The sequence below is a fragment of the Streptosporangium sp. G12 genome, from assembly GCF_052983175.1.
The window spans coordinates 112,759-225,867 of the sequence record NZ_JBRIQO010000006.1; the positions used below are offsets into that span (position 1 = coordinate 112,759).

Annotated in this window: 101 protein-coding genes, 1 pseudogene and 1 riboswitch (2 of these 103 cut by a window edge); of the genes and pseudogenes, 52 read left to right on the top strand and 50 right to left on the bottom strand. The window is 72.2% G+C overall.

Annotated features, from left to right (window positions below):
• Together ACVCAG_RS11295 and ACVCAG_RS11300 are read left to right on the top strand one after the other, a co-directional pair.
• A protein-coding gene (locus tag ACVCAG_RS11295) for a helix-turn-helix domain-containing protein (RefSeq protein WP_447189802.1) crosses the window boundary here: on the top strand, window positions 1–775 show its 3' portion. The gene continues 143 nt to the left of window position 1, outside the view; 775 of the gene's 918 nt are visible here — the last part of the coding sequence; its start codon lies off the left edge, out of view; its stop codon occupies window positions 773–775.
• A gap of 165 nt (window positions 776–940) precedes the next feature.
• Entirely contained in the window at window positions 941–2,509 is a 1,569-nt protein-coding gene (locus ACVCAG_RS11300) for an SDR family oxidoreductase (protein ID WP_440083281.1), read from the top strand.
• A 34-nt stretch (window positions 2,510–2,543) separates the two neighbouring features.
• Here ACVCAG_RS11300 and ACVCAG_RS11305 read toward each other — a convergent pair whose 3' ends face one another.
• Window positions 2,544–3,089, bottom strand: coding sequence for a TetR family transcriptional regulator (locus tag ACVCAG_RS11305; RefSeq protein ID WP_440083282.1), 546 nt, complete (start codon window positions 3,087–3,089; stop codon window positions 2,544–2,546).
• Window positions 3,090–3,182: 93 nt separating this feature from the next.
• Between ACVCAG_RS11305 and ACVCAG_RS11310 the strand changes: the two genes are divergently transcribed.
• Together ACVCAG_RS11310 and ACVCAG_RS11315 are read left to right on the top strand one after the other, a co-directional pair.
• Complete coding sequence (locus tag ACVCAG_RS11310; RefSeq protein WP_440083283.1) at window positions 3,183–5,696, top strand: molybdopterin-dependent oxidoreductase; 2,514 nt, start codon at window positions 3,183–3,185, stop codon at window positions 5,694–5,696.
• A 61-nt stretch (window positions 5,697–5,757) separates the two neighbouring features.
• Window positions 5,758–6,684, top strand: coding sequence for an FAD binding domain-containing protein (locus ACVCAG_RS11315; protein WP_447189803.1), 927 nt, complete (start codon window positions 5,758–5,760; stop codon window positions 6,682–6,684).
• Window positions 6,685–6,793: 109 nt separating this feature from the next.
• Here the strand turns inward: ACVCAG_RS11315 and ACVCAG_RS11320 are convergent, their stop codons facing one another.
• Together ACVCAG_RS11320 and ACVCAG_RS11325 are read right to left on the bottom strand one after the other, a co-directional pair.
• Complete coding sequence (locus ACVCAG_RS11320; RefSeq protein WP_440083285.1) at window positions 6,794–7,465, bottom strand: response regulator; 672 nt, start codon at window positions 7,463–7,465, stop codon at window positions 6,794–6,796.
• A complete protein-coding gene (locus ACVCAG_RS11325) occupies window positions 7,462–8,781 on the bottom strand; it encodes a histidine kinase (protein WP_447189804.1) in 1,320 nt (439 codons plus the stop codon). The genes ACVCAG_RS11320 and ACVCAG_RS11325 overlap by 4 nt, the downstream gene beginning before the upstream one ends.
• 168 nt (window positions 8,782–8,949) lie before the next feature.
• Between ACVCAG_RS11325 and ACVCAG_RS11330 the strand changes: the two genes are divergently transcribed.
• Together ACVCAG_RS11330 and ACVCAG_RS11335 are read left to right on the top strand one after the other, a co-directional pair.
• Window positions 8,950–9,855, top strand: coding sequence for an ABC transporter ATP-binding protein (locus tag ACVCAG_RS11330; protein ID WP_447189805.1), 906 nt, complete (start codon window positions 8,950–8,952; stop codon window positions 9,853–9,855).
• Window positions 9,852–10,700 (top strand): ABC transporter permease, encoded by an 849-nt coding sequence (locus ACVCAG_RS11335; protein WP_447189806.1) that lies wholly within the window; start codon window positions 9,852–9,854, stop codon window positions 10,698–10,700. Before ACVCAG_RS11330 ends, ACVCAG_RS11335 begins: the two co-directional genes overlap by 4 nt.
• Before the next feature lie 122 nt (window positions 10,701–10,822).
• Here the strand turns inward: ACVCAG_RS11335 and ACVCAG_RS11340 are convergent, their stop codons facing one another.
• Complete coding sequence (locus ACVCAG_RS11340; protein WP_447189807.1) at window positions 10,823–11,485, bottom strand: class I SAM-dependent methyltransferase; 663 nt, start codon at window positions 11,483–11,485, stop codon at window positions 10,823–10,825.
• Window positions 11,486–11,830: 345 nt separating this feature from the next.
• Here ACVCAG_RS11340 and ACVCAG_RS11345 point away from each other — a divergent pair, with 345 nt between their 5' ends.
• Window positions 11,831–12,328: a DUF4158 domain-containing protein gene (locus ACVCAG_RS11345; protein WP_447189808.1), complete on the top strand. Its 498-nt coding sequence runs from the start codon at window positions 11,831–11,833 to the stop codon at window positions 12,326–12,328.
• On the opposite strand, the gene ACVCAG_RS11350 is transcribed toward ACVCAG_RS11345, so the two are convergent.
• The 5 genes from ACVCAG_RS11350 to ACVCAG_RS11370 form a co-directional block, all read right to left on the bottom strand.
• On the bottom strand, window positions 12,318–12,788 hold the full coding sequence (locus ACVCAG_RS11350; RefSeq protein WP_440083291.1) for a DUF1801 domain-containing protein: 471 nt from the start codon (window positions 12,786–12,788) through the stop codon (window positions 12,318–12,320). The genes ACVCAG_RS11345 and ACVCAG_RS11350 overlap by 11 nt on opposite strands.
• Window positions 12,785–13,471, bottom strand: coding sequence for a DUF998 domain-containing protein (locus ACVCAG_RS11355; protein WP_447189809.1), 687 nt, complete (start codon window positions 13,469–13,471; stop codon window positions 12,785–12,787). Before ACVCAG_RS11355 ends, ACVCAG_RS11350 begins: the two co-directional genes overlap by 4 nt.
• Window positions 13,472–13,530: 59 nt before the next feature.
• Window positions 13,531–14,340, bottom strand: a complete 810-nt coding sequence (locus tag ACVCAG_RS11360; RefSeq protein ID WP_440083293.1) for an SRPBCC domain-containing protein — start codon at window positions 14,338–14,340, stop codon at window positions 13,531–13,533.
• A 494-nt stretch (window positions 14,341–14,834) separates the two neighbouring features.
• Window positions 14,835–15,467, bottom strand: a complete 633-nt coding sequence (locus ACVCAG_RS11365) for a response regulator (protein ID WP_440083294.1) — start codon at window positions 15,465–15,467, stop codon at window positions 14,835–14,837.
• Window positions 15,464–16,603: a histidine kinase gene (locus tag ACVCAG_RS11370; protein WP_440083295.1), complete on the bottom strand. Its 1,140-nt coding sequence runs from the start codon at window positions 16,601–16,603 to the stop codon at window positions 15,464–15,466. Before ACVCAG_RS11370 ends, ACVCAG_RS11365 begins: the two co-directional genes overlap by 4 nt.
• A gap of 112 nt (window positions 16,604–16,715) precedes the next feature.
• On the opposite strand from ACVCAG_RS11370, the gene lgt reads away from it, so the two are divergent.
• Window positions 16,716–17,546 (top strand): prolipoprotein diacylglyceryl transferase, encoded by an 831-nt coding sequence (gene lgt / locus ACVCAG_RS11375; RefSeq protein ID WP_440083296.1) that lies wholly within the window; start codon window positions 16,716–16,718, stop codon window positions 17,544–17,546.
• A gap of 58 nt (window positions 17,547–17,604) precedes the next feature.
• Here the strand turns inward: lgt and ACVCAG_RS11380 are convergent, their stop codons facing one another.
• From ACVCAG_RS11380 to ACVCAG_RS11390, 3 genes are all read right to left on the bottom strand, one after another.
• The gene (locus ACVCAG_RS11380) at window positions 17,605–18,213 is read right to left on the bottom strand and encodes a GNAT family N-acetyltransferase (RefSeq protein WP_447189810.1); all 609 of its coding nucleotides are present in this window, start codon (window positions 18,211–18,213) and stop codon (window positions 17,605–17,607) included.
• A 210-nt stretch (window positions 18,214–18,423) separates the two neighbouring features.
• A complete protein-coding gene (locus tag ACVCAG_RS11385; RefSeq protein WP_440083298.1) occupies window positions 18,424–18,897 on the bottom strand; it encodes an arsenate reductase/protein-tyrosine-phosphatase family protein in 474 nt (157 codons plus the stop codon).
• Between the two features lie 2 nt (window positions 18,898–18,899).
• Window positions 18,900–20,156, bottom strand: coding sequence for a cytochrome P450 (locus tag ACVCAG_RS11390; protein WP_447189811.1), 1,257 nt, complete (start codon window positions 20,154–20,156; stop codon window positions 18,900–18,902).
• A 247-nt stretch (window positions 20,157–20,403) separates the two neighbouring features.
• Here ACVCAG_RS11390 and ACVCAG_RS11395 point away from each other — a divergent pair, with 247 nt between their 5' ends.
• The 8 genes from ACVCAG_RS11395 to ACVCAG_RS11430 all read left to right on the top strand — a co-directional run bounded on the left by ACVCAG_RS11395 (window position 20,404) and on the right by ACVCAG_RS11430 (window position 25,986).
• Window positions 20,404–20,802, top strand: coding sequence for a TIGR03618 family F420-dependent PPOX class oxidoreductase (locus ACVCAG_RS11395; protein ID WP_440083300.1), 399 nt, complete (start codon window positions 20,404–20,406; stop codon window positions 20,800–20,802).
• Window positions 20,803–20,805: 3 nt separating this feature from the next.
• Entirely contained in the window at window positions 20,806–21,354 is a 549-nt protein-coding gene (def, locus tag ACVCAG_RS11400; protein ID WP_440083301.1) for a peptide deformylase, read from the top strand.
• Window positions 21,355–21,533: 179 nt separating this feature from the next.
• On the top strand, window positions 21,534–21,923 hold the full coding sequence (locus ACVCAG_RS11405; RefSeq protein ID WP_440070865.1) for a TIGR03618 family F420-dependent PPOX class oxidoreductase: 390 nt from the start codon (window positions 21,534–21,536) through the stop codon (window positions 21,921–21,923).
• Complete coding sequence (gene cbiE, locus ACVCAG_RS11410) at window positions 21,916–23,202, top strand: precorrin-6y C5,15-methyltransferase (decarboxylating) subunit CbiE (RefSeq protein WP_440083303.1); 1,287 nt, start codon at window positions 21,916–21,918, stop codon at window positions 23,200–23,202. Before ACVCAG_RS11405 ends, cbiE begins: the two co-directional genes overlap by 8 nt.
• Window positions 23,199–23,942, top strand: coding sequence for a precorrin-4 C(11)-methyltransferase (gene cobM / locus ACVCAG_RS11415; RefSeq protein ID WP_440105004.1), 744 nt, complete (start codon window positions 23,199–23,201; stop codon window positions 23,940–23,942). Before cbiE ends, cobM begins: the two co-directional genes overlap by 4 nt.
• 25 nt (window positions 23,943–23,967) lie before the next feature.
• Window positions 23,968–24,741 (top strand): cobalt-precorrin-6A reductase, encoded by a 774-nt coding sequence (locus tag ACVCAG_RS11420; protein WP_440083305.1) that lies wholly within the window; start codon window positions 23,968–23,970, stop codon window positions 24,739–24,741.
• Complete coding sequence (locus ACVCAG_RS11425) at window positions 24,731–24,967, top strand: MmyB family transcriptional regulator (protein WP_447189835.1); 237 nt, start codon at window positions 24,731–24,733, stop codon at window positions 24,965–24,967. Before ACVCAG_RS11420 ends, ACVCAG_RS11425 begins: the two co-directional genes overlap by 11 nt.
• Entirely contained in the window at window positions 24,952–25,986 is a 1,035-nt protein-coding gene (locus ACVCAG_RS11430) for a zinc-dependent alcohol dehydrogenase family protein (RefSeq protein WP_440083306.1), read from the top strand. Before ACVCAG_RS11425 ends, ACVCAG_RS11430 begins: the two co-directional genes overlap by 16 nt.
• Window positions 25,987–26,107: 121 nt before the next feature.
• Here ACVCAG_RS11430 and ACVCAG_RS11435 read toward each other — a convergent pair whose 3' ends face one another.
• The 3 genes from ACVCAG_RS11435 to ACVCAG_RS11445 all read right to left on the bottom strand — a co-directional run bounded on the left by ACVCAG_RS11435 (window position 26,108) and on the right by ACVCAG_RS11445 (window position 30,655).
• Complete coding sequence (locus ACVCAG_RS11435) at window positions 26,108–27,820, bottom strand: ABC transporter ATP-binding protein (protein ID WP_447189812.1); 1,713 nt, start codon at window positions 27,818–27,820, stop codon at window positions 26,108–26,110.
• Complete coding sequence (locus ACVCAG_RS11440; RefSeq protein WP_447189813.1) at window positions 27,817–29,652, bottom strand: ABC transporter ATP-binding protein; 1,836 nt, start codon at window positions 29,650–29,652, stop codon at window positions 27,817–27,819. The genes ACVCAG_RS11435 and ACVCAG_RS11440 overlap by 4 nt, the downstream gene beginning before the upstream one ends.
• 106 nt (window positions 29,653–29,758) lie before the next feature.
• Entirely contained in the window at window positions 29,759–30,655 is an 897-nt protein-coding gene (locus tag ACVCAG_RS11445) for an alpha/beta hydrolase fold domain-containing protein (RefSeq protein WP_440083309.1), read from the bottom strand.
• A 95-nt stretch (window positions 30,656–30,750) separates the two neighbouring features.
• Here ACVCAG_RS11445 and ACVCAG_RS11450 point away from each other — a divergent pair, with 95 nt between their 5' ends.
• Window positions 30,751–31,785 carry a helix-turn-helix domain-containing protein gene (locus ACVCAG_RS11450; RefSeq protein WP_440083310.1) on the top strand — a complete coding sequence of 345 codons (1,035 nt, stop codon included), beginning with the start codon at window positions 30,751–30,753 and terminating at the stop codon, window positions 31,783–31,785.
• Between the two features lie 124 nt (window positions 31,786–31,909).
• Here ACVCAG_RS11450 and ACVCAG_RS11455 read toward each other — a convergent pair whose 3' ends face one another.
• The 3 genes from ACVCAG_RS11455 to ACVCAG_RS11465 are packed head-to-tail and all read right to left on the bottom strand — an operon-like array spanning window position 31,910 to window position 35,681.
• Window positions 31,910–33,427 carry a precorrin-2 C(20)-methyltransferase gene (locus ACVCAG_RS11455; RefSeq protein ID WP_440083491.1) on the bottom strand — a complete coding sequence of 506 codons (1,518 nt, stop codon included), beginning with the start codon at window positions 33,425–33,427 and terminating at the stop codon, window positions 31,910–31,912.
• Between the two features lie 20 nt (window positions 33,428–33,447).
• Window positions 33,448–34,074 carry a precorrin-8X methylmutase gene (locus ACVCAG_RS11460; RefSeq protein ID WP_440083311.1) on the bottom strand — a complete coding sequence of 209 codons (627 nt, stop codon included), beginning with the start codon at window positions 34,072–34,074 and terminating at the stop codon, window positions 33,448–33,450.
• The gene (locus ACVCAG_RS11465; RefSeq protein WP_440083312.1) at window positions 34,071–35,681 is read right to left on the bottom strand and encodes a precorrin-3B synthase; all 1,611 of its coding nucleotides are present in this window, start codon (window positions 35,679–35,681) and stop codon (window positions 34,071–34,073) included. Before ACVCAG_RS11465 ends, ACVCAG_RS11460 begins: the two co-directional genes overlap by 4 nt.
• A gap of 46 nt (window positions 35,682–35,727) precedes the next feature.
• A riboswitch (cobalamin riboswitch) is annotated at window positions 35,728–35,900 on the top strand.
• Between the two features lie 190 nt (window positions 35,901–36,090).
• Here ACVCAG_RS11465 and cobN point away from each other — a divergent pair.
• Window positions 36,091–39,786: a cobaltochelatase subunit CobN gene (cobN, locus tag ACVCAG_RS11470; RefSeq protein ID WP_447189814.1), complete on the top strand. Its 3,696-nt coding sequence runs from the start codon at window positions 36,091–36,093 to the stop codon at window positions 39,784–39,786.
• Between the two features lie 73 nt (window positions 39,787–39,859).
• Here cobN and ACVCAG_RS11475 read toward each other — a convergent pair whose 3' ends face one another.
• The 3 genes from ACVCAG_RS11475 to ACVCAG_RS11485 form a co-directional block, all read right to left on the bottom strand.
• Window positions 39,860–41,698 carry a glycoside hydrolase family 15 protein gene (locus ACVCAG_RS11475; protein ID WP_440083314.1) on the bottom strand — a complete coding sequence of 613 codons (1,839 nt, stop codon included), beginning with the start codon at window positions 41,696–41,698 and terminating at the stop codon, window positions 39,860–39,862.
• A gap of 237 nt (window positions 41,699–41,935) precedes the next feature.
• Window positions 41,936–42,901, bottom strand: a complete 966-nt coding sequence (locus tag ACVCAG_RS11480) for a siderophore-interacting protein (RefSeq protein WP_447189815.1) — start codon at window positions 42,899–42,901, stop codon at window positions 41,936–41,938.
• 138 nt (window positions 42,902–43,039) lie between these two features.
• Window positions 43,040–44,095: a CHAP domain-containing protein gene (locus ACVCAG_RS11485; protein ID WP_440083316.1), complete on the bottom strand. Its 1,056-nt coding sequence runs from the start codon at window positions 44,093–44,095 to the stop codon at window positions 43,040–43,042.
• A 451-nt stretch (window positions 44,096–44,546) separates the two neighbouring features.
• Between ACVCAG_RS11485 and ACVCAG_RS11490 the strand changes: the two genes are divergently transcribed.
• The gene (locus tag ACVCAG_RS11490) at window positions 44,547–44,996 is read left to right on the top strand and encodes a hypothetical protein (protein WP_447189816.1); all 450 of its coding nucleotides are present in this window, start codon (window positions 44,547–44,549) and stop codon (window positions 44,994–44,996) included.
• A gap of 43 nt (window positions 44,997–45,039) precedes the next feature.
• On the opposite strand, the gene speB is transcribed toward ACVCAG_RS11490, so the two are convergent.
• Together speB and ACVCAG_RS11500 are read right to left on the bottom strand one after the other, a co-directional pair.
• Window positions 45,040–46,104: an agmatinase gene (gene speB / locus ACVCAG_RS11495; protein WP_440083317.1), complete on the bottom strand. Its 1,065-nt coding sequence runs from the start codon at window positions 46,102–46,104 to the stop codon at window positions 45,040–45,042.
• A gap of 559 nt (window positions 46,105–46,663) precedes the next feature.
• Complete coding sequence (locus ACVCAG_RS11500; protein WP_344743362.1) at window positions 46,664–46,831, bottom strand: DUF3073 domain-containing protein; 168 nt, start codon at window positions 46,829–46,831, stop codon at window positions 46,664–46,666.
• Between the two features lie 295 nt (window positions 46,832–47,126).
• Between ACVCAG_RS11500 and ACVCAG_RS11505 the strand changes: the two genes are divergently transcribed.
• The 8 genes from ACVCAG_RS11505 to ACVCAG_RS11540 all read left to right on the top strand — a co-directional run bounded on the left by ACVCAG_RS11505 (window position 47,127) and on the right by ACVCAG_RS11540 (window position 53,851).
• A complete protein-coding gene (locus ACVCAG_RS11505; RefSeq protein ID WP_362695007.1) occupies window positions 47,127–47,321 on the top strand; it encodes a hypothetical protein in 195 nt (64 codons plus the stop codon).
• 2 nt (window positions 47,322–47,323) lie between these two features.
• Entirely contained in the window at window positions 47,324–47,659 is a 336-nt protein-coding gene (locus ACVCAG_RS11510; RefSeq protein ID WP_440083318.1) for a metalloregulator ArsR/SmtB family transcription factor, read from the top strand.
• Between the two features lie 130 nt (window positions 47,660–47,789).
• A complete protein-coding gene (locus ACVCAG_RS11515) occupies window positions 47,790–48,557 on the top strand; it encodes a DeoR/GlpR family DNA-binding transcription regulator (protein ID WP_350976185.1) in 768 nt (255 codons plus the stop codon).
• Window positions 48,558–48,714: 157 nt separating this feature from the next.
• Complete coding sequence (locus tag ACVCAG_RS11520) at window positions 48,715–49,794, top strand: ABC transporter substrate-binding protein (protein WP_447189817.1); 1,080 nt, start codon at window positions 48,715–48,717, stop codon at window positions 49,792–49,794.
• 149 nt (window positions 49,795–49,943) lie between these two features.
• Window positions 49,944–51,497, top strand: coding sequence for an ATP-binding cassette domain-containing protein (locus ACVCAG_RS11525; protein ID WP_440083320.1), 1,554 nt, complete (start codon window positions 49,944–49,946; stop codon window positions 51,495–51,497).
• Complete coding sequence (locus ACVCAG_RS11530; protein ID WP_440083321.1) at window positions 51,494–52,453, top strand: ABC transporter permease subunit; 960 nt, start codon at window positions 51,494–51,496, stop codon at window positions 52,451–52,453. The genes ACVCAG_RS11525 and ACVCAG_RS11530 overlap by 4 nt, the downstream gene beginning before the upstream one ends.
• A complete protein-coding gene (locus ACVCAG_RS11535) occupies window positions 52,450–53,436 on the top strand; it encodes an ABC transporter permease subunit (RefSeq protein WP_440083322.1) in 987 nt (328 codons plus the stop codon). Before ACVCAG_RS11530 ends, ACVCAG_RS11535 begins: the two co-directional genes overlap by 4 nt.
• 154 nt (window positions 53,437–53,590) lie before the next feature.
• Window positions 53,591–53,851: a DUF5999 family protein gene (locus ACVCAG_RS11540; RefSeq protein WP_447189818.1), complete on the top strand. Its 261-nt coding sequence runs from the start codon at window positions 53,591–53,593 to the stop codon at window positions 53,849–53,851.
• Here the strand turns inward: ACVCAG_RS11540 and ACVCAG_RS11545 are convergent.
• The 3 genes from ACVCAG_RS11545 to ACVCAG_RS11555 form a co-directional block, all read right to left on the bottom strand.
• The gene (locus ACVCAG_RS11545; protein WP_447189819.1) at window positions 53,815–55,002 is read right to left on the bottom strand and encodes an FAD-dependent monooxygenase; all 1,188 of its coding nucleotides are present in this window, start codon (window positions 55,000–55,002) and stop codon (window positions 53,815–53,817) included. The two genes, ACVCAG_RS11540 and ACVCAG_RS11545, sit on opposite strands and share 37 nt — an antisense overlap.
• A gap of 28 nt (window positions 55,003–55,030) precedes the next feature.
• Entirely contained in the window at window positions 55,031–56,110 is a 1,080-nt protein-coding gene (locus ACVCAG_RS11550) for a DUF3500 domain-containing protein (RefSeq protein WP_447189820.1), read from the bottom strand.
• 69 nt (window positions 56,111–56,179) lie between these two features.
• Complete coding sequence (locus tag ACVCAG_RS11555) at window positions 56,180–56,983, bottom strand: fumarylacetoacetate hydrolase family protein (RefSeq protein WP_447189821.1); 804 nt, start codon at window positions 56,981–56,983, stop codon at window positions 56,180–56,182.
• A 207-nt stretch (window positions 56,984–57,190) separates the two neighbouring features.
• Between ACVCAG_RS11555 and ACVCAG_RS11560 the strand changes: the two genes are divergently transcribed.
• The 4 genes from ACVCAG_RS11560 to ACVCAG_RS11575 all read left to right on the top strand — a co-directional run bounded on the left by ACVCAG_RS11560 (window position 57,191) and on the right by ACVCAG_RS11575 (window position 62,345).
• Window positions 57,191–59,491, top strand: a complete 2,301-nt coding sequence (locus ACVCAG_RS11560; RefSeq protein WP_447189822.1) for a phosphoketolase family protein — start codon at window positions 57,191–57,193, stop codon at window positions 59,489–59,491.
• A gap of 199 nt (window positions 59,492–59,690) precedes the next feature.
• Window positions 59,691–60,638, top strand: coding sequence for a TIGR03557 family F420-dependent LLM class oxidoreductase (locus ACVCAG_RS11565; RefSeq protein WP_440083328.1), 948 nt, complete (start codon window positions 59,691–59,693; stop codon window positions 60,636–60,638).
• Window positions 60,639–60,657: 19 nt separating this feature from the next.
• A complete protein-coding gene (locus ACVCAG_RS11570) occupies window positions 60,658–61,839 on the top strand; it encodes an alcohol dehydrogenase catalytic domain-containing protein (RefSeq protein ID WP_440083329.1) in 1,182 nt (393 codons plus the stop codon).
• Window positions 61,840–61,871: 32 nt separating this feature from the next.
• Window positions 61,872–62,345 carry a hemerythrin domain-containing protein gene (locus ACVCAG_RS11575; protein ID WP_440083330.1) on the top strand — a complete coding sequence of 158 codons (474 nt, stop codon included), beginning with the start codon at window positions 61,872–61,874 and terminating at the stop codon, window positions 62,343–62,345.
• Between the two features lie 99 nt (window positions 62,346–62,444).
• Here the strand turns inward: ACVCAG_RS11575 and ACVCAG_RS11580 are convergent, their stop codons facing one another.
• From ACVCAG_RS11580 to ACVCAG_RS11595, 4 genes are all read right to left on the bottom strand, one after another.
• Window positions 62,445–62,732: a Fe-S cluster assembly protein HesB gene (locus tag ACVCAG_RS11580; protein WP_440066564.1), complete on the bottom strand. Its 288-nt coding sequence runs from the start codon at window positions 62,730–62,732 to the stop codon at window positions 62,445–62,447.
• Between the two features lie 280 nt (window positions 62,733–63,012).
• Entirely contained in the window at window positions 63,013–64,386 is a 1,374-nt protein-coding gene (locus ACVCAG_RS11585; protein ID WP_447189823.1) for an FAD-dependent oxidoreductase, read from the bottom strand.
• 130 nt (window positions 64,387–64,516) lie between these two features.
• Window positions 64,517–66,103 carry a multicopper oxidase family protein gene (locus ACVCAG_RS11590; RefSeq protein ID WP_440083332.1) on the bottom strand — a complete coding sequence of 529 codons (1,587 nt, stop codon included), beginning with the start codon at window positions 66,101–66,103 and terminating at the stop codon, window positions 64,517–64,519.
• Window positions 66,055–66,522 (bottom strand): hypothetical protein, encoded by a 468-nt coding sequence (locus tag ACVCAG_RS11595; RefSeq protein WP_440083333.1) that lies wholly within the window; start codon window positions 66,520–66,522, stop codon window positions 66,055–66,057. Before ACVCAG_RS11595 ends, ACVCAG_RS11590 begins: the two co-directional genes overlap by 49 nt.
• 573 nt (window positions 66,523–67,095) lie before the next feature.
• Here ACVCAG_RS11595 and ACVCAG_RS11600 point away from each other — a divergent pair.
• From ACVCAG_RS11600 to ACVCAG_RS11620, 5 genes are all read left to right on the top strand, one after another.
• Window positions 67,096–68,124 (top strand): substrate-binding domain-containing protein, encoded by a 1,029-nt coding sequence (locus ACVCAG_RS11600; RefSeq protein WP_440083334.1) that lies wholly within the window; start codon window positions 67,096–67,098, stop codon window positions 68,122–68,124.
• 289 nt (window positions 68,125–68,413) lie between these two features.
• Window positions 68,414–69,787 carry an extracellular solute-binding protein gene (locus tag ACVCAG_RS11605; protein ID WP_440083335.1) on the top strand — a complete coding sequence of 458 codons (1,374 nt, stop codon included), beginning with the start codon at window positions 68,414–68,416 and terminating at the stop codon, window positions 69,785–69,787.
• Between the two features lie 71 nt (window positions 69,788–69,858).
• Window positions 69,859–70,776: an ABC transporter permease subunit gene (locus ACVCAG_RS11610; protein ID WP_440066576.1), complete on the top strand. Its 918-nt coding sequence runs from the start codon at window positions 69,859–69,861 to the stop codon at window positions 70,774–70,776.
• A 16-nt stretch (window positions 70,777–70,792) separates the two neighbouring features.
• A complete protein-coding gene (locus ACVCAG_RS11615; RefSeq protein ID WP_440083336.1) occupies window positions 70,793–71,773 on the top strand; it encodes an ABC transporter permease subunit in 981 nt (326 codons plus the stop codon).
• Between the two features lie 40 nt (window positions 71,774–71,813).
• The gene (locus ACVCAG_RS11620; RefSeq protein WP_440083337.1) at window positions 71,814–73,379 is read left to right on the top strand and encodes an alpha-amylase family glycosyl hydrolase; all 1,566 of its coding nucleotides are present in this window, start codon (window positions 71,814–71,816) and stop codon (window positions 73,377–73,379) included.
• Window positions 73,380–73,968: 589 nt separating this feature from the next.
• On the opposite strand, the gene ACVCAG_RS11625 is transcribed toward ACVCAG_RS11620, so the two are convergent.
• Window positions 73,969–74,577 (bottom strand): TetR family transcriptional regulator, encoded by a 609-nt coding sequence (locus tag ACVCAG_RS11625; RefSeq protein WP_440083338.1) that lies wholly within the window; start codon window positions 74,575–74,577, stop codon window positions 73,969–73,971.
• 183 nt (window positions 74,578–74,760) lie between these two features.
• On the bottom strand, window positions 74,761–75,141 hold the full coding sequence (locus ACVCAG_RS11630) for a winged helix-turn-helix transcriptional regulator (protein WP_440083339.1): 381 nt from the start codon (window positions 75,139–75,141) through the stop codon (window positions 74,761–74,763).
• A gap of 129 nt (window positions 75,142–75,270) precedes the next feature.
• Between ACVCAG_RS11630 and ACVCAG_RS11635 the strand changes: the two genes are divergently transcribed.
• From ACVCAG_RS11635 to ACVCAG_RS11645, 3 genes are all read left to right on the top strand, one after another.
• Window positions 75,271–75,675 (top strand): RidA family protein, encoded by a 405-nt coding sequence (locus ACVCAG_RS11635; RefSeq protein WP_440083341.1) that lies wholly within the window; start codon window positions 75,271–75,273, stop codon window positions 75,673–75,675.
• Window positions 75,676–75,881: 206 nt separating this feature from the next.
• On the top strand, window positions 75,882–76,772 hold the full coding sequence (locus ACVCAG_RS11640) for a CPBP family glutamic-type intramembrane protease (RefSeq protein WP_440083492.1): 891 nt from the start codon (window positions 75,882–75,884) through the stop codon (window positions 76,770–76,772).
• Window positions 76,773–76,787: 15 nt separating this feature from the next.
• On the top strand, window positions 76,788–77,552 hold the full coding sequence (locus ACVCAG_RS11645) for a MerR family transcriptional regulator (protein WP_440083342.1): 765 nt from the start codon (window positions 76,788–76,790) through the stop codon (window positions 77,550–77,552).
• Between the two features lie 200 nt (window positions 77,553–77,752).
• Here ACVCAG_RS11645 and ACVCAG_RS11650 read toward each other — a convergent pair whose 3' ends face one another.
• On the bottom strand, window positions 77,753–78,790 hold the full coding sequence (locus tag ACVCAG_RS11650; protein ID WP_440083343.1) for a GTPase: 1,038 nt from the start codon (window positions 78,788–78,790) through the stop codon (window positions 77,753–77,755).
• Window positions 78,791–78,927: 137 nt separating this feature from the next.
• Between ACVCAG_RS11650 and ACVCAG_RS11655 the strand changes: the two genes are divergently transcribed.
• Entirely contained in the window at window positions 78,928–82,449 is a 3,522-nt protein-coding gene (locus tag ACVCAG_RS11655) for an AAA family ATPase (protein WP_440083344.1), read from the top strand.
• 4 nt (window positions 82,450–82,453) lie between these two features.
• Here ACVCAG_RS11655 and ACVCAG_RS11660 read toward each other — a convergent pair whose 3' ends face one another.
• A complete protein-coding gene (locus ACVCAG_RS11660) occupies window positions 82,454–83,224 on the bottom strand; it encodes an SDR family oxidoreductase (RefSeq protein WP_440083345.1) in 771 nt (256 codons plus the stop codon).
• 205 nt (window positions 83,225–83,429) lie between these two features.
• On the opposite strand from ACVCAG_RS11660, the gene ACVCAG_RS11665 reads away from it, so the two are divergent.
• On the top strand, window positions 83,430–84,428 hold the full coding sequence (locus ACVCAG_RS11665) for a substrate-binding domain-containing protein (protein WP_440083346.1): 999 nt from the start codon (window positions 83,430–83,432) through the stop codon (window positions 84,426–84,428).
• Window positions 84,429–84,786: 358 nt separating this feature from the next.
• Here ACVCAG_RS11665 and ACVCAG_RS11670 read toward each other — a convergent pair whose 3' ends face one another.
• Entirely contained in the window at window positions 84,787–86,769 is a 1,983-nt protein-coding gene (locus tag ACVCAG_RS11670) for a hypothetical protein (RefSeq protein WP_440083347.1), read from the bottom strand.
• A gap of 226 nt (window positions 86,770–86,995) precedes the next feature.
• On the opposite strand from ACVCAG_RS11670, the gene ACVCAG_RS11675 reads away from it, so the two are divergent.
• Window positions 86,996–87,325 (top strand): zinc finger domain-containing protein, encoded by a 330-nt coding sequence (locus tag ACVCAG_RS11675; RefSeq protein ID WP_440083348.1) that lies wholly within the window; start codon window positions 86,996–86,998, stop codon window positions 87,323–87,325.
• 17 nt (window positions 87,326–87,342) lie between these two features.
• Here ACVCAG_RS11675 and ACVCAG_RS11680 read toward each other — a convergent pair whose 3' ends face one another.
• Both ACVCAG_RS11680 and ACVCAG_RS11685 read right to left on the bottom strand, forming a co-directional pair.
• The gene (locus ACVCAG_RS11680) at window positions 87,343–88,512 is read right to left on the bottom strand and encodes an MFS transporter (RefSeq protein WP_440083350.1); all 1,170 of its coding nucleotides are present in this window, start codon (window positions 88,510–88,512) and stop codon (window positions 87,343–87,345) included.
• A 125-nt stretch (window positions 88,513–88,637) separates the two neighbouring features.
• Window positions 88,638–89,396, bottom strand: coding sequence for a DeoR family transcriptional regulator (locus ACVCAG_RS11685; RefSeq protein ID WP_440083351.1), 759 nt, complete (start codon window positions 89,394–89,396; stop codon window positions 88,638–88,640).
• A gap of 57 nt (window positions 89,397–89,453) precedes the next feature.
• Here ACVCAG_RS11685 and ACVCAG_RS11690 point away from each other — a divergent pair, with 57 nt between their 5' ends.
• Window positions 89,454–90,443, top strand: coding sequence for a WYL domain-containing protein (locus ACVCAG_RS11690; protein ID WP_440083352.1), 990 nt, complete (start codon window positions 89,454–89,456; stop codon window positions 90,441–90,443).
• Between the two features lie 141 nt (window positions 90,444–90,584).
• Window positions 90,585–91,328 (top strand): alpha/beta fold hydrolase, encoded by a 744-nt coding sequence (locus tag ACVCAG_RS11695; RefSeq protein WP_440083353.1) that lies wholly within the window; start codon window positions 90,585–90,587, stop codon window positions 91,326–91,328.
• 246 nt (window positions 91,329–91,574) lie between these two features.
• On the opposite strand, the gene ACVCAG_RS11700 is transcribed toward ACVCAG_RS11695, so the two are convergent.
• From ACVCAG_RS11700 to ACVCAG_RS11710, 3 genes are all read right to left on the bottom strand, one after another.
• Complete coding sequence (locus ACVCAG_RS11700) at window positions 91,575–92,732, bottom strand: LLM class flavin-dependent oxidoreductase (protein WP_440083354.1); 1,158 nt, start codon at window positions 92,730–92,732, stop codon at window positions 91,575–91,577.
• 45 nt (window positions 92,733–92,777) lie between these two features.
• A complete protein-coding gene (locus ACVCAG_RS11705) occupies window positions 92,778–94,001 on the bottom strand; it encodes an SfnB family sulfur acquisition oxidoreductase (RefSeq protein WP_440083355.1) in 1,224 nt (407 codons plus the stop codon).
• Window positions 94,002–94,206: 205 nt separating this feature from the next.
• Window positions 94,207–95,574, bottom strand: coding sequence for a S41 family peptidase (locus tag ACVCAG_RS11710; RefSeq protein ID WP_440083356.1), 1,368 nt, complete (start codon window positions 95,572–95,574; stop codon window positions 94,207–94,209).
• An 88-nt stretch (window positions 95,575–95,662) separates the two neighbouring features.
• On the opposite strand from ACVCAG_RS11710, the gene ACVCAG_RS11715 reads away from it, so the two are divergent.
• Both ACVCAG_RS11715 and ACVCAG_RS11720 read left to right on the top strand, forming a co-directional pair.
• Window positions 95,663–96,316, top strand: coding sequence for a response regulator (locus tag ACVCAG_RS11715; RefSeq protein WP_440083357.1), 654 nt, complete (start codon window positions 95,663–95,665; stop codon window positions 96,314–96,316).
• The gene (locus tag ACVCAG_RS11720) at window positions 96,313–97,458 is read left to right on the top strand and encodes an ATP-binding protein (RefSeq protein ID WP_440083358.1); all 1,146 of its coding nucleotides are present in this window, start codon (window positions 96,313–96,315) and stop codon (window positions 97,456–97,458) included. Before ACVCAG_RS11715 ends, ACVCAG_RS11720 begins: the two co-directional genes overlap by 4 nt.
• 271 nt (window positions 97,459–97,729) lie before the next feature.
• Here the strand turns inward: ACVCAG_RS11720 and ACVCAG_RS11725 are convergent, their stop codons facing one another.
• From ACVCAG_RS11725 to ACVCAG_RS11735, 3 genes are all read right to left on the bottom strand, one after another.
• Window positions 97,730–98,761, bottom strand: coding sequence for an aldo/keto reductase (locus ACVCAG_RS11725; protein WP_440083359.1), 1,032 nt, complete (start codon window positions 98,759–98,761; stop codon window positions 97,730–97,732).
• Between the two features lie 410 nt (window positions 98,762–99,171).
• Window positions 99,172–99,969 carry an SDR family oxidoreductase gene (locus ACVCAG_RS11730; RefSeq protein ID WP_440083360.1) on the bottom strand — a complete coding sequence of 266 codons (798 nt, stop codon included), beginning with the start codon at window positions 99,967–99,969 and terminating at the stop codon, window positions 99,172–99,174.
• A 242-nt stretch (window positions 99,970–100,211) separates the two neighbouring features.
• Window positions 100,212–101,810: a DHA2 family efflux MFS transporter permease subunit gene (locus ACVCAG_RS11735; protein WP_440083361.1), complete on the bottom strand. Its 1,599-nt coding sequence runs from the start codon at window positions 101,808–101,810 to the stop codon at window positions 100,212–100,214.
• A gap of 125 nt (window positions 101,811–101,935) precedes the next feature.
• Here ACVCAG_RS11735 and ACVCAG_RS11740 point away from each other — a divergent pair, with 125 nt between their 5' ends.
• Window positions 101,936–102,472 carry a MarR family transcriptional regulator gene (locus ACVCAG_RS11740; protein WP_440083362.1) on the top strand — a complete coding sequence of 179 codons (537 nt, stop codon included), beginning with the start codon at window positions 101,936–101,938 and terminating at the stop codon, window positions 102,470–102,472.
• A 33-nt stretch (window positions 102,473–102,505) separates the two neighbouring features.
• Here the strand turns inward: ACVCAG_RS11740 and ACVCAG_RS11745 are convergent, their stop codons facing one another.
• The 3 genes from ACVCAG_RS11745 to ACVCAG_RS11755 are packed head-to-tail and all read right to left on the bottom strand — an operon-like array spanning window position 102,506 to window position 104,845.
• Complete coding sequence (locus ACVCAG_RS11745; RefSeq protein ID WP_440083363.1) at window positions 102,506–103,138, bottom strand: maleylpyruvate isomerase family mycothiol-dependent enzyme; 633 nt, start codon at window positions 103,136–103,138, stop codon at window positions 102,506–102,508.
• A gap of 55 nt (window positions 103,139–103,193) precedes the next feature.
• Window positions 103,194–104,495: a DUF6596 domain-containing protein gene (locus tag ACVCAG_RS11750; RefSeq protein ID WP_440083364.1), complete on the bottom strand. Its 1,302-nt coding sequence runs from the start codon at window positions 104,493–104,495 to the stop codon at window positions 103,194–103,196.
• Between the two features lie 2 nt (window positions 104,496–104,497).
• Window positions 104,498–104,845, bottom strand: coding sequence for a YciI family protein (locus ACVCAG_RS11755; RefSeq protein ID WP_362697082.1), 348 nt, complete (start codon window positions 104,843–104,845; stop codon window positions 104,498–104,500).
• Between the two features lie 403 nt (window positions 104,846–105,248).
• Between ACVCAG_RS11755 and ACVCAG_RS11760 the strand changes: the two genes are divergently transcribed.
• The 3 genes from ACVCAG_RS11760 (at window position 105,249) to ACVCAG_RS11770 (ending at window position 108,129) form a co-directional block, all read left to right on the top strand.
• Complete coding sequence (locus ACVCAG_RS11760) at window positions 105,249–106,274, top strand: LLM class flavin-dependent oxidoreductase (RefSeq protein WP_440083493.1); 1,026 nt, start codon at window positions 105,249–105,251, stop codon at window positions 106,272–106,274.
• Between the two features lie 460 nt (window positions 106,275–106,734).
• Complete coding sequence (locus ACVCAG_RS11765; protein WP_440066619.1) at window positions 106,735–107,283, top strand: hypothetical protein; 549 nt, start codon at window positions 106,735–106,737, stop codon at window positions 107,281–107,283.
• 15 nt (window positions 107,284–107,298) lie between these two features.
• Window positions 107,299–108,129 carry a hypothetical protein gene (locus ACVCAG_RS11770; protein ID WP_440083365.1) on the top strand — a complete coding sequence of 277 codons (831 nt, stop codon included), beginning with the start codon at window positions 107,299–107,301 and terminating at the stop codon, window positions 108,127–108,129.
• 64 nt (window positions 108,130–108,193) lie between these two features.
• Here the strand turns inward: ACVCAG_RS11770 and ACVCAG_RS11775 are convergent, their stop codons facing one another.
• From ACVCAG_RS11775 to ACVCAG_RS11785, 3 genes are all read right to left on the bottom strand, one after another.
• A complete protein-coding gene (locus tag ACVCAG_RS11775; protein ID WP_440083367.1) occupies window positions 108,194–108,598 on the bottom strand; it encodes an ATP-binding protein in 405 nt (134 codons plus the stop codon).
• A gap of 246 nt (window positions 108,599–108,844) precedes the next feature.
• Window positions 108,845–110,359 carry a M1 family aminopeptidase gene (locus ACVCAG_RS11780; protein ID WP_440083368.1) on the bottom strand — a complete coding sequence of 505 codons (1,515 nt, stop codon included), beginning with the start codon at window positions 110,357–110,359 and terminating at the stop codon, window positions 108,845–108,847.
• Between the two features lie 5 nt (window positions 110,360–110,364).
• Window positions 110,365–110,946, bottom strand: coding sequence for a hypothetical protein (locus ACVCAG_RS11785; RefSeq protein WP_440083369.1), 582 nt, complete (start codon window positions 110,944–110,946; stop codon window positions 110,365–110,367).
• 279 nt (window positions 110,947–111,225) lie between these two features.
• Between ACVCAG_RS11785 and ACVCAG_RS11790 the strand changes: the two genes are divergently transcribed.
• Both ACVCAG_RS11790 and ACVCAG_RS11795 read left to right on the top strand, forming a co-directional pair.
• Complete coding sequence (locus tag ACVCAG_RS11790; protein WP_440083370.1) at window positions 111,226–112,014, top strand: MerR family DNA-binding transcriptional regulator; 789 nt, start codon at window positions 111,226–111,228, stop codon at window positions 112,012–112,014.
• A gap of 161 nt (window positions 112,015–112,175) precedes the next feature.
• Entirely contained in the window at window positions 112,176–112,973 is a 798-nt protein-coding gene (locus tag ACVCAG_RS11795; RefSeq protein WP_440083372.1) for an alpha/beta fold hydrolase, read from the top strand.
• 133 nt (window positions 112,974–113,106) lie between these two features.
• Here the strand turns inward: ACVCAG_RS11795 and ACVCAG_RS11800 are convergent.
• Window positions 113,107–113,109 (bottom strand): annotated as a pseudogene (locus ACVCAG_RS11800) (Tn3 family transposase) (its annotated part continues 513 nt past the right edge of the window); the annotation flags it as partial.

The following is a 113,109-nucleotide window of genomic DNA, read 5'->3' on the forward strand; positions in this document are numbered from 1 at the left end:
GGGGCACTCCATCCGCGCGTCGCACTCCAAGGTCAGCCGCATGGAGCTCGGCAGGGTCAGCTTCCGGATCAGGGACGTGGCCGACCTGCTCACCCTGTACGGGGTGACCAGCGACGCCGAGCGCGAGCCGCTGCTGTCCCTCGTCGAGAAGGCCAACCTCACCGGCTGGTGGCACAACTACAACGACGTGCTGCCCCCCTGGTTCGAGACGTACGTGGGCCTGGAGGAGTCGGCCACCGTCATCCGCAACTACGAGGTGCAGTTCGTGCCCGGCCTGCTGCAGAGCGAGGGCTACGCGCGGGCCGTCATCCGGCTGGGCTTCCCCTCGGCCTCCCACGAGGAGCTGGACCGCAGGGTGAAGCTGCGCATGGCGCGCCAGCGGCTGCTGCGCCGCCCGGAGCCGCCCCACCTGTGGGCCGTGCTCGACGAGGCCGTGCTGCGCCGCCCGCTCGGCGGGGTCCAGGCGATGTGCGAGCAGATCGACCACATCCTGCGGGCGCTCGAGCTGCCCAACGTGACCGTCCAGATCGTGCCCTTCAGCGTCGGCGGCCACGCCGCGGCCGGCGGGCCCTTCAGCATCCTGCGGTTCTCCCAGCCCGACCTGCCCGACGTCGTCTACATGGAGCAGCTCACCAGCGCCGTCTACCTGGAGAAGCGCGACGACGTCGACAGCTACCTGGAGGTCATGGAGCGCCTGTGCATCAAGGCCGAGTCGGCCACGCGCACCCGCGAGATCCTCCTGGGGATCCGCGAGGAGTTCCAGCGGAGGCTGTGAGCCGGGAACGGGGCTCGCGGGACCGCCGGGCGGCGCCGTAAGCGGGGTCTCCGAGCCCGTGACGCGGCCCGGTCGCGACCGCCGGGCGGTGTCACGCCCGAGGTGTCCGAGCCGGTGACGCGGCCCGCCCGCAACCGCCGGGCGGCGCCGTACGAAGATGTGGGCATGAGATGTCTCGTGACCGGCGCGGCCGGATACATCGGAGGGCGGCTCGTCCCCGAACTGCTCGACGCGGGTCATGAGGTCCGCTGCATGGTGAGGTCGGCCGGCCGCCTGCGTGACCAGCCGTGGGCCTCCCGGGTCGAGGTCGCCCAGGCGGACGCGTCCGACGCCGAGCAGGCCGCCAGGGCCCTGGAGGGCATCGAGGTGGTCTACTACCTCATCCACACGATGGGCGGGGGGAGCGACTTCGCCGCCGCCGACCGCGAGGCGGCCACCACCTTCGCCGCCGCGTGCGAGCGCGCGGGGGTCCGCCGCGTCGTCTACCTCGGCGGTCTCGTCCCGGAGGAGAGGCACTCCCACCCCGGCGGTCCCGCGCCGGGCGAGAAGCTCTCGCCGCACATGAGCTCCCGCGTCGAGGTGGGGGAGATCTTCCTGCGCTCCTCGACGCCCGCGGTGGTGCTGCGGGCGGCGGTCATCATCGGATCCGGCTCCGCCTCCTTCGAGATGCTGCGCTACCTCACCGAGCGGCTGCCCGTGATGACGACGCCGCGCTGGGTCGCCACCAGGACGCAGCCCATCGCGATCCGCGACGTGCTGCGCTACCTCGTGGCCTGGGCCTCCGTCGAGGAGGAGGTGAACCGCTCCTTCGACATCGGCGGCCCGGACGTGCTCACCTACGCCGACATGATGCGGGTCTACGCGGAGGTCGCCGGGCTGCCCCGCCGGCTGATCATCCCGGTCCCGGTGCTCAGCCCCGGCCTGTCGAGCCACTGGGTGGGGCTGGTCACCCCGGTCCCGGCGGGCCTGGCCCGCCCGCTGGTGGAGTCGCTGCGCAACGAGGCCGTCTGCGGCGAGCACGACATCGCCCGCCACGTCGAGGACCCGCCCGGCGGCCTGACCGGGCTGAGGCGGGCGATCGAACTCGCCCTGGAGCGCATCAGGGAGGCCAGGGTCGTCACCCGCTGGTCCTCGGCCTCCATCCCCGGCGCGCCGAGCGACCCGCTGCCCACCGACCCGGGCTGGGCGGGCGGCAGCCTGTACGTCGACGCGCGGGCCCGCCGGGTCGGCGCCTCGCCGGAGGCCCTGTGGGCGGTCGTCGAGGCCGTCGGCGGGGAGTCGGGCTGGTACTCCCTGCCGCTGGCCTGGAGCCTGCGCGGCCTCCTCGACCGGCTGGTCGGCGGCGTGGGCCTGCGCCGGGGGCGCCGCGACCCCAAGCGGCTCCGGGTGGGCGACTCGGTCGACTTCTGGCGGGTCGAGGAGGTCGAGCCGGGCCGCCTGCTGCGGCTGCGCGCGGAGATGCGCCTGCCCGGCCTCGCCTGGCTGGAGATGCGGGTGCTCACGCACCGAGGGGAGACCGTCTACGGCCAGCGGGCGATCTTCCACCCCCGCGGCCTGGCCGGGCACCTCTACTGGTGGTCGGTCGCGCCCTTCCACAGCCTGATCTTCGGGCCCATGCTGCGCAACGTGGCGAAGGCCGCCGAGCGCGGCGTCCTGCCCGTCCCCTCCGAGGGCCGGACCGCCGGCCTCGACGCGCCCGCCGCCGGCGAGCCCAGGGACGCCGTCCCCCGCTGACCCGCCGCCGGCGGCCCGCCGTCACGACCGGCTGTCACGGCTCGCCGTCGCGGGATACGAGGACGTCGACGATGTCCGCGTACCCGATCTCCTTGTGCGTGAACTGTCCCGCCACCGCGAACTCCGCGAGGCCGTGGGCGGTCGAGAGCAGGGCCATCACCCGGGCCTTGGGCGCCGGCCCGTCCCAGGGACCCCGCATGCCGAGCGCGGTCGTCACCTGGTCGATCGCCGTCTCCAGCTCCGGGTGGTCCCCGGCGAGGAACTCCGCGGCGAACACCAGCCGGTACTCCTCGCGGTGCGTCGTGGCGTACTCGACGTAGCTCAGGTAGAAGGCCCGCAGCCGGTCGCGCGGGCTCGTCCCCTCCAGGATCGCCGCGGCGACGTGCGCGCTGAGGTCGGCGATGACCCGGACGGCGAGCGCCGCCAGCAGCGCGGTCTTGTCGCTGAAGTGCCGGTAGGGGGCCGTACGGGACAGGCCGGCCAGGTCGCCGACGGCACGCAGCGTCACGGCGTCGAGGCCCCCTTCGCGCAGCAGTCTCAGCGCGCTGTCGACCAGGCGGGTCCTGGTGTCGTCCACCATGTAGGTCCACCTTCCCGGGCCTCGCGTGTTGACAACGTCAACGTACCTGGTTGACACTGTCAACATGATGTTGACGACGTCAACCGGAGAGCTATGAAGATCACGGTGAACGGGCTGCCCGCCACGGTGGACGCCGGCCCCGACGACGCCGCCGTGGACGTCCTGCGAGACGGACTCGGCCTCACCGGCACCAAGGCCGCCTGCCGCACCGGAGTCTGCGGCGCGTGCACGGTCATGGTCGAGGGGGTGCCCCAGGCGAGCTGCCTGCTGCCGTCCGCCGCGCTGGAGGATCGCGAGATCACCACCGCCGAGGGCCTCGACCACCCCGTCCAGCGGGCGCTCGCGGTCCACGACGGCCTGCAGTGCGGCTACTGCACGCCCGGGTTCGCGGTCGAGGGCGCCGCCTTCGTCGACGCCTGGCGCGCCGAGCACGGCGACGTCGCGCCGCCGCGCGAGCGGATCGCCGCCGCCCTCGCCGGTCACCTGTGCAGGTGCGGCGCGTACGAGGGGATCTACGCCGCGATCGCCGCCGCCTGCCGGGGAGAGCACGACGGCGCCGCGGGGACACCCGCCCGGGTCGAGGCGATGGACAAGGTCACCGGCCGCGCCCGCTACACCACCGACGTGCGCCTCGAGGGCCAGCTGGAAGGGGTGATCATCCGCTCGGCGAGGGCGCACGCCCGCGTCACCTCGGTCACGGTGGACGCCGCCCACGTGGTCGACCTGCTGCCGCCCGACCGTACCGTCCGCTACGCGGGCCAGCCCGTCGCCGCCGTCGCCGCCCCCACCCGCCGCGAGGCGCTGGCGATCGCGGAGGCCGCCGAGATCGGCTACGACCCGATGCCCGCCGCGCTCGACGACGCGCCGGACGCCCCGCCCGTCTACGACGAGGCCGCCAAAAAGCACGTCCCCAGCTCCAGCGAGGGGCTGGAGCTGCCCGGCGACTGGAACGGCAACGTGCGCGGCCCCTTCACCAGGGCGAGCTGGCGCGGGCGCACCGCCGTCAAGCGGATCGAGGCCGCCCGCCGCGACGCCGACCCCCGCCTGGTGACCGGCACCTTCACCACCGCCGTCCAGGTCCACACCCCGCTGGAGCCGCACGCCTGCGTCGCCCGCTGGGACGCCGAGGGCGACCTGCACCTGCACCTGTCCACCCAGACCGTGGGCGTGGCCGCCGAGCAGGCCGCCAAGCGGTGGAACCTGCCTGCCGGGCGGGTCCACGTCGTCACCGACCACGTCGGCGGCGGCTTCGGGGCCAAGAGCGGCGTCGGCACGGAGACGATCGCCGCCGTCGAGCTCGCGCGGGCCTGCGGCGCGCCGGTGCGCGTGGTGTTCGGCCGCGCCGAGGAGCTCACCGACGCGGGCAACCGCCCCGGCACCCGCACCACCCTCGAACTGCTCACCGACGACCGGGGCGACCTCGCCGCCCTCACCATGGACGTCCACGGGCGCGGCGGCGTGGCCATCGGGTCGGCCGTCGCGGTGATGGCCCGCCTCATGTACGGCACCGCGCCCCGCCGGCTCCGCGACTACGACGTGGTCACCAACGAGCCGCCGGGCACCCCGTTCCGCGGGCCGGGGGCGCCGCCCATGCTCTGGGCGCTGGAGCAGGCGGTGGACGAGGCCGCCCACCGCCGGGGCGAGGACCCGATCGCGCTGCGCCGCCGCTGGGACGGCAACCGCAAGCGGCACGCCCTCTACGACCTGGCCGCGGCCCTGCCCGGGTGGACGGCCAGGCCGCGGACCGGCTCCCAGACGGGCCGCTTCCGCCGGGGTGTCGGGGTGGCCGCCGCCAACTGGGCCTACATGCTCGACCCCGGCACGGAGGTGGAGCTGCGCGTCGAGGGCGACGTGGTCGTGGCCCGCACCACGACCCAGGACATCGGGACCGGCATCCGCACCGTCATCGCCGACGTCGTGCGCGAGGAGCTCGGGCTGCCCGCCGAGCGCGTCCGCGTCGAGATCGGCAGGACGGGCACCGTGCACGGGCCGGCCTCGATCGGCAGCCGCACCACGGTCTCGGTGGCTCCCGCCGCGCGCGACGCCGCGCGGCGCCTGCGGAAGCTGGGCCTGGCCGACGGCGCCCGGGTCGTCGGCGGGCGCCGCCGCGACCGGCGCGGCTACGTCACCCCGTTCCCGGTGGGCGGCATGGCGATCGGCCGCGGGTTCAGCGGTTCGGTCCACGTCACCGAGGTCGAGGTCGACACCCGCCTGGGCGCCGTCAGGCCGCTGCGGGTGTGGGCCGGGATCGCGGTGGGCCACATCTACGCCGAGCGGCTGGCGCGCAGCCAGTGCGAGGGCGGCGTCGTGCAGGGCATCGGCTACGCCCTGTACGAGGAGCGCCTGGTCGACCCGGTGACGGGAGTCGTGCTGACCGCCAACCTCGACGACTACCGCATCCCCGGCATCGGCGACACCCCGGAGATCACCGTGCACTTCCACCGCGACGGGTGGGACCACGTCAACGGCCACGGCGTCGGGGTCGGCGAGATCTCCACGGTCGGCGTGGCCGCCTCGGTGGGCAACGCCGTCCACAACGCCACCGGCTGGCGCCCCCACGACCTGCCCATCCGTCCCGACCGGCTCCTCGAGGGGATCAACCGGTGATCCTCTTCCCGCGGATCCGCGCCGGAAGGTGTTCGACGATCCCTGCACTGGAAGGTGTTCGATGACCGTACTCACCGACCTCGGCGAGACCGTGCGGCGCGGCGGCGAGTTCCGCGCCGGAGGCACCGACCTGATGGGCCGCCGCGCGGCGGGGCCGCACGTGGACCTGCGCGGCCTGCCCGATCTGTCCGGCGTCACCCGGCGGCCGGACGGCTCCGCCGGGATCGGCGCGCTGACCACGGTCGCGCGGGTGGCCCGCGACGCGCGCCTGGCCGCCGACCACCCCTGCCTGGCGCTGACGGCGGCGGCCCTGGCCACCCCCCAGATCCGGGAGGTGGCCACCGTCGGGGGCAACCTGCTGCAGCGCAACCGCTGCGCGTACTTCCGCAACCCGGCCTTCTCCTGCCACCAGGACGGCGGCGACCGCTGCCCGGCCCGCGCCGGGCTCGCCCCGAACGCCGCGATCCTCGACACCGGCCCGTGCGTCGCGCCGCACCCGTCGTCGCTGGCGGTGGCCCTGCTCGCCTGCGACGCCTCCGTCGAGGTGCACGGCAGGGACGCGTTCCCGATCGCCGAGCTGTACGGAGACGGCTCGGACCCGTCCCGCGACCACCTGCTGGCCGCGGGGGAGATCCTTCTCTCCGTCGTCCTGCCGCCGCCCGTGCCGGGGGAGCGGGCCGCCTACCACCGGGCGATCGGCAGGTCGGAGGCCGAGTGGCCGCTGGTGGAGGCGGTGGCGCGGCTCGTCGTCGACGACGGCGGGAGGATCACCTTCGCCCGGGTGGCCGCGGGGGGCGTCGCCCGCGTCCCCGTCCGCCTGCCCGAGGTCGAGGAGGCGCTCCTGGCGGGCGAGCCCCTGGACCGGGCGGCCGGGCTGGCCACCGCCCGGTGCGCCCCGGCGGCCCGCGGCTCCTACAAGCTCGCGCTGCTCGCCGGGACCGTCCTGGAGGTCCTGGAGCGCGCGACCGGCACCGGCGAACCCCGCTGACCGTACCGTCCCCCGCCGCGCGAGGACGGGTGCGGCGGGAGCCCGGCCGGTCCGGTGCCCGAAAGGACCCGTCACGGCGGAACCGCGGGGTGGGGGCGCGGGGTCCGGCCTAGCGGGGCGGGCCCGCCGCCGTGACCAGGCCCGTCTCGTAGGCGACGATGACGAGCTGGGCCCGGTCGCGCGCGCCGAGCTTGCCGAGCAGGCGGCCCACGTGCGTCTTCACGGTCGCCAGGCTCAGGGTCAGATGATCGGCGATCTCCGTGTTGGACAGTCCTCTGGCGACGAGCGCCAGCACGTCGAGCTCCCGCCCGGTGATCCCGTCGAGCTCGCGGGCCGTCGGGCGCGCCGGTTCGGGCCGCCGGGAGAACTCGGCGATGAGCCGGCGCGTCACCGTCGGCGCGAGCAGCGCCTCGCCGGAGGCGACCACCCGGATCGCGGCCAGCAGGTCGCCCGGCGGGGTGTCCTTGAGCAGGAAACCGCTGGCCCCGGCCCGCAGCGCCGCGTAGACGTACTCGTCCAGGTCGAACGTGGTGAGCATGAGCACCCGCACGCCCGGGACGCCCGCCGGGCCGCAGATGCGGCGGGTCGCCTCGATGCCGTCCATCTCCGGCATCCGCACGTCCATGAGCACCACGTCCGGCGACCCGCCGCGCGCCAGCTCCACCGCCTCGGCGCCCGTCCCGGCCTCGCCGACCGTCACCAGGTCGGGCGCGGTGTCCACCAGCACCCGGAAGCTCCCGCGCAGCAGCGCCTGGTCGTCGGCGACGAGCACCCGGATCACCGGGCCTCCTCCTGCGGCGCGCGCGTCCTGCCGGGTGACGCGGACGTCTCCCCGTGCGGCACGCGCGGCGGGTGAGTTCCCCGGGGTGGCGGGCACGTCCCCTCGCCCGGTGCGCGCGCCTCCCGGTGCGGCACGCGCGTCTCCTCGTACGGGATGCGGGCCGAGACCCCGAACCCGCCCTCCGGGCGGCGCCCGGCCGTGAAGCTCCCGCCGTACACGGCCACCCGCTCGCGCATCCCGATCAGCCCGTGCCCCGGCCCGCCGGGCAGCACCCGCTCGCCGGGCCCGTCGTCGGCGACCTCGACCCGGACCTCGCCCCCGGACGCCTCGACCGAGACCCGGCACCGGGCGGGGGCGGCGTGCCTGACGACGTTGGTCAGCGCCTCCTGGACGATCCGGTAGACCGACAGCTCCACCCCCTCGGGCAGGCCGGTCGCCCGGACGTCCAGCTCGACGCGCACCCCGGCCATCGACGCCCGCTCCACGAGGCCGGTGAGACCCGCGAGGCCGGGGGAGGGGGCGAGGGCGGGCGGCGCGCAGAGATCGGCGTCGTGGTCGGCCTCGAGGCCGAAGCGGAGCACTCCCAGCAGCTGGCGCATCTCGGCCAGGGCGCTCCTGCTGGTGGTCTCGATGACGCGCAGCGCGTCCGTGGCCTCCTCGGGCCGCACGGCGGCGACGTGGTGGGCGACGCCCGCCTTGACCGCGATCAGGCTCATGCTGTGCGCCACCACGTCGTGCAGCTCGCGGGCGATCCGCAGCCGCTCCTCGGCCACCGCCCGGTCCGCGAGCTGCTCGGCCGCCCGCGCCGTGTACGCCCGCCGCTCACGTACGGCGCGGCCCGCGATCCAGGCGCCGCCCATGAACGCCACCCCCACCAGCAGCGGCCCGGTGACGCCGGGCGCCGGGGCGGAGGTGCCCACCGCCGACAGCAGCAGGACGGCCACCGCGCCGCAGGCGCCGATCGCGATCGTGGGCTCCCACCGGGGCCGGGGCCGGGTGAGCGCCACGAGGTAGATCGCGAAGGCCGCCGCCGCGAACCTGTCGTGCACCGTGCCGAGGACGACGAGGGACATCAGCGACATCGCGAGGACGGCGCAGAAGACGGTGAGCGGCCACAGCCGCCGTACCGCGAGCGGCAGGGTGATCCCGGCCAGGATCAGGAACCGCGCCCACGCGGGCGCCGCCGGGTCCGGGTGCCCGGCTCCGAACAGCAGCAGCGCGAGCGCGTACCCCGCCGCCCCCAGGGTGTCGAGGCGGACGAGCCGGGCGCGGCTCCAGTGCCGCGGGAAGAGCGAGTCGTCCATGGTGAGGTCCACGGTGAGACCGTATCCGCCAGGGTCGCGTCCCCGCCTCCTCCCACGGGACGTCATCCCCGGGACCGACCCTCCCGTGCCGCGGGCGCCGCCGTCGGACCAGGGGTCGACCGCGAAGTGCCCGCCCTGGCCCGACGCGCCCGGGGCCTGCCCCGCGAGAGCCTCGACGGCATGATCGAAGTCAGGGAGTTGACCAAACGCCACGGCGCGACCGTCGCGGTGGACGGCCTGTCGTTCCAGGTGGGGCCGGGCCTGGTCACCGGGTTCCTCGGCCCCAACGGCGCGGGGAAGTCGACCACGATGCGGGTGCTGCTCGGCCTGGACGCCCCCACCTCCGGGCAGGCGCTCGTCAACGGGCGCCGCTACGCGACGATGCGGCACCCCCTGCACGAGGTCGGCGCGCTGCTCGACGCGAACGCGGTGCACGGCGGGCGCAGCGCCTACGACCACCTGCGCTGCCTGGCGCGGAGCAACGGGATCGGGGCCTCGCGGGTGGCCGTCGTCCTGGAGCGGGTGGGCCTGGCGGGGGTGGCCCGCAGGCGGGCCGGTGACCTCTCGCTCGGCATGCGGCAGCGGCTGGGGATCGCGGCGGCCCTGCTGGGCGACCCGGGCGTGCTGATGTTCGACGAGCCGGTCAACGGGCTCGACCCGCAGGGCGTGCGGTGGATCCGCCACCTGATGCGCTCGCTGGCCGCCGAGGGACGCACCGTGCTGCTCTCCAGCCACCTGATGAGCGAGATGGAACTCACCGCCGACCGCCTCGTGATCATCGGGCGCGGCCGGCTGGTCGCCGAGACCACGGTCGGGGACCTGGCCGCCCGCCGCGACCGGGGTGTGCTGGTGCGCTCCCCGCGCGCCGCCGAGCTCACCGGCGTGCTGGAGGCCGCCGGCGCGACGGTCGGGACGGAACCGGGCGGGGGACTGGTCGTCAGGGGGCTGGACATCGCGCGGATCGGGGACCTGGCCGTGGCCGCCGGCCTCGCCGTGCACGAGGTCACCCCGCGCGGCGCCTCGCTGGAGGAGGCGTACATGGAGCTGACCGGCGACAGCGCCGAGTACCTGGCGGGCGGGCGATGACCGGCCTCCCGCGTCTCCCGCGGGGCGAGGTGACGGGGAGCCGGCTGGCGGCGGACGTGCTGGCCGCCGAGTGGCTGAAGCTGCGCACCGTCCGCTCCACCTGGTACGTGCTGGCCGCCGTCGCCGCCTCCGTCGTGCTCATGGTGGTGTTCACCCTCTACGTGGGCGGTCTGTGGGACGGCATGCCTCCCGAACGGCGGGCCACCCTGCGCGCCGCGCGGCCCGAGCAGCTCCTGCTGCTGCCGGTGCAGATCTGCATGGCCGTGCTCGGGGTCCTCGCGTTCACCTCCGAGCACGCCACCGGCATGGCCCGCACCACCTTCACGGCGGTGCCGCAGCGCGCGGCGGTGCTGGCGGCCAGGGCGGCGGTCGTGGCCGCCGTCGCGTTCGCCGTGGGGCAGGGGAGCGTGCTGGTGACGTTCGCCGCCGGCCGGCTGATCATCGGTGACCGCCCGATCCCGGGCTTCGCGACGCCGCTGTGGGAGGAGTTCCCCGGGATGTTCGCCACCGGGCTGTCGGTGGTGGTGCTCGCCATGGTCGGACTCGGCGCGGGCGCCGTGCTGCGCTCCACCGCCGGGGCGATCACCGGCGTCGTCGCGTACCTGTACGTCCTGCCGAGGTTCGCGACCGCGCTGCCCGACCCGTGGAACGCCAGGGTCGGCTCGGTGCTGCTGGAGGACCTGACCCGGCAGGCCGCGGGCGAGCCGCCCCTGGCGGTCGGGCTCGGCGACGCGCCCGCCGGGATCGGACTGTCCCCGGCGGCGGCGCTGGCGGTGATGGCCCTGTACGTCGTCGCGGCCCTCGGCGCGGCGGCCGTCGCGCTCACCCGCAGGGACGTCCGGTGACCGGCGACGCGTGGTGGTGGGCCCCGAGGGAGATCCCGGGTCTCTCGCGTACGGCGGACCGCTGCCGCCGGCGCCGCGGGTCGCGATGGGGGACACCGGCGCACCCGCTGGGGGCGGTCGGCTCAGTGCCGGTGGAACGCCCTTACCGCCAGCACCGATGGGACGGCGTGCTCGCGTGGCTCGAAGAGCCGATCGATGCTCAGTCCCGCGTCGACGAACGCGTTGACCAGGTCGGGCAGCGGCACGTGGCTCATTCCGACCCGGTCTCGGACCCCGCCTTCGCGCCACCACGGCGAGCGCTTGTGCCGGCCCCTGAGCCGGTAGGTGGGGTGAATGACCACCGCTCCGTCGGTACGGAGCTCGATGTGCGGACCGTTGAAACAGGGGTGTACCCCGTAGAACAGCAGCAGCCCGCCCGGAAGCAGCACCCGGGCCGCCTCTTTGATCAGCCCGGCGAAGTCGTCGATGTCGGTGGAGACCCAGAGGGCGGTGACGGTGCCAAAGGTGTCCGCGGCGAACGGGAGCGTCGTCGCGTCACCCTGGAGGAGCGGGGCGCCGTCCCTGCGGCGGGCGAGACGCAACTGGTCGGCCGAGTGGTCGAGGCCGACGACGGTCCGGCCGGTGGATCGGATGGCGTCGAGGTAGAGGCCGGTGCCGCAGCCGACGTCCAGGCACAGGCCTTCACCGGGGCCCAGGAGATCGGCTATGTGGGCGACGTTGGCGGCGGCGCCGGGCCCGATGTAGTCGTCGTACCACTCGGCCTGGCCGTCATATCGCGCGGTCATGATTCAATCAAACATCAGGACCGCGGTTCACTGACGACAATCCCGGGTGTCCACCGGCACCGTCTCCGCGCGCGACGACAGATGGCAGTGAGCGCCGCACCGTTCGAACTCACCTTGCGGCGGGCCGGACATCCGTGTCGCGCGCGGAGACGATGGCTCCGGCTCACTCGGGGTCCCGGTAGCAACGAAGAAATTTCCAACGAAGTGCGGCCTGACCTGCAGTAACGGTTGTGTTTGACGGGTTGGTGATCACTGCCGCTACGTTCGTTCCGGTTTCGTCCGGTTTCGTCCGGTTTCGTCCGGTTTCGTCCGGTTTCGTCCGGTACGGCAGGTAGAGGTGGTGCGTTGTCCGAGAGGATGTTCTCCGAGGAGCATCTGGAGCAGCTGCGTTCGTTCCCGGAGATCACGAGTGATGAGTTGATCCGGTACTTCACGCCGACGGCGGCTGATCTGGCGTTCGTGAGCCCCGGTGGGCGGGGCCCGGTCGATCGGCTGGGCATGCTGGTCCGGCTCTGTGCGCTGCCCTGGTTCGGGTTCGTACCCGACGATGTGGCCTCGGCCCCACCAGCGGCGGTGGCTCGCCTGTCCGAGCGGCTGGGGGTGGGCCCGAAGGCGCTGAAGCTGTACGGCAAGAGGGAGCAGACCCGCTCCGACCACCTGGGCCAGGTCGCCAAGTACCTGGAGTGGAAGACCGCCCCGGCCGGCAGCCAGGCGATGAAGGAGTTGGAGCAGTTCCTACTGGACCGGGCGATGGAGCACGACTCGCCGACGCTGCTGTTCAACCTGGCGCGCGAGTACCTGATGGCGGCCAAGGTGCTCCGGCCCGGTGCGCTCATCCTGTGACGATCGGTGATCCGGGCGGGCGTGGTGCCTGGCCGGCTCCAGGCCGGTTTCCCGGTCCCGGCCCCGCGACCGCGCTTGCCACTGGCTCCGGCGGCAGCTGGGGCCGGCCCTGTTGCCGGTCGAGTTCGGCGGCCTGGCGGATGTAGCCACCCAAGGCGTCGCGGTCGATGTCCTCCGGCTTTTTGATCTTGACGTGCCGGGTTGTCTTCCCGACGCCTTCGAGCAGCCCGTGGGCGTCGGCGAACTCGGCGCCGCGGTCGAAGGCGAACGTGATGTGGGTCTTGCCGGCGCTGATGACGGCCAGAATCTTCTTGCCCCGCCAGGCGGGCGAGCCGTACGCGATCACCTCCCGGGCCTCGGGCGCGTGCTGTCTCATCAGCTCGCGCAGGGCGGCCACGGTGGGCCGGTGGACGGGCGCGACCCGGGTGGCGACGTACTCGTCGATGGCCGACTCGCTCATGAGCTTCTCCTTTCGGCAACGGGGCGTGCGGTCATCGAGCTGAGGCACAGGGCGGAGGCCCAGGTCCAGATGACGGCGCCGCCGGCGAGCATCAGCCGGTAGTCCTGGGCGGGAAAGGCGGCGAACCCCAGGACGAGGTACGCGGCGGGGGCCAGGACGCTGTAGACCGTCCAGCCGCGTCGGCCCTCGCGCGCGAATCGGCGGGCGAACACCAGGCAGGCCACGCTCAGCGCGAGCCCCATCCCGACGGGGGCGATGTTGTGCAGCATGCCATGCCAGCTCGCCTGGGCGGGGGCGCCGGCAGGGGTTCCCGGCGGGAAGGCGTAGGCCGGATCGGTGGGGAAGAGGCCGGCCCAGATCAGGCTGGTGCCGTACACGGCCAGCAGTCCGGTACCCCAGGCGCGGCCCAAGGTCCTGGGTTCGAGCACGCGGCGCAGGCCGATGACGGAGGCCAGGATCAGCAGCCCGCAGACCAGGAAGTTGGCGGTCTGGATCCAGCCGTGTTCGCCCAGGCTGAGCATGCTGAGGGGATGACGGCGGGCGTCGAATCCGTCGCGGGTCATCGCCTGGCCCACGATCAGCAGGACGAATAGCGGGCCGGCGAGCACGCCGCAGGCGAGAAGGGCACGGGCCGGGGCGGCCGTCCCGGCCATGCGCCGGGAGACGGAGGCGTCGGAAGACATGGGGTGAGCTCCTGTGAACGGCCGGGCCCGCGCCGTGCGGGCGCAGGCCCGGGGGTGGGTCAGTGATAGAGAGGCCGGCCGGTTTCCAGCAGGGTCTTCAGGTCGCTGAGGATCTGGTTCCAGCCGCCGCCGGCCTCGGGGATCTGGCCTGCGCCCTGGGCCGCGGTCTGCGGCGCGCCGGTGACGTCATGGGTGACGGTCAGCTTGCACACGCCCGTTCCGTCCTGCTCGATCTCGTATGTGAGGCGGGTGAAGTCCTCTCCCATGAACAGCGCCCGCCAGGTCTGCACCAGCTTGCGAGGCGGGTCGGCCTCGACGACCTCGCCGTCGATCACGACGTCGGGAGCGCCGTGCTGCTTCATGGCCTCGCTGGCCCTGGCGCGGAAGGCGCCGCCGGGACGCAGGTCGTAGTCGACGGGCGACTGGTAGCCGAACTTCACCGTCCACTCGGGCTTGGTGATGGCGTCCCAGATGGCCTGCGGGGTTGCCTTGATGTAGACCTGGTAGACCTGGATGACCGCACTGTCGGCGGTGTCGGTCACGGATGACATGGCTTGTCGCTCCAGTTCCTTCTTAAGGTCGGCGAGGGCGGCCGCCGAGCGCTCGGTGTACTTGTCGATCCACCGGTCGTGGATCAACCGGATCGGCACGGGGTTGAGGAAGTGCAGCTTCTCTCGGCCCGATCGGCGTGTGATCACCAGTCCGGCGTCCTCCAGCATCCGCAGATGCTTGGCGACGCCGAACCTGGTCATCTCCACCTCGGCTTCCATCGCGCCCAGCGTCCGCCCGTCGCGGGCGAACAGCAGGTCGAGCAGGAAGCGGCGGGTCGGATCGGCGAGCGCCTTAAAAACAAGGTCATCGTCGCTCACCCCGCCAAAATATGTGACCATTTAGTCACATGTCAACAGGCAGGGTGTGCGGTTCCTCGTGAGCTTTGGGTAAGACCTGCGAGACATCGCCGCCCGGCTCGTCATCACCAGCGGCGCGAAAAGGGGCCGTCACCCTCGGCCGCGACGGTCATGCGCATGCTGCGCGACCACGACCAGCAGAGCGCGACCTGACGGGCCCGGCCCGTCAACGCATGGAGAACAGCCGAACGCGGGGACTACCGCAGGCGAATCGACTCGGCCGTGCGCGGTGGCAGTCGGGTTGCCCGCGCGCCTCATCTTCGTAATTGAACCGAGACCTCAATCTCACGTCCTCCATTTGCGCAGGTCAGACGTTACCTCGTTGGAAATTTCTTCATTGCTACCGGGACCCCCACTCCCGATGATCCGGTGACTCGGAGCGATCTCGGCCGGAGGCGCCGGCCCGCATCCGCACGGATGCGCGGCCGGCTCACCGCTGAGCTCAGCCGAAGCGGCTAACCGCCCAGCCGGATGATGCCGCGGGAGGCGGCGACCGTCACCGCGGCGGTGCGGTCGTCCACGCCGAGCTTGGCGAAGATGTGCAGCAGGTGGGTCTTGACCGTGGCCTCGCTGATGCACAGGTGGGCGGCGATGGCCTTGTTGCTCATCCCCTGGGCGACCGCGCCGAGGACCTCGACCTCCCGGCCGCTGAGCGCATCGGGGGCATCGGCCCGCGCCCACGACAACACTCGGGTCGCGATCGCCGGCGACAGGGCGCTCTCCCCTCGCGCCGCCGCCCGGATCGCGTCGAACAGCTGCTCACGGCCGGTGTCCTTGAGCAGGTAGCCGGTGGCTCCCGCGTCGATGGCGCGTGAGATGTCGCCATCGGTGTCGTAGGTGGTCAAGACGATCACCTTGGCGCCCGGGTCGTGTTCGCGGATCCGGGCGATCGCCGTCGCGCCGTCGATCTCGGGCAGCTGCAGGTCCATCAGGGTGACGTCGGGCCGCAGGTCGCGCGCCAGCCGCACCGCGTCCGCGCCGGAGACCGCTTCGCCGACCACCTCCAGATCGTCCTGGGTGCCCAGCATCGCCCGGATGCCGTCGCGGACCACCGGGTGGTCGTCGGCGATCAGGACCCGGACGGTCATCGCGCCCCGCTCAGCGTCATCACTGGAAGGCTGGCCGCCACCGTGGCACCCGCACCCGGGGCACTTTCCACGAGCAGCGTGCCGCCGAGCTGCTCCATCCTCTCCCGCATGATCGAAAGGCCGTGCCCGAAGACGGCCCGTCCGGGATCGAAACCGTCGCCATCGTCGTGGACGTCGAGCACGACCAGGTCCTCCATGTACGACAGGGTCAGCGTGACCTGCTCGGCGCGGGCATGGCGGCGAACGTTGGCGACCGCCTCCTGCGCCACGCGCAGCAACTCCGCCTGAACCTGGGCCTCGAGCGGCCGGAGCTTGCCGGTGATCACGGTGTGCGCGTGGATGCCGGTCTCGTCCGACAGCCGGCCGGACAGCCACCGCAGGGCCTCCGGCAGGCCGCACTCGTCGAGTCGGCCGGGACGCAGCGCTCTCACCACCCGGCGGCTCTCGGCCAGATTCTCCCGTGCCGCCCGCAGCGCCTGGCTCAGGTGCTTGTTGTCCGGCAGGGTCGCCTGGGCCGCCTCCAGCAACATCGCCACGCTGGCGAACCCCTGGGTCAGGCTGTCGTGGATGTCGCGGGCCAGCCGCTGCCGCTCGGCCGCCACGCCCGCCTGCCGTTCGGCCGCCGCCCGCGCCTCCTGCGCGACCTGCAGCCGGTCGAGGAGCCGCTTGCGCTCGGCGCTCTGCCGGGACACCGCGCCGAAGTACCCGACCGCGGTGGCCGCGCTGATCGCGATCAGCGCGGCGATGACGATCTCGGTCCAGGTGATCGTCCCGGTCGCGTGGAAACGATGCCACAGCCAGCCCCCGGCACACGACACCACCGCGACCAGCCCGACCCGCACGGCGTCCATGCAGTACGGCACGAGCACGCTCAGCACGACCACCAGGAAGGAGGAATCGATGGCGAACAGCCCCAGCCAGAGCAACCCGCCGCCGAGCGTGTACGGCACGGGCACGCCGTCGGAGGGCGGCGTGCGCAGCACGAACCACACCGCGTACCAGGCGGCCAGCCCGGCCACCAGCACGACCGGGAGCACCTGGCCCGCCTCCTTCAGGGGGCCGGCCGAGGTCAGCACCAGCCATGAGGCGAAGAAGGCGTGCTGCCACCGGCGCTGCGACCGCTCCCAGGACTCCACACCGCCGACGATAATCAACCACCCGTCCGTTCGGCATCAACCAGTCGACCGATCACGTAATCGGTGTTCCGCTCGATGCGGGCGCCGCCGTACCGGGACCAGACTCGACGGCGTGACCGCCATCCCGAGCCCGACCCAAGCCGTCTGGCACCTCGGCCCGCTCCCGATCCGCGCCTACTCCTTGCTGATGCTGCTCGCCGTCCTCGTCGGCATCTGGGTGACCCGGCGCCGCTGGGTCGCCCGCGGCGGCGAGCCCGGCGCGGTCGGGGACATCGCCACCTGGGCCGTGCCGTTCGGCCTGGTCGGTGCCCGGCTCTACCACGTGGCCACCGACTGGCAGCAGTACTTCGGCCCCGGCGACGACCCGCTGCGCGCGTTCGCGATCTGGGAGGGCGGGATCAGCATCTGGGGCGCCGTCGCGGGCGGCGCGGTGGGCGCGTGGCTGGCCTGCCGCCGGAGCGGCGTCGCGCTGCGCGACTTCGCCGACGCCGTCGCGCCCGGGATCGCGCTCGGGCAGGCGATCGCCCGCTGGGGCAACTGGTTCAACCAGGAGCTGTACGGCAGGCCGACGACCCTGCCCTGGGCGCTGGAGATCGACCCCGCCCATCGGCCACCCGGTATGGAATCCATCGCCACCTACCATCCGACCTTCCTCTACGAGTCGCTGTGGAACCTGGGCGTGGCCGGGTTCGTCATCTGGGCCGAACGGCGGTTCCGGCTCGACCGTGGCCGGACGTTCGCGCTCTACGTCGCCGCCTACACCGCCGGTCGCGCCTGGATCGAGTGGCTCCGCATCGACCCCACCCACCACATCCTCGGTCTGCGCCTCAACGACTGGACCGCCCTGCTCGTCTTCACGGCTGCGGTCACCTACCTCACCGTCACGCGAAAGGTCGCTCCGGCGGATCGACCGGGTGGCGAGCTTCCCCATGGACACGCGTGACGGGACGAGGTCGATCGGCACGACAACGGCGACGCACCGTTTCCCGACGGGTAGGTGGTCAACGCAGACCGAAGTGCGGCAGGCATGGCTGCAGGCCGTGAATCTCCACCGGGACCGGACCGGTGAAGCCGTCCCGATCGAGGCGCAGGCGCTGCTGAACGGCCCGCTGACCGCGCACCTGGTGCACCGACAGGCCGTCCGGCCGGTAGCCGAGCTTGCCGGAGACGGCCAGCGAAGCCGGGTTGTCCAGGAAGGCGCCGGACACCGCCGTCTGTGCGCCGAGCCCGGCGAAGGCCAGGTGCAGCGCGGCGGCACGCATCTCGGTGCCGAGCCCGTCGCCCTGATGGGCGCGGCCCAGCCACGAGCCGGTGTGTACCTCACGGGTGACCGGGAAGTCGGAGGCGGACATGTCCTGAATGCCGACCACGCGTCCCCTGTGAACGACGGCGAAGTTGCAGCACCAGCGCTCCGGCCGCCACCGCGAGATGACGCCGAGATGAAACCGGATGATATCCCCGGGTAGTTCGTCTGCGGGAGCGTCGGTCCAAGGGACGCCGAACGGCATCAGATCGGGGTCGTGGACACCCTCCAGGGCGCGGTCGGCCAGTTCGTCGAGATCGTCCAGCGAGGGGATCCGCAGTTCGAGCCGGGGAGTGATCAATCGCATGTTCAACAGAGGCCAGTGGCGCATACCTCCTGATTGTTCCGATCTTCCCCGGGGCGGTCATTCGCATTATCGGCATCGCGCACCCCGGAGACCAGATTTTGATCTACATTGTAAAGGCGGTGGCGCGGATGAAATGCCATCGGGGGAAAGCCGCCCCCTCATCGGTCGCGGCGGCACCGGCCGGGCACGGGGCGGGTCCGGCGGGAGATCTCACCTGAGGGTGGCCGCCAGGTGCTCGGCCAGGCCCTTGGAGGCGGCCTCGACCATCTCCAGCACCTCGGCGAAGCCCTCGCGCTCGCCGTAGTAGGGGTCGGGCACCTCGGCGCCCTCGGGCGCGGCGGGGTCGAAGGAGCGGAACAGGCGCACGTCCGCTCCGTCGGGGGCGAGGCGGCGCAGGGCGCCGAGGTTGTGGGCGTCCATGGCCAGCACCAGGTCGACCCGGTCGTACCAGTGGCGCAGGAACTGCCGGGCCCGGTGCTCCGAACCGTCGTAGCCGTGCTCGGAGAGCGTCTCGGCGGCCCGCGCGTCCATCGGGCCGCCCTGGTGCCAGCCGCCGGTGCCCGCGCTGTCGACCGTGACGAGGTCACCGAGACCGTGGTCGTCGAGGGTCTTCCTCAGCACGACCTCGGCCATGGGGGAGCGGCAGATGTTGCCCATGCACACCACGCATATGCGATAGCTCATGCCTACCAGGATGCCGCCTGCCTGGGGTGCGCCGGCCGGGTGAGGGGCGGGGCGGGGGTCTCGCCCCCGGCCCGGGGAAGCGGGCACGTCCCGGGACGCAGCAGGAGGCGCCGCACCACCTCGGGGACGATCGCGGCGCCCAGGTGCCGTCCCAGGCAGAGGTGCGGGCCGTGGCCGAAGTGCAGGCCGGTGTGGGAGGGCCGGTCGGCGCGGAAGGCGTCGGGCTCCGGCACGGCGTCCGCGTCGAACATCGCCGAGGCGACGCAGGCGAAGACCAGCGTGCCCGCCGGGACGAGCGTCGCGCGCGGGGTGCCCGCCGCCAGCATGTGGTCGGTCTCGCACAGGCGGAAGATCATCCGGTTGGGCGGGGCGAACCGCAGGGCCTCCCAGACGTGGGCGTCGAAGCGCGCCGGATCCGGCTCCGCCGCCGCGGCGACGGCCGCCCTCCGCGCGTCGTCCCGCGACAGGAGCTCCCCTACCGCTCCGGCCACGGCCTGCGCGGTGTTCTCCACCGACCCGACGAGCAGGCCGGCCATGTTGGCCAGCACGCGCCGGTCGCCGAAGGCGATCTCCTCCGGCGGCCGGCCGCGCAGCAGGCGGGTCAGCACGTCGTCGGGGACGGTCCCGCCGCAGTCGAGGCGGGCCCGCCGGTCGTCGATGAGGTCGTGGAGGCGGTCGCGGAGCCGGGCGCCGGCGTCCAGCGAGGCGGCGTGGACCGCGGGGTCGCCGTGCAGGTTCTTGAAGATGTCGCTCTGGGCCGCCCGCGACCACGAGGACATCTCGTCGAGCCCAATGCCCGCGAGCCCGAAGTATTCGCGGCAGACGCGCAGCTGGACGTGGCGGGCGAGCTCCGCGACCGCCTCGGCCCGCCCGCGGGGCCGGGCGCGCTCCAGTGCCTCGTCGGCGAAGGCGGCGGCCATGCGGCGGACCCGGGGCACGTCCTGGACGGGCAGCACGCTCTGCATGAGGCCTCGCTCCGCCCAGTGCAGCGGCGTGTCGTCCTGCGACAGCATGAAGCCGCCGCCCAGGAACGGGTCCACGCGCGGGGCGTAGAGCCGGACGGTGAAGACGCGCTCGTGCGACAGCACCTCGACGACGTCGGGAAAACGGGTCACCAGGGTGAGCAGCGGCGTGTGCATGATCGGCCGCCGCTCCCGCAGCTCGGCGAAGAACTCTCGCCACTCGGTGCGGATCCAGGAGACCACCAGGGCGGGCCGCCGGTCCTCCGCCGCCGACTCGTACCGGTCGAGAAACGACATCGATCCCCTTAGGTCGTCACCGGAATGCCGGGTCAAGTGGTAACACGCAGAGTAATACAGAGTCAACGTCGGGTAATCGACCGGAGTCGTGCGTGGCTCCGCCCCACTCCGGTCCGCCCTGGACCGGTCCGGATCGGACGCGCCCGGTTTCGCGAGCCTCCCGCGGTTTTCCGGGGGCGATGGAAGCGATCACGCGTGCGTGATGTTCGATGACTCCATAGGCATCGTCCATAACGTGGAGGTCCCCGTGGGAAAGCTCAGTGAAGACGCCAAGGAACTGCTCAGGCAGCCCATCCACGCCTGGGCGACCACCGTCAGGCCGGACGGCTCGTTGCACAGCACCGTCGTGTGGGTCGACGTCGACGGGGACGACGTCATCTTCAACACGGCCGTCGGCCGGGCCAAGGAACGCCACCTGCGCGAGGACCCGCGCGTGTCGGTGAGCGTCCTCGACCCCAAGGACGCCTACCGCCTGGTCAGCGTCTCGGGTACGGCCCGGCTGGAGCTGGAGGGCGCGGACGAGGTGATCGACCACCTGGCGAAGAAGTACATCGGGGCGGAGTCCTATCCCTTCCGGACCCCGGATGAGCGGCGCATCACCGTGAGGGTCACGCCCGACGACGTCATCTTCAACCCGGGAGGCTGAGCGGTGGAGGCGAGTGGAGAGGGCCGGCCCGCGCCCATCCGTCACGTCGGCGACCCGGTGCTGCACCGGTCCTGCGAGCCGGTCACCCGTTTCGACGAGAACCTGGCCACGCTGGTGCACGACATGTTCGCCGGCATGTACGCCGCCGACGGCGTGGGGCTCGCGGCCAACCAGATCGGGGTGCCCCTGCGCGTGTTCGTCTACGACTGCCCGGACGACACCGAGGAGTACCGCAAGGGCGTCGTGGTCAACCCGGTCCTGGTGCTGCCCGAGGCCGCCGAGCGCACCCTGGCGGACTACGACGAGGGGTGCCTTTCGGTGCCGGGACAGCGGGCGTCGCTCGCCAGGCCCGACCGGGCGGTCGTGCACGGCTTCGACGTCACCGGCGCGCCCCTGACGGTCGAGGGCACCGGGTTGCTGGCCCGGTGCCTGCAGCACGAGACGGACCACCTCGACGGCCGCCTCTACATCGACCGGCTCCCGGCGGAGCGGCGTGAGGAGGTCCTGCGGGCCTACGAGGAGGAGCGCGACCGGCCCGTCGTGGACGGCTGACCGGCACCGGCCGAGGGCGACGGGCCGGGCGGCGCCGCTCCGACCGGAGCGGCGCCGCCCGGCCTCGGTCCGGTCCGGCAGGGGCGACCGCGGGGCCTGACCGGCGGCCGGGTCCGGTGGCGGGCGCGGCCCGGGGCTACCATGTCGCCCGGCAAACGGTATCGGGGAAGGGTCGGCTGTTGAAGGATCTCGGGGAGGAACTCCGCGCGTTCTGGCGGGAGCGTCACCTGTGCACGATGACCACCGTGCGCGCCGACGGCACGCCGCACGTCATCCCGGTGGGGGTGACGCTGGACGCCGAGGCGGGGATCGCCAGGGTGATCACCTCGGGTGGCTCGCACAAGGTCCGCCACGTGCTCGCGGCGGGGGACGAGGGCGCGGCCGTCGCGGTCTGCCAGGTGGACGGGCGCCGCTGGTCGACCCTGGAGGGGCGCGCGGTGATCCGTACCGACCCCGGGTCGGTCGCCGACGCCGAGCGCCGCTACGCCGAGCGCTACCGCGCGCCGCGGGAGAACCCCGCCCGCGTCGTGGTCGAGATCCGCATCACCCGGGTGCTGGGCAATGTCTGACCCCGCCGCCCCCGGCGTCGCCTCCGCCGTCGGCGCCTTCGATCCCGTCGTCACCGTCGTCGGGATCGGGGACGACGGCTGGGCCGGTCTCTCCGAGGCGGCGCGGCGTGAGCTGCGCGCCGCCGAGGTCCTGATGGGCGGCGCCCGGCAGCTGGGCCTCGTCCCGGAAACCGGCGCCGAACCCGGCGCCGAGCGTGTCGTCTGGCCCTCGCCGCTGCTGCCGGCCCTGCCCGCGCTGATCGCCTCCCACCGGGGACGCAGGGTGTGCGTGCTGGCCAGCGGCGACCCCATGTTCCACGGCATCGGCACGACCCTGGTGCGGCTGCTCGGCGCGGACCGGGTCCGGGTCCTGCCGCACCCGTCGTCGGTCTCGCTGGCCTGCGCCAGGCTCGGGTGGGCGGCCGACCGCGTCGAGGTGGTCAGCCTCGTGGCGCGCCCCGCCGAGGTGCTGCACCCGGTCGTCCACGACGGCCGCCGCGTGCTGGTCCTCAGCGCCGACGGCCGCACCCCGGCCCGGGTCGCCGGGCTGCTCGCCGCCCGAGGCTACGGCGCGAGCCCGATGACGGTCCTGGAACGGCTCGGCGGCGCAGGGGAGCGCGCGGTCTCCGGTACGGCCGCCACCTGGTCGCTGCCCGCCACCCACGACCTCAACGTCGTCGCCGTGGAGTGCCGCGCCGACGCCGGGACCGTTCCGCTGCCCCGGCTGCCCGGCCTGCCCGACGAGGCGTTCGAGCACGACGGCCAGCTCACCAAGAGCGAGGTGCGCGCGGTCACCCTGTCCCGGCTGGCGCCCGTCCCCGGGCAGCTGCTGTGGGACGTGGGCGCGGGGGCGGGCAGCATCGGCATCGAGTGGATGCGCGCGCACCCGGACAACCGGGCCGTCGCGGTGGAGTCCCACCCGGGCAGGGCGGCCGCGGTCGCCCGCAACGCCGCGGCGCTGGGCGTTCCCGGCCTCGGCGTGGTGACCGGCGCCGCGCCCGCCGCGCTCGCCGGGCTGGAGCCGCCCGACGCCGTCTTCGTCGGCGGCGGGGTGACCGTTCCCGGGATGGTGGAGACGTGCTGGGAGGCGCTGCGGCCGGGCGGCAGGCTGGTGGCCAACGCGGTGACCGTCGAGTCCGAGGCGGTCCTGGCCCACTGGCACGGCAGGCTCGGCGGCGGCATGGTCCGGCTCGCGGTCAGCAGGGCCGCCCCGGTCGGCGGGTTCACCGGCTGGCGGCCCATGATGCCCGTCACGATCTGGACCGCGGTCAAGCCGCCCGTCCCGGAGGAGAAACGATGACGGTACGTTTCGTCGGGGCCGGGCCGGGCGCCGCGGACCTCGTGACCGTGCGGGGCCAGCGGGCGATCGCGTCCGCGCCGGTGTGCCTGTACGCCGGGTCGCTGGTCCCGGCCGAGCTGCTGGAGTCGTGCCCGCCGGGCGCGCGGCTGGTCGACACCGCCAGGATGGCCCTGGAGGAGATCGTCGCGGAGATGGTCGCCGCCCACGGGGCCGGGCACGACGTGGCCAGGCTGCACTCCGGCGACCCGTCGGTGTTCAGCGCGATGGCCGAGCAGATGCGCAGGCTGGACGCCGAGGGGGTGCCGTACGAGGTGATCCCGGGCGTGCCCGCCTTCGCCGCCGCCGCGGCGTCGCTGCGGCGCGAGCTCACCGTGCCGGGGGTGGGGCAGACGGTCGTGCTGACCCGCACCTCGGTGCGCGCCACCCCCATGCCCGAGGGCGAGGACCTCGGCACGCTCGGCCGCAGCCGGGCCACGATGGTCCTGCACCTGGCGGTGCAGCGTATCGAGGCCGTCGCGGCGGAGCTCGTCCCCAACTACGGCGCCGACTGCCCGGTGGCCGTGGTGGCGAGGGCCAGCCGCGACGACGAGGTGATCCTGCGCGGCACCCTGGCCGACATCGCCGGACAGGTCCGCGACGCGGGGATCCTCCGTACCGCGGTGATCGTCGTGGGCCGCGTGCTGACCGCCTCGGAGTTTCCCGACAGCCACCTGTACTCGGCCGCCCGCTGCCGTGACTGAGCAGCCCGTGTTCCGAGGTGACGGCGTGCCGAACACGCTGAACGTGCTGATCCTGGGCGGCACCGACGAGGCCAGGCGGCTGGCCGCCGCGCTCGCCGGGCGCGCGGGGACGCGCGTGGTGTCCTCGCTGGCGGGCCGGGTCCGCGACCCGAGGCTGCCGGTGGGGGAGGTGCGCGAGGGCGGTTTCGGCGGCCCCGGCGGGCTCGCGGCGTGGCTGGCGGAGCACGGCGTCCACGTCGTCGTGGACGCCACGCACCCGTTCGCGGCCAGGATGACCGCCTCGGCGGTCGAGGCGGCGCGCCGGACGGGCCTGCCGCTGCTGATCCTGCGGCGTCCCGGCTGGCGGGAGGCTCCCGGCGACGACTGGCGCTGGGTGCCCTCCCTGGAGGCCGCCGCCGAGCTGCTGCCCTCGCTGGGGGAGCGGGTGTTCCTCACCACGGGACGCCGCAGCCTGCCGGTCTTCGCCGGCCTCGACGGCCAGTGGTTCCTGGCCCGCTCGGTGGACATGCCGGGACCGGTCGTCCCGCGGCGCCTGGAGGTGCTGCTCAGCCGGGGACCGTTCACGGTGGACGGCGAGCTGGCCCTGATGCGCGAGCACCGGGTGGAGGTGCTGGTCACCAAGGACAGCGGTGGCGAGATGACCACCGCGAAGCTGCTCGCCGCCCGCGAGCTGGGCCTGCCGGTCGTGATCGTGCGCCGCCCGCCCTCGCCCGAGGGGGTGACCTCGGTGGGGACCGTCGAGGCCGCGCTCGCCTGGCTGGAGACCGCGGCCGGCGGCCCTGGTCGAGCTGGTCGGTGAGCTCTCGACGCGGAGCGAGGTCTTCCGGCAGCGCTGGGCCTCCCACGACGTGCAGTTCCACCGCACCGGCCGGAAGCGGCTGCCCGCCCGCCGGGTGACCCCGCAGGGCGGATTTGCCGACAGCGGACCCGGACGTGGGACGCCGTTCAACCGGCCTCGACCGGCCGTGGGTAGGTCCGCCGACGACCGACAACGACGGAAGGCCCTCTCATGCGAGCAACTTTGATCTACGGTGCCGGTGACGTGCGCGTGGAGGACGTGCCCGACCCGGTGCTGCGGGAGCCCACCGACGCCCTGGTACGCGTGCTGCGCTCGTGCGTCTGCGGCAGCGACCTGTGGCCGTACAAGTCCCGGCCGGCCACCGAGCGGGGCGAGCGCATCGGGCACGAGTTCCTGGGCGTCGTGGAGGACGTCGGCGCGGACGTGCCGGGGCTGCGGCGCGGCGACGTCGTGGTGGCGCCGTTCGTCTGGTCGGACAACACCTGTGACTTCTGCCGTGAGGGCCTGCAGACCTCCTGCCGGCACGGCGGCCAGTGGGCCGCCGACGGCGTGGACGGCGGCCAGGGCGAGGCGGTCCGCGTCCCGCAGGCCCAGGGAACCCTGGTCAAGCTGCCCGTCGGCGAGGACAGCGCGCTGCTGCCGTCCCTGCTCACCCTGTCGGACGTCCTGCCCACCGGCCACCACTGCGCGGTCACCGCCGGGGTCGGCCCGGGCACGTCGGTGACGGTCATCGGCGACGGCGCGGTCGGGCTGATGGCGGTGCTGTCGGCCCGCCGGCTCGGCGCCGAGCGGATCATCCTGATGGGCGGCCACAAGGATCGCACCGAGCTGGGGCGCGACTTCGGCGCCACCGACATCGTCGCCGAACGCGACCAGGAGGGCGTCGAGCGGGTACGGGAGTCGACCGGCGGCGACGGCACCCACACGGTGCTGGAGTGCGTCGGCACCGAGCGGGCCATGGCGACGGCGTTCGCCGTGGTCCGCGACGGCGGCACGGTCAGCCGGGTGGGTGCTCCCCAGTACGAGAAGGTGCCGATGGGCTTCGGTGAGTTCATGCGCAACCTCACCCTGACCGGCGGTGTCGCGCCGGCCCGCGCCTACATCGAGGAACTGCTGCCCGAGATCCTGGACGGCGCCCTGGAGCCCGGCCGCGTGTTCGACCGCACCGTCGCCCTGGAGCAGGTGCCCGACGGTTACCGCGCGATGAACGACCGCACCGCGCTGAAGGTCCTCATCCAGCCCTGATCAGGAAGGAGGCGTCCGTGACGGCCGCCCGGACCGGCGACGAACCCGACACCGTCGGCGGCGACGACGCCGAGCCCGTCCGCCGGCGTGAGTCTCACCGGCACCCCGTCCCGCTCCGGACTCAGGGCGTTCCCGATGTCATGGAGATCTCCCAGAAGTCGGCATAGCGGCCGCCGCGGCGCAGCAGGTCGTCGTGGCCGCCCTCCTCCACGATCCGGCCACCGTCCAGGAAGACGACGCGATCGGCGCGCCGGACGGTCCGCATCCGATGCGCCACCATCACCACCGTCCGGCCCGCCATCAGGCGCTCGATGCCTTCGTGGACGGCCGTCTCGTTGACCGGGTCCAGGGCTGAGGTGACCTCGTCCAGCAGCACGATGGGCGCGTTCTTCAGCAGCGCCCGCGCGATCGAGACACGCTGGCGTTCACCGCCCGACAGCAGTGCGCCGCCCTCGCCGACGTTCGCCGCCCACCCGCCGGGCAGCCGCTCGATCACCTCGTCCAGCCGCGCCGCGGTCGCCGCCTCCCGTACCTCGGCCTCGCCGGCGTCGGGACGGCCGAGACGCACGTTCTCCTCGATCGTGCCGTCGAAGAGATAGACGTCCTGGAAGACGATGGCGATCCGCGCCATCAACACCTCGGTGTCGATCGCGCGCACGTCCACACCCCCCACGCGCACCGCGCCCCTGTCCACGTCGTGGAAACGCGCGAGCAACTGCAGCAGGGTGCTCTTGCCCGCGCCCGACGGCCCGACGACGGCGAGCCGCTGTCCCTGCGGTACGGACAGCGACACCCCGTCGATCACCGTGTGGCCGCCGTGCCGGAAGGTGACGGAGTCGAACTCCAGGTCATGTCGTCGCGGCTGGATCGGCTCGCGCGGTTCCGGCAGGGGCTCGGTGCGCAACACCGCGTCGAGTCTGGCCAGCTCGGAACGTGCGCCGCGCAGCTGGCCACCGATGTCGGCCAGCGACAGCAGCGGATCGGCGCAGCGGGCGGCGAGCACCAGGACGGCCAGCACCTCCGCCGCGCCGATGCTCCCGCCGAGCGCGAGGTAGGCGCCCAGGACCAGCAGGACGGTGAACACCGCCTGCACGGTGAGCGTCAAGCCCACGGCGCCGGGCAGCGTCGCCAGCACGGTACGGCGGGACGCGCGCTGGACCTCTCGCAGCGAGTCGTCGAGCAACCGGAAGCGTTCGGCGCTCCGGCCGCCGGCTCGCAGCACCGGCTGGGCCTGGAGGTATTCGATGACCCGCCCGGTGGCCTCGTGGTCGCGTTCCGCGCGCTCGGCATCGGTGGCGGCCGTCGACCGTGCCGTCCAGATCTGGATCGCCGCCACGATCGGGGCGGCGGCCAGCGCGGCCAGCCCCATCTGCCAGTTGAAGGCGAGCATCACGACAATGATCGTCAGGGGGGTCACGGCGGCGGAGATGGACGGTGCCAGCAGATGCGCGATCGCGCTCATCGCCTGCAGGACGCCGCGGCCGGCCAGGACGGACAGCTCGCCGACCCGGCCGGCGCCGTACCAGCCGATGGGCAGGCGGGCCAGGTGATCGCCGAGCCGGTGGTACATGCCGCGCAACATCGTGGTCCCGACGCGGAAACCGGATAAATCGCTGTAGTAGCGCAGTGCCGCGTAGGTCGCGACCGCGGCCCCGAACGCGATCAGCCAGGGCCGGGCGTCCCCGGGCGTGCCCCCGAACAGGGCCCGCAGCACGGGAACCAGCAGCGCGTAGGACAGGCCCTCGGCTATCGCGGTCGTCGTCATCAGGGCCACGGTGCGACGTACCGGGCGGGCGTACCGGTGCCCCAGCACGCGCAGCAGCATTCGAATCATCGAGGCTGGTCTCCTTGCGGTATGCCACGGCGGGTTTCGGTCTCGCCGGCGCTCGCGGACGGGTGGGATTGCCAGAACGCGGCGAACTTTCCGTTCTGTGCCAGTAGGTCGGCTGGCCTGCCGCGTTCGACGATCACCCCGTTCTCCAGGACCACGACGGTGTCGGCGCCGGCGACCGTCTCCAGACGGTGGGCGATGACCAGGATCGTCCGCTCGCCCGCCGGCGTCACCAGGGCGTCGCGCACCGCCTGTTCGGTCCGCGGGTCGGCGAAGGCGGTCGCCTCGTCGAGCACCAGGACGGGCGTGTCGGCGAGCAGCGCGCGTGCGATCGAGATCCGCTGCGCCTCGCCACCCGACAGCGTGACGTCCTCACCGATCACCGACTCGTATCCGCGCGGCAGCGCGAGAATCCGATCATGAATGTTCGCCAGCCGGGCGGCGCGCACCACGTCGTCGCGGCCGGCCCGCGGCACGGCCAGCGCGATGTTGTCCGCGACCGACGCGCGCAGCAGCCGAACGTCCTGGAAGACGAAGGAGACCATCCGGTGGAGCTCCCCGCCGAGCTCGCGCAGATCGACACCGCCCAGGACGACCGAACCGTGGGTCGGGTCGAAGAACCGGGGCAGCAGCTGGACCAGCGTGGACTTCCCGCTTCCCGACGGTCCCACGATCGCGGTGACCGTCCCCGGTTCGAGCACCAGGTCGATCCCGCGCAGCACCTCGTGGCCGGTTTCGTAACCGAACCGGACGTCACGCAGTTCCACCCGGTGTCCCCGTGGCGCGACCGGGTGCGCGGGCTCGGGCAGCGACCGCACCGCGAGCACGTCCCGGATCCGGCCGGCCGCGCGCCGGGCGGCCTGCAGGTCGTCGAAACCGTGGCCGAGAGCCGCCACCGGAGCGGTGAGGCCCAGTCCCAGCAGCAGGAAGGGAAGCAGGTCCGCCGGGGCCATGGAACCGGTGGTGATCAGAGCCGTACCGCCGGTCAGCACGACCAGCAGCACGAACGGCGGCGACAGTGCCACCTGCATCCCCGCACCGAGCGCGGAGAGACCGCGCACCATCCGGTGGAAGACGCGGGCGAAATCGTCCGCGGCCGCGCGGAATTCACGGTGTGCGCGCTCGCCCCCGCCGAACGCCTTGATCACCGAGATGCCCTGGACGAACTCGACGACGGAGCTCGCGATCCGTTCCATGGCGGCGTCGAACGCCTTCTGCTCGCGCAGCCGGGCCGGGGTCATCATCAGCGGGACCAGCGCCACCGCCAGCGCCACCGGGATCAGCGTGATCAGCGTGAGCCGCCAGTCGACGGTGAGCAGGTAGACCAGTGACACCAGCGGCACCACGAACGCGGAGACGAGCTCGCCGGGGGCGTGGGCGATGAGCGGATGCATGGCACTCACGTCCCGCCCCACCACCTTCGCCAGCTCGCCGGTCCGGCGCCGGGAGAGCCAGCCGATCGGTACGCGCCCCAGCCGCATGGCCAGTCGCCGGCGGAACGACAGTTGCACGTGGTCGTCGAGGACGTGCCCGATGCCGGATGACGCGGCCGTGAACAGCAGCCGGACGAAGAAGCCGATCGCACCCGCGATCACGACGAGCCGGACATGACCGTGATCGATCGGGCCTGGCGACAACAGGGCACGGCCCAGCTCGACGACCGCCAGCAGCGGCGCCAGACCCGCGACAGCGCCGATGACCTGCAGGATGACGACGGCGGCGAAACCCCAGCGGTAAGGGCGCAGCAGCCTCGCCAGGCTCTGCCCGGCCGCGGGATCGGCCTCCGGTGGTGGTGCGGACCGCTCCCTCGCCTCGGCGACGGCGGTGGCGTTCATCGCTCTCCCCTCCTCGTCGGTCTCGTCGTGACCGAGCACGTGACCGAGCACGTGACCGAGCACGTGACCGGGCCGGCGGTGGCCGGCCGGGTCGTCCGCGCCGGCCTCACCCGGCCAGGGCGCGGCGCAGGGCCGCGGCGAGTTCGGCGATCTGCCGTTGCGACACCTCGGCGGACAGGATCGCGTGCGACCCGTGGAAGGTGCCGGGCCACTGGTGCAGCTCGACCGACACGCCCGCCTTCAGCAGGCGCAGCGCGTAGTCGATGTCCTCGTCGCGGTTCGGACAGAGCTCCGCGGTGGCGATGTAGGCGGGTGGCAGGCCGGACAGATCGGTGGCCCGCGCCGGGGTGGCGTAGGGCGATGCGGGCGCGGAGCCCAGATAGTGCCGCCAGGCCGCGGTGACCGTGTCGCGGTTCATCCAGGGCGTGTCGGTGAAGTGCCGCGCCGACCACGTCTCCTGCCGGTCGTCGAGCCCCGGCTGGTTGAGCAGCTGGAAGCGGATCCGCGGCCCTCGCTGGTCACGCGCCCGCAACGCCACCCCGGCCGCGAGCCCCGCGCCGGCGCTGTGACCCCCGACCGCGATCAGCTCCGGGTCGATGCCGAGCTCGGCCGCGTGCTCGGCCGCCCAGGTCAGCACGGCGTAGGTGTCGTCCAGGGCGGCGGGGAACGGATGCTCGGGGGCGAGGCGGTAGCCCACCGAGATCACCACCACGCCGGAGGCGTCCGCGAGCCGGGTGGCCCACGGGTGCTCGGTGTCCACGTCACCCATGACGAATCCACCGCCGTGCATCCAGATGACGGCGCCCCGCGCCCGGTGCGGGCGATAGATCCGCACCGTCACCTCCGGGTCGGCGGGCACCGTACGGTCCTCGATCTCCATGTCCGCGACGGCGGGTGCCGGTATCGCGGTGGCCAGCTCGGCGAAGTTCTTGCGTTCGGTGACCGGGTCGGTCAGGTCTGCCTTCGGGATGAGCGGGATGAATGCTTCCAGTTCGGGATCCATGACCACGATGCTCGCAGTCGGTGCCCCGGACATCATCCGCCACTCGTCGGGCATTCCATCCCCGGCGCGCGACGATCGCCGCATATCCTTCGGGCATGGAGGCATTGGCCGCACGGCTGTCGCGGTTGGACTCGGAGGCCGGGGGCGCGCTCCGCGTCGTGATGTTCTACGACACGCTGATGCGCCGACGGGTCGACCTTCCGGCGCTCGCGCGGGCCTCGGCGGGCCTGGCCGAGTGCGTGGCCGGGGTGCGGCTGCACGGCACCGGGCGGGCGATCCGCATGTCGCCCGACGGCGGTGAGGCGTCCGCCACGGCGCCACCCTCGTCCACCACGATGCCGATCCTCCTCGACGGGGAGGAGATCGGCACGGTGTGGCTGGAACGCCCGGGCCCGCCCGGCCCGCTCGACGAGCTGCTGCTGGACCGGCTCGCCATCGCCGCCACGGCGGTCGTCGAGAGGTACGGCCCTGCTCGCACCACCATGGCCGATCCCGCGCTCGTCGAACTGGTGATCAGTTCCGGCAGCGACGAGGCGGCCAGGGCCCGGGCCCTGCGACTGCTGGGCTTCGCCGCCGACCTGCCGATCCGCGTCATCGCCGTACGGTCGCGGCGTCCGCTCGACCAGGTCGGCGGCCTGATCTGCCCGGCCCGCCCGGTGAAGGCGGCACCGGTCGCCGACGTGGGCGTCATCCTGGCCACCACCCTGGACCCGGCCCGCTTCCCGGCAGGCGTACAGGCGGGCATCGGCGCCGCGGAGAGCCCCGACCGCTCCTGGCGGGAGGCCCGCACCGCCCTCCGCTTCACCACCCCGCGCCGGCCGGTCGTCCACCACGACGACCTGGGCGTGCTGGCGCTGCTCGCGCAGGTCCCCCAGGACACCGCGCGAGACAACGCCGACGTGGCCGCGATCGCCCGGATGGCCGGCACCCCGGAGGACCTGGACACCCTGGACGCCTACTGCGCCACCGGCTCCCTGCGCCGGGCCGCGGACCTTCTCCACCTGCACCACAGCAGCGTCTCCCGCCGCCTCGAACAGATCGGGAAGACCCTGGGCGTCGAGCTCACCGAGCCCACCGGGCTGATACGGGCCAGGCTCGCCCTCACCGTGTGGCGGCTCCTCGACGACTGAGGAGGAGCCGCCTCGCCGTCCCGGGCACCGCCGGCGGTGGCCCGCCGTGCGCGGGGCGCGCCGGGTGGGGCCGCGCCGTGCCGGATCGGTCCGCCGGAGGCCACGCCGCCTCCGGCCCGGCGCGTCAGGCGGGGTAGCGGCGGGGGGTGAACACCACCCGGCCGCCGTCACCCCGCTCGGCCACCCGCGTGGTGGACGAGCCCACCAGCAGCAGGCAGCGCATGTCGATCGCGTCGGGGTCCAGGTCGCCGAGAGTGGTGACGGTCATGCTCTCCCGGGGCCCGCCGACGTCGCGGCCGACGACCACGGGGGTCTCCGGCGCCCGGTGCTCCAGCAGCAGGTCCCGCGCGGCGGCCACCTGCCAGGTACGGCTCTTCGACGCCGGGTTGTATATCGCCAGGACGAGGTCGGCCTTCGCGGCGGCGCTGATCCGTTCGGCGACCACCTCCCAGGGCTTGAGCAGGTCCGACAGCGACAGCACGCAGTAGTCGTGGCCGAGGGGCGCACCGGCCCTGCTCGCCACCGCGTGCGCCGCGGTCAGGCCGGGCAGCACCCGTACCGGCACGTCCGCGAACCTCGGTTCGCACGCCACCTCCAGCACCGCGCTGGCCATCGCGAACACCCCGGGGTCGCCCGAGGACACCACGGCCACCCTCGATCCGGCCGCGGCCAGCTCCAGCGCGTGCGCGGCCCGTTCGGCCTCGACCCGGTTGTCGGTGGGGTGGCGGCGCTGGCGCGGGTTGGGCGGGACGCGGTCCAGGTAGGGGCCGTACCCGACGAGCTCGTCGACCCCGGCCAGCGCCTCCTGCGCCTCCGGCGTCAGCCACGGCCGCCCGGCGGGGCCGAGCCCCACCACGACCACCTCGCCGCGCGCCCTCACCTCGCCCGCGCTCCCGGTTCCGGTGGCGGGCGCGGGGCTCGCCGCGTTGACGGGGCTCGGGATCAGCGCCAGCGAGAAGTACGGGACGCTGCCCGGGTCGACCTCGGCGAGGGGGGCGAGGCGCTGCTGCCCGGTGGTGGCGCGCTCGACGTACCAGGCCTCGTCGAGACGCCCGGCCTGGGCCAGCGCGTCGCGGACCTTGGTGAAGGTACGGCCGAGCTTCAGCACGGCCGCCGAGTCGGTGGCCGCCAGGCGCTCGGCGAGCACCTCGGCCGGGAGCGTTCCCGGCAGCACGGTCAGGACCTCGTCCCGCTCGACCAGCGGGCGCCCCAGGACCGCCGAGGCGCCGCTCACGGACGTCACGCCCGGCACGACCTCGGTGACGTAGCGGTGCGACAGGCGCTTGTGCATGTGCATGTACGAGCCGTAGAAGAGCGGGTCGCCCTCGCACAGCACCACCACGTCGCGCCCGGCGTCCAGATGGGCCGCCAGCCGTACCGCGCAGGCGGCGTAGAAGTCGTCGATCGCCCCCTGGTAGCCGCCGGGGTGGTCGGTGGTCTCGGTGGTGAGCGGGTAGATGAGCGCCTCCTCGACCTGTCCCTCCCGCAGGTAGGGGGCGGCCACCGAGCGGGCGATGCTCCGGCCGTGGCGGGCGCTGTGGAAGGCGATCACATCCGCCTCGCCGATCAGGCGGGCGGCCTTGACGGTCACCAGTTCGGGGTCGCCGGGTCCGAGCCCCACGCCCCACAGCCGTCCGGTCACGCGTCCGGTCACGTCGTCGCTCACTCTTCCTCGCTCGCCATCGCGTTGACCGCGGCGGCGGTCATCGCGCTTCCGCCCCGCCGCCCGTCCACGACCAGGTACTCCAGGTTCGCCGGGTGCTCGGCGAGGGCCTGCTTGGACTCGGCGGCACCGATGAAACCGACCGGGACGCCGAGTACGGCGGCCGGGCGGCCCGCGCCCTCCTCGACCATCTCCAGCAGCCGGAACAGCGCGGTCGGCGCGTTGCCGATCGCGACCACCGAGCCCTGGAGCCTGTCGCGCCACAGCTCCAGCGCGGCGGCGCTGCGGGTGGTGCCCAGTTCCGCGGCGAGTTCCGGCACCCGGGGGTCGCCGAGGGTGCAGATCACCTCGTTGCCCGCGGGCAGGCGCCGCCGGGTCACCCCGGAGGCGACCATCATGGCGTCGCAGAGCACCGGCGCGCCCGCGCGCAGCGCCTCGCGCGCCGAGGCCACCACGCCGGGTGACCAGCGCAGGTCGCTCACCAGGTCGACCATCCCGCAGGCGTGGATCATGCGGACCGCGACCCGGGCGACGTCGGCGGGCAGGCCGGACAGGTCGGCTTCCGCGCGGATGGTGGCGAAGGAGCGGCGGTAGATCTCCGCGCCGTCGCGGACGTAGTCGATCACAGTTCCCCTCTGGCGGCCGCCAGCGCGGCCGCGGTCTCCTCGATGCCGGAGCAGGTCAGATCGGTGCCGTCCAGCTCCAGGCGGTAGCCGTCACCGGTGGCGACCACATCCGCGACCCGCCCCCTCGGACGGCCGCAGCGCCTGCCGCAGCCCGCCCAGTGCACGGGGAGCGTATCGGTGCCCGGCCCGTTCCCGGACGGCGGGGCCACGGACGGCCCGCTCCCGAACCGCTCCCTTCCGGGCGGCACGGCCGGGGGTGGTGCGACCGCGGGCGGCGGGACGGCGGGCGGCGAGGTCGTGCCGACGGCTACGGCGGTGGCTGTGCCGACGGCTACGGCGGTGGCTGTGCTGACGGCTATGGCGGCGGCCGCGTCGGCCTGGACGTCGGCCAGGGACTTGGCGCAGCCGGGGCGGCCGGTGCAGGCCGTCACGCCGATCCACGGCGAGGCGGGGTCGACGACCAGCCCGGCGGCCTCCAGACGGGCGGCCGTGCCCGCGACCTCGGCGCGGTCCAGGCCGGGCAGGACCACGCCACGCCATGGCGTGAGCCGGATCTCCCCGCCCGAGGCGGCGTCCGCGAGCAGCAGTGCCAGCGCGGAGGTCAGCCGCCCCAGCGGGATCGCCACCCCGAGCGCGACCCGCGCGTCCCCGTCTCCGGTGCCGCTCGCGGGATCCGTCCCTCCTCCGGCGCCGGTTCCGCTCCTCGTCCCGTCCGTGCTCCCGAGGACCCCGACCGGCCCGAGGGTCACGACCCGCGGTCTCACCGGGTCGAAGGGTGTCGTGCCGGGAACCCCGAGGGCGGTTCGCACGCGGGCGGCGATCAGGGAGGGACCGCCGGGGAGTTCGGCGATCCGCCAGGCGGTGACGTCCCGGGTGGCCAGCTCGTCGAGGAACGCCTCGGCGGCGGCGAGCAGGGCGGTCACGGCTCCGGCCGGCGGGACGCGCAGGCCGGTGTCGGTCCCGGCGAGGATCAGCGCGGCCTCGTCCGGCCCCGTGAGCAGGATCCCGGCGTCCGCGCCCAGACCGGCCACGTCCCCCCGGCCGTCGTCGAGGGCGAACATGAACCGCCCCGGCAGGGCGGCGAGGGCGGGGCGGGCGCACAACCGCCGGTCCAGCTCGCCGATCAGCGGTGTGACGTCGGCGATGCCGCCGCCGCGCGGATAGTGCGGACGATCCGAGATACCCGTGCTGTCTGGAGTGTCCGCACCGCTCGATCTGTTCGGCCCGCTCGGCCCGGCCGGCCCGCTCGGCTCGGTGGGTCCGTCCAGTCCGGTCAGCGGGGAGGCGAGGATGTTGCGGATCCGCTCGTGCGTCGCCGAGGGCAGCAGGCCCGCCCTCGCCATCCGCGTGGCGAACCCGTCCCCCGTACCGCTGTCCGGATCCTCCGGGCCGAGGCCGCGCACCTGGACGTTCGCGCGGGAGGTCAGCTCGATGACGCCGCCGCCGTACGCCGCGGCGGCCTCGGCGAGTTCGCGCAGCTGGAAGGGGGTGAGACGGCCTCCGGGCACGCGGACGCGGGCCAGGCCGCCGTCCGCGGCGGCATGGACCTGAAGCGCACCGGGACATGCGTCGAGTCGCGATCGTCCGGAAAAGTCGGCAATGGACACTCGAAGGATGCTAACGCCAGTTTCTTGCAACGAACCGGACTGCCGTAGTGTCATCGGTGGCGACGGCAAAGGGAGGAAGCCGGTGTGAATCCGGCGCGGTCCCGCCACTGTAACCGGGGAGCGAACCCCACCCGGGCCACTGTCCGACGACGGGCGGGAAGGCCGGGGTGAGCACCGATCCGGGAGCCAGGAGACTCCAGCCGTCGCGGCCGACGACGACCCGGGGCGAGGACCCCGAGGGAGGAAGCTCCGTGCGCTCTTCGCCGTTCCCCCGCGACACCGTGGCATCGCCGTTCCCCCGCCACACCGCGCGCTTCTCACGGTTCCCCCGCCACATCGTGGCGCCGTTCCCCCGCCACGCCGTGGCGCCCCTGGGCCGTACCGCCCTTCCTCTCCCGGAGTGTGGCGCGTGATCCTCCTGCTCTCGACCTCCGACACCGACCTGCTGAGCGCTCGCGCGAGCGGCGCCGGCTACCGGCTCGGCAACCCCGCCCGGCTCGCCGCCGCAGACCTCCCGCCGTTGCTGGAGGGCGCCGACCTGGTCGTGGTACGCCTGCTGGGCGGGCGCCGCGCCTGGGAGGAGGGGCTGGACGCCCTGCTCGCCGGCCCCCGGCCCGTCGTCGTGCTCGGTGGCGAGCAGGCGCCCGACGCCGAGCTGATGGAGCTGTCCACGGTGCCCGGTGGGGTCTGCGCCGAGGCGCACGCCTACCTCGCCCACGGCGGCCCGGCCAACCTGACCGAGCTGCACCGTTTCCTGTCCGACACGCTGCTGCTCACCGGCCACGGGTTCGCCGCGCCCGAGCCCACCCCCACCTGGGGGACGCTGGAGCGCGAGGCGCGCGACCAGGACGGTCCCGTCGTCGGAGTGCTCTACTACCGGGCCCACCACGTGGCCGGCAACACGGCCTTCGTCGAGGCGCTCTGCTCGGCGATCGAGGACGCGGGCGCGCGGGCGCTGCCGGTGTACTGCGCCTCCCTGCGCACCGCCGAGCCCGGCCTGGTGGAGGTCCTGCGCGCGGTGGACGCCCTGGTGGTGACCGTGCTCGCCGCGGGCGGGACCCGCCCGGCGACCGCGTCGGCGGGCGGGGACGACGAGGCCTGGGACGTCGGCGCGCTCGCCGAGCTGGACGTGCCGATCCTGCAGGGCCTGTGCCTGACGAGCAGCCGGGCCTCCTGGGAGGAGAACGACGACGGCCTGTCCCCGCTGGACGCCGCCACCCAGGTCGCGATCCCCGAGTTCGACGGGCGGATCATCACGGTGCCGTTCTCCTTCAAGGAGATCGACGAGGACGGGCTCACCGTCTACGTGGCCGACCCCGAGCGGGCCTCGCGGGTGGCGGGCATCGCGGTGCGCCACGCCGCGCTGCGGCACATCCCGCCCGCCGAGCGGCGGCTGGTGCTGATGCTGTCGGCCTACCCCACCAAGCACGCCCGCATCGGCAACGCCGTCGGCCTGGACACCCCGGCCAGCCTGGTGCGGCTGCTGGCCGCGCTCGCGCGGCGCGGTTACGACATCGGCGCCGAGGACGAGCTGCCCGGGGTGACCGGGCAGGACGGCGACGCGCTCATCCACGCGCTGATCGCCGCGGGCGGGCAGGACCAGGACTGGCTCACCGAGGAGCAGCTCGCCGGAAACCCGGTGCGCATCGCGGCGAGCCGGTACGCCGAGTGGTACGCCACCCTCCCGGCGGACCTGCGCGCCCGGATGGAGGAACACTGGGGCCCGGCGCCCGGCGAGCTGTTCGTGGACAGGTCGCGCGACCCGGAGGGCGAGATCGTGCTGGCCGCGCTGCGCTCCGGCAACGTGGTGGTCATGGTGCAGCCGCCGCGCGGCTTCGGCGAGAACCCCATCGCGATCTACCACGACCCCGACCTGCCGCCCAGCCACCACTACCTGGCCGCCTACCGCTGGCTGGCCGACGGCTTCGGCGCGCACGCCGTGGTCCACGTGGGCAAGCACGGCAACCTGGAGTGGCTGCCCGGCAAGTCGGCGGGCCTGTCGGCCTCCTGCGGCCCGGACGCCGCGCTCGGCGACCTGCCGCTCATCTACCCGTTCCTCGTCAACGACCCCGGCGAGGGCACCCAGGCCAAGCGCCGCGCGCACGCCACCCTGGTCGACCACCTCGTCCCGCCGATGGCCCGCGCCGACAGCTACGGGGACATGGCCAGGCTGGAGCAGCTCCTCGACGAGCACGCCTCCATCGCGGCGATGGACCCGGCCAAGCTGCCCGCGATCCGCGCCCAGATCTGGACGCTGATCCAGGCCGCCAGGCTCGACCACGACCTCGGCGTCGCCGACCGCCCGCACGACGCCGAGTTCGACGACTTCCTGCTGCACATCGACGGCTGGCTGTGCGAGGTCAAGGACGTCCAGATCCGCGACGGCCTGCACGTGCTCGGGGCCGCCCCCGAGGGGCGGCCGCGCGTCGACCTGGTGCTGGCCATGCTCCGCGCCCGGCAGATGTGGGCGGGCGGCGAGGCGCTCGTCGGGCTGCGCGAGGCCCTCGGCCTGGCCGAGGACGGCAGCGCCGGACGGATCGGCGTCGACGAGGCCGAGACCCTGGCCCGCGCCCTGGTCGAGGCCATGGAGCACCGCGGCTGGGACCCGTCGGCGGCGGGGGAGGTGACCGCCGAGGTCCTGGGCCGGGCGGACGCCCCGGCAGGAGGCGCCGGTTCGACCGGCACGCACGACGCGACCGGCCGGAGCGGCGCGCCCGGCGCCGGGGGAGCGGCCGTCGCGCGCGGAGCGGATCCCGGGACGGTGGAGAGGATCCTGCGGTTCGCCGCCGTCGAGGTCGTGCCCCGGCTGGCGCGTACCACCGACGAGATCGACGCGATCCTGCACGCCCTCGACGGCGGTTACGTCCCGGCCGGGCCGAGCGGGTCGCCGCTGCGCGGGCTGATCAACGTGCTCCCCACCGGCCGCAACTTCTACTCGGTCGATCCCAAGGCGGTGCCGAGCAGGCTGGCGTGGGAGACCGGCCAGGCGATGGCCGACTCCCTGCTGGAGCGCTACCGCGCCGACACCGGTGACTGGCCGCGCTCGGTCGGGCTGTCGGTCTGGGGCACGAGTGCCATGCGCACCGCCGGGGACGACGTCGCCGAGGTGCTGGCGCTGCTCGGCGTGCGGCCGGTCTGGGACGAGGCCTCGCGCCGCGTCACCGGCCTGGAGCCGATCCCGGCCACCGAGCTGGGCCGCCCGCGCGTGGACGTCACCATCAGGATCAGCGGCTTCTTCCGCGACGCCTTCCCGCACGTCGTGGCGATGCTGGACGACGCCGTACGGCTGGCGGCCGGGCTGGAGGAGCCCGAGGAGCTCAACTACGTGCGGGCGCACGTGCTCGCCGACCAGGCCGAGCACGGCGACGAGCGCAGGGCCACCATGCGGATCTTCGGCTCCCGGCCGGGGGCCTACGGGGCCGGGCTGCTGCCGCTGATCGACAGCCGCAACTGGCGCGACGACGCCGACCTGGCCGAGGTGTACGCGGTCTGGGGCGGCTTCGCCTACGGCCGGGGCGTCGACGGCGTTCCCGCCAGGCGGGACATGGAGACGGCCTACCGCAGGATCGCCGTGGCGGCCAAGAACGTCGACACCCGCGAGCACGACATCGCCGACTCCGACGACTACTTCCAGTACCACGGAGGCATGATCGCCACCGTCCGGGCGCTCACCGGCAAGGCCCCGGCCGCCTACATCGGCGACAGCACCAGGCCGGACGCGGTCCGCACCAGGACGCTCTCCGAGGAGACGTCCAGGATCTTCCGCGCCAGGGTGGTCAACCCCCGCTGGCTGGCCGCGATGCGCAGGCACGGCTACAAGGGCGCCTTCGAGCTGGCCGCCACCGTCGACTACCTGTTCGGCTACGACGCCACCACCGGCGTCGTCGCCGACTGGATGTACGACAAGCTGGCCGCGACCTACGTGCTGGACCCGGAGAACCAGGCGTTCATGGCCCGGTCCAACCCGTGGGCGCTGCACGGGATCGCCGAGCGGTTGCTGGAGGCGGCCGGCCGGGGCATGTGGGAGCACCCCGACCCCGCCATCCTGCGCGACCTCCAGGAGGTCTACCTCAAGTCCGAGGGAGACCTGGAGGGCGGCGCCTGACCCACGGACTCACCGGCCCCGCGCGGCCCGCCCTCGCGGCGGGGCCGCGCGGGGCACGCGCCCGGACGGGCGTTCAGCCCAGGGCGTGGTCGAGGTTGAACGCGGCGCTGATCAGCGCCAGGTGGGTGAAGGCCTGCGGGAAGTTGCCGAGCTGCTCGCCGGTCTGCCCGATCTCCTCGGCGTACAGGCCGAGGTGGTTGGCGTACGTGAGCATCTTCTCGAACGCCAGCCGGGCCTCGTCCAGGCGCCCGGCGCGGGTGAGCCCCTCGACGTACCAGAACGAGCAGATCGAGAAGGTGCCGTCCTCGCCGCGCAACCCGTCCGGGCTGACCGCGGGGTCGTAGCGGTAGACCAGCGAGTCGGACACCAGGTTCGCGCCGAGCGCGTCGAGGGTCGACAGCCACTTCGGGTCGATGGGGGAGATGAACTTCGCCATCGGCATCATCAGCACCGAGGCGTCCAGGACGTCGTCGTCGAAGTGCTGGACGAACGCCCGCAGCTCCTCCGACCAGCCGCGCCGCATGATCTGCCGGTAGATCGCGTCGCGGGCCAGCTGCCAGCGCGGCGTGTCGGCGGGCAGCCCACGGTGGGCGGCCATCCGCATGGCCCGTTCGATGGCCACCCAGCACATCAGCCGCGAGTAGACGAAGTCCTTGCGTCCGCCGCGCGTCTCCCACACGCCCTCGTCGGGCCGGTCCCAGTTGTCGCAGACCCAGTCCACCAGGATGTGGACGTCGTCCCAGAGGGCGCTGGAGATCGGCTGGTGCCACTTGTCGTAGAGGTAGACGGAGTCGAGGAGGGCGCCGTAGATGTCCAGCTGCAGCTGGTCCACGGCGGCGTTCCCGACGCGCACCGGGGCCGAGCCCTGGTAGCCCTCGAGGTGGGGCAGCTCGATCTCGGGCAGCTCGGTGCGCCCGTCGATGCCGTACATGATCTGCAGCGGGCCCGAGGGGCCGTCGCCGTCGCGGCTGACGTGCCGGGACAGGAATCCCATGAACGCCTCGGCCTCCTCGCCGAAGCCCAGCCGCAGCAGCGCGTACACGCAGAACGCCGAGTCGCGGATCCAGACGTAGCGGTAGTCCCAGTTGCGCTCCCCGCCGAGCTGCTCGGGCAGGCTGGTCGTCACGGCGGCCACGATCCCGCCGGTCGGCGCGTACGTGAGGAGCTTCAGCGTCAGCGCGGACCGGTGGACCATCTCCCGCCACCGGCCCCGGTACCTCGAGGAGGACAGCCAGCGGCGCCAGTACGCCACGGTCGCGGCGAACTCCTCCTCGGCCTCCTCGGTCGGGCACGCGCGCAGCGCCACGTCGTCGCCGAACCTGTCGAGGGCGAACACCGCGCACTCGCCCTCGTTGAGCTTGAACTCCGACCGCACGTCCTGGCCGTCCACCTCCAGGGTGGTGCTGGACGACAGGGCCAGGGACAGCGACGGCGACTCGAAGAGCGCCCGGCCCCGGTGCATGCTCAGGGTGTGGGACTGCCTGCCGTAGTCGAACCGCGGCGCCACCCGCGCCCGGAACGGCAGCGACCCGCGGACGCACTTCACCCGCCGGATCAGCCGGTGCCGGGCGCCGTCGCGCGTGTCGCCGACGATCGGCATGAAGTCCTGGATCTCGCCCACTCCGTCGGCCGCGGAGAAGCGGGTGATCAGCACGTTGGTGTCGGGGAAGTAGAACTGCTTGGTCCTGGCCGGGGTGGCCGTGCCCAGCTCGAACGATCCGCCCCGGCCGGCGTCCAGGATCGAGCCGAACACGCTGGGCGCGTCGAAGCGCGGGCAGCAGTACCAGACGATGGTGCCGCCGGTGTCCACCAGCGCCGCGGTGTGCAGGTCGCCGATCAGCCCGTGGTCGGCGATGGGCCGGTATCCGGGGGCGTCCGCCGGGTCCTGACGAGCGGATTCCGCTGCTGTCATGTCGGCCTTCTCACGTCGCGAGCCGGGCATTACGCCCTCAAGCTACGTGCCCCGGACACCTGCCCGGTTCCGTCCCGCGTCAAGGAGTCGGCACGTTTCCCGCCGCCGACGGCAAAGGCCGCCCGACGACGGCCGCGTCACCGGGCGCGAGTGCGAATCCGGGCTGTGACTTCCGGCGACTCGCGGCCCGGGGTCGTCACCGGGCGCGGGTGTCGTCTCCGGGCCGGGAGCCGCGGCTCAGGCGCTCTCCGAGCGTCCCAGCCGCCAGTAGCCCATGAAGGCCACCGAGGCGCGGTCGATCCCGGCCTCCTGCACCAGGTGGCGGCGGAGCAGCTTGACCACGCCCGCCTCGCCCGCCAGCCAGGCGTACAGGCCGTCGCCCTTCGAGGCCTCGGGGACCTCCCAGAGGATCCCCTCGTCGACGTCGACGTCCTCCAGCGGGTTCGCGGCGCCGGGACCGGCGGGGGAGGCGGGCTCGCCGGTGAGGGCGCCGCCCGGCGCGGTGAGCGCGCTCAGGGTCTCGCGTACGGCCGGGATGAGCAGGTCGCCGTGGCGGGCCCCCTCGCGGGGCAGCCAGACGACCTGCACGCCGGGACGGACGTCCAGCGGGAGCGCGTCGGCGGCCTCGGGGACCTCCAGCAGCGCGGTGGCGCGCACGGAGCCGGAGAGCGACTCGACGATCGCGGCGATGGCGGGCACGGCCGTCTCGTCCCCGGCCAGCAGCAGGTGCGACGCCCCGGCGGGCGGGGCCCACTCCTGGCCGCCGACGGGGCCGGAGCAGGCGGCGTTGGGACCGACCACCACGACCCGGTCGCCCGGGGTGACGCGGGTCGCCCACCGGGAGGCGGGGCCGCTCTCACCGTGCAGGACGAAGTCGACGTCGAGCTCGCGCAGCTCGGGCCGCACGGCTCGCGCGGTGTAGGTGCGGATCGGGTTGCGCAGCTCGTCGGGGAGCGCCCGCCACCGCTGGTACCAGTCGTCTCCGTCGCCCAGCGGGGTGATGCTGCCGTCCGGCAGCGGGAGGATGACCTTGATCCGCTGGTCGAAGCCCTTGTCGGCGAAGCCCGCCAGGTCCTCGCCGCCGAAGGTGACCCGGACGAAGTTCGGGCTGAGCCGCGCCGTCCGCACGACCTCCACCTGATGGCCGCGATAGGCCGGAACCTCCGCCGCGCGCTCCAGGGTCTGCTCGCTGCCCGCTGTCATCGTGCCGCCTTCGCTGGGAAATGCCGTCCCCAGCAACTTAGCTTTGCCTAACCTTATTCGGCAACCTGGTGCGATCTCCGTTCTGTCCTGGTCTTGTGTGATTTTGCTCGTACGGTCGCGTGGCTTCCGCCCGTACGGTCACGCGGCGCGGGCCTCCTCGCCCTCGCGCGTCTCCCGCGCGCCGCGCCGCGCCTTCCCGTCGAGGTCCGGCCCGGGGGCGGGCCGCGTGCCGGTACGGCCCGGGATCCCGGCGCCGTCGGCCCGCTTCGGAAGACCCGTGCGGTACGGCTCGCACGCCCAGCTCGGCCTGCTCACGCGGAGCGTCTCGCGGCCCCGGGGCGCGGTGTCCGCCCGGCCCTGCCGGCTCTGCCCGCCCGGATGGAGCGCCACGGTGTGCGGGAGCGCCTTCCATGCCGGCGGCGTCTCCGCGCGCAGGAGCGTCTCCTCGGCCGGACACGTCACGCCGGTCCACAGGTCCGCCCGTTCCCGCCGCGCGCCTCTCCTGCGGTGCCGTCCCGCCGAGACGCGGGGGCGCAGCCGGGACAGGACGAACGTCGTGCCGAGGACGAAGGTCAGCACCCCGACGATCACGGCGGTCTCCATGGAGACGGGAAGCGTTCCCGGCACGTCCGCCGGGGGAGCGGAGCCCGGGGCGAGTGCCGGGCGGATCTCGATCCGCCCGGCGGCCTGCGGGGCCGTGGCGTCCTCCCCGGAGGCGGCGCCCGTCAGTTTCTCCTTCACCTTGCGCGGCAGCCCGTATCCGACGACCTTGCTCTGGTCGCGCGTCTTGCGCTTCAGCCAGATCCGGTCGACGTTTCCCTCGATGGTGTGGATCGTTCCACCGTTCACGCTCTCGACGACGCCGACATGGTCGATCCCCTTGATGTCCTTGCCGCCGGACCAGTCGAAGAAGACCAGGGCGCCCGGCTCCGGAGTCCGGGTCCACGCGTCGTTGGTCTCGAACCAGCGCGCCTGCGACGGGGTCCAGGCGAACTGCCCCACGTACTCCTGCACGCCCGCCTTCTCCGCCGCCCAGGCGATGAACATCGCGCACCAGGGGGCCGTCCTGTACTGCGGGTCCTGGGCCACGTTGACCGCGTACCACTCACCGAACTTGCTGTACTGGCCGGATCCCTCCCGGTACCCGAGTTCGGGCTTGATGGTCCTGAGCAGATCGTCACCGATCGGATCCATGGCTGTGAGCCACCCCGTCCACTCTCCTCCCCTTCGGAGAAGGGGGCGCCGTCCGACAAAGCTGGACTGTATTCGCAGAAAAACGGAAAAGTGAGGCTATTTGCTTAAAAAGCCAAGGAGGACGGCTGTCGAATACCGGATTCGGCGAAAGGCGGGAAAGGCGCCCTCACAGCACCTACCATCGACTGCCCATCCGTGCCGGCCGCCGACTCCGGAGTCCCGCTCCGGTCCCGGTGCGCGCGGGTGAGCGGCCCGGGAGCGCCGGGGCCGTTCGTGCGCACCGGGCATATCCCAATTCACCCCGCGCTCACGGGTCACACCGGTACGCGTCCCTGCCCATCGGGTCGAATAGCATGTGATGGCACGTGCGCGGCATGCGCCGGTGCCGACGCCGAGGCCCTCCCTCCCGGTCCGGCGAGAAACGGGGACACGAAGGCGGAACGGGTTTTCCATGTTCGACGACAAGACGCAGGAGACCCTCCGCCGCCTCCTGGACCTCGCCGAGCACCCCGCGACCTCGCAGGCCGAGCGCACCCTGGCCGTCGCGCGGGTCCGGGCCCTCATCATGGTGCCCGAGGGCGACGCCCGGCGGGCGCCGGTCACCCCGGCGATGGAGGCGGGGATCCTCCGCAGGGTCAGGCCGCTCGCCCATCGGGTCGACGAGGAACTGGTGAACGAGGTGCACGGAGACCTCTACGCCTTCAGCACCCGCTACCGGGTGATCGGCGAGCTCGCCGAGGAGATCGCCCTCCTGCTCGAACGCTGGAGCGCCGTCGTCCCGCAGAAGCGCCACCGCCACGAGGAGGCCGTCAGGACCGCGGCCGCGAAGCTCGTCTACCTGCTGGAGCGCCGTGACCTCTTCCGCAAGCCCAAGTGGGGAAACCGCCCGAGAACCCGTTAGAACCCGCGGCGACCGCGGGAGAGGCGGGCGTCCGGCGGGCGCCTCAGCGGTCCGGCCGGTCGTGCCGGTCGAGTGGGCCCGCCGCGCGGTCCGGACGCTCGGCGAGCAGCGGCAGCAGCGGGTTCCAGGCGGTCCCGTCCCGGGCGTCGCGCCGCCGCCGGGCGATGGCGCTCAACGCCTCCAGCACCACGCGGTTGGCCAGCGCGGCGGTGATGTCGGCGTGGTCGTAGGGCGGGCTGACCTCCACGACGTCGATCCCGACGACCGGCAGCTCCAGGCAGACGCGCCGTACGGAGTCCAGGAGCTGGCGCGCGGTGAGGCCGCCGGGTTCCGGCGTCCCGGTGCCCGGCGCGTGGCCCGGGTCGCACACGTCGATGTCGACGGACAGGAAGACGCCGTCGCACTCGTCGACGGCGATGGCGAAGGCCTCGGTCAGGCACTCCTGCAGGCCGCGGTGCGTGATCTCGGTCATCTCGTACGAGCGCATCGCCCGTTCCGCCATCCAGTCCAGCGTCTCCGGCGGCGGCCAGTAGCCGCGCAGGCCGATCTGCAGGAACCGGTCGCCGCGCAGCGCCCCCGACTCGATGAGCCTGCGCATCGGCTGCCCGTGCCCCCACAGCGAGCCGAACTCGATGTCGCCGGTGTCCGCGTGGGCATCGAAGTGGATCATCGAGATCCGGCCGTGGCCGAGGACGTTGGCCACCCCCTTGGCGTCGGGGAAGGCGATCGAGTGGTCACCGCCCAGGATCACCGGAACGGCTCCGGAGCGGGCGATCTTCTCGACGGCGGCCTCCAGGGCGGCCAGCGACGCCAGGATGTCGCCGGGCGGCATCTCGACGTCGCCCGCGTCCAGGACGCGCAGGTCGCGCAGCCCGTCGGTGCGCAGCGCCAGGCTGGGACGCGCCCCGTCGTGCGGCAGGTAGTCGGTCATCCTGATCGCCTGCGGCCCGAAGCGCGCGCCCGGCCGGTGCGAGGTGCCGCCGTCGAACGGCGCTCCCACGATCACGATGTCGGCGCCCGCGTGACTCGCGGGATCGTCCAGCGAGCACCGCTCGACGCCGAGGAAGGTGATGTCGGGCCCGAACTGGGGTCCGTAGCGGCTCGTCACCGTTCCTCCGGCGGGAAGGCGCCGCTCCGCGAGCGCCCGCGGCCCGTCGCCGCCGGGCACGCCTCGCGGGGACCCGACGGGGTGAGTGGTGGCCGTGGCCCGGGGAGACTTTCCGCCCGCGCGAGGCACGACCTCGCGCGATCCGGCGATTCGTCCCGGGGCCACGGCGTGTGAACTGGCAGATCCCGATGCCCGGCGGGGGAAGGGTAGCCGGTCACCGTGGGATGAGTGGGACCCGCCAGAGCTCTCCGTCGACGCGCTGACCGGGGGTGCGTGACCGCCGCACTGCGGTACGCACAACCGTGACGGTAAGCAGCCCTGGGCGGGTGCCTCAATGATGTTGCCGGATGTTGCGTGGAATTCGCCCTCGCGCGGCGGACGCCGCCACGGGCGTTCGCCGGCCCATCGGCGCGCCGGCCGGCCGGCGCGCCGATGGAGGAGCCTCGCGGGGAGGCCACGCGACCGGGGCCGCGAGACCACGCGGGCTCACGCGAGGTCACGGAGCCGGGCTCCGCCGGCGCCACGGCGGCCGACCGGGGTCCGTGGCCCGCCCGCGACGTCATCTGCCGGTCGGCTCACCGGTGGGGTCGTCGGCCTCGCTCTCCGGCGCGGGATCGTCGCCGGCGCCGAGCTCCTTACGCAACCGGTCGATGTCCATGCTGTGGCTGCTGTACTTCAGCTCGCGAGCAACCTTCGTCTGCTTAGCCTTGGCTCGGCCCCGTCCCATTGGCTGTACTCCCTCGCGCAGGCCGTGCTCGGCCTCTCGTCACTGTCGCATCGCCGGCTGGCGCGCTCTGACGCCGCAGGTCAGTCTGCGGTAGCCGTACCAAGTATCCCGCTTCGCGGTCGATCCGTCATCGATCGGGCTCGAACCGGCTGCGGGCCCTGTTGGAAAACGGCCTTCGCCATCATAGCCAACGTCATTACGATTTGAAGAATTATGCAATTTGCCACATCATGAGGAACGGTGTGCCGATAAACCAGACGCCGGGGAGTGGCCTGATCCACGGGAGGTGGGGGACATGAGCGAGTTCGCGGCGGAGCTACGGGCGCGCATCGCCGATGTCGACGGCGAGCTGGAGCTCATGCGCCAGGCCTTCGACGATCACGCGGTCGAGGTCCTGTCCGGGCGGCTGGAGAACCTGCTGCGCATCGCCGACCGGCACGGCGTCGACGTGCGGTACGCCGGTGGCGGGCCCGTCGCCGGAGCTGTGTGATCATGCCGGTGCCGCTGCACCAGGCCAAGGCCGAACTCTTCCGCACCATCGGCCATCCGGTCCGCGTCCAGGTGCTGGAGCTGCTGCGGGACGGCCCCCTGCCGGTGCGGGATCTCCTGAGCGCCATCGACGTCGAGGCCTCCAACCTCTCCCAGCAACTCGCCGTGCTGCGCCGCGCGGGAGTCGTGACCGCCACCAGGGACGGCGCCACCGTCGTCTACGCCCTGTCCACCCAGGACCTGGCCGAGCTGATGGCCGTGGCGCGGTCGATCCTGGCCGAGGTGCTCGCCGAGCAGGGTGAGCTGCTCGCCGAGCTGCGCGCCGAGGCTCGCGGCTAGCGGTTTCGGCGGCCCGGCCTGTCACTCGACGACCGATTATGATCGGCTCAGATCACATGATTCGGAGCGGACGGGGTCGGTCGTGAAAAGTGGGGGAGAGAGTTCGGGGCAGGCGGAGTATCGTCGTCCCGTGTTCGCCGCGGAGCGCCGTCAGCGCATCCTTGAGCTGGTACGCGCCAACGGCGCGGTCTCCCTCCGGGATCTGGCCCAGTCGGTTCAGTCGTCGGAGGTGACGGTCCGGCGCGACCTGCGCGCCCTGGAGGCCGAGGGCCTGCTCAACCGGCACCACGGCGGTGCCACGCTCCCCGGCGAGCTGTCGCGCGAGCCGACGTACTCGCAGAAGATGCAGACGGCGGCCGCGGAGAAGCGGGCCATCGCCGATCTCGCGGTCTCCCTGGTCGAGGACGGCGACGCGATCGTGGTCGGCGCCGGCACCACCACCCAGGACTTCGCCCGGCGCCTGGCCCGGGTGACGGAGCTGGCCGTGGTGACCAACTCCCTGCTGGTCGCGCAGGCGCTCACCGACTCGCCCCGGGTCGAGGTGGTCATGACCGGCGGCACCCTGCGCGGCTCCATCCACGCCCTGGTCGGCAGCGCCGCCGAGCGCTCCCTGGCCGGCCTGCGGGTGCGCAGGGCCTTCATCTCGGGCAACGGGCTGACCGCGGAGCGGGGCCTGTCCACGCCCAACATGCAGGTCGCGAGCGTCGACCGGGCCCTGGCGGCGGCGGCCGAGGAGGTGGTCGTGCTGATCGACCACACCAAGGTCGGGGTCGACACGATGGTGCAGACCGTGCCGACCGAGGAGATCACCCATCTGATCACCGACGACGAGGCGCCCAGGGAGGTGCTGGACGACCTGACGGGGCGGGGGGTGCGGATCCACGTCGCCCGGATCTGACGATCGGGAAAGGCCATGGTTCCGACAGTCTGGTGACCGAATCTGATCGAATGCGATCAATCGTGACCCAGTGATGTCCATTTCTTTACGATTTTGTTTCCTGGCCGGATGAACATCGAGCGCATCGACGTTCCATCGTCCTGTCCGGGAGGGCACCATGACCCTGCTCACGAGTCGTCCGGAAAGAGTCGCCGCGCTGCTGGCCGCCGCCGCCCTCGTCGCGTCAGGTTGCGCGAAGGGAGAGGAGACCGCCGCCGCGCCGAGCGGTTCGAGCACCCAGGGCGGCCAGGTCGTCCGGACGCCGGCCGCCGACGCGGGCGCCGGGTGCACCATCGACGCCTTCGGTGCCCAGAAGTTCGACCTCAAGACCGCCGTCGTCGGCTTCTCCCAGTCGGAGAAGGAGGCCAACCCCTTCCGGATCGCCGAGACGAAGTCGATCAAGGATGAGGCCGCCAGGCTCGGCATCGCCAACCTCAAGGTCACCAACGCGCAGTCGCAGTTCTCCAAGCAGATCAGCGACGTCCAGCAGCTCATCGCCCAGGGCGCGCGGCTGCTGGTGATCGCCCCGCTCAACTCCGACGGCTGGGAGCCGGTCCTGCAGCAGGCCGCGGCCAAGAAGGTGCCGATCATCACGATCGACCGCAAGATCAACGCCGCTCCCTGCACGGACTACCTGACCTTCATCGGCTCCGACTTCGTCGAGCAGGGCAAGCGCGCCGCCGACCAGATGGCCAAGGCGCTCGGCAACAAGGGCGAGGTGGCCATCCTGCTCGGCGCGCCGGGCAACAACGTCACCACCGAGCGGACCAGCGGCTTCAAGGACCGGATCAAGGAGGTGGCTCCCGACATCGAGATCACCTTCGAGCAGACCGGCGAGTTCGCCCGCGAGAAGGGCCAGCAGGTCACCGAGCAGCTCATCCAGTCCAACCCCGACATCGACGGCGTCTACGCCGAGAACGACGAGATGGCGCTGGGCGCGGTCACGGCGCTCAAGGGCGCGGGCAAGAAGGCGGGCGACGTCCAGATCGTCTCCATCGACGGCACCCGCGGCGCGGTCCAGGCCATCGCCGACGGCTGGCTGGTCGGCGTGGTCGAGTCCAACCCCCGCTTCGGCGCCCTGGCCTTCGAGACCGCCCAGAAGTTCCTCGACGGCCAGGCCATCCCCGAGAAGGTCATCATCTCCGACCGCGAGTACGACAAGGCCAACGCGGAGAGCTCCCTCTCCGAGGCCTACTGATCACCGGACCCGGTGCCGGACCCCGGTCGCCGGATCCGGACCCCGGGTCCCGGTGACCGGATCCGACCGTTGAACCCGATCATCGAATCCTCCCGGGGCGCCGCCCCCGGCCCCCGGGCGGATCGAGGAGATCTGAGGAGAGGAGCCCTGTGGCCACGACCGGCCGAGTCCTGGAAGCCGCCGGGGTGCTGAAGGTCTTTCCCGGCGTCCGCGCGCTGGACCACGTGTCGTTCACCCTCGGCAGGGGCGAGGTGCACGCCCTGGTGGGAGAGAACGGCGCGGGCAAGTCAACGTTGATCAAAGTGCTGACCGGGGTCTACCAGGCCGACGCGGGCCAGGTGAGGTACCGCGACGAGGTGGTGAGCTTCTCGAGCCCGCTCGACGCGCAGCGGGCCGGCATCTCCACGATCTACCAGGAGGTCAACCTGGTCCCCTCCATGAGCGTGGCGCGCAACCTGTTCCTCGGGCGCGAGCCCAGGGGCCGCTTCCGGCTCATCGACTTCGGCGCCGTGCACGAGCAGGCCAGGGAGATCCTCAAGGGGTACGGCGTCCACGTCGACGTCCGCCGCCCCCTCGGCTCCCTGGGCATGGGCACCCAGCAGATGGTCGCCCTGGCCCGCGCCGTCTCCGTCGACGCCCGGGTCGTCATCATGGACGAGCCCACCTCCTCGCTGGAGCCGCGCGAGGTCGGCAGGCTCTTCGAGGTGATCAGGGGGCTGCGCGACCAGGGCCGCTCGGTGATCTACGTCAGCCACCGGCTGGACGAGCTCTACCGGATCTGCGACCGGGTCACCGTGCTGCGCGACGGCAGGCTGGTCCACACCGGCAGGATGGCCGAGCTGGAGCGCCTGCGCCTGGTCTCGCTCATGCTTGGGCGCAAGCTGTCGGAGGTGCGGGCCGAGGGCGCCACCAAGTTCAGCGGCTCCCACTCCCAGGGCGGGCAGGGCGGGCAGGACGAGCAGGACCCGCCGGTGCTCACCGCGACCGGCCTCACCCGCAGGCACCGGCTCGACGGCGTCTCCCTGGCGCTGCGGCCCGGCGAGGTCGTCGGCCTGGGCGGCCTGCTCGGCGCCGGGCGCAGCGAGACCGCCAAGGCGATCGCGGGTGCCCTCAGGGTGGATTCCGGGGAGGTCGTCGTGGCGGGCGTACCGCTGCGCACCGGCTCGGTCTCCGCGGCGATCCGCGCCGGGATCAGCCTGCTGCCCGAGGACCGCAAGGCCGAGGGGATCGTGCCGACCCTGTCGGTGCGGGAGAACATCGCGCTGGCCGCGCTGCCCCGGCTCTCGCGGGCGGGCATCGTCTCCGACCGCCGGGTCGACAGGATCGTGGAGACCTTCATGAAACGGCTGCGGATCAAGGCCGCCGGGCCCGGCCAGCCGGTCGGCGAGCTGTCCGGCGGCAACCAGCAGAAGGTGCTGCTGGCCCGCTGGCTCGCGATGAGCCCCAAGGTGCTGCTGCTGGACGAGCCCACCCGTGGCGTCGACGTCGGCGCCAAGGCCGAGGTGCAGATGCTCATCGACGAGCTGGCCGTGGACGGCCTGGCCGTCCTGCTCATCTCCTCCGACCTGGAGGAGATCGTCGAGGGCTGCGACCGGGTCGTGGTGCTGCGCGACGGTGCCGTCCAGGGCGAGCTGCACGGCACCGAGGTGAGCGAGGAGGCGATCATGTCCATGATCGCCCGGCCGGTGGAGGTCCCCCGATGAAGGCCGTGACGGTCACCCCCGGCCCGCTGCCCGGCAGGGCGGCGCTGCTGTCGTGGCTGCAGCGGTACGGCGTCTACGTCGCCGTCGTCGTCCTGGTGCTGTTCAACGCCGCCTTCACCCCCAACTTCCTGGCGGCCGGCAACTTCCGCACCCAGCTCCTGCAGGTCGCCCCCGTCGTCGTGGTCTCCCTGGGCATGGCCCTGGTCATCGGCGCCGAGGGCATCGACCTGTCGGTCGGCTCCGTCATGGCGCTGTCGGCGTCGATGATCGCCCTCTACCTCGGCTACGGCGCCTGGCCCGCGATGCTCATGGCGATCCTCGCGGGGGCGGTCGTCGGAGGCGTCGGCGGCACGCTCGTCTCGCTGGTCGGGGTGCAGCCGATCGTGGCGACGCTGGCGCTGCTCGTCGGGATACGCGGGCTGGCCAACGTACTGCTGCCGCAGCTGAAGGAGATCGGCAACCCCACGCTCACCGCCCTGGGCAGCGAGTCGGTGCTCGGCGTGCCGTACGTCGTGCTGGTGGCGGTGGCGCTCACCCTCCTGGTGCTGTTCGTCGTCCGCAAGAGCACCTTCGGCCGCCAGGTGGTCGCCGTCGGCGGCAACCGGGTGGCCAGCGAGCTGGCCGGACTGCCGGTCCGGCGGATCCTGCTGCTGGTCTACGTCATCTCCGGCGTGCTCGCCGCGATCGCCGGGATCCTCGCCAGCTCCCGCCTGCAGGCCAGCGACCCCACCTCGCTGGGCCTGTTCATGGAGCTGTCGGCCATCACCGCCGTGGTGGTGGGGGGCACCCCGCTGAGCGGCGGACGGGTCCGCGTGCTGGGGACCGTGATGGGCGCGCTGCTCATGCAGCTGCTCCAGGCCACACTGATCAAGCACAACCTGCCGCAGTCCTGGACCCAGATGGCCCAGGCCGTGATCATTCTCGCCGCCGTCTACGCCGCCAGGGAGCGCCGATGACCCTCACCACGGTTCCGGCGGAGACCGAGTCCCCCCGCGAGCGCGCCGGGAGGATCTTCCGCGGGCACGGCGCGCTGATCGTGCTCGCCGTGCTCGCGGTCGCCGGCTCGCTGGCCTTCGACTCCTTCGCCACGGTGGCGAACGTCGGCAACATCGCCACGTCCTCCTCGTTCCTGGCGATCATCGCGATCGGCATGACCTTCGTCATCATCTCCGGCGGCATCGACCTGTCGGTGGGGTCGCTCTTCGTGCTCGGCGGCGTCCTGGCGGCGTACGGCTCGCAGTACGGGCTCCTCGTCGCGCTCGCCCTGCCGCTCGCGGTGTCCGGGCTGTTCGGCCTGGTCCACGGGCTGATCATCGCCAGGACCGGGATGGCGCCGTTCATCGTCACCCTGGCCGGGCTGCTGGGCGCGCGGGGGCTGATGCTGGCCATCTCCGACGAGGGCGCCGCGACCTACCTGGTCGAGGACCCGTCCTTCGCTCTGCTCGGCCAGGGCTCCGTCCTGAACGTCGGCTACCCGGTGTTCGTCGCCGCCGTCCTGCTGGGCGTGGGAATGGTCCTGCTGCGGCGCACCGGTTTCGGGCAGAACGTCTACGCCATCGGCGGCAGCGAGGACGCCGCCGGCCTCATGGGCGTGCCGGTGGCCCGCACCAAGGTCGCCGTCTACCTCATGTCGGGGCTGCTTGCCGGGCTGGCCGGGGCGCTCAACGCGGCCCGGCTGTCGTCGGGGGTGACGATCCTCGGCATCGGGCTGGAACTCGACGTGATCGCCGCCGTCGTCATCGGCGGCACGCTGCTCACCGGGGGAGCCGGGGCGCTCGGCGGCACGATCGCCGGGGCGCTGCTGCTCGGCGTGATCCAGAACCTGATCAACCAGGTCGGCAACCTGAACGCCTCCTTCCAGCAGGTGGTCAGCGGGCTCTTCCTCGCCCTCGTGGTGATCGCCCACCGGTTCCTGGGAGGGGTGCGCAAGACCGAGTGAGGACCGGCGGGACGCGCGCTTCCCGAGCACGGGCCCCTGTGCGGATTTGTACCGGGACAGGACGTCCCCGCAGGCGCATCCTGCGGGAAGACGACGGCGGACCGCCGTCACGAGGCAGACCAGCGCAGACCAGCGCAGACCAGTGAGGTACGCCATGTGCCGGCACGAAACCCCATGCCCCCCGGCCTACGCTCCCGGCAGGGAGGCCGCGACACCGATCGCCTCCCACCCCGAGCAGGGCTGGAGCCTGCTCTGCAACGGGGTGGTGCTCTTCGAGGACACCGGCGAGCTGCTGCCCGACGGCCGGGCCGTCCCGCCGCACCGCCCGCCCGTCGCGTCCTCCCGGCCCGCCGTCCAGCCCGCAGTCCGGCCCGCCGCTCAGCCCACGATGGCGGTCTCGGGGTCGTGGCCGTAGAGCCAGGCGCTCTGCCGGAGCGGGTCGCTGCCGGCCAGGGCCGCGTCGCGCTCCAGCTGGGCGGGCCCGTCGGGAAGGTGGTTCTGCACCTCGCGGCCCCGGCTCATCAGCTGCACCCGTGAGGCCCGGGGCCGGCGGATCTCCTCGTAGCGGACCAGCGCCTTCGCCGCCGTGTCGCCGGTGGCGTCGCGCAGGCAGCTCGTGAGGACCACCGCGTCCTCGACCGCCTGGGCGGCGCCCTGGCCGAAGAAGGGCAGCATCGAGTGGGCGGCGTCACCCAGCAGGGCCACCCGCCCCGACGTCCAGCGCTCCAGGGGGGCACGGTCGTACAGCGCCCAGCGCTTGGTCTCGGTGGCCGCGGCGATCAGCCGTCCCAGCCGGGGGTCCCAGGTCTCGAACTCGCGCGCCAGGTCCTCGAGCCGCCCGTCGGCCGTCCACGACTCGACGCGCCACTCGCCCGCGGGCACGATCGCGACGATGTTGACCAGCTTTCTGTCCCTGATGGGGTAATGGACGAAGTGGCGGCCGGGACCCAGCCAGAGCGTCTGCACCCGGCGCAGCGCCAGCTCCGGCGCCCGCTCGGCGTCGACCAGGCACCGGTAGGCGCACAGCCCGGAGAAGCGCGGCGGCTCCTCGTCGACGATCGCGGGCCGGACGGCCGAGTGGATGCCGTCCGCGCCGATCACCACGTCGGCGACGACCGTCGTCTTCACACCCCGGGTGTCGGTGAAGACCAGCTCGGCCTCGTCGCGGTCCTGCCGCAGCACCTCCAGCCGCCGGTCGGTCCTGACCGCGTCCGCGGGCAGCGCCTCCAGCAGCATGTCGAGCAGGTCGGCCCGGTGCGCGACGTAGCAGTCGGTGCCGTACAGCCGCCGGCACTCCTCGCCCATCGGCTGGGAGGACAGCACCCGGCCGTCCTCCCAGCGCCTGAACTCCCAGGCGGTCTCCAGGGGGACGGCGAAGGACGCCAGCCGCTCGCCGAGCCCGGCCCGCACCAGGGGGCGGACCATGTTGGGGCCCACCACGATCCCCGCGCCGACCTCGCGCAGCTCGGCGGCCTGCTCGTACACGACGGCCTCGAGGCCGGCCTGGCGCAGCAGCAGCGCGGTGGCCAGCCCGCCGAGGCCTCCTCCGACAATGGCGATCTTCACTCAGGGATTCCTCTCCTCGGGCGGCGTCTCACCCCGCGGTACCGCGGTGCTCCTCGATGAGGTGTCTCATCAGCAGGTCCTCGCCGAAGTCGTTGGCCGGGTCGCGCCACACGCTGTGGGCGTGGTCGGCGTCGTCCTCGGTGTTGTCGAACTCGATCAACGTGACCGGGCCCTGGACCCGGTAGTAGTGGCCGAGCCCGTAGTCGTCGGCGCCGGCCCAGGCGAAGTGCAGGTCACCGGCGGCGCGGACGCGGTCCATCTCGGCGGCCACCTGGCCGGGCCTGGCCCGGTCGAGGTAGCACTCCAGCAGCTCGTCGAACGCGCGCCGCTGCCGGGAGGTCAGGTCGGCGGCGGCGATCCCGCGCGGGTGCGACCTGATGTAGCGCAGGGCCTGCCGGTCGGCCTCGGTGATCATCGCGTCCCGGCGGCCGACCCCGTGCAGGTCGGGCAGCTCCACCTCGCCGATCCTCGGCACCGTGCGGGTGACGAAGTCCGCCGGGGGGACCGGGTGGATGATCGCCCGCGCCCGCCGCCCGTCGTCCAGGGAGCGCAGCAGCGCGAACCCCAGGTCCTCCTCCTCGCCCAGCACCCGGTACGGGCCGAAGCGGGCCGGCTCCGAGCCCAGCAGGAACGGCGTCACCGCCAGGTGGTCCTGGTTGACGACCGTGAAGTTCAGCGACAGGTGGTGGCCGACCAGCCGCCATCCCCACACCGAGTCGGGGTTGGGCTGCCCGAAGAACGTCAGGAAGTACATCCCCGGGTTGCGGAACTCCCTGGCCACGTGCCCGAACCGCTCCAGGTTCAGCTCGCGCAGCACGTGCTCCAGCGAGATCACCTGCACCACCTGCGCGTACGCCCGCTCCGAGCAGCACTGGGCGATCAGCCGGTGCGCCAGGATGCCCTGGTCGAAGCTCAGGTCCCGCAGCGGCACCCCGGCGCGTCCGGAGGCGGGCAGGAAGTTCCAGTTCGAGCGGTCGGCGTCGTCGAAGGGCAGCAGCGCGCGGGCCCGCTGCTCGCCGTCCAGGGCGTCGTACAGCGCCATCGCGGCGAAGGTGATCAGGGTGACGTTGAAGTCTCCCGGGCGCTCCTCCAGCCCCGAGCGCGGCACCCGCCCCGCTGGGGGGTGGGCGCCTTGTCCATGAGGGGAGTGGCTGAAATGCGAGGTTTGCGACATCGGTCAGCTCTCCGGCCAGGCCACGATCGGGTTGCGCACCGACCCCAGCCGGTCGATCTCCACCTCGACCACGTCCCCGGGCCGCAGGAAGCGCGCCGGGGTGCGCGCGTGCCCCACCCCGGCGGGGGTGCCGGTCGCCACCAGGTCGCCGGGGCGCAGCGTCATGGTCCGGCTCAGGTGCGCCAGCACCCGCCCGACCGGGAAGATCATGTCCTTGGTGTCGCCGTCCTGGACGACCTCGCCGTTGACCCGGGTCACCAGCCGGAGCCCGCCGGCCGGGTCGCCCACCTCGTCGGCGGTGACCACCGGCCCGATCGGCCCGCTGTGGTCGGAGTTCTTGCCGAGCGTCCACTGCGCGGTCAGCCGCTGCGCCCGGCGGGCGCTCAGGTCGTTGAAGGTCGCGTAGCCGAACACCCCCGCCAGCGCGGTCTCCTCGTCCACGCACCGCAGCTCCGCGCCGACCACCGCGGCCAGCTCGACCTCCCAGTCCAGGCCGGCCTCGTCCGGCGGCACCGGGACCGGCGTCCCGTCGACCGCGAGCGACGCCGTCCACCGCCCGAAGATCGCCGGTGTCTCCGGAATCGGGAAACCGCCCTCGGCGGCGTGCGCCCGGTAGTTCAGCCCGACGCACACCACCCGCGCGGAACCGGCCACCGCCGGGGCCGGGCTCAGCTCGCCCAGCGCCCGCTCGTGCGGTCCCGGCTCGCCGCCGACGAGCTCGCGCGCCCTCGCGGTCCAGCGGGGCAGGTCCTCGTAGAACTCACCCGCCTCGGCCAGCGGCGCCACCCGGTCTCCACCAGTCAGCACGCCCACCCGGACCTGGCGCCCATCCCGAAAACCGACAAACCTCATCGTTCACTCCCGATGTTCCCGGTGACGGGAACCACAGCAGCCTCGAGCGCACCCATACGTCACTCTAGACTCATCCGGAGATCTTCGTACATTTCACCCCAATGCGGTAGGGGGAGTTCGCCGTACGGGGTTTGAACGCCTCAATTGAGGAACTGTCGATGTATGGACGCACTCGCGCACGTCGACGCCTACTGGCGCGCGGCCAACTACCTGTCGGTCGGCCAGATCTACCTGCTGGACAACCCGCTGCTGGCCGAGCCGCTGAGACCGGAGCACATCAAACCCCGGCTGCTGGGGCACTGGGGGACCACGCCGGGGCTGAACCTCTGCTTCGCCCACCTGAACCGGATCATCGCCGAACGCTCTCAGGACATGATCTACATCGCCGGTCCCGGGCACGGCGGCCCGGCGGCGGTGGCGCACGCCTGGCTGGAGGGTTCCTACACCGAGCGCTATCCCGACATCTCCCGGGACGCCGAGGGGATGCGGCGGTTGTTCCGGCAGTTCTCCTTTCCCGGTGGCATCCCCAGCCACGTGGCGCCCGAGACGCCCGGCTCGATCCACGAGGGCGGCGAGCTCGGATACTCCCTGGCCCACGCCTACGGGGCCGCGTTCGACAACCCGGACCTGGTGGTGGCGTGTGTCATCGGTGACGGGGAGGCCGAGACCGGGCCGCTGGCGGCCAGCTGGCACAGCAACAAGTTCCACGCGCCGGGCCGCGACGGCGCGGTGCTGCCGATCCTGCACCTGAACGGCTACAAGATCGCCAATCCGACCGTGCTGGCCCGCATCCCCGAGGCCGAGCTGGTCAAGCTCATGGAGGGCTACGGATACCGCCCGCATCTCGTGTCCGGGGACGAGCCCGAGGCCGTGCACCAGGCCATGGCCGAGACCCTGGAGACGGTGTTCGACCAGATCGCCGAGGGCGGCCGGCCGCCGATGATCATTCTGCGGACGCCGAAGGGGTGGACCGGGCCGCGCGAGGTCGACGGCCTGCCGGTGGAGGGCACCTGGCGCTCGCATCAGGTGCCGCTGTCGAGGGTGCGCGACAACCCCGAGCACCTGGCGATGCTGGAGGAGTGGATGCGCTCCTACCGGCCGGAAGAGCTGTTCGACGCCGAGGGGCGGCCGGTGGCCGAGGTGGTGGGGACGGTGCCCGAGGGGTCTCTGCGGATGAGCGCCAACCCGCACGCCAACGGCGGCGAGCTGCTGCGGCCGCTGGCGCTGGGCGACTTCCGCGAGCACGCGGTCGAGATCAAGTCGCCCGCCACCGCCACCAGCGAGCCCACCCGGGTGCTGGGCGCCTTCCTGCGCGACGTCATCGCCGCCAACCCGCGGACCTTCCGGCTGATGGGTCCCGACGAGACGGCCTCCAACCGGCTGCAGGCGGTCTTCGAGGTCACCGACCGGGCCTGGAACGCCGAGGTGCTGCAGACCGATGAGCACCTGGGGGCGGGTGGCCGGGTGATGGAGGTGCTCAGCGAGCACCTGTGCCAGGGCTGGCTGGAGGGCTACCTGCTGACCGGGCGGCACGGCCTGTTCAACTGCTACGAGGCGTTCATCCACATCATCGACGCGATGTTCAACCAGCACGCCAAGTGGCTGGAGTCCTCCCAGAAGATCCCCTGGCGCAGGCCGGTCGCCTCGCTGAACTATCTGCTGTCCTCGCACGTGTGGCGCCAGGACCACAACGGCTTCTCCCACCAGGATCCCGGCTTCCTGGACGTGGTGATGAACAAGAAGGCCTCCGTGGTGCGGGTGTACCTGCCGCCGGACGCCAACACGCTGCTGTCGACGGCCGACCACTGCCTGCGCTCCCGCGACTACGTCAACGTGATCGTGGCCGGCAAGCAACCGGTGCTGGACCTGTTCACCATGGACGAGGCGATCGCGCACTGCACGCGGGGGCTGGGCGTGCTGGAGTGGGCCAGCACCGACGCCGGGACCGAGCCGGACGTGGTGCTGGCGTGCGCGGGGGACGTGCCCACCCTGGAGACGCTGGCGGCCGCCGCCCTGCTGCGCGAGCATCTGCCCGAGCTGCGGGTCCGGGTGGTCAACGTGGTGGACCTGATGCGGCTGCAACAGTCCTCCGAGCACCCGCACGGCATGTCCGACGCCGAGTTCGACACCCTGTTCACCGCCGACCGGCCGGTCATCTTCAACTTCCACGGCTACCCGTGGCTGATCCACCGCCTGACCTACCGCCGCAACGGCCACGCCAACATCCACGTGCGCGGCTACAAGGAGGAGGGCACCACCACCACGCCGTTCGACATGGCCATGCTCAACGACATCGACCGCTACCACCTGGTGATGGACGTCGTCGACCGGGTCCCCGGGCTGGCCGGGCGCTCGGCGCACCTGCGCCAGCACATGGCCGACGCCCGCCTGCGCGCCCGCGCCCACACCCGCGAGCACGGCGAGGACCCGGCAGAGATCCGCGACTGGGCCTGGCCGTACTGATCAGGCCGTACTGATCAGGGCCCCTGACCCCTGCCCCGATCGCGGGGCAGGGCCCCGGTCGAGCTCGCCGCCGGGTTGCGCGGCTTCCTCGGGGAGGTCAGGGGGGAGATCGCGCCCACCCCCGCACACCCCCTCGTTTGACCTTCGCGGATGGGGTAAGGGAGACGTCACTGCAGCTCAGATGATCGGGGAGGGGAAAATGACCACGTTCGGATACTTCTTGTCGAGCGAGGAACACGGGCCGGCGGAGCTCGTACGGCAGGCCAAGCTCGCCGAGCGGGCGGGCTTCGAGGGCCTGTGGATATCCGACCACTTCCACCCCTGGCTGGACGTGCAGGGCCAGAGCCCGTTCGTCTGGTCGGTGATCGGGGCGGTGGCGGAGGCGACCTCGCTGCCCATCACCACCGCCGTCACCTGCCCGCTGGTCCGCACCCACCCAGCGATCATCGCGCAGGCCGCCGCGACCAGCGCGGCGCTGTCCGGCGGCCGGTTCCGGCTCGGCGTGGGCACCGGTGAGGCGCTCAACGAGCACATCATCGACTCGCACTGGCCCCCGGCCTCCGAGCGGCTGGAGATGCTCGAGGAGGCGGTCGAGCTCATGCGGGAGCTGTGGAGCGGGAAGCTGGTGACCCACCGGGGAGAGCACTACCGCGTCGACACCGCCCGCCTCTACACCCTTCCCGACGAGCCGCCGCCCGTCTACATGTCCGCCTTCGGGGACAAGGCCGTGCAGCTGGCCGGGCGCATCGCCGACGGCTACATCTGCACCTCCCCGAGCGCCGAGCTGGTGGAGAAGTTCCACAAGGCGGGCGGCGCGGGCAAGCCCTCCCAGGGCGGGCTGAAGGTCTGTTACGCCGCCGACGAGGCCACCGGCCGCAAGACCGCGCACCGGATCTGGCCGACCCAGGGCATCCAGGGCGAGGCCTCGCAGCTGCTGCCGCTGCCCCGCCACTTCGAGGAGCTCGCCGAGATGGTGACCGAGGACGATATCGCCGCCCCCTGCGGCCCCGATCCCGAGGTGCACGTCAGGGCGATCAAGGAGTACGTGGACGCCGGCTTCGACGAGGTCTACATCAGCCAGATCGGCCAGGAGCAGGACGCCTTCTTCGACTTCTACGCCAAAGAGGTCCTGCCCCGGCTGCGCTGACACCCCCGAGGAGAAGATCATGAAAGCTCTCACCTGGCACGGCAAGCGCGACGTACGGGTCGAGGAGGTTCCCGACCCGGTGCTCAAGGAGCCGAACGACGCGATCATCAAGGTCACCACCACCGCGATCTGCGGCTCCGACCTGCACCTGTACGAGGTGCTGGGGCCCTTCATGGGACAGGGCGACATCCTCGGCCACGAGCCGATGGGCGTCGTGGAGGAGGTCGGCCCCGAGGTCACCGCCGTCAAGCCGGGCGACCGGGTGGTCATCCCCTTCAACATCTCCTGCGGTCACTGCCACATGTGCGGCCTGAACCTCTTCGCCCAGTGCGAGACCACCCAGGTCCGCGACCAGGGGATGGGCGCGGCCCTGTTCGGCTACACCAGGCTGTACGGCGAGGTCCCCGGCGGGCAGGCCGAGTACCTGCGGGTCCCGCAGGCGCAGTTCGGCCCGATCAAGGTCCCCGAGGGGCCGCCGGACGAGCGGTTCGTCTACCTGTCCGACGTGCTGCCCACCTCCTGGCAGGCGGTGGCGTACGCCGACATCCCCGGCGACGGGAGCGTCACCGTCTTCGGGCTCGGCCCGATCGGGCAGATGACCTGCAGGATCGCCAGGCACCTCGGCTACCGGGTCATCGGCGTCGACGGGGTGCCCGAGCGGCTCGCGATGGCGCGCAGGCACGGCGCCGAGGTGCTCGACGCCTCCGTGACCGGCGACATCCCCGAGGCGGTCAGGGAGCTGACCGGCGGGCGCGGCACCGACTCCGTGATCGACGCGGTCGGCATGGAGGCGCACGGTTCCCCGGTCGCCAAGTTCGCCCACGCCGTCACCGGCCTGCTGCCCGACGCGATCGCCGCCCCGCTGATGTCCAACGCGGGCGTGGACCGGCTGGCCGCGCTCAACCAGGCCGTCGACACGGTACGGCGCGGCGGCACGATCTCCGTCGTCGGCGTCTACGGCGGCATGGCCGACCCGATGCCGATGCTGAGGATGTTCGACAAGGGCGTCACCCTGCGGATGGGCCAGGCCCACGTCAAGCGCTGGATCGACGACCTGATGCCGCTGGTGACCGACGACTCCGACCCCCTCGGGGTCATGGACCTGGCCACCCACCGGCTCCCCCTCGACCGGGCGCCGCACGGTTACGAGATCTTCCAGAAGAAGCGGGACGGGGCCATCAAGGTCCTGCTCAACCCCTGATCACACCGGCACATGTCGTTGGAAGGAGAAAGATGGACGCGATCGTTCTGCTCAAGGACGACCACAAGACCGTCGAGAAGCTGTTCAAGGAGTTCGAGAACGCGGGCGAGCGGGCGTACAAGAAGAAGCGGGAACTCGTCGACCAGATCATCGAGGAGCTCACCGCCCACGCCCACATCGAGGAGCAGATCTTCTACCCGGCCGCCCGCGAGAGCGTTCCGGAGACCTCCGACCACGTCCTGGAGAGCGTCGAGGAGCACCACGTGGTGGTCTGGATGCTCTCCGAGCTGGCCAAGCTCGATCCCAAGGACGAGCGGTTCGACGCCAAGGTCACGGTGTTGATCGAGAACGTCCGCCACCACGTCGAGGAGGAGGAGCAGGAGTGGTTCCCGCAGGTGCGGGAGGCCATGGGGCGCAAGAGGCTCCAGGAGCTCGGTGAGGAGATGGAGAAGGCCAAGCCCACGGCGCCCAGGGACCCGCTCGCCCTGAGCAGCGCCCGCGCCTGACCTCGCCCGCGCCCCGCGGAGAGGTCCCCGGGAAGAGCACGCACGGGCCCCGGTCCCGCGAGGGGACCGGGGCCCGCGTGCCGGGTCCACCCGGAGTGGTCAGTGATGCTGTTCGGTGACGAGGAACGCGACGCCGCCCCCCTCGTCGACGTCGGCGTCCAGCGACTTGTCGTCGAGCATGTCCACGACCTGCGGGTCGAGGAAGATCCGTGCTCCTTCCGACTCCACCACCCTGTCGGCGGATTCGGGGTGTTCCGCGATCGAGAGCACGAGCGATCCGGTCCCGTCGCTCTGGGATGAAATGCGAACCCCGGTATCCGGAGAGTCTGTCACCTGCGAGCTGAGATCCCGGATTACCTGGGCAGCCGTGTCCGTCAATGTGAGCATTGCTCCTCCTTGTCGGTATCGGGCCTTCGATTCTTCGCCCTTGCCCGCTCTCATCCGGCCCAACCATCTCCCCGGTGTTTCCCGCGACCAGGCGATCACGCGAGCGCGCCGCGACCCGGCCGGGCCGGGCCGGCGGTTGACGGCGTGGACGACGGCGCGGACGACGGTGTGGTTTCGGCGGCGGACCGACGGCGGTGCGGAGCCACCGGGCTCTGGTGGATCATGTCTCTGCCGCGTCCCTGGGCGACGGCGGGTGCCGGGCCGGTGAGCCACCGAGCGGTCAGGCCTTCCCGTCGAGGCGGTCGATGTGCTCGGCCGCCTTGCGCGCGGCGATCAGTACGGGGTCCCACACCGGGGCGAACGGGGGAGCGTACGACAGGTCGAGCCCCGACATCTCCTCCACCGTCATCTCGTGCCAGATGGCGACGGCCAGGGCGTCGATCCGCTTGGCCGCGCCCTCCTGGCCGACGATCTGGGCGCCCAGCAGGCGGCCCGTCCCCCGGTCGGCGATCGTCTTGATCTTCATCTCGCGGGCGCCGGGGTAGTATCCGGCGCGCGTGGTGGACTCCACGATCCCGCCGACCGGCTCGAACCCGGCCTCCTGCGCCGCCGCGGTCGTCAGGCCGGTGCGCGCCACCTCGTACTCGCAGATCTTGGACACCGCGGTGCCCACGACGCCGGGGAAGGCGGCGTGCCCGCCGCCGATGTTGATGCCCGCGACGCGTCCCTGCTTGTTGGCGTGGGTGCCGAGCGCGATCGCCACCGGCCGCCGGGAGACCCGGTGGAAGTTCTCGACGCAGTCACCGGCGGCCCAGACGCCCTCCACCGGGGTCCGCATCCGCCGGTCGGTCACGATCCCCGAGGTCTCGCCGACCGGGATGCCCGCGGCCTCGGCCAGCGCGCTGTTCGGCCGGGTGCCCAGCCCCAGGACGACCAGGTCCGCGGGCAGGGTCCGGTTCTCGGTGCGGGCCGCCGTGACCCGCCCGCCGGACTCCTCGAAGCCCTCGATGCGCTCGCCGAGGTGCACCTTCACGCCCAGGTCGCGCAGGGCGTCGGCGACGAGGGCGCCCATGTCGGGGTCGAGCGTGCCCATCGGCTGCTCGGCGGCGTCGACGAGCGAGACCTCCAGCCCGCGCCGTACCATCGCCTCGGCCATCTCCAGGCCGATGTAGCCGCCGCCGACCACCACCGCCCTGCGCGGCTCGTCCTCCAGGGCCCGCAGCAGCGCGATGCCGTCGTCCAGGGTCTGTACCCCGTACACCCCCTCGGCGCCGGCGCCGGGCAGGTCGGGGCGGGCCGGCACGGCGCCGGTGGCGACCACGAGCTGGTCGAACGGCTCCCAGCCCCGGCCGCCCCGCTCGTCGCGCACGGCCACCGCGCGCCGGCCCAGGTCGATCTCGACGACCTCGCTGCGCAGCCGCAGGTCGATGTCCAGCTCGTCGCGGAACACCTCCGGGCGCCGGCTGATCAGCGACTCCACGTCGGTGACCTCCCCGCCCACGAGGTAGGGGATGCCGCAGGCCGAGTAGGAGGCGTGCGCGCCCTTCTCGAAGGCGACGATCCGCAGATCGCCGGGCCCGCGCCGGCGCCTGGCCTGGGAGGCCGCGCTCATCCCCGCGGCGTCGCCGCCGATCACCACCAGTCGTTCCGCCATCGTTCCCATCCCCCCTGTGGACCGCCGATGGTACGGCTTCCTCGGCAGGAGGCTCCCAAACGGCCGCTTCGCCACGCCGCCGCGCTCATCGAGACCTCGGCCGGACGGGCCGCGACGTGGCACCGGAGCGCTAGACCACCTCGAAGTCGGCCATCATCGCCATGTCCTCGTGTTCGAGGTTGTGGCAGTGCATCATGTAGCGCCCCCGGAAGCCCTCGAAGCGCACCAGGACCTCCACCACCTCGTACGGGCGGAGGTCGACGGTGTCCTTCCAGCCGCCGTCCGTGGCCGCCGGGGCCCGGCCGTTGCGTGACAGCACCTGGAAGTGGGCCATGTGCACGTGCACGGGGTGGTGGAAGTCGCTGGTGAGGCGCCAGACCTCGGTGGTGCCGAGCCGGGGGCGGGCCAGCGGGCTGCCGGGCCGGAACGGCAGCCCGTTGATCGTCCAGGCGGCGTCCGGGCCCTGCCCGGTCCTGCGGAAGTCGAAGAGCCGCGAGGCGGCCGCCGACGACCTGACGGCCGGTTCGACCGCCGCCAGGCGCCCCGGCACCGCGCCGTCCTCCCGGGCCCGGCGCGCGACGCGGAAGCGCATCACGTCGCGCGCCGGGCCGGTGCCGAGGGTGTTGACCATCGTCACCTCGGTGCCGACCGGGTAGGCGGAGAAGTCGACGACCACGTCGAACCGCTCGGCGGGGGCCATCGTGATCGCCTCGTGTGCGACGGGGGCGGCCAGCAGCCCGGCGTCGCTGCCGACCTGGACGAACCTGCCGCCGGGGGTGAGCTCCAGCCGGTAGCGGCGGGCGTTGGAGGCGTTGAGCAGCCGCAGCCGGTAGCGGGTGGCCGAGACCTCGAGCACCGGCCAGGGGGCGCCGTTGACCAGGATCACGTCACCCTCGACGCCCTCCATGTAGGCGGCCTCGACCCCGGCGCTCACCAGCAGGCTGGGATCGGTCGCCGGGTAGCGGAACGAGCCGTCCTCCTCGAACGCGCGGTCGCAGATCATCAGCGGGACGTCCCGCTCGCCCCTGGGCAGCGGCAGCGCGTCGTCCTCGTCGTCCCCGACGATCATGAATCCGGCCAGCCCCCGCCAGACCTGCGGGGCGGTGAAGTCCATCCGGTGGTCGTGGTACCAGAGCGTGGCGGCCCGCTGGTCCAGCGGGTACGCGTAGTCCCTGGCCCCGGCGTGCAGCGTCCACTGTGACGGATCCATGCGCATGCCGTGGTGGGAGTGGCCGCCGGGCGGGGGTCGGAAGCCGCGGCCCTCGGCCACCACCAGGTCGGTGGGATAGCCGTCGGAGCCGGCCGGGGTCACCCCGCCGTGCAGGTGCGTGGAGGTCGGCACGGGCAGCTCGTTGCGGACCCGGACCGTGACGGGGCTCGCGCGCCGCACCTGGAAGGTCGGCCCGGGGAAGGTGCCGTCGAACCCCCAGACCTCGGTCGTCGTCCCCGGGACGATCTCCACCTTCGCAGGACGCTGGACCACCTCGTAGTGTCCCGGCCGCGCGGGACGCGCCACGGCGGGGATCGGCAGCGGGACGGTGAACGGCCTGGGCAGCGGCAGCGCGCTGGACAGGACCTGGCCCGCGGTCTCGGCCGAGACCGCACCGCATCCGGCCGCGGCCAGGCCCGTCACGCCGAGCGCGCCGCCCAGGAAACGCCTTCTGGAGATCACGCGGCCGCCCTCCGCCGACCCCGCCACGTCCAGGCGGTCATCCACACGGCCAGGCCGAAGATGACCATCGCCAGCGGGATGTGCGCGGCGACCATGCGCTCCTGACCCAGCACGATCTGGGCGTTCACCAGCGCCAGTTGCAGGACGCTCACCCCGAGCGGCCACAGCGGGCCGCGTCCCGGTCGCCACAGCGCGATCGCGGCGATGAGCTGCAGGCCCACCAGCGCCGTGGTCACCATGGCGCCGAGATTGTGATGGGCCAGCAGGTCCACCTTCCCGGTGACGAACATGCCGGCGGTGACCGCCTGGCCGAGCACGGTCACCAGGTGCAGGGTGGCGGTGACCCGCAGGGACCAGACGATCCAGGCGGGCACGCGGGCCGGATCGGTCCGGGCGGGCACGCGGGCCGGGTCCGCGGGGACGGGCACGCGGGCCCGCCCGGTCGGAGCGGGTGGGGAACTCATGGACACCTCCGTCGGATTTCGGTGTCCAGGTTCCCGGTCCGGGGCGCGGGCGTCGTCATCCCGGCGAAGCGCTCGGCCGTACTTCTCGTGGTGTACACGGGGCCGGTCGCCCCCGGGTGTACGACCGGGGGAGTACGGGTGCCGCGCGGCCCGCCTGACGTCCGCACGCCCCGAAGGGGTGACCCGGCCATGTGGCCGGGTCACCCCTTCGTCCGTCGGTGGCCGTGTGGCGATGCCGCCGTCTCGGCAGAAGAGCGGTATCAGATGATACAAAAACCACAGGATGACGAACAGCTGACCGCAATATTTAGTCCTTATTCCGCAAAGAAGTGCTCGTCGTGCGTTCCCTGCTGTCGTGGATGTGACGCCGAGTGGATCCCCTCAGGCTCCGCAGGCAGGTGGAGCTGCCCGGCGAGGCCGCGCGAGCAGCGAGTTGAGGTCCGGCAATCGACTTCATCCGGGCATGAAGCCCACATCTCGGACTGTCATGACACGTCATCCCCGCGAGCCGGTATGACACCGATCCGCAAAGCGGATGTAAACGCTTGCGAAAGCCGCCGTATGCTTGCGGGTATGACGCGGAGGCTTGCTGAGGTGGCCAAGAGGGTCGGGATGAGCGAGGCGACGGTCAGCCGCGTGCTCAACGGCAGGCGCGGCGTCTCCGAGTCGACCAGGGACGCCGTGCTGACGGCGCTCGACGCCCTCGGCTACGAGCGCCCGACCCGGCTGCACCGCGACCGCGCCCGCCTGGTCGGCCTGGTCTTCCCCGACCTGCACAACCCGGTCTTCCCCGCGTTCGCCGAGGTCGTCGGCGGGGCGCTCGCCCAGCAGGGGTTCACCTCCGTGCTGTGCACGCGCACCTCGGGCGGGCTGCAGGAGGCCGACTACGTCGACCTGATGCTGGCGCAGCACGTCTCGGGCGTGGTCTTCGCCGGAGGCGCGTACGCCGACGGGGACGCCTCCCACGAGCACTACGCGCGCATCCTGGAGCGGCGCCTGCCCGCCGTCCTGGTGAACGCCTCGGTCGGACACCTCGGTTTCTCCCAGGTCTCCTGCGACGACGTCGCCGCCGCCGAGATGGCGGCCGGACATCTGCGCGCCCTCGGGCACGAGCGCGTCGGGATGCTCCTCGGGCCTGCCGACCACATGCCGTCGCGCCGCAAGCTGGAGACCTTCGCCGCCTACGCGCGGGCGCACGGCATGGACTTCGGCGACCGCTTCGTCGAGCACGCCATGTTCTCGATGGAGGGCGGCCAGGCCGCCGCCACCCGGCTGGTGCGGCGCGGGGTCACCGGCCTGATCTGCGGTAGCGACCTGCTCGCGCTCGGCGCGGTGCGCGCCGCCCGGCGCGAGGGGCTGGCGGTGCCGCGCGACGTCTCGGTGATCGGGTACGACGACTCGGCCATGATGAACCGGACCGACCCGCCGCTGACCACGGTGCGCCAGCCGATCGAGGCGATGGGCCGCGCGGCCGTGGACCTGCTGGTCGCCCAGATCGACGCCGCCGCCCTGCCGGGGGGCGAGCTGCTGTTCGACCCCGAACTCGTGGTCCGCGCCTCCACCGCGCCGGCGGCGCCCAGGGCCGGGGCCGTACCGGCCTGACCGTTCCCGAACCGCCGCCGGCTCCTCCCGCCCTCTTCCCGGCAGTCGTCTCTAAAAATTTCGACAGGAAGATGACGTCACCAAGCATCTTCCCGCAAGTGGATGACTCCACTCCGTGTCATGTCCGTGTAGCCCCAGGTGGGGCGGGGTTCTCGCGCGCGGCGGAGGTGTTACCGGAAGATGGCCGATGGATCACTGTCACTTTTTTGCATCTGAATTGACGGGCTCTTGCTAGTTCCTGCACGCCTCTATATGTTTCTCGCAACCGACCCGCCAAGGAGTGCCTCGGATGAAATCCCCCAAGCTCTCGATGCTGCTCGCCGCAGCCATCGCGCTCACCGCCGCCGGGTGCGGCAACGACGACAGCGGATCACAGGCCGCGGAAACCAAGCCGAGTGCCGCCGGGGCCGAGGCTCCGGTCACGATCTCCGTCGGCTGTCAGCCGCCGAAGAGCAACCCGCTGGAGCGCACCGCCTGGGACGAGGACGTGGCAGCGTTCAAGAAGCTGCACCCGCACATCACGATCGACAGCAAGGACGCCTTCCCCTGCATCAACCCGGACACCTTCCAGGCGAAGCTGGCCGGTGGCTCGATGGAGGACGTCTTCTACGTTTACTTCACCGACATCAAGAAGATCATCGCCGCGGGCCAGGCCGCCGACATCACCCCGTACGTCGGCGGCATCAAGTTGCTGAACGACATCAGGCCCGACGTCCTGGCCACCTTCAAGGAGGGTGAGAAGCTCTACGGCCTGCCCAGGAACAACTACTCGATGGGCCTGGTCTACAACCGCAAGCTCTTCACCCAGGCCGGTCTCGACCCCGCCGCACCGCCCAAGACCTGGGCCGAGGTGCAGGCGGCCGCCAAGAAGATCAGCGCCCTCGGCCCCGGATACGTCGGTTTCGGCGAGTACAGCGCCGGCAACACCGGCGGCTGGCACTTCGCCGCCTCCCTCTACGGGCGCGGCGGCGAGATGGTCACCCCCGACGGCAAGTCCGCGGCCTTCAACAGCCCCGAGGGCAAGGCCGTCCTGGAGAACCTCAAGACCATGCGCTGGACCGACAACAGCATGGGCGCCAAGCAGCTCCTCCAGTGGGAGGACCTGATGCGGATGATGGGCGGCGGCAAGCTCGGCATGATGATCGGCGCCCCCGACGTCGTCCAGGCCGTCAACAACGACTTCAAGGGCAAGTTCGAGGACTACGGGGTCACCGCCCTGCCCGAGGCAAAGGCCTCGCTCAGCGGCGGCGACGGCTACATGATCAACCCCAAGGCCACGCCCGAGAAGATCAAGGCCGCCATGCTGTGGCTGGAGTTCCACGAGCTGACCCCCGGTCAGGGCCAGTTCAACTACGCGCGCAGCAAGCAGCAGGGCCGCCCCGTCGGCCTGCCGATCCCCGACCTGTACGGCGACACCGCGCCGGGCAAGGAGATCACCGAGCTGCGCAAGGCGAACGCCACCGTCCCCGTGGAGAACTTCGCCCCCTTCGTGGAGGGTTCCGCGGCCATCCAGAACAAGCTTGAGCCGCCGAAGTCGCAGGAGCTCTACGCGATCCTCGACGTGGCCATGTCGGCGGTGCTGACCAGGCAGGACGCCGACATCGACAAGCTCCTCGCCGACGCCGAGGCCAAGGCGAACAAGGTGCTGGCGAAGTCGAGCTGACCTTCTGACACCCGGGGTGCCGGCCCGTCGGCCGGCACCCCGACACTCATGTTGATATCGGGAGTCAACCGATGACCACTTTGACCGTGAAAGGTCCACGGCGGCGAAAGCCGGGAGCGTTCCGGCGAGGGCTGCGACGCAACCTGACCGCCTACGGGTTCCTGTGCGCGGCGCTGATCTGTTTCGCCTTCTTCTCCTGGTACCCCATGGTGAGGGAGGTCCTGCTCAGCTTCCAGCAGACGAACTTCGTCGACGACCCCACCTGGGTCGGCCTGGACAACTTCCGTACCGTGACGGAGGACTCGGCGTTCGCCCAGGCGTGGATCAACACCATCGCCTTCACCGGCCTGGCGCTCGTGTTCGGCTACGTCGTCCCGTTCGTGGCGGCGATCGTCCTGAACGAGCTGCGGCACGCGCGGGCCTACCTGCGGTTCATCGTCTACCTCCCGGTGATGCTGCCGCCCGCCGTCGGGGTGCTGCTGTTCAAGTGGTTCTACGACCCGGGCGCCGGCCTGTTCAACCAGATCCTGGACCTGGCGCACCTGCCGGCCCTGAGCTGGCTCGACTCCACCGACACCGCGCTGATCTCCCTCGTCATCGTCTCCACCTGGATGAACCTGGGAACCGGCACGCTGATCTACCTCGCCGCGCTGCAGAGCATCCCCGGCGAGCTGTACGAGGCCGCGGAACTGGACGGCGCCGGGCTCTTCAAGCGGGTCTGGCACGTGACGATCCCGCAGACCAGGCTCATCCTGCTGGTGATGCTGCTGCTGCAGATCGTGGCGACCATGCAGGTCTTCATCGAGCCGTACCTGCTCACCGGCGGCGGCCCGGAGAACGCGACGCTCACCGTCGCCTACCTCATGTACCAGTACGCCTTCAACTTCGGCGACTTCGGCGCCGGAGGCGCGCTCGGGCTGATGCTCATGGTCGTGCTGATGGTGTTCTCCGCCTTCTACCTGCGCCTGTCGCGGGACAACCAGAGCTAAGGAGGCAGCTGAGCCGATGTCGAACCTCACCGTTCAACCACGTCGCCCGGCTCCCGCCCCGCCGCAGGAGCGGGGTTCCGGGAAGAGTGCCCGGCGGCCGCGCAAGCCCAAGGAGCCGACCAGGGAGTTCCGGAGCCTGGTCTCCCCGCACACCCTCACCACCCCGCACGGGCGGCTGATCTACCGCGCCGTGCTGACCTTCGTGGTGCTCCTGTTCACCGCCGTGTTCGTGTTCCCTCTCTACTGGATGGTCACCGGCGCGCTCAAGACCCCCGAGGAGCTCGCCCAGATCCCGCCGAGCTTCTTCCCGACGTCGTTCGACTTCGGCGTGTACGCCGAGGCGTGGGACCAGCTGGACCTGGGGTTGTTCCTCACCAACACCGTCATCTACGCCGGCGGCGCCTGGCTGTTCACGCTCGCCGTCGACGTCTCGGCCGCCTACGCGCTGTCGAAGCTGCGGCCGGTGCTGGGCAACCTGGTCCTGGGCATGATGCTGGCCACACTCATGATCCCGCCGATGGTCATCCTGCTGCCCGCCTACCTGACGGTCAAGGACATGCCGATCTTCGGCTGGGACCTGCTGAACACCCCGTGGGTGATCTGGCTTCCCGCCGCGGCCAACGGGTTCTTCATCTTCCTGCTGAAGCGTTTCTTCGACTCGATCCCCAGGGAACTGCTGGAGGCCGCCCAGATCGACGGCGCCTCTCCGGCGCGTATCCTCTGGTCGATCGTGCTGCCCGTCTCCCGGCCGATCCTCGGAGTGGTGTCCATCCTCTCCGTGGTCAACGTCTGGAAGGATTTCGTCTGGCCGCTGCTGGTGCTGCCGGACGGGGAGAAGATGACGATCAGCGTGGGCATCGCCTCGCTCTCGGCGCAGATGCCGCAGAACGTGCTGATCGCCTCGCTGGTGATCGCGAGCATCCCGACGATGATCGTTTTTTTCGTCTTTCAGCGCAGCATCATGGCCGGCCTCACCGCCGGCAGCCTCAAGGGCTGACCTCGTCACCCACCCACAGCTACTAAGGAGTTGTTCCAGCATGTCCGAAACGTGGTGGCGGGGAGCCGCGATCTACCAGGTCTATCTCCGGAGCTTCGCCGACGGCAACGGCGACGGCGTCGGCGACCTCGCGGGACTCCGCGCGCGCCTGCCGTACCTCTCCGACCTGGGCGTCGGCGCGATCTGGCTCAACCCCTGGTACCCGTCGCCGATGGCCGACGGTGGGTACGACGTGGCCGATTACCGTGACATCGAGCCATCGTTCGGCACGCTCGCCGAGGCGGAGGAGTTCATCGCCGAGGCGCATGCCCTGGGCATCAAGACGATCACCGACATCGTCCCCAACCACGGCTCCCACCGGCAGAAGTGGTTCCTGCAGGCGCTGGAGGCCGGGCCGGGCTCCGCCGAGCGGGAGCGCTTCCACTTCCGTGCGGGCCGGGGGGAGAACGGCGAGCTGCCGCCCAACGACTGGCAGTCGATCTTCGGTGGCCCCGCGTGGACCCGGATCGCCGACGGCGAGTGGTACCTGCACCTGTTCGCCCCCGAGCAGCCCGACTTCAACTGGGACAACCCGGAGGTCGTCGAGGAGTTCCACGACGTGCTGCGGTTCTGGTTCGACCGGGGGGTGGACGGCATCCGGATCGACTCGGCCGCCCTGCTGGTCAAGGACATGGACAGCCTGGGAGGCGAGGAGGCCTACACCGACCTCGACGGCGTCCACGAGATCTACCGCGGCTGGCGCAGGGTGGCCGAGGAGTACGAGGACAGGATCCTGATCGGCGAGGTGTGGCTGCCCGACCAGGAGCGGTTCGCCCAGTACCTTCGCCCCGACGAGATGCACACCGCGTTCAACTTCGACTTCCTGGCGTGCACCTGGGACGCGGCCGCGCTGCGCGGGTCGATCGACCTGACCCTGGCCACGCACATCCCGCTGGGCGCGCCCCCCACCTGGGTGCTGTCCAACCACGACGTGACCCGCCCGGTGACCAAGTACGGCAGGGCCGACACCTCCTTCAGCCACGCCGACCGCAAGCACGGCATGCCCTCCGACCCGGTGCTGGGCGAGCGCAGGGCGCGCGCGGCCGCGCTGCTGGCGATGGCGCTGCCCGGCGGCCTCTACGTCTACCAGGGCGAGGAGCTGGGGCTGCCGGAGGTCGAGGACATCCCCGACGACCTGCGCCAGGACCCGATCTGGATCCGCTCGGGCCGCACCGACCGCGGCCGTGACGGCTGCCGGGTGCCGCTGCCGTGGTCGGGCGACGAGCCGCCGTTCGGGTTCGGCGCCGGGCCGACGTGGCTGCCGCAGCCGCTGGAGTGGAAGGCGCTGACGGCCGAGGCGCAGGCCGCCAACCCCACGTCCATGTTCACCCTCTACCGCGCCGGGCTGCACCTGCGCCGCGAGCTGCTCGGCGACGGCACGCTGACCTGGCTGGACGCGCAGGACGAGGTGCTGGCCTTCCGCCGGGAGTCCGGCCTGGTCTGCGTGGTCAACCTCGGCCAGGAGCCGGCCTCCCTGCCCGAGCACGAGTCGGTCCTGCTGGCCAGCGGCCCGCTGGAGGGGAACCTGCTCCCCTCCGACACCGCCGTCTGGCTCCGTACGGCCTGACCCCGCACCCCTCGGGACTCCCGACTCGGGGCCGCCGGCGTCCCGGCGGCCCTGGGCGCCCCTGACCGGCCGGACCCCGTTGGCCCCGGTGATCAGTGTGACGGTCATGGGTTTCACACGGTCCGATCGTCGATGAACTCGTACATCTGATCGAACCTGTGGGCGCTGAGCTCATCGATGTAGCGCGGGTGGAACCCGCGCAGATCACTGTCGGACATCAGATGTCCCTTTCTGTACGGCAGTTGCAGGGCACCGGGTAAGGCGATCCCGGTGCCCTCGAGAAGCCCATGGGAGTCGACCTGCGTCGATTTCCGCATCGATCACTTCAGAAGGGCGTGGACCTGTGGGGACGGAGACGGGTGACCGCGGTCAACGGTCATGCGAAACCGGCCGGGACGGCTCGTGAACGTCGAGAAGCGTCACAGCCCGGCCAGGCTGCGCAGAACGCAGGAGTCGTCGCTTCAAGAATCAGCCGGGCACCTTGACCGAGACGCGGCAGGGGACTCTCCACCGGCAGCGCCTGATGCTCTTGGTGCCGAACCAGGTTGACAAACACAGGCTGTCCGCGAAGGCGGACACCGGGCGGTTCTCAGCAGGGTGGCCAGTTGCGCAGGGCGGCGTCGGCCATGTCCTGGAGTTCGTCGCGGCCGACGCCGCCGGCGGCTTGCACGGCGATGCCGTAGGTCAAGGCGGTGACGTAGCGAGCGAGCAGCGCCGGGCTGGTCCCCGGTGGTAGGTCGCCGTCGTCGACGGCTCGTTCGAACCGTTCCCGGATGCGGGAGTAGCCGCTGTCGCGCCACGCGACGAGGAGGTCGCGGGCTCCGCGGCTGGAGTCGCCGGCGGCCAGGGCGCCTTGGACGCCCAGGCACCCGTTGGGACCGGTCGGGCGGGTGGTGGTTCGGACGGTGCCGGCAAAGATCGCGGTGACGACGCCGAGGGCGGTCGGCTCGTCCAGGGCTCGGGCCAGGTAGGCGCTCGGGCCCTCGGTGTAGCGCTCCAGGGCCTTGCGGAAGAGCTCCTCCTTGTTGCCGAAGGCGGCGTACATGCTGGTGGTGGAGATGCCCATCGCGTCGGTCAGGTTGGCCAGACTGGCCCCCTCGTAGCCCTGCTCCCAGAACATCAGCAGGGCGCGCTCGAGTGCCTCGTCGGCATCGAATCCCCGCGGCCGGCCGATCGGGCGGGGCTTCCCGGTCTCCACTCCCGCAGTCTAACCATTCTGTAGTGATCGATGCAGAATACGCTGACCTCTGCTTCCACCTCGATCGATATCGATGCGGAAGCAGAGGGTACTCCACACGGGACTGCGTGAAGGCAAGACCACTCCGGTCAGCCGATCAGGTCTTCAGGGGCGTCCTTCGTCCTGTCCACGTGAACCGAGCCGTCAGGCGTCGAAGCGCCGGCGGGCGGTCTCGATGTGGCCGAAGTGCTGGTGGGTCCAGCCGCAGATGAGGTCAACCGTCGCGCGCAGGGCCTGGCCCGGCGCGGTGAGGGTGTACTCGACCCGCGGCGGCACCGTGGGATACACCTTCCGCTCGGCCAGGCCGTTGCGCTCCAGCATGCGCAGATTCTGGGTGAGCATCTTGTGGCTGATGCCCTCGACCTCGTCGCGCAGTTCGCTGAAGCGGAGGGTGCGCTCACCGAGAGCCTCGATGATGAGCAGCGCCCACTTGTTGGCGACATCCGAGAAGATCTCCCGCGCCAGGGAGTCCGCGCGCCTCAGGTCCGCTTCGTCGGCCGTGCCCGCGAACTGCTTGGTCACCATGAGGTTCCCCAGTCTCTAAAAAGTGCGTTCTTCCACGTCAGCGCACACTCTCCTATGGTTTCCGAGTAACCGCAAGAGAGCACGGGCGCCCCTCCGGCGCCTCGATCACATAACCGATCAGGAGATCTCGTGACTGTTTCGCTCATCAACCCCGACAGGCATGTCCAGGTCCCGCTCTACCACCACGTCGCGGTGGCGAGGGGGAGCAGGCAGGTTCACATCGCGGGACAGGTCGCCTGGGACGAGAACGGCGAACTCGTGGCACCGGGCGACCTCGCCGGGCAGGTCACCCAGGTCTACCGCAACGTCGCCAAAGCGCTGGACGCGGCCGGAGCGACGTTCCACGACGTCGTCCGCGTCACGTGGTACGCCGCAGGCTGGAAGAGAGAGATGTACGACACCTTCAACGCGGGCGTCGAACAGGCGGCCCGCGAGTTCGACATCGCCACGCCACCGGCCGCGCTGATCGGAGTGGACGTGCTTTTCGAGCCCGGCATCCTCATCGAGGCCGAAGTCACCGCGGTCATCGACTGAAGCGGTCACACCAGGTGCGAGTAGCGGGGACCTGCGACGTCCGGGCGACTTGAGTGTGCCCCCAGGGCATGGTGTTCGCTCATGAGCGCGGCAACCGATTCGACCCCGAGAGGAAACCCTTCCCGATGGATGTGCCAGGACCCGACGATCTCCGAGACGCGACGAGTCGCCCGAACCCCGTGGCCTCGAGCAACCCGGGCCCCTTGATGCAGGAGCGCTCCCGGCCGGCCGTCGACGACTCCCGGCCGTTCGGCGCGCACCTCCGCATGAGCTGGTGGAAGCCGCTCGTGGTCATCATCGTGCCGCCGCTGGTGATGGTGGTCCTGCAGATCCTGCTCTACCAGATCGTCGGCATCGTCGAGGGCAGCGGCGACCCGATGGCGGCCACCTTCACGCCGTTGAAGTTCCTGGCCGTCAACGTCAGCGTGGGCGCGGCCGGTGCGCTGGCGATCGGGCTCCTGGCGTGGACGGCGAAGGTGCCGTGGCGCAGCCTGATCAGCTCACCGCGAGCGTTCGACGCGCGCCGCTTGACGCAGTACCTTCTCGGCGCGGCGCCGCTGCTGGGCGCCGGGATCGGCGTCGTGGCCCTGGTCGCCCCCGACGCTCCGGGCTGGACCGCCTTCGGCGTGAGCGCCACGACGATCGCCATGCTGGTGATCACCCTCCTGACCACTCCGATACAGGCCGCCGGGGAGGAGCTGATGTTCCGAAGCGCCGTGCTGCCCGCCGCCGCATCCTGGGTGCGTGCGGTTCGCCCGGCGCTGGTCGTCGGGCTCGTGGTCTCCAGCCTGGCCTTTGCCGTGGTCCACGGGTCGACCGACCCCTGGCTGTTCGGCTACTACGTCGTGTTCGGCGTCTGCACCGGGCTGATGGCGATCATCAGCAGGGGCGTCGAGGCGCCGGTCGCGTTCCACGTCGCCAACAACGTCGTGGCGACGACCGTCAATACACTGATGGCGGACGGCGAGGCGTTCCCTCTCGACCGATCCACCGACACCGGCGACGCGTCCCTGCTGATCCTCGCCGCCGTCAACGTCGGCATGGTCGTCCTGGTCTGGCTGCGCGAGCGGCGTCGCCGGACCCGCGGAACCGCATGAGGAGGCGGGCAACCCATGACCTGGAGCACTCGTGAGATAGCCGAGCTCGCGGAGACCACGGTGAAGACGGTGCGCTACTACCACGAGATCGGCCTGCTCGACGAGCCTGACCGCGAACCCAATGGCTACAAGCGGTACGAGGTCCACCACCTGACGCGGCTGCTGCAGATCAGGCGACTGACCGGGCTGGGCGTGCCGCTCGCACAGGTGGCCGCGATGGGAACGGACGCCGACGGTCAAGCCTCGATCTTCCGGACCGTCGACGCCGAGCTCGAGGCGACGGTGGAGCGACTCCAGAAGATCCGGCAGGCACTGGCCACGCTGTCCGAGCCGGGCGCGTCAGCGGACGTGCCGACCGGGTTCAGCGGCGTTGCGGAGCACCTGCGCGACAACGATCGCGCCCTCCTCACGATCTACGCCCAACTGTTCTCGGACGAGTCGATGGACGCCGTACGGCGGACCCTCGAGGCACGCCCCAACCTCGCACTCGACGAGGAGTTCCGCGACCTCCCCGAGGACGCCGACGACACCACGAGGCAGGCCCTCGCCGAGCAGATCGCACCGTTCATCGACGGCGCGACCACCGATCACTCGGTCACGTTGGAGCTCAAGGCCTCCGCGCCGCGGCAGGTCCGAGCTGCCCGAACCGCCCTCGGCCGTGCCCTCGAAGCCCTCTACAACCGCGCTCAGATCGACGTGCTACGCCGGGCACAGATGATCAGCACAGCCGGTGGCGATGTACGCTCAGGGCCGCGCGACGGAGTCGGTGGAGGGGAGTAACACCCGGAAGGAATCTCCCTGAGACGCAGCACAGCGTGCCGGCAGAACTCCGCCGCACCGCTCGGTCGATCTCACCGGCGCGCGGGGCGCGGATCACCCGCCGGGGCACTCCAGGGGCGACGCTCGTCGAATTGCCGCCGAGCCTGACGCGGACCGGATCCTCGAAGCCATCGACGGCGAGGAGCCGCAAGCTCGGTCGTTCACGGCGGAGAAGCCGACAGCGGGATCTCGGTGAGGTCGAACGCCTTGGCGCCGCGCTCGCCGTCCCAGATCATCATGTTGCCGTACGTGCGCGCCGTGGCCACCGGCACGGCGGAGAGCTCGTCGACGTCCTGGAGAAGGCGCCGGAAGCGGAAGACGGCCGTCGGGCCGAGCCTGTTCACGACGCCGGTCATCAGCCGCGTGAGATTGAACCTGAACAGCGCCGAGCAGGGCAGCACGCGATGGTTGTCGCGCAGGCGGGAGAAAACCTCCCGGTGTGCCGGATAACGCGCCGAGTAGGCGTCGCACACCCGCTGCGAGAAATAGCCGCGATAGTGGACACCGCGCCGGTCGAAGCCGAGCCTTTCGTCGGAGACGGTGAACTCCCCGGTGCCGTAGGTGCTCGTGAGGAGGATGTCCGCGCGGGGTTCGAGAAAGACGCTCTCGTAGTAGGCGGCCTTTTCCTCCAGGCGTCGCAGGAGTGCCCCGCCCGGGGCGAAGGTGCCTCGCTCCCCGCGCATGTCGAAGATCCACGGGGGCGGGGTCAGGGTGTCCGCCTTGGTGAGGAGGAAGGTCAGCTTGCTCATGACGAGCCGCCGCGTCTCGATCGCGACACCGTCGAGCAGCCCGCTCAGGCACTGCTCGTCGTAGGCGGTGGAGCGGCTGTCGGCGTGGAAGGCCCAGATGACGACGTCGCACTGGACCAGCCTCTCCAGGTACATGGCCAGGTAGGTCTCGTCGGCGGCGGCGGACTCCCCGATTCCCGGCATGTCCCAGAAGGTCAGCATGTGGCCCGAGGCGCCGGGTACCGAGACCGGCTCCGGTCTCCGGGTGACCGGCCGGACGTGACCGACGGCGAGATCGGTGCCGAACAGGCAATTCAGCAGCGAAGTCTTACCTACTCCCGTTTGTCCCATTATTGCCACACTTAGTGGTTTATCTAATTCGGCACTTCTTCCGCGCCGGCCATTCTCTCCGGCCTTTCTCCGCGGGCCGTCGCCCGGCGGGCCGATGGAAAAATCATCGATCTTGGCCATGCGGTCATCTCCTGTGACATCGTTGTCGAGCGCTTCGAGCTGCTTTTCACGCTCCTGTCCACGATGGGGCGGACGACCTTGCGACGACCTTGCAGCCGGAGCCGTCGCCGGAAAACACGAATCGATCCCCCCGGGCGGTGGACGTGGCGAGCTTCGAGATCAGGTTGTTCGGCGCGGTGGACATCGTGATCGACGGGGTGCCGCAGAAGATCAACCCGCAGCTGGCGAAGACGCTGGCGATGCTGGTCTCCGCCCGCGGCCCGATCTCCCCGGCCGCCCTGGCCGCCGGGCTGTCGGAGCCCTCCGCGGACAGGCACGTGGAGGTGGCGCCGCCGGTCTCGCGGCTGCGCGGGCTACTGCGCGGCAGCGGGCTGGACATCCCGCGGGCCAGGCGCTCGCACGTCTACGAGCTGGTCGAGGACGCCCCGGGCCGCCTCGCCGCCACCGTCGACACGCGGAGGTTCGAGGCGTACCTGCGCGACGGGCGGACGCTGCTGGAGAGGGGCGACCTCGCCGCGTCCCTGCGGACGTTGCGGGAGGCCCTCGGGGAGTGGTCCGGCGACCCGTTCGCGTCGCTGGCGGGCGGGTGGATCCCGCCCAGGGTCTGCGAGAGCTACCACGCCCGGCTGCGGGAGCGGCGCCGGGAGCTGATCAGGCTCGTCGCCCGCGTCGCCATCCGGCTCGACCTGCTGGGCGACGCGGCGTTCCTCACCGGCGAGGTCGCCGCCGAAGGGCAGGAGGACAGCGGCCCGCTGTGGCTGCTGCGCTTCCTCATCACCCTGCGCGACGAGGGAGCGGTCACCGCGAGGGAGCTGATCGAGCGGCGCCGCGCGATCTCCCCGGGGGACGACGCGGTGAGCCGGGCGCGGGACCTGCTGGCCCTGCGCGGGCACGGCCTCGGCCGCCCGCCGTCGCCGCCCCCCGCCGCCCGCGGGCACGCCTACGGTCACGGTGGCCCGCGGTCCCTGATCGGCCGCAGGGACGAGGTCCTCCGGCTCTCCGCGCTGGCCGGGCGGCTCGAACGCGGCGAGCCGGTGGCCCTGGCCGTCTGCGGCGTCCCCGGAGTCGGCAAGACCAGGCTGGTGGAGGAGCTGGCCGTGCTCCTGCCCCCGAGGATGCGCATGGTGACCGTCCCGTGCCAGGAGTTCGGCGACCTGCAGCCGTGGCGGGTGCTGGTCGGGACCCTCTGGGAGGACCTGCGGCGCGACCTGGCCGCCCCGGCCGTCCCGCTCGGCGCCGAGGAGCGCGAGACGCTGGAGGGCCTGATGTCGGCGGGCCTGTTCGTCTCGCTCGGCGGGCCCGGCCACGAACGCGATCCGCGGCGGCTGGTCGCCCTCCTGGTCTCCCTGCTGCGCCTGACCGCCGGCGCCGGTCTCCTGGTCGCCTTCGACGACGCCCACCTGCTCCGCTCCGACGCCGAGGAACTGCTGCACAACGTGCGGGAGGCCCTCGGGGAGGCCCCCGTCGGCTTCGTGCTCACCGACCGCTCCGAGCCGTCGCGCCGGCGGGGACGGATGGACGTGCTGGCCCTGTCCCGGCTGGGGGCCGCGGAGGTGGCGGAGTGGCTGGGCGCGGCGTGGGGCCGCGAACCGACGCGCGCCGAGACCTGCAGGGCCGTGGACGAGACCGGGGGGCTGCCGCTGGACCTGTGCCGGATCACCGAGGCCGGTGACCTCCCCCGCGACCGCCCCCGGCACGACACCGCCTCCAGCCCGATGTTCCGCTGGCTCGCCGCGGCGGCCGTCACCGCCCTGGGCAGGGAGATCGACCCCGATCTCGTCGCGGGCATGCTGGAACTCGACACCCGGGAGGCGAACCGCAGGCGCGCGGTGGCCGTGACGGCCGGAACGGTCGTCGACCACCAGGGACTGCGCTTCGGTCACGACACGGCCAGGGAGAGCCTGCTCCAGGAGCTGAGGCGCCATCCGGCACTCGCCATGGAGCTGCACCGCCGGGCGTTCGAAAGCCTGGACGAGCGGATGGCGCGGACGACCGGGGACGGCTGGATCGACCCGGCGCTGCCGGTGCGCGTCGCCGAACACGCCCGCTCCTCGGGAAGCGGGCTGGCCCGGGAACGTGTCGCCGCGGCCTGCCTGGGCGCCGCGCGGGCGCAGCAGCGCGGCTTCGCCACCGAGGGGGCGATCACGTGGGCGCTGGCCGGGCTGGAGCTGCGGTGCGACACCGAGACCCGGACCGGCCTGCTGATCACGCTGGGGGACGCGCGCACCGACGCCGGCGACCTGGAGGAGGCCGAGCGCCTGTACCTGCGGGCCCACCGCGACGGCGAGAGCCTGCCGAGGCTCGCGGCGGTGGCGGCCATCAGGCTGGCGCGCCGCTGGTCGGATCCCGGACAGGCCGACCGGCAGCTGCTGCACGTGCTGAGCGACAGCCTGGAGGCGCTCCGCGACGACACCGGCGAGGAGGCGGTCCCGCTGCGGCTGCAGCTGCGGGCGCATCTCGCCCACAAGCTGACGATGGCGGTCAGCGACAGCCTCGACCCCACGTACGCCGGCCTGCGGCCCGGGGTGGAGCTGGCCCGCGCGACGCTGCGCGAGCTGGAGGAGTCCGGGGCCGGGCCGCTCATCCGCTGCGAGGTGCTGAACGAGTGCAGATGGGGCCTGTACGACTTTGCGCACCCGAAGGAGCTGCTGGGCATCGCCGAGCGGCTCCAGGAGGCGAGCATCCAGGCGGCGTCCGCGCACTTTCGCAGCGAGGCCATGGTCGCCCTCACGATCGACCAGCTGAGGCTGGGCCGCCTAAGAGAGGCCGCCGCCACCGTGGCCGGTCACCGCAGGCACGTCGCGCGCAACCACCGGGTCTTCGGCCCCTGGCTGCAGACCACCCTCGACACGCTGATGGACGTGTGGCACGGGGAGTTCGGCCGCGCCGAGGAGCGCGTCCTGGCCGAGTGGGAGCAGCTCGGCAAGGAGGGCGAGAGCGGGGGAGTGGCCGCCGACACCCTGCGGCAGACCCTGATCGGGCAGCACTACTGGCTGCTGCGTGAGCAGGGAAGGCTGGGAGAGCTCTTCGGCTCCGGGCTCGCCAGGCAGGTGGTGGAGTACGAGTACTTCCCGATCTGGCGCGCGGCGCTCATCCTGGCGCTCTGCGAGATCGGCGGGCACGAGGACGCGAGGGACCGGCTGAGGGCGTTCTTCCGTGAGACCTCCGATCTCGGCGCGCTGCCGCCCGACGGGTGGTCGGTTCCGACGCTGGCCCTGCTGGCCGAGTCGTGCGCGCTCCTCATCGAGGCGGGCCACGGCGATCCCGAGCTGTCGCGGTGCGGCGCCCTCGTGCGAGAGCGGTTGTCGGCCCATCGGGGGCAGATCGCGCTCGCCGGGTGGCCCACGATCCTGCTGGGGCCGACGGACCGCTATCTCGGGCTGCTCGCGCTGGCCGAGGGGGACGCCGAGGAGGCGCTGCGGTGCTTCGACGAGGCGCTCCCGCTCGCCGGCGCCGCCTCACCGCTGATCGCGCACCTCCACCTCGACCGTGCCAGGGCGCTGCGCCTGCGGGACGGCGCGGGCGCCTCGGGGGTCCTCTTCGGAGACGCCTTCGGAGGCTCCGAAGAGGATTCCGCCCGCCTGCTCCGCCGCGCGCTGCGCCTGGCCGAGCGCCTGGGCATGGCCGGGGTCGCCGCCCGGGCCCTGTCGCTGCTGTGACCTCCTACGACTCGGGATCGCGCGCGAGCACCGACCGCCCGCCGTCGACGGGCACGGTCGCGCCGGTGACGAAGCCGGCGTCGTCGGAGAGCAGGTGGGCGATCACGGCCGCGACCTCCCGGGGCCGCGCCACCCTGCCCAGCGGGTGCGACAGCGCCATCTCCCGCTCGATACGGGCCGCGCCGGCAGGCCCCTGGGCGCCGAGGAACTCCGCGTAGCGCTCGGTGTCCACCGAGCCCGGCGCCACGGCGTTGACGCGGATGCCGCGCGGGCCGTACTCGACCGCGAGCGCACGGGTCATCCCCTCGACGGCCGCCTTGGCGGTGACGTACGGCAGGCAGCCGGGGACCGCCTGCCGCGCCTGGTGCGAGGAGACGTTGACGATCGCGCCCGGGGTTCCCGCCGCGAGGAAGCGGCGGACCGCGGTCGCGCACCCGACGACGGCGGCGTTCAGGTTGGCCGCGATGAGATCCAGCACCTGTCCGGTCGTGGCGGAGTGGAGGGAGGCGTCCCGGAACACGGCGGCGTTGTTGACCCAGCCGGAGAGGGGGCCCGCGGCCCGCGCGAGCTCGGCGGCCCGCTCCGCCACGGTCTCGTCGGCCGCGTCACCGGCGACACCGGCCAGGCGTGCGCCGGCGGGGTGGCCGTCCAGCCAGGTCAGGGCCGCCGGGTCGCGCTCGACGGCGACGACGGCGCCGCCGTCGCCGAGCAGGCGCTCGACCACCGCCCTGCCGATGCCGCGACCCCCTCCCGTCACCACGTACGAACGGCTCATGCTCTTCCCCTCCCGCCGACGCGCTCCCGCCCGCCGCGACGCGGACCGGTGTTCCTCTCCCGCCCGGACGCAGGGCTGTTCCCTCCCCATGAGACGTGATCGTCCGCGAAAATGTCAACTACTTCTATCGAAGCACTTCGATAGCTTCGGGCGCTTGATACGATTCCTGCCGGCGGCGAGACCGCGCTTTCGGAAGGAGGGCCGCATGGCGACACGGACGACCATCTACGACGTCGCCGCCGCGGCGGGCGTCAGCATCTCCACCGTGTCGCTGGTCCTCAACTCCCCGGCCCGGGTCAGCCAGGCGACCAGGCACAAGGTCCTCGCGGCGGCGGACGCGCTCGGCTTCGTCCCCAAGCAGGACGCGGTCGCCAAGGCGCGGCGCGGCGTGGGGCGCGTCGGTGTCATCGCGCCGTTCACCTCGTACCCGTCCGTCGCCCGGCGCCTGAACGGCATCCTGCGAGCCGTCGGCCACCGGCCCCTGGAGGTCGTCCTGTTCGACCAGGAGTCGGCCGCGCAGAGCTCCTCGCCGTTACTCGCCAGCCTGCCCGTCACCGGCCGCCTGGACGGGCTCATCGTCGTCAGCCTCTCCCTCGACGAGGCGGTGGCCGACCGTCTGACCGACCTGCGGCTACCCGCGGTCCTGGTGGACGTCCGCCATCCCCGCTTCGACTCCGTGCACACCGACGACGCCACCGGCGGCCGGCTCGTCGCCGAGCATCTGATCAGCCGTGGTCACCGCCGATTCGGCTTCCTCGGTGAGGCGCAGAGATCCGGGCTGTACGTCTCGCCGTCCCAGCGACGGCTGGCGGGCTACCGCGCGGCCCTGGCCGAGGCCGGCCACCCCCTCGCCGACGCCGACGTGCGGCTGACCGCGCACGGCGTCGCGCCGGCCCGCGCCGCCGCCGGGAAGCTGTTGTCGGCACCGGACCGCCCGTCCGCGGTCTTCGCCGCCGACGACACCCTCGCGGCCGGAACTCTGAGGGCCGCCCACGACCTCGGCCTCGCCGTCCCCGGCGACCTGGCGGTGGTCGGCTTCGACGACAGCGACCTGGCCGACGCCCTTGATCTCACCACCGTGCGCCAGCCCCTGGAGGAGTCCGGGCACGCCGCGATGGAACTGCTCATCCAACGACTCGACCGGCCCGGGACCGCCCGCGAGGTGGCGCTGAGGCTGCGACTGGTCCCACGCGGCACGAGCTGACCCGGGCCCCTCGTCCGGCCGCCGGAGGGCCCCCACACCCTAAAGATCATTTTTTGGCGTACGGTCTCGTTCCGATGTACCTTGCAAGCCGTGTCACCGGGGGTACGTCTCCACCGGGTGAGCACCTCGCCGGGCGATCTTCCCCCGGGTTGGTAACCATGACTGCTGTAACCGTGGTCACCAGCCTCGAGGAGCGCTTCGTGGAAGGCCTCCCACTCGGGTCCGCGTCACCCGGGGCAAAGTAACTCTGGGTGACGATGGAGACGGGGGTGCTCTGCTGACCGTGGCCCCAGCTCCTAGGTAGATCACCCTGTCAGTGGCTGCTGAGAGGGCGCCAAGGTGGCCGCTTCCGGTCGTGTTATTGGCGCGAGAGTGCGCGAGTGAGGCCTGCCAGGATGGTCGTTGCGAGGGTCCACCCTGCAGTGATCATCGTGGCGGCGAGCCACTGTTGTGCGCCGCGCGGGCCGAAGGCCGTCTCTTGTCCGAAGCTGATGATCGGGAGGAGCAGGTCCAGGGTGTAGAGGAAGGCGTTGAAGGGGGGAGCCTCGCCTGGCTTGAAGGCCGGTGGCTGGTGGGCGGTGAAAACGACCGTGCCGATAAGGAGAAGGGCTGCGAGCCAGAGCGCGGCGCGGAAGGGTCGGTAGCCGTACCCGACGGTCCAGTCCTGCACATATCCCCACAGCCGCGCCCCGAGCCGTCGCCCCGTGCGGCGGCGACGCTGTTTGGCCAGCAGCACGTCCCGAGCAGCCTCATCGTGACCCTGCCGGCGGTAGACGGCGGCCAACTGCTCATAGGGTTGAGGTTGGTAGGCCTCCCTGGCCAGCCAGTCAAGTCGCTCCTGGACAGGCAGGGGAGCCTCCAGGCCGTCATAGGTGAAGCCGTTCATCAGGACGTGAGCAGGCCACCGGCTGGGAGCGTCATCGAGCACGCCGACCCGACTGTGGCGAAGGTCGACGGCCCGCAGCAGTTCCGTCTGGGGCCCGATCTTCAGCGAAGCCGCTTCCACACCACGAAGGTGAAGGTCACCGTCGATGGTGGTCTCCGCAAGGCACAGTGTGGCGGCGATCCGGGAGTTCCTGATCGAGACGTCTCCCGTGGCCGCGAAGCCTTCGCAGCAGTCGATGCCCCCGCCCGCGATCACCTCCCATAGGGACAGAACCCGCCCGCCGGGATTGCTGAGGGCGGCACCGTGAAACTCCAAGCTGCCCTCGATCCGGGCGTTGATGAGCACGATCTCCCCGTCGGCACGGAAGCCTTCGCTGCAGCTGAGCCTGCCGGTGACCCCCAGCCGACGCAGGGAAAGCGCCGTCGCACCCGGGTTGGACAACGTCCCGCCGTCGAGGTTGACCGATCCGCGGACCTGGGTGGAGTCCAGAAAGACCTCTCCGTTCGCCACAAAACCTGGGGTGAGTCGCAGTCCGCTGCCGATCTCCATCAGCGGCGCGTTCAGCGCGCGTCTTCCCGGATTGGCGAGGCTCGCCTGCGCGAAACGGAGCGAGCCGGCCACGCGGGCTCCGCGCAGAAGGACCTCACCTTCGGCCGAGAAGCCGTCATCGATGCGCAGCCCGCCCTCGACGCTGAGTCTCTCCGCGTTCAGGGCGATGCCGTCCGGGTTGGACAGCTGGGCTCCGCTGAAGACGCACCGGCGCCCTATCCGGGCGTCCTGCACGCTCAGCTCCCCCCAGGAGCGGAAACCGCGGGCACACGACAACCCGCCGTCGATGACGACCCCCTCGGCGGTGAGGCTGAAGCCGCCTGACCGCCCGACCCGCGCGCCATCGAGGGTCATCGTCCCGCCGATCCTGGCGCCGACAACACGTAACTCACCGTCGATGACGGCGTTCGCGCACAGAAGATCACGGTCGACGATCAGGCCGTCGGCATGGACAGCCTGAAGTGCGTGGATCGCTGCGCCGCTGAGATTCAGTGTCCCGGACACATGGGCCCCGGCGAGCTGGATCGGGCCGGCCATCTCGCAGCCTTCCAGGCGCAGTGCCCCGCCGATCACAGCGTCTACAGCCTGCAGTCCGGGTGCCCGGGAGGCCGCGAGGTCCACCAGGCCGGTGCGGGCTCCGGTGAAGACCGGCGCTTCCTCGAACTCGCACTTGGTCAAGATCAGAGGGTGCTGTACCTCGGCGTACGACAGGTCCAGTCGGCCCGCGATCCGGGCGCCGGACAGGTGCACGCCGGGCGTCTGCCCTGCAAGGCGTTCCCGGGCGCCGAGCAACATCCTTGCGATGATCGCAGCCCGAACGGGGGTGCCAGGAAGATCCACAGGACGCGCTGTGGGAAACGCCTCCCAGAGGGCGAGTTCCGGCTCGGACAGATCCTCGATGATCACAGGGCACTCCTGGAAGGTCGCACGCGTCGGTAAGGAGAGCCTCCAAGGTCACCACCTGTCTTGGCAACCTTCATGCCCGGCCCATCCCTTGGATCGCAAAGTGCGCGATTCGCAGAAATGACCAGTTCTGCGAGACGACGAACACCGGCGACGCGCGTCCTGTTTGTCGCTGACCGTCGTTCTCGGAACCTCTCGCCAAAATGGTGGTCCCAGTAGGTTCTGCGACATGAGCGAGCCTGCCGATCCAGCTGCTGCCGTCGAGGCCTTCGACTGCCCCATGTGCGAGGCGCCGGCGGGCAGCGCCTGCCGGACCCGAGGCGGCAAGGTCGCACCGAAGTACCACACGCCCCGCTTCATGCTGGTGTCCTCGCTGCGCGCGGAGCTCGAGGTCCGTACCCCGGCCGGGCGCGGACCTGGCCGCCGGTGGCAGGCGGGCCCGATGGTCGACGCCGCGGTGGTGCCGGTGGCCTCGGTTCGCCCGACCCGGGTCGGTTACGCCCGATGCAGCACCGCGCAGCAGGAGCTGGACAGCACCGTCTCCCTCCTGCTGCCCTGAGGTCGTGGTTTATTGATCTACTTTGTAAAGGGCGAGGTCCTGAGCGCCCTGGCCGCCAGGGCAACAAAAAGGGCCAGCAGGGCGGGGATGGCCAGCGCGCGGGGCAGGCCGATCAGCTCGGCGGCGCCACCGATCAGCACGGGCCCGCTGAGGAATCCCACGTAGCCCAGGCTCGCCACCCGGGCCAGTGCCTTCCCGGCCCGGGCCGGGTCACGCCGGCCCGCCGCGGAGAAGACCTGCGGGACGATGCAGGACAGGCCGGCCCCGAAACAGCCGAAACCGATCACCGCGGCGATCTGGTGGCCGGCGAGCAGGCCCAGGCCGAGCCCGCAGGCGGCCAGCGCCCCGCACGCGCGCACCAGGTTGACCGGCCCCAGCAGGGTGGCCAGCCTGTCGCCGGCGAGGCGGCCCGCGGTCATCATGATCGAGAAGGCGGCGTAGGCGGCGGCGGCGAACCCGTCGGAGCTGTTGAGGCTCTCGCTCAGGTAGACCGAGCTCCAGTCGGCCGCGGCCCCTTCGCCGAGCATGCAGCAGAAGGCCAGGACGCCCAGCAGCAGCACCCCGCCGCCCCCGCCGGTCGCCGGCCCGGTCCCGGTGGGGGCGGCGTGCGCGGTCAGGGACAGCGCCCAGCGGGCGGCCCAGAGCGCGAGCGCGACGATCACGACGGCGACCGCGGTGAACGTCACCCCCGGGCTGAGGCCGGCCTGGGCGAGCAGCCCTCCGGCGGTGGCGCCGAGGAAGCCGCCGATGCTGAACACGGCGTGGAAGGACGACATGATCGGACGGCCGGTGGCCTGCTCGATCTCGACGGCGTTGGCGTTCATCGCCACGTCCAGCGTGCCGTGCACCGCCCCGAAGACGAACAGCGCGACGGCCAGGACGGCCAGGTTCGGCACGAAGGCGGGCAGGGTCAGCGCGAGGGCCTGGGCGAAGGCCATCGGCAGCATCACCTTGACGCTGCCGTGGCGGTCGACCAGGCGGCCGACCACCTGCATGCCGGCGATCGCCCCGGCGGCGATGCCGAGCAGCCCGAGGCTGAGCTCGCCCTCGCTCAGCCCCAGCCCCTGTTTGATCGACGGGATGCGTGCCGTCCAGGTGCCGATGGACATGCCAGAGAGCAGGAAGAGCAGGTAGACCGCCACCCGGCCGCGTAGCAGCGCGGCCCGGTCGAGGGGGACGACGTGCATGGGGGAGGACTCCAGTCAGAAGGGGCGGATCAGGGAGGGCGGGCGAACCCCGCGCGTCCAGCACGGCCGCCGGGCGGATTCCGGCCGGACGCCGCGCTCGGACGCCGCGAACCAGGTGGTGTGGCTCAGACGGTGCGGACGACGACGCCTGCCGCGATCATGGCGTCGTGCTCGGCGGGGGGCAGTGCCGTGTCGGTGACGACCATGTCGAGGCGGTCCAGCGGGCAGACCGCGCCGAACGCGGTGCGGGTGAACTTGCCGGAGTCGGTGGCCACGATCACGCGCCGGGCGGAGGCGATCGCCGCCTGTTTGACGGCGACCTCGGAGAGGTCGTGGGCGGTGAGGCCGTGCTCGGCGGACAGGCCGCAGCAGCCGATGACCGCGGTGTCGAAGCGCAGGGACCGGATGGCGTTCTCGGTCAGCGGGCCGGCGAAGTTCAGCTCGCCGGGGCGGACCTCGCCCCCGGGGAGCACCAGGCGGATCCGGGAGGCCGCGCTGAGCTCGGTGGCCGACTGCAGGCAGAGCGGCAGGACCGTCAGGCGGCGGTCGCGGATCACGCGCGCGATCTCCAGGGAGGTGGTGCCGCTGTCGAGCAGCACGGCCTCCCCGTCGGCGAGCAGGGCCGCGACCTCGGCGGCGATCCGCCGCTTGGCCTCCACGGCCTCGCGCTCGCGCACCCCGAAGGGCGGCTCGTCCCCGCGCAGCAGCAGGCTCACCGCGCCGCCCCTGACCCGCCTGACCACGCCCTGCTGGGCGAGCTCGTCGAGGTCGCGGCGGATGGTCATCTCCGACACGGCGTGCTCGACCGCCAGCTCCGCGACCGAGACCGCGTCGCTGGCCCGCAGCGCCGACATGATCGCGCGAATACGATTGTTGCTCTCCACATGTTCATTTGAACATGAGGTGTGTGAGGTTGGCAAACGTGCGGGACAATGGCCGTCATGCGCGCGAGTCGGCTGCTCTCACTCCTGCTGCTCCTGCAGACCCGGGGGCGGATGACGGCCACCGAGCTGGCCGGGGAGCTGGAGGTCTCCGTCCGCACGGTCTACCGCGACGTGGAGGCGCTGTCGTCGGCCGGGGTGCCGGTCTACGCCGACCGCGGCCCCGCCGGCGGATACCGCCTGCTGGACGGCTATCGCACCCGGCTCAACGGCCTGACCGCCGCGGAGGCGTCCTCGCTGTTCCTGGCCGGGCTGCCCGGTCCCGCCGCCGACCTGGGGCTGGCCGAGGTCGCGGCCAACGCCGAGCTGAAGATGCTCGCCGCGCTTCCTCCCGAGCCGCGCTTCCACGCCGCCCGGATGCGCGAGCGCTTCCACCTGGACGTCCCCGGCTGGTACCGCGACGCCGACCCGGCCCCCTTCCTCGGGGAGGTCTCCGAAGCGGTGTGGGAGCAGCGGCCGCTGCGGATGACCTACCGGCGCTGGGGCCCCCGCGACGTCGAGCGGCTGGCCCACCCGTACGGGCTGGTCCTCAAGGGCGGGGCGTGGTACATGGTGGCGGTCGCCGGCGAGGGAGGGCCGCGCACCTACCGGGTGTCGCGGATCGTGAGCGCCGAACTCGCGCCGGGGCACTTCGAGCGTCCCGCCGACTTCGACCTGCCCGTCTTCTGGCGGGAGTACGCCGCCGACTTCCGCGAGCGGATGCACACCGGCGAGGCCGTGGTGCGGATGGCGCCAGGCACCGAGGGGATGCTGGGCCACACGGTGGGCGCCGAGGTCGCCGAGGCCGCGCTCGCCGAGGCGGGGCCGCCCGACGAGCACGGCTGGGTCGTGCTGCGCCTGCCGACCGAGTCCACCCGGCACGCCCACTGGCAGCTGCTGCGCCTGGGCGCCGACATCGAGGTGCTGGAGCCGCCCGAGCTGCGCGAGCAGATGGCCGCCACCGTCGCCGGCCTCGCCGCGCTGTACGGAACGGGCCCGGGCTCCGGCTGACACCGGCCTGTCTCGCGTGCTCCCGGGCCCGGTGGCGCGGGCCGTGTCCGTGGTTAATCGATTGCGGACACCCGGGGGCGGCCGCGACGATGGCGGGATGTCCCTTCTCACCTCGGGCGATGCTCGTTCTCCGGTGGTCCGATGACGCTCGCCCACGACGACGGGGGAGTGGGCGAGCCGGTGGTGCTGCTGCACTCCAGTGCCGCCGACTCGCGGATGTGGGACCCGCAGTGGGAGGCGCTGACCGCCCGCTTCCGGGTGATCCGGCCAGACCTGCGAGGTCACGGCCGCACGCCGTACGCCTCCGAGACCCCCTACTCCGACTCCGGTGACGTGGCGGACCTGCTCGCCGCGCTCGCGGTGGAAAGAGCCGCGCTGGTCGGCTCCTCCTACGGGGGCCGGGTCGCGCTGGAGGTGGCCACCGCCCATCCGGCGCTGGTCTCCCGGCTGGTGCTGCTCAATCCGGGCTGCGGGCTGGAGCCCACCCCCGACCTCGCCGCGTTCGGCGAGGAGGAGGACCGGCTGCTGGAGGCGGGGGAGGTCGAGGCCGCCGTCGAGCTCAACGCCCGCACCTGGCTCGGCCCCGAGGCCGACGGGGAGACCCGCGCCCGGCAGATGGCCATGCAGCGCCACGCCTTCGAGGTCCAGCTCGCCGCCGACCCCGAGCCGTCACAGCTGGAGGGGAGGATCGACCTGTCCAGGGTGACCATGCCCACGCTGGTGGTCAGCGGCGCCCACGACCTGCCCTACTTCCAGATGACGGCCCGCCGTCTGGCCCGGGAGCTGGCCTCGGTGACGGCGGTGCACCTGGAGTGGGCCGGGCACCTGCCGAGCATGGAGCGGCCGGGGGAGATCACCGCACTGATCCTCGAACACCTCACCTGATCCGCGTCGCGGGGCGAACCTCCTCAAGGCACCCCCGAAGGCGTTGAAACGCCATGCGCCTCGGCCTGACCTCTCGGACGTCGACCGGCCGGCGGCGCGCCGGCCGGGGCCTGTTCCCGGCCGGACCGTCCGGCACGGCCGAGCGGGTGCGGGAGATCGGCGACGACCGACGTTCCCGGCGTCCCGCCGCCATCCGCGCGGCCTCCAAGGGTTGCGGAAACACCCGGATGAAAGGTGGAGCGTCGCTCAGCTCGTTCCGGTGGACGCGAACGGGATCGAGGCCGGTTCGTGCGCGGTCGCCGCGGCGGGGTGTTCCCACAGCCCGCGCTCGCGCAGGAGCGGCAGCACTCCCTCGCCGAACCAGTACGCCTCCTCCACGTGCGGGTGGCCGGACATGACGAACTCGGTGATGCCCAGGCGGGCGTACTCCTCGATCCGGTCGGCCACCTCGGTGTGGCTGCCGACCAGCGCGGTGCCCGCGCCGCCGCGGACCAGCCCGACCCCGGCCCACAGGTTGGGGGAGATCTCCAGCCCGTCGCGGCTGCCGCCGTGCAGGGCGAGCATCCGCTTCTGGCCCTCGGACTCGCTGCGGGCCAGGCCCGCCTGCACCTTCTCGATCGTGGCCGGGTCGATGCCGTCGAGCAGCCTGCGGGCCTGCGCCCACGCCTCGTCGGAGGTGTCCCTGTTGATCACGTGCAGCCGGATGCCCTGCCGCAGCGCGCGGCCCTCGGCCGCGGCCAGGCCGCTCACCCAGGCGATCTTCTCGGCGACCGCGGCGGGCGGCTCGCCCCAGGTGAGATACGCGTCCACGTGCCGGGCCGCGACCCGGCCGGCGGCCGGGGAGGATCCGCCGAAGTAGATGTCCGGCACCGGGTCGGGCACCCGGTTCAGCCTCGCGTCCTCGACCCGCAGGTGCTCCCCGGTGAAGTCGACGCTCTCGCCGCGCCACAGGGCCCGCACGATGTGCAGGAACTCGTCGGTCCGTGCGTATCGCGCGTCCTTGTCCAGGAAGTCGCCGTACGCGCGCTGCTCGTGGCTCTCGCCGCCGGTGACGACGTTGAGCAGCAGGCGCCCGCCCGAGTGCCGCTGGAAGGTGGCGCCCATCTGCGCGGCCAGGGTCGGAGTGACCAGGCCGGGCCGGAAGGCGACCAGGAACTTCAGCCGTTCGGTGGTCTCGGTGAGCATGGCCGTGGTCAGCCAGGCGTCCTCGCACCACGCGCCGGTCGGCGTCAGCGCGCCGACGAAGCCGAGCTGCTCGGCGGCGTGCACGATCTGCCGCAGGTAGGCCAGCGTGGCCGGGCGGGCGCCGCCGGCCACTCCCGGGGGCAGGCCGTGGCCGCCGCCGACGATGTCGCGGCTGTCGCCGTAGGTGGGGAGGAACCAGTGGAACGTCAGGTTTGTCATGGCACTTCCGTAGTCGTGGTCGGTCGCCGTCTTGCCGGAGAGGTGCTAGAGCAGGCCGTGACGGGGCGGGAGCCGTCCGTTGAGCACGTAGCGGCCGATGTGCTGGATCTTCCAGCGAGCCGGGTCGTGCAGCGTGTGCGTCCTGGCGTTGCGCCAGTGGCGGTGGAGGTTGAGCCCGTCCAGGCTCGCGCGGGTGCCGCCCAGTTCGAAGACCGCGCTGCCCAGCTCGACCGCGACCGGGTCGACGTACGCCTTCACGGTGGCCACCGCGATGGACGCGGCGGCCGCCGACTCCTCCGTCAGGTCCGCCGCCGCGGCGTCCACCTCCCGGCCCGCCGCGGCGAGGAGCGCCTCCGCGGCCCGCACCTTGACCGCCAGCTCGCCCGCCCGCTGGATGATCAGCGGGTCCTCCGCGGCGCTGTCCACCCCGCTCTCGAACCAGGGCCTGGCCCTGGTACGGACGAACTCCAGCGCCTCCGTCAGGGTCCCGCCGGCGATGCCCACGTCGATCGCGGCGTGCAGGAGCTGGGCCACCGCGCCGTGGAGCTGGGGTCCGGTGAACGTCAGGTGGTGCGGCACCACGCGGTCGGCGGGCACGCGCACGTCGTCGAGGCGCACGGTGCCGCTGGCCGTGGTCCGCTGGCCCATCCCGGCCCAGTCGTCGATCACCGTCAGCCCGTCGGCGTCCCTGGGCACGTACGCCACGTGCAGCGTCTCGTCCTCGCGCCGGGCCGGCACCGGGATCCAGTGCGCGAACAGCGCGCCGGTGCTGTAGTGCTTGACCCCTCGCAGCAGGAAGCCGTCCTCGCCGTCGGGCACCAGCCGCGTGCGGTAGTCCTGCACGTGCTTGGTGCCGGCCTCGGACTGGGCGTTGCCGAGCCTGGCTCCGGCGAGCACCTCGCCGAAGAAGAACTTCCGCTGCTCGGGGGTGCCCTGGCGGCGGAGCACGTTGACGTAGACGAAGTGGCTCTGCGGGATCTGCGCGATGTTCGGGTCGGCGGCGGCCAGCAGGCGCACCACGTCCGCGAGGGTCTCCGCGCGCACGTCCGCGCCGCCGTGCTCGCGCGGCACGGTGATCGCGAGCAGCCCGCTCGCGGAGAGCCGGTCCAGTTCCGCCGCGGGCAGCAGCCGCCCGGCGTCGCGTTCGGCGGCGCCGGGCGCGAACTCTGCCGCCAGCGCGCGGGCCGTGGCGACCGCCTCCGCGTCATCGGCGATCACATGCGCCCCCGGCAGGCCGGGAGCCTGGGAGGTCGTGCGGTCGATACTCATAGCGGATCCGTTCTGCGTGTCGCGTTAGGATCACCCTAATTCATGTATAAATGGTAGGCAATATCCGTTTTGATGGTGCGCGGTGGCAGGCCGGGCGACCGGGTCGCCGCCCATTCTGAAGATCATCGCTGTCGGCGGCGGAACGGACCCGGCGAGAACCGCCGTGGAGGTGGTCCGCGGGCGCGGGCGCCCGCGGACCACCGGACTACAGGAGCGAGAGCGCCTTGGACACGCCCGGGTCGCGCCCGGTGGCCAGGTCGAGGGCGGTCAGGGGAGCGTGGTGGTCGACCGGCACGCCGATCGTGTCGATGATCTCGCGGTCGGGGCCGAGGTGCCGGACCCTGGGCAGCAGCAGGACGCTGCCGTCGTCGAGGAGGAACGCGGCGGCGGGACCGGAGACGGCTCCGGCGGTGCGGGTCCCCACGAGAGTGCCCAGGCCGTTGCCCCTGACGGCCGCGCTGAAGTCCTCGCAGGCCGAGGCGCACCCGCGGTCGGTGAGGACGACCAGGCGCAGGCCGAGCAGCGGGACGCTGTCGTCGGTCCTGTTGGGCACGCACTCGCCCTTGGGCGGGCAGAAGTAGCTGGTGACCTTGCCGTGCGCGAACGCGCCGAGCAGCCGCGTCACCTCGCGAGGCGATCCGCCGCCGTTGCCGCGCAGGTCGAGGATCACCGCCTTCGATTTGCCCCCCAGCTTGGCGATGACCTGGTCGGCGGCGCCCTCGTAGAATCCGGGCAGCTGGACGTACGCGACGTCGCCGGGAAGTGTCTTCGACGTCACCGCCGGAGGCTGCCGGGTGATCGGCCCCTCCTTGAGGTCGATGGTGCGGGTCCGTCCCGTCGTGGGGCGCTTGAGGGTGATCCGTACCGTGCCTGAGGCGAAGGCCTCGATGAAGCTCTGGTTCACCTTCTCCCCGACGAACGGCGGCATGCCGTTGGCCTTGAGCACGATGTCGCCGGGCCTGACGCCGGCCTTGGCGGCGGGGCTGCCGGGCAGGACGCGGGTGATGAACAGCGGCGGCCGGGCCGCCGGGTCGAGTTCCCCGCCCCGGACGGCGGACGCGCCCACGATGCCCGTTCCGACGGGACCGCCCTCCGAAGGCGGGGACGGCCTCTCCCAGCGGGCGTGGTTGTCGTGCAGCCCGGCGACCATGCCGGTGATCGCGGCGCGCAGCGCGGTGGGGTCACCGGTGCCCAGGACCTTCGCGAAGGCGGCCCAGTCGGTGTCGCGGCCGCCGGTGAGCGCGGGCAGCTGGAGGTCGGCCCGGTCGGCGCCGCGCCGCATCAGATCCTGGGTGTAGGCGGCCAGGGCGTTCTTCAGCAGCTCTCTCGAATCCAGGGCGGGGCCGCCGTAGTAGTTGTCCAGCACGCAGAAGTACGCCTGCCGGAGCGTGTTCACCGAGGTCGGCGGCGCCGATTCCGGCGGCGGCGCCGTGATGAGCGCGCAGTCCCCGTCCGGGGCGGCCGGTGAGGACGAGGGCTTCGGCCGGGGCGACGGGTCCGCCGCGAATACCGGGGCGGGCGCGGGCAGGGAGCAGGCCGTCACCAGGACAGCCGCGCAGAGGGTTCTGATCATGAACGTCAGCGTGGCCGGAAGCGGGTTTCGCGGCGGTGAACGGATCGGTTAACGCCGCTGTTACCCCCGTTCGAGTAAGAACGTCGGCATGCGGGTTCTGGTGGCCGAAGACGAACGCGACCTGGCCGATCTCGTGGCGATGGGACTGCGCCGCCACGCCATGGCCGTCGACGTGGTGTACGACGGCGCCGCGGCGGCCGAACGGCTGGCGCTGCACGACTACGACGTCCTCGTGCTGGACCGGGACCTGCCCGGGACGCACGGCGACCTCGTGTGCCGTGAGCTGGTGGCGCGCGGGAGCCGTACGCGGATCCTGATGATGACGGCGGCGGCGTCGGTGCCCGAGCGGGTCGAGGGCCTCGGGATGGGCGCCGACGACTACCTGCCCAAGCCGTTCGACTACGCCGAGCTGGTCGCGCGGGTGAAGGCGCTGGGGCGGCGCAGCCGGTCGCCGGTGCCGCCGGTGCTGGCGCGGCACGGGATCGTGCTCGACACCCACCGGCTCCAGGCGTCGCGGGACGGGCGGCACCTGCACCTGTCGCTCAAGGAGTTCGCCGTCCTGGAGGTGCTGATGAGGGCGGACGGCGCGGTCGTGAGCTCCGAACGGCTGCTCGAGGAGGCCTGGGACGAGAACGCCGACCCGTTCACGACGGTGGTGCGGGTCGTGGTCAGCCGCCTGCGGGCGAAACTGGGCGACCCGCCGTGCGTCCAGACGATTCCCGGCGCGGGGTACCTGCTGTGACGACGGTCCGGGTACGGCTCACGCTGGCCTACTCCGGGCTGTTCCTGCTGACCTCGGTCATCCTGCTCGTCACGGTCAACCTGCTGCTGGGCCAGACGCTGCGCACGCGGATCGCGCGCTTCCCGGTGCCGCCGCCCCCCGAGCCGAGGGGACCGGTGCCGGGGATGCCGACGGATCGGCCGGCGCCGGTGCCGCTGCCCGACCTGGTGGACGACGTCATCGGCTACCAGTGGGAGGTGACCGCGCTGACGGTCGGGATCCTGGCGGTGGTGTCGGTGGTCGTCGGATGGCTGGTCGCCGGGCGTATCCTGCGGCCCGTCCACCGGATCACCGCCACCGCGCGGCGGCTGTCCCTGTCGAACCTGCACGAGCGGATCGCGCTCACCGGGCCGAAGGACGAGCTGAAGGAACTGGCCGACACGTTCGACGCGATGCTCGACCGGCTCGAACGCTCGGTCGAGGGGCAGCGGCGGTTCGTCGCGAACGCCTCCCACGAGTTGCGCACCCCGCTGGCCGTCCAGCGGGCGGCGATCGAGATCGGCCTGCCCGAGGACGTCGGCGAGATCCGCGACAAGCTCCTGTTCCACAACCGCCGCACCGAGAACCTCATCGACGCCCTGCTGGTCCTCGCCCAGGCGGAACACGGCCTGGAAAGGCTGAGACCGGTGGCCCTGGACCAGGTGGTACGCCTCGTCCTGGCCGAAGAGGGATCCGGCGACATCACCGTGACGGCACGGACGGAGCCGTTCGTCGTCCACGGCGATCCGATCCTGCTGAACCGGCTCGTCACCAACCTCGTCGACAACGCGGTCCGCCACAACCGTCCCGGCGGAACCGTCGAGGTGACGCTCGCCGACGGGGTCCTGACCGTCAGGAACACCGGCCCCGAGGTGCCGGAGGAACGTTTCGGCGACCTCTTCGAGCCCTTCCGGCGCCTGCACACGACCCGGGAGCAGGGCGCCGGGCTCGGGTTGTCGATCGTCGCGTCGATCGCGAAGGCGCACGGGGCCGGCGTACGGGCGAGCCCCAACCCGGGGGGCGGGCTGGAACTCGTCGTGGCGTTCCCCGGATCTCGGGATCGGAGCCGGGAAACCCCGCCCGGCCGAACCGAACCCACCCGCCGTACGTCGTGGTGGACATGATGATGCGCGTACTCGCCGTGCTCGCGATGGTGGCGGCTCTGACGGCGGTCTCCGGGGGTACGGCGAGCGCCTGCTCGTGTGCGGTGCCCGGAACGCGCCCGCCTGGCGGTCGCTCTGGTGGTGGCGGGCATCGCGGGGGGTCGCGCGGGCCCGCCGGACAGGCCCCATGATGAGCGCCTCCCCGGATTTGATCAGGAACCCCGTGGAACACCGGCACCGCCGAAAGTCCGATACGCGGCCCGTACCGGGCGGGCACCGCCGGCCCGGAGGCCTATGGCCCGGGGACCTGTGAGCGGACGCGGGGCTGCGTGGGCGCCTCGCCGAACACCCACGGGCCGGCCTCGCACTCGGCGATGAAGTCACCGGGGAATCCCACCTCGAACCCCGTCGCCGACTCCAGGCGCCGGACCGCCTCCTCGGGGAGGACGACGTCGATCGCGCCCAGGTTCTCGGTGAGCTGCTCGACGTCTCTCGCGCCGACGATCGGGTGGACGGCGGCGAAGCGGGTGCGGGTCCAGGCGATCGCCACCTGGGCCGCCGTGACGCCCAGGTCGCCCGCGACGTCCCGTACGGCACCCGCGACCGCGTGGTCCCGCGCGGTGAGGGAGCCGGGATCGACCCGGGTGGCCCCCTCCATGGCCGCCTGGCCGGTGAACTTCCCCGACAGCACGCCGCCGGCGAGCGGCCCCCACGCGGCCACGCTCATCCCGAACGCCTCGGCCATCGGCAGCAACTCCCGCTCGACGTCGCGCCTGAGCAGGTTGTACGGCACCTGCAGGCCCGCGAACGGCGTCCAGTCCCGCCACTCCGCCAGCGTGTTGGCGCGACTGATCAGCCACGCCGGGGCGTTGGATATGCCCACATAGAGGATCTTCCCGGCGCGCACGGCGTCGTCCAGCGCCCGCATCGTCTCCTCCACCGGGGTGTGGCGGTCCCAGATGTGCACCCAGTGCAGGTCGATGTGGTCGGTCCGCAGCCGCCGCAGGCTGCGCTCCAGCGACAGGGTGAGGTTCTTGCGGTGGTTTCCGGCGGCGTTCGGGTCGTCGCGGTCGCGGGAGAGCGTGTACTTGGTGGCGACGACGAAGCGGTCGCGGCGGCCGGTGAGGAGCTCGCCGAGGATCTCCTCGCTCTCGCCGTACGCCGAGGCGGTGTCGATGACGTTGCCCCCGGCGTCGGCGTAGGCGTCGAGCATGGCCCGGTACCCCTGTGGCACGTCGGAGCCGCCGCGCTCGTAGAAGGTCATCGCGCCGAAGAACAGCTCGGACACCCGCAGCCCGGTCCGGCCCAGTGGTCGGTAACGCAAGGAAGGTCCTTTCCTGTGGTCCGGTGGTCGTGGAGGCCGCGTTCGGAGGCCCAGCGACCCCGTGACCCCGTGGCCTTGGGATCCCGCCGCAGCCGTCCCGCCATGCCGGAGCCGGCGACCCCGCCGATCACGATCGCCCCGGCCTCGGGATCGTAGATGACCCCCACCGGCCTGACCGCCGGTCTGCCGTCGCGGCCGACCGTGGCGAGGCGTCCCAGCGGCCGGCTGGTCTGGTACGCGATTTCGCCGTCGTGAATGCGCTCATGGGGTCGAGCCTGGCAGCCGGGACCGCGCCCGGGGAGGCCGCGGTGAGACCAGCCCCGGCAGGGCCACGATCCCGGCGCCGCGAGGAGGGGATGACCCGCGCGTGCGGCGGCCGGGAACCCCCTCCCCCCGGCGGGAGGTGGACGTCAGTTGCCTCCGGCGACGTGGACCACGCTGCCGGTGATGTTGCCGTTGGTCGCGGACGCGAGGTAGAGGACGATGCCGGCGACGTCCTGGGGCGTGGAGATGTGACCGGCCGGCCTGCCCCTGTTCAGGAAGCGCTTGATCTCCTCCGCGGACCTGCCGGCGAGATCCTGTCTGAACTCCTCGGGGACCCGCGCGAGGAAACCCCTGGTGACGGTGGGGCCGGGGGCGACGACGTTGACGAGGACGCCCTCCGGCGCCAGCTCGGTGGCCAGCGTCCTGCTCAGCCCGTGCATGGCCATCTTGCTCGCGACGAACGCCTCGTCGCCGCCGCCGCCGCGCTGGACGATGTCGGCCGAGATGAAGACGATGCGTCCCCAGCCCCGCTTCTTCATTCCGGGCAGGGCCGCCTGCACGGTGTGGAAGGAGCCCTCCACGTCGGCGCGCAGCGATGACCGCCACTCCTCGACGGAGATGTCCTCGAAGGCGACCGGATCGACCTTCGTCCCCGGAATGGCCGAGGCGTTGACGACGAGCACGTCCACACCGCCCCACTTCGCGGTGACCGTGTCGAAGGCGGCGCGGATCGACGCGGGGTCGGTCAGGTCGTACCGAACGATGATCGCCTCACCGCCCTGTTCGACCACGTCCTGCGACACCCGGTGCGCGCCGTCCTCGTTGCGGTGGTACGTGATCGCCACTCTGGCGCCCTCTGCCGCGAACGCGGCGGCGAGGTGAGCGCCGATCGAGCCGCTGCCGCCCGTGACGAGGACGACCTTCCCGACGAGACCGAGATCCATTTTCACAAACTCCTTCTGTGGTTGACGGGTGAGCGAGGTGTTACGTGATTCACGCCGGACGGCACCGAGCGGAGGCCGATCGTGCCGTTGCGTCGCGTCTCGGTGGACGGTTCGACGCCGGCCTTGCCCTGCGGGTCGCGCGGCCGCCGGCACTGCTGCAGGGCCGTCGAGCATCGGCCCGGACCCCTTCGTCTCGTGCTCGGAAGGGGGCGGTCGTCAGGAACGGGACGGGGACGGAGGCCTCACCGCAGTGCCGGTTCCTCCTCGGGGGCGGGAAGCGTGGCCGGGCCGGGCCGCTTGGCGGCGAGGCTCAGCAGGCCCGCGACGATCACCACCGCGGCGCAGGCCAGCAGGGTCCATCGCAGCGCGCCGACGAAGGCGTGGTCGAAGGCCAGCTGGGCGCTCTCCCGCATCTGCTGGGCGAGCCGGTCGCTCACCCCGGGGGGCGGCCGCATCCGGCCGGCTCCCGCCTCGGCGCCTCCGGCCGCCGCGGTGACCGCGTCGACGAAGTCCTCGCGGTACCGGCCGGGGAGCCGCTCGGCCTGGCGTCGCGCCTCGTCGCCGAGCCCGGTGCTCAGGCGGTTCTGCAGGACCGCGCCCATCGCGGCGATCGCGATCAGGAAGCCCAGCTGGCGGATCGCGTTGAAGGCGCCCGACGCGGCACCGGTGAACTCCTTCCGCACGTCCCGCATGGCCATCGTGACGGTCGGGGCGAAGGCGGCCGCCTGGGCGATCCCCGCCAGGACGAGCGGCCCGAGCAGCGCGAGCCGGCCGGAATCGGCCCGCGCCGTCACCGCGATGAGCACCAGGCTGATCGGGTAGAGGGTGAGCCCGCCGATGAGGACGTACTTCCCGCCGATCCTGTCGATCAGGAAGCCCACGACCGGGAAGGAGACCATCATGGCGAGCGCGGTCGGCGCGAGCGTGAGCCCCGCCTGGAGCGCGCTGAGGCCGAGCACCCGCTGCAGGTAGATGGTGAGGGTCAGCGACAGCCCCATCATCCCGAAGGAGACGGCGACGATCACGAAGCTCATCAGGGAGAAGCCGCGGTCCCGGAAGACACCCAGGGGGAGCAGCGGCTCCCGGGTCCGCGCCTGGGTCGCCAGGAACACCGCCAGCAGCACCAGGCCGGCCCCGATGACCATCGGGACGGTGAGGAAGGAGGTGATCGTCCCCCACCCGTACCGGTCGCCTTCGAGGAGCCCGTAGGTGATCGCGCCGAGCGCGGCGGTCGCCAGGAGCGCCCCGGTGAGATCCAGGTGGGGACGCCCGCCCGGGCGTGTGCCGGGAATGAGGACGAACGCCATGATGACGGTGACGATTCCGATCGGCACGTTGACGTGGAAGATCCAGCGCCAGCCGCCCTCCGCGACGAGGAGCCCGCCGAGTGTCGGACCGGCCAGTCCGGCCAGCCCGGCCGTGACGCCCCACACCGCGCTGGGCAGGCCGCGCCTTTCGGGCGGGAAGACCGCCGTCAGGATGGTCAGGGTCTGCGGGGTGATCAGCGCGGCGCCGACGCCCTGCGCGGCGCGGGCGGCGATGAGCTGCCAGGGTTCCCGGGCGGCCCCGCACAGCGCCGACGCGACGGTGAAAAGGATCATGCCCGCGATGAAGACGTCGCGGGGTCCGACGATGTCGCCCATCCGGCCCGCCGTGATCACCAGCGCGGCCACCACGAGGATGTAGGCGCTCATCACCCACAGGGCCTCGGTGATCGTCGCGTCCAGGTCCGTGAGGATGTCGGGGATGGCGATGTTGACGATCGTGGTGTCCAGGACGGTGATGAAGGACCCGACGCAGAGTGTCGCCATGACGGCCCAGGGATTGCCGCGTTCGCTCATTCCTCGCACCTCCTTGGGGAAGACCCGGATCCCGGAAGTCGCCTCGACGGGGCCCGGGGGGTGTGTTGCCGGGAAGATCGGTATATGATTCGACTGTCGAGAAGTCTAGTAGTTAGAAATTTTAAATGTCAAAAGAAAAATGGAAGTCCCTGGTGGACGAGGTCCAGGTGGCCATGATGGAGCTGCAGAACGTCTCGGACGCGGTGGACGAGGCCGCGGCGGCACGCCTGGGGATCAACCGGACCGACATGCGCTGCATGGGGTGCGTGTTCGCGCTCGGTCCGATGACGGCGGGGGAGCTGGCCGTGGCCGCGAAGCTGTCCCCCGGCGCGGCGACCATCGCCATCGACAGGCTGGAGCGGGCGGGGTACGCGCAAAGGGTCCGGGACCAGCGGGACCGGCGACAGGTGCGGGTGGTGCCGACGCCCCAGGCCGAGCGGGTCGCCCAGGAGATCTGGGGTCAGCTGAGCGAGGAGGACGAAGCCGGGCTGGCCGATCACACCGAGGAGGAGCTGGTGATCATTCGGGACTTCCTCCGGGCCACCGTCACCCGGCACGCCCGCCAGGCCGACCGTATCCGGCACGGGCAGGTCATCTCCGAGGAGGCCGGCGCGCCGGCGGCACCGGGGGCCGAACCGGGGGCCGAGCCCTCCCGGCCGTGACCCCCGGCGCGCCCCCGTCAACAGAGCTCTCGCCTACAGAGCGGCCGCGACCCGTTCGACACCCGGACCGGACAGGCCCGCGAGCCCCGCGGCCCGCCCGGTCGCCAGCAGAAGGAGATCACCCGCCGGACCCCGGACCTCGTCCGGGCCCTCGCCCGCCGACCAGTCCAGGTCGGTGGCGACCAGTCTCGTGCCGCGCAGACGCCTGGGAGCGCCGTAGAAACCGGTCCCCAGGACGCGGCCGAGCCCCGCGACCGCCCGCTCGGCGGGCATCTCCCGCACGCGCCCGAGCGGGCGCGCGACGTCCTGCCCGTGCACCAGCGCGTCGACGAGCGTGTCCAGCGGACGGGAGCCGAGCCCGCGGCGCCGTGAGCCGGCCGCCTCGCGGAGCTGCGCGACGAGCTCCGCGGGCCCGAACCTGGCCGCCCGGTCCCGCGCCTGGTCGGCGAAGACCCGGTTGATGTCGCCACGCGTCCGGATCATGCCCCTGAGCGTGTCGAGGAACAGGGTGTGCGTGGACAGCGTCATGTGAGCGGCCACGTCGTGCACCGTCCAGCCGGGGCACAGGGAGGCCACCGCCCATTCGTGGTCGTCGAGCTCGTCGAGCAGGGCGGCGAAGCCGAGCCGTTCGTCCACTGTCCAGGAAAAGATCTCTTCGTCGTCCATGTACGGCTCTTCTCGCTCGTGTGCGTGGGTGACGACGGCCGGGGGTGTCCCGCCGTCATGCGCCGGCCGTGCCGCCGGGATCGGATGTCTCGACCGCGCCGAGCCTGCGCAGCAGGTGCGCCCGTTCGGGATCGGTGCCGGCCAGGTCGAGCGCCTCCCGGTAGGCCGCGGCGGCCTCGGGGAGGCGCCCGAGCCGGTGCAGCAGGTCCGCCCGTGCCGTCGGGTAGGGGTGGTGGTCGCGCAGCCGAGGCTCGCCGGCCAGCTCGTCGAGCAGTGCCAGCCCCGCCTCCGGCCCGTCGCGCATCGCCACCGCCACGGCCCGGTTCAGCGCGACCACCGGGGACGGCGCGAGGGCGAGCAGCACGTCGTAGAGGGCCACGACCTGCGGCCAGTCGGTGGTCGCGACGTCCGGGGCCTCGTCGTGCAGGGCGGCGATCGCGGCCTGCACCCCGTACGGGCCGGGCGGGCCGCCGGTCAGCGCGACGAGCACCAGGTCACCACCCTCCTCGATCATGGCGCGGTCCCACCGGTCGCGGTCCTGGTCGTCGAGCAGCACCAGCTCGCCGCCCGGGCCGGTGCGCGCCTCGCGCCGCGCGTGGACCAGCAGCATCAGCCCGAGCAGCCCGGCGACCTCCCGCTCGGCGGGCAGCAGCCGGCGCAGTATCCTCCCCAGCCGGATGGCCTCCTCGGCGAGGCCGAGCCGCTGCAGGTCCGGGCCCGAGCTGGCCGCGTAGCCCTCAGTGAAGATCGAATAGATGACCTGGAGCACCCCTGGCAGGCGCTCCGGCAGCTCGTCGACACCGGGCACGCGGAACGGGATGCGGGCCTCGCGGATCTTCCTCTTCGCCCGCACGATCCGCTGGGCCATCGTCGCGGACGGGACGAGGAAGGCCCGCGCGACCTCGGGCGTCGTCAGCCCGGCGAGGCAGCGCAAGGTCAGGGCCGTGCGATCGTCGGCGGGAAGGGCCGGGTGGGCGCAGGTGAAGAACAGCCGCAGCCGCTCGTCGGGGAGATCGCCGTCCGCGTCCGCGTCCGCGGGCGGGGCGGGGTCGGCCCGGTCCGCCTCCACCTGCAGGACGGCGAGCCGGGCGGCGTAGGCCCGGTCCCGCCGCAGCCGGTCGACGGCCCTGCGCCGCGCCGTCGTCAGCAGCCAGGCCCCTGGCCTGAGCGGCACCCCATCGACCGGCCAGTGCACCAGCGCCGCCTCGACGGCCTCGGAGGCGACCTCCTCGGCCAGGTCGAGGTCGCCGAAGCGGCGGACCAGGGAGGCGAGCAGCCGGCCGCGTTCCTCACGGAACACCGACTCCACGGACGACCTGGCATCGCCGGCCCGCTCGTCCGCCTCCCCACCCGTCACCGTCAGACCTCGAACTCGTCGATCGGCCGCACCACGACCGATCCGCCGTAGCGCGCGCCGGGGCAGCGGGCGGCCCAGTCGAGCGCGACGTCGAGGTTCGGCACGTCGATGACGTCGTAGCCGCCGAGGATCTCGCGGGTCTCGGCGAACGGCCCGTCGGTGGTGACGATCCGCTCGCCCGCCGGGCCGATCCGGATCGTCGTGGCGGTGCTCACGTCCTTCAGCGCGTGCCCGGAGACCAGGACCCCCGCCTCCTTCAGCGCCTTGTCGTAGACCACCCACTCCTCGAAGTCGCACTGGTCGTCCCCGTCGGCCGTCGCGGCACCGTACATCAGCAATATGTACTTCACGGTCTGGCTCCTTCGTGTTTTCGCTCGGCGGGCTGCCGTACACCATGACGACGAACGGGGCACGGCCGGATCGACAGGCCCCGAGGATTCCCCGGAGATTCCCTTTCGGCCTCGTCGCACGCGAGAAGGGCTCCGGCCGGGGACGGTGATCGCGGTCGGCTTCCGGCCGTGCCCGGCGGGTCATGCTCGTCGCCGTTCAGGCGTCGACGACCACCATCTTGCCCCCGGCCTGGCCGGCCTCCGTCACGCGGTGGGCCTCGCGAACCCAGCACCGCGTCCACCGCCGAACCTTGACGGATTCGGCACGTGATCTCTAGCCTCGCGAAGCGACCGGCCGGACACGAGATCCCCGAACGAGTGCTCCCCGTCGTCGCCGACCCGTACGTGAGAGGGCGTGAGCAGGATGCGGATCGGAATCTTCCTGGTCGCGGCGGGTTTCCCCGGCAGGCCGCAGGGACAGGTGCTGCGTGACTGCGTGGAGGCGATCGAGGTCGCGGAGGAGGCGGGATTCGACGACGCGTGGATCGCCGAGCACCACTTCATGTCGTACGGGGTCTGCCCGTCGGCGGCCACGCTGGCGGCCGTGGCACTCGGGCGTACGCGGACGATCGGGGTGGGGACGGCGGTGAGCGTGCTGTCCACGCAGCACCCGGTGGCGCTGGCCGAGCAGGCGGCGATGTTGCACCACCTGTCCGGCGGGCGTTTCACGCTGGGGGTCGGCAGGGGCGGGCCCTGGGTCGACCTGGAGGTGTTCGGCACCGGTCTGGAGAGGTTCGAGCGCGGCTTCGCCGAGTCGCTCGACCTGTTGTGCCGGGCCCTGGGGCGGCGCACGGTGTCGGCAGAGGGGGAGTTCTTCCGTTTCCGCGAGGTCGCGATGGTGCCGGCGGCGTCGATGCGGCCCGTGGTGGCGTGCACCTCGCCGGAGACGGCGCGGCTGGCGGCCGAGCGGGGGCTGCCGATGCTGCTGGGCATGCACATGGACGACGCGGGCAAGGCGGCGATGCTCGCCGGGTACGACGCGGCACGCCCACCCGCGCCGCCCCTCCCACCGGAAGCGGATGTGGACGCGGACGCGGGTGCGGTACGGCATGTGGCCGCCGTCGTCGGACACGTGGCCGACTCGACGAGGGCGGCCGTGCGGGAGGTGAGGGCCGCCGTGCCCCGCTGGCTGGAGCCCGGCCTGGCCGGGTACGTGCCGGTGGACGGCCGGCGGCGGCCCGTGCGGGACGTGGGGGAGTACGTCGACTTCCTGACCGGCGTCCATCCGGTGGGGGACGCCGACCACTGCGTGGAGACGATCCGGCGCACCCGCGAGGTGACCGGGCTCGAACACCTGATCCTGATGGTCGAGGGTGCGGGCGAGCATGCCCGCACCCTGGAGAACATCCGCCGGCTGGGCGCCGAGGTGCTGCCCGGACTCGACGGCTGACACCGGGCGGCCGGGACACCCGCCGAACTCGCGGCGAAACTCGCCGGCCCCGGCGGCCTGGTGCGGCCCGGGCGGGTACGGATCGCGACTTTTTGATCTACATTGTAAAGCCGGACGGTTGTTGTCAAAAGCATCTCCCGGAACCGAAACAACTCTCCGAGGTCCGGCGATTCACCACACGGAATTCCATCCTTTGATAATTGCCGTGAAACGACCGCCAAAGTGATTCTCCTACCGCTTACCGGGATGTATGCGAAATCGCATGTTGTTTAGCAACAAAACGCCGCTAAACGATTTTAATTTTCTTGACACGGCGGAATGGCGATGACACTTTTACTTACGCTCGGCGCGCCGATCCAGGTCAGCGCCGTGCGCGTTCTCAACCGCCGTCAGGGGCGCGCCCGTCAGGGGGTGCGCGGAAACCCCTGATCCCGCTCGACCCAGCTCGGAGGTGCGGTTCATGCGTAACCCTTTTCGCAGGATCTCCACAACGGCCGGCATCGTGGGCGCGATGCTTCTCGCGATGTCCCAGACCTCGGCGATCGCGGTTCCGGAGAGGTCCGCCCCACCGCCCGCCCCGGTTCCCACGCCCGCCCCCGCGGGCGGCGAGGCGAGTTCCAGGAACTCGGGTTCCCCGGAGAACGGCCGGGCGCCTTCCGCGGTGTGCTTCTTCCAGACCATGGGCGACTACGTCCACATCTCCGGGTCCGCCTTCGAGGCGTCCGGTCACGGCTGGTGGATCAACGGCAACTGCAACGCCACGCTGGCGATCGTCACGGTCCAGCTGCAGCAGTACTACGCTGACGGCACCTGGAGAAACGCCGGTACGGCGGGCAGTGCGACGGTGAGGTCCGGCGGCGGGGCCGGCAACCGCGCGACCGGGCGCGCGGTCTGCACCAACGGCAGTCTGACGGGGTGGCGTAGCGTCGTCGACGTGGACCTGGTCGGCCTGGCCGACGACCCGGGCAAGCTCTTCACACCGGGGCAGAACATCTACTGCAGGCGATGACGCGAGAGGGGCGACGTGAGTATCAGACCCGACGGCACCATGCTCGCGGCTCTGTACGGCGAGCTGGTGGTGCACCCGTGGCGGGATCCTCTCGTCGCCTCCTCGGACGCCTACAGCCTGTTCGTCGCGAGGTCGTCCGCGATGGGATGGCTCACCGAGGCCGAGGAGAACGCGGTCGGCGGCCTCTGGGGAATGAACGACGCCGGGCACGACCCGGCGTCGGCTCCGGCCTCGCTATCGCGGCCGGCACGCGTCGCGTGGTTTCAGGTGTCGCTGACCGGACCGGTCCCGGACGGCCGGCCGTTGCCGGTGCAGGCGTTCCTGTCGTGCGCGGACGACGTCGTGGCGCGTATCGGCACCGCTCACCTGCGGGCGGTCCAGCTTCTGCTGCCCGTGCAGAGCCTCGACGCGCCGGTGGGCGCGTCGTCGCGTGCGGGCGCGGTGATGACCCTGCTCCAGGACGCGGGCTGGTTCGCCGACGGTGATCCGCGCCTGAGAGCACGGGTGCGGGTGACGTTGGACGGCGGGCAGGATCCGTCCGTCCGCTCGGCGGCGCCCGGGATACTCCGGTGGGTGCGGGAATTCGATCAGGACGTCTTCTGGTGCGACGCGGTCTCCGTGACGGACGACGACGATCTGGTCCTGGAACCCGCCGTCATCGACGAGGTGTGGCTCGGGCCCGCCCATCACCGGGTCACCTTCCACGGCACCCTTGCCGAGTGGTCGCTGGACGCTCTGGGATGGCTGGCCGCCTTCCTCGCCGACGCGAGTTCCCGGCACGGGGTCGATACCCCGTTGATGTTCACGGCCGGCCGCTTCGCGGAGCCTGATCCGCGAAGCGGCTGAGTCCGGCGGCGGTCCGTGCGGGGGCACGGGCTTGCCGGGCGCGTAAAACGGTGGGCGCCGGCCGCTATCCGGCGCCGGAGGGGGCGTGCAGGTGCATTCGCAACCGGACACTGGACCGGCCACCGCTCTGGCAGATGGTGAACTCGTCGCAGAGCCGGCCCATCAGCCACAGCCCGAATCCGCGGACCGCGCCCGGGCCGGGCCGGTGGCGGTCGGCCTGGTCGGGGGCGAGGCGTCCGGCGTCGTCGACGACCTCGACGACGAGGTCCGCCTCGTCGCGCCAGACGCTCACGCTGCCGGCCGCGTCGCCGTGTTCCAGCACGTTGATGACGGCCTCGTTGGCCGCCAGCAGCAGGTCGTCGCGTCGCGTCCCGGCCAGCCCGACCTGGCTCATGTGGCGGTACAGATGCCGGCGCAGGCCGATCAGGTCGGTGCTGATCGGCCAGTGGCCCCGCTGATCGGTATGCATGTCCGGTCCCCTTACGTGAGTGCCGTCTGTGGCGTTCAGCGGGGGGCTACCGACGTGTCCGCCAGGATCAGAACGGTCGCTGTGAAAGTTGTGCAGGGGTACTACCCGCTCTGACCTGCTCAATCATCGATCGGCGGTGGGAGCGCTCCATCCCCAGGTGAGGTGGTCCGGATCGTGCCGGTGCCGCCGTCGCCCCCGAGGCTGACGGCGGCACCGGCGGGTGTGGAGGGCTTGCGGGGAAGCCGGTCACGCCGTGGGCTTCCAGTCCGGGTGACCCGGCATCGGCGGAGTCTGCGCGTTGTGGATCCAGCCGTTGACGTAGCCGGTCAGGTCCTTGCCGCTCACCCGGTTGGCGACCTCGATGTAGTCCCGGGTGTCGGCCGAGCGGCCGCGGAACTCGGCGAAGAAGGTCTTCTCGATCCGCTGGAAGGTGTCCTGGCCGACCATCTCCCGCAGGCCGAACAGCATCAGCAGGCCCGCGGTGTTGGTGCCGACCAGCACGTCCCGCGCGTGCTTCATCCTTCCCGGAGGGCCCGACTCGGCGCGCTTGTCCCCGTCGAAGTCGTAGCGTGCGCGCAGCCCGCGCGAGGGGTCGTCGAGGTCGCGCCAGCCCTTCTCCGCGGCGTACAGGAGCTGGTAGAACTCGGCGTGGCCCTCGCTGATCCACATCTGGTTCCAGTCGCGCACCGCGACGGCGTCGCCGAAGTACTGGTGGGCCAGCTCGTGGACCATGGTGATCGCGTCGTCCCGGGTGTCCTGGGTGGTCACCCGGCCCTGCCGGTCGGTGCCGGTCAGGCTTTCCACGGCGTAGGTGGAGATGGTCGCGCTCTCCAGGGCGACGCCGTTGTAGCCGCCGGGCACGCCGAGCACGCCGTAGGTCTCGAAGGGGAAGGGGCCGACCTGCTTTTCCATCCAGGTCATCTGGTCGGCGATGCCGTCGACGAGGGCGCGGGTCCTGGCGGCCTGTGCGGTGGCGACGTGGCTGCGCAGCGGCAGGCCGTGCGGTCCCGTGCCCTTGATCAGGGTGAAGCGGCCGACGGCCGCCTGCACGACGTGGGTCGGGATGGGGTCGCGGGTGGTGAAGACGTGGGTGACGCGGCCGGCCTTCTCCGTCCGTGAGCGGAGCGTTCCGTTGGCGACCGCCTGCAGGCCCTTCGGGGTGGTGATGCGGAAGGTGATCCTCGCCTTGTCGCCGGGATGATCGTTGCTGGGGAAGTACAGGTGGGCTCGGTCCGGCTGTCCCATGACCGCGAAGCCGTCCTTCTTGTCGACCCAGGCGGTGCGGTGCGGTTTCTCGTCCTGGGGAAAGGCGGGGGACTGGGGGTTGGCGGCGCGGTCGACACGGTAGGAGACGTCCACGCGAAACGGCCGGCCTCGGGGCAGTACCCGCCCGGGCGTGATCAGCAGTTTCTCCCCCGCGACGCGGAAGCCGGCGGGGCGGCCCTCCACGGCCACCTTGGTGATCTTCTCTACCGCCGCGTCCAGGCTGAAGCCGGACAGGGCGTGCGTCGCGGTGGCCCTGATCCTCACCGAGGCGTCCATCTTCGTGGTGCCGCCGCGGTAGTCGTAGCTCACGTCGTAGGAGCCGACGTCGTAGCCGCCGTTGCCCAGGTAGGCGAAGAGCGGGTCGCCCGCGCTTCGCGCGCCGGGCTTGGCGGGCGCCGGCGGTCCGACCGGCGTGCTCGCGCCACCGCATCCGGTCAGCGCCATCGCGGATGCGGTGACCGCGGCCAGCGCGCTGGTCATTCGAAAAGGGAACATGGCCATCATCCTTCGCGAATCGGATATCGATCCCGTCGAGGCCGCGTATGCGGCGGCGCTCGGTCACGTATCGGCCGGGTATCCGCCGTCCCCGGCCGGGGCGCTGCGGGGCCGGTCAGCGCGGTTCGGATGGCGGCCCGGCTCACTCCATGCGCGCGGGCGAGAGCCGCGATCGAGGTGCCGTGGTCGACGAACACCGATCGAACCTCCTCAAGCCGGGAGCCGGCCAGGGCGGGCGGCCGGCCGCGGTAGCGGCCTTCGGCGGCGGCGATCCCTTCGGCGGTCAGCTCGTTTTGCAGGTCGCGCTGGAATTGCCCGACCGCGGTGATCACGTTGATGAGCAGCGCTGTCGTGGCGTCGTTGACGGCGAGGTCGTGGAAGTTCGACAGCGGGCCTGACAGGACGCGCAGGGCGACGCCGCGGGCCCGGTCGGCAGCGGTGGACAGGGTGTAGATCCGGATCGAGTTCAGCGAGGCGTGCCCGAGCAATTCGGAGACCAGCACGATGTCCGCGCCGGCTCGTGTCCGCCTGCTATCGCCGCCAGACACACGAATCTGCCGGCGGACTTGACCCTGACGCTGCGTCAACCCTGCATGCTGGCTGTCATGAGCATCCCGCCGACAACCGATCAGGTCCAGGAGACCGCATGTAGGTTCCGGCGAAAAATGGCCGGGAATCTCCGGAGCTACGTGGCCAGACATGATCCCTTGACGGCAGATGTACGGCCCCGCCGTGTGGCGGGGCCGTACATCTGCCGATGTGGTGGGTCATCGTTGCCTACCTGTTCACCAACCTCCCCTACCGTCGCAGGATCTCCTGGGCCGGCGCCGGCCGGGTCTAGGCGAAGTTGAGAGCAGGATCAGAGCATGCTGACCATCAGTCAATTGGCGGCGTATGCCGGCGTCACGGTGCGGGCGGTGCGGCACTATCACCAGATCGGACTCCTGCCCGAAGCGGACCGGGATGCCTCGGGCTACCGGCGCTACGGCGCAAAGGCAGTCGTGTCGCTCATCAAGATCCGAACCCTCGCCAACGCTGGCGTGCCGCTGTCTCAGATCGGTCAGATGCTCCAAGCCGACGCATCGACCTTTGCCGAAGCGGTCCAACGAATCGACAGTCGCCTGCACGACGAGATCGAACGGCTTGAGACCAGCCGCAAGCAGATCGCGCAGCTCGCCGCCGGGGACAGTATGGCGCTTCCGCCGGAGGTGATCTCCTACCTCGATCTGCTTCGGGAGATCGGGGTAGGAGAGCGGATGGTGGAGGCGGAGCGGGACGGGTGGATCCTGGTTGTTGCTGCCTCCTGGCCCGGAGACATCCCCGCGGTTATGGCCGCAAAATTCGCGCAGCTCGATGACCCGCAACTCGTTCGGCTCTACCGGATCCTGTCGGAGATCATCGAAGACGACGACGCAGGCGACGACGATCCGCGTCTGGCAGAAGCCGCCGATATCATGGCCGGCCTGGCCGAGCAGGCATACACCTCCGGCGAGATCAACCCCGACGAGGTCGCGCACGACGACCTACCGGTTGACCTTCTGGACGCACTTGCCGTCGAGTCCGACCCGCGGGTGGAGCGGCTGCTGGACCTGATGCGCGAGCGCGGCTGGGCCGGTTGGCACCGGATGGAGCGGCTGGCGGAGCCCCCCGACTGACCTGCGGGCGTCGTTTCACGCCTGGACGTCCACTACTCATGTCGGCGGGCGACGGGGTGCAGGACCAGGCTGGTGGAGCGCGGTACAAGGCCGGCGTCACCCCGAGACAGCAGGATGGCAGCCGGCCACCGTTCCCGATTCACTTCTGAGAAAGGAAGATCATGACCATCAATCGATCCCCCTGGACCGGCATGGTCCCAGTAGACGATACGGCCTTAGCCGTCACCGACACCGACACCGACGGTGTCCCCGTGATCTACCTCAACGGTCACGCCGCCGTTCAGCGGCAATGGCGGCGGGTCCTTGCCGAGTTGGGGACGGAGTGGCGGCATATCACCTACGACATGCGGGGGCGTGGTAAGTCGAAGCGTTCGGCGGATTATTCGTTCGAGACGAACATCCGAGATGTCGATGCTGTCCTCGCAGCCCGGGGTGTGGCCCGGGCGGTGATGGTGGGCTGGTCCTATGGAGCGTTTGTCGCGGCGCACTGGGCCAGCCGGAATCCGGCCCGTACCGTGGGCGCGGTCTTGGTGGAGGGCGCGCAGCCCTACGACTGGTTCGACGAGTCCATGGAACCGGGGATGCGCAAGATATGGAAGCGGATCTGGTGGCCCATGCAGCTGCTGCGCCCGTTCGGTATGGCTCCACGGATGACCGGCGACCAGCTGGCAGACAGCAACATCGAGGTCGGCAAGATCGCCCGCGAGCGTGACCTGGGCCCCGTGCTGGACAGCATCACCGTCCCGGCGCGCTACGTGGTCGCTTCTGGGGAGTCCTTCGGAAGCCAGGGCGGGCACGAACGGATACGCGCCAGCCTCCCTGCGGTGACTGCCCGCAATCCGAACATCCAAATCAGCGCGAAAGTCGCCAGCAACCACGGTTCGATCCTGCGTAAGGACTATCGCGCCATCGCCAAGGCCGTACGTGAGGTCGCCGCCCTCGACCACGAGGGGAACTGAAGACGCCGCCGTCACGGTGAATCCCGCACAGGAGAATCCTGATAGCCGTCGGCGCAAAGCCAGAGGTCTGCACGCCCTCTCCCTCCACCGTCTCCACCGTGTCCCCGCCGTCGGGCAGGTCGGGAATCTCACCGAG

Coding starts and splice junctions, on each gene's coding strand:
- ACVCAG_RS11300 (WP_440083281.1), top strand. CDS start 941: ATGAGATGTCTCGTGACCGGCGCGGCCGGATACATCGGAGGGCGGCTC.
- ACVCAG_RS11305 (WP_440083282.1), bottom strand. CDS start 3,089: ATGGTGGACGACACCAGGACCCGCCTGGTCGACAGCGCGCTGAGACTG.
- ACVCAG_RS11310 (WP_440083283.1), top strand. CDS start 3,183: ATGAAGATCACGGTGAACGGGCTGCCCGCCACGGTGGACGCCGGCCCC.
- ACVCAG_RS11315 (WP_447189803.1), top strand. CDS start 5,758: ATGACCGTACTCACCGACCTCGGCGAGACCGTGCGGCGCGGCGGCGAG.
- ACVCAG_RS11330 (WP_447189805.1), top strand. CDS start 8,950: ATGATCGAAGTCAGGGAGTTGACCAAACGCCACGGCGCGACCGTCGCG.
- ACVCAG_RS11335 (WP_447189806.1), top strand. CDS start 9,852: ATGACCGGCCTCCCGCGTCTCCCGCGGGGCGAGGTGACGGGGAGCCGG.
- ACVCAG_RS11340 (WP_447189807.1), bottom strand. CDS start 11,485: ATGACCGCGCGATATGACGGCCAGGCCGAGTGGTACGACGACTACATC.
- ACVCAG_RS11350 (WP_440083291.1), bottom strand. CDS start 12,788: ATGAGCGAGTCGGCCATCGACGAGTACGTCGCCACCCGGGTCGCGCCC.
- ACVCAG_RS11355 (WP_447189809.1), bottom strand. CDS start 13,471: ATGTCTTCCGACGCCTCCGTCTCCCGGCGCATGGCCGGGACGGCCGCC.
- ACVCAG_RS11365 (WP_440083294.1), bottom strand. CDS start 15,467: ATGACCGTCCGGGTCCTGATCGCCGACGACCACCCGGTGGTCCGCGAC.
- ACVCAG_RS11380 (WP_447189810.1), bottom strand. CDS start 18,213: ATGCGATTGATCACTCCCCGGCTCGAACTGCGGATCCCCTCGCTGGAC.
- ACVCAG_RS11385 (WP_440083298.1), bottom strand. CDS start 18,897: ATGAGCTATCGCATATGCGTGGTGTGCATGGGCAACATCTGCCGCTCC.
- ACVCAG_RS11390 (WP_447189811.1), bottom strand. CDS start 20,156: ATGTCGTTTCTCGACCGGTACGAGTCGGCGGCGGAGGACCGGCGGCCC.
- cbiE (WP_440083303.1), top strand. CDS start 21,916: ATGTCTGACCCCGCCGCCCCCGGCGTCGCCTCCGCCGTCGGCGCCTTC.
- cobM (WP_440105004.1), top strand. CDS start 23,199: ATGACGGTACGTTTCGTCGGGGCCGGGCCGGGCGCCGCGGACCTCGTG.
- ACVCAG_RS11430 (WP_440083306.1), top strand. CDS start 24,952: ATGCGAGCAACTTTGATCTACGGTGCCGGTGACGTGCGCGTGGAGGAC.
- ACVCAG_RS11435 (WP_447189812.1), bottom strand. CDS start 27,820: ATGATTCGAATGCTGCTGCGCGTGCTGGGGCACCGGTACGCCCGCCCG.
- ACVCAG_RS11440 (WP_447189813.1), bottom strand. CDS start 29,652: ATGAACGCCACCGCCGTCGCCGAGGCGAGGGAGCGGTCCGCACCACCA.
- ACVCAG_RS11445 (WP_440083309.1), bottom strand. CDS start 30,655: ATGGATCCCGAACTGGAAGCATTCATCCCGCTCATCCCGAAGGCAGAC.
- ACVCAG_RS11450 (WP_440083310.1), top strand. CDS start 30,751: ATGGAGGCATTGGCCGCACGGCTGTCGCGGTTGGACTCGGAGGCCGGG.
- ACVCAG_RS11475 (WP_440083314.1), bottom strand. CDS start 41,698: ATGACAGCAGCGGAATCCGCTCGTCAGGACCCGGCGGACGCCCCCGGA.
- ACVCAG_RS11480 (WP_447189815.1), bottom strand. CDS start 42,901: ATGACAGCGGGCAGCGAGCAGACCCTGGAGCGCGCGGCGGAGGTTCCG.
- ACVCAG_RS11485 (WP_440083316.1), bottom strand. CDS start 44,095: ATGGATCCGATCGGTGACGATCTGCTCAGGACCATCAAGCCCGAACTC.
- ACVCAG_RS11490 (WP_447189816.1), top strand. CDS start 44,547: ATGTTCGACGACAAGACGCAGGAGACCCTCCGCCGCCTCCTGGACCTC.
- ACVCAG_RS11500 (WP_344743362.1), bottom strand. CDS start 46,831: ATGGGACGGGGCCGAGCCAAGGCTAAGCAGACGAAGGTTGCTCGCGAG.
- ACVCAG_RS11505 (WP_362695007.1), top strand. CDS start 47,127: ATGAGCGAGTTCGCGGCGGAGCTACGGGCGCGCATCGCCGATGTCGAC.
- ACVCAG_RS11510 (WP_440083318.1), top strand. CDS start 47,324: ATGCCGGTGCCGCTGCACCAGGCCAAGGCCGAACTCTTCCGCACCATC.
- ACVCAG_RS11520 (WP_447189817.1), top strand. CDS start 48,715: ATGACCCTGCTCACGAGTCGTCCGGAAAGAGTCGCCGCGCTGCTGGCC.
- ACVCAG_RS11530 (WP_440083321.1), top strand. CDS start 51,494: ATGAAGGCCGTGACGGTCACCCCCGGCCCGCTGCCCGGCAGGGCGGCG.
- ACVCAG_RS11535 (WP_440083322.1), top strand. CDS start 52,450: ATGACCCTCACCACGGTTCCGGCGGAGACCGAGTCCCCCCGCGAGCGC.
- ACVCAG_RS11540 (WP_447189818.1), top strand. CDS start 53,591: ATGTGCCGGCACGAAACCCCATGCCCCCCGGCCTACGCTCCCGGCAGG.
- ACVCAG_RS11560 (WP_447189822.1), top strand. CDS start 57,191: ATGGACGCACTCGCGCACGTCGACGCCTACTGGCGCGCGGCCAACTAC.
- ACVCAG_RS11565 (WP_440083328.1), top strand. CDS start 59,691: ATGACCACGTTCGGATACTTCTTGTCGAGCGAGGAACACGGGCCGGCG.
- ACVCAG_RS11570 (WP_440083329.1), top strand. CDS start 60,658: ATGAAAGCTCTCACCTGGCACGGCAAGCGCGACGTACGGGTCGAGGAG.
- ACVCAG_RS11575 (WP_440083330.1), top strand. CDS start 61,872: ATGGACGCGATCGTTCTGCTCAAGGACGACCACAAGACCGTCGAGAAG.
- ACVCAG_RS11580 (WP_440066564.1), bottom strand. CDS start 62,732: ATGCTCACATTGACGGACACGGCTGCCCAGGTAATCCGGGATCTCAGC.
- ACVCAG_RS11585 (WP_447189823.1), bottom strand. CDS start 64,386: ATGGCGGAACGACTGGTGGTGATCGGCGGCGACGCCGCGGGGATGAGC.
- ACVCAG_RS11595 (WP_440083333.1), bottom strand. CDS start 66,522: ATGAGTTCCCCACCCGCTCCGACCGGGCGGGCCCGCGTGCCCGTCCCC.
- ACVCAG_RS11600 (WP_440083334.1), top strand. CDS start 67,096: ATGACGCGGAGGCTTGCTGAGGTGGCCAAGAGGGTCGGGATGAGCGAG.
- ACVCAG_RS11605 (WP_440083335.1), top strand. CDS start 68,414: ATGAAATCCCCCAAGCTCTCGATGCTGCTCGCCGCAGCCATCGCGCTC.
- ACVCAG_RS11610 (WP_440066576.1), top strand. CDS start 69,859: ATGACCACTTTGACCGTGAAAGGTCCACGGCGGCGAAAGCCGGGAGCG.
- ACVCAG_RS11615 (WP_440083336.1), top strand. CDS start 70,793: ATGTCGAACCTCACCGTTCAACCACGTCGCCCGGCTCCCGCCCCGCCG.
- ACVCAG_RS11620 (WP_440083337.1), top strand. CDS start 71,814: ATGTCCGAAACGTGGTGGCGGGGAGCCGCGATCTACCAGGTCTATCTC.
- ACVCAG_RS11630 (WP_440083339.1), bottom strand. CDS start 75,141: ATGGTGACCAAGCAGTTCGCGGGCACGGCCGACGAAGCGGACCTGAGG.
- ACVCAG_RS11640 (WP_440083492.1), top strand. CDS start 75,882: ATGCAGGAGCGCTCCCGGCCGGCCGTCGACGACTCCCGGCCGTTCGGC.
- ACVCAG_RS11645 (WP_440083342.1), top strand. CDS start 76,788: ATGACCTGGAGCACTCGTGAGATAGCCGAGCTCGCGGAGACCACGGTG.
- ACVCAG_RS11650 (WP_440083343.1), bottom strand. CDS start 78,790: ATGGCCAAGATCGATGATTTTTCCATCGGCCCGCCGGGCGACGGCCCG.
- ACVCAG_RS11660 (WP_440083345.1), bottom strand. CDS start 83,224: ATGAGCCGTTCGTACGTGGTGACGGGAGGGGGTCGCGGCATCGGCAGG.
- ACVCAG_RS11665 (WP_440083346.1), top strand. CDS start 83,430: ATGGCGACACGGACGACCATCTACGACGTCGCCGCCGCGGCGGGCGTC.
- ACVCAG_RS11675 (WP_440083348.1), top strand. CDS start 86,996: ATGAGCGAGCCTGCCGATCCAGCTGCTGCCGTCGAGGCCTTCGACTGC.
- ACVCAG_RS11680 (WP_440083350.1), bottom strand. CDS start 88,512: ATGCACGTCGTCCCCCTCGACCGGGCCGCGCTGCTACGCGGCCGGGTG.
- ACVCAG_RS11690 (WP_440083352.1), top strand. CDS start 89,454: ATGCGCGCGAGTCGGCTGCTCTCACTCCTGCTGCTCCTGCAGACCCGG.
- ACVCAG_RS11695 (WP_440083353.1), top strand. CDS start 90,585: ATGACGCTCGCCCACGACGACGGGGGAGTGGGCGAGCCGGTGGTGCTG.
- ACVCAG_RS11700 (WP_440083354.1), bottom strand. CDS start 92,732: ATGACAAACCTGACGTTCCACTGGTTCCTCCCCACCTACGGCGACAGC.
- ACVCAG_RS11705 (WP_440083355.1), bottom strand. CDS start 94,001: ATGAGTATCGACCGCACGACCTCCCAGGCTCCCGGCCTGCCGGGGGCG.
- ACVCAG_RS11710 (WP_440083356.1), bottom strand. CDS start 95,574: ATGATCAGAACCCTCTGCGCGGCTGTCCTGGTGACGGCCTGCTCCCTG.
- ACVCAG_RS11715 (WP_440083357.1), top strand. CDS start 95,663: ATGCGGGTTCTGGTGGCCGAAGACGAACGCGACCTGGCCGATCTCGTG.
- ACVCAG_RS11730 (WP_440083360.1), bottom strand. CDS start 99,969: ATGGATCTCGGTCTCGTCGGGAAGGTCGTCCTCGTCACGGGCGGCAGC.
- ACVCAG_RS11735 (WP_440083361.1), bottom strand. CDS start 101,810: ATGAGCGAACGCGGCAATCCCTGGGCCGTCATGGCGACACTCTGCGTC.
- ACVCAG_RS11740 (WP_440083362.1), top strand. CDS start 101,936: ATGTCAAAAGAAAAATGGAAGTCCCTGGTGGACGAGGTCCAGGTGGCC.
- ACVCAG_RS11745 (WP_440083363.1), bottom strand. CDS start 103,138: ATGGACGACGAAGAGATCTTTTCCTGGACAGTGGACGAACGGCTCGGC.
- ACVCAG_RS11760 (WP_440083493.1), top strand. CDS start 105,249: ATGCGGATCGGAATCTTCCTGGTCGCGGCGGGTTTCCCCGGCAGGCCG.
- ACVCAG_RS11765 (WP_440066619.1), top strand. CDS start 106,735: ATGCGTAACCCTTTTCGCAGGATCTCCACAACGGCCGGCATCGTGGGC.
- ACVCAG_RS11775 (WP_440083367.1), bottom strand. CDS start 108,598: ATGCATACCGATCAGCGGGGCCACTGGCCGATCAGCACCGACCTGATC.
- ACVCAG_RS11780 (WP_440083368.1), bottom strand. CDS start 110,359: ATGTTCCCTTTTCGAATGACCAGCGCGCTGGCCGCGGTCACCGCATCC.
- ACVCAG_RS11790 (WP_440083370.1), top strand. CDS start 111,226: ATGCTGACCATCAGTCAATTGGCGGCGTATGCCGGCGTCACGGTGCGG.
- ACVCAG_RS11795 (WP_440083372.1), top strand. CDS start 112,176: ATGACCATCAATCGATCCCCCTGGACCGGCATGGTCCCAGTAGACGAT.